This is a genomic window from Aquabacterium olei (assembly GCF_003100395.1).
Taxonomy (GTDB): domain Bacteria; phylum Pseudomonadota; class Gammaproteobacteria; order Burkholderiales; family Burkholderiaceae_C; genus Aquabacterium; species Aquabacterium olei.
Genome location: NZ_CP029210.1, coordinates 1,638,397 through 1,752,117, shown reverse-complemented (window position 1 = coordinate 1,752,117; position 113,721 = coordinate 1,638,397). Strand labels below are relative to the sequence as shown.

103 protein-coding genes, 2 tRNA genes and 2 riboswitches (2 of these 107 cut by a window edge) are annotated in these 113,721 nt (G+C 66.6%); of the genes, 33 read left to right on the top strand and 72 right to left on the bottom strand.

Features of this window, described 5'->3' with window-relative positions; genetic code table 11:
* From DEH84_RS08015 to guaB, 4 genes are all read right to left on the bottom strand, one after another.
* Positions 1-995, bottom strand: partial view of a tyrosine-type recombinase/integrase gene (locus DEH84_RS08015; protein WP_058086133.1) — the 5' portion only. 340 nt of this gene lie to the left of the window's left edge; the window shows 995 of its 1,335 coding nt (coding positions 1-995); its start codon is at positions 993-995; the stop codon falls past the left edge of the window.
* A gap of 220 nt (positions 996-1,215) precedes the next feature.
* Positions 1,216-2,820, bottom strand: coding sequence for a glutamine-hydrolyzing GMP synthase (guaA, locus tag DEH84_RS08010; RefSeq protein ID WP_109036359.1), 1,605 nt, complete (start codon positions 2,818-2,820; stop codon positions 1,216-1,218).
* Positions 2,821-2,870: 50 nt separating this feature from the next.
* Entirely contained in the window at positions 2,871-4,121 is a 1,251-nt protein-coding gene (locus DEH84_RS08005; protein WP_109036357.1) for an MFS transporter, read from the bottom strand.
* Positions 4,122-4,231: 110 nt separating this feature from the next.
* Positions 4,232-5,704: an IMP dehydrogenase gene (gene guaB / locus DEH84_RS08000; protein ID WP_109036355.1), complete on the bottom strand. Its 1,473-nt coding sequence runs from the start codon at positions 5,702-5,704 to the stop codon at positions 4,232-4,234.
* Between the two features lie 129 nt (positions 5,705-5,833).
* On the opposite strand from guaB, the gene DEH84_RS07995 reads away from it, so the two are divergent.
* Complete coding sequence (locus tag DEH84_RS07995) at positions 5,834-6,364, top strand: DUF4124 domain-containing protein (RefSeq protein ID WP_109036353.1); 531 nt, start codon at positions 5,834-5,836, stop codon at positions 6,362-6,364.
* Between the two features lie 43 nt (positions 6,365-6,407).
* On the opposite strand, the gene DEH84_RS07990 is transcribed toward DEH84_RS07995, so the two are convergent.
* Both DEH84_RS07990 and DEH84_RS07985 read right to left on the bottom strand, forming a co-directional pair.
* Positions 6,408-6,788: an RnfH family protein gene (locus tag DEH84_RS07990; RefSeq protein WP_109036351.1), complete on the bottom strand. Its 381-nt coding sequence runs from the start codon at positions 6,786-6,788 to the stop codon at positions 6,408-6,410.
* Entirely contained in the window at positions 6,775-7,251 is a 477-nt protein-coding gene (locus DEH84_RS07985; protein ID WP_109036349.1) for a type II toxin-antitoxin system RatA family toxin, read from the bottom strand. The genes DEH84_RS07990 and DEH84_RS07985 overlap by 14 nt, the downstream gene beginning before the upstream one ends.
* A gap of 37 nt (positions 7,252-7,288) precedes the next feature.
* Here DEH84_RS07985 and smpB point away from each other — a divergent pair, with 37 nt between their 5' ends.
* Positions 7,289-7,753, top strand: coding sequence for an SsrA-binding protein SmpB (smpB, locus tag DEH84_RS07980; protein ID WP_109036347.1), 465 nt, complete (start codon positions 7,289-7,291; stop codon positions 7,751-7,753).
* 29 nt (positions 7,754-7,782) lie between these two features.
* Here smpB and DEH84_RS07975 read toward each other — a convergent pair whose 3' ends face one another.
* Both DEH84_RS07975 and DEH84_RS07970 read right to left on the bottom strand, forming a co-directional pair.
* A complete protein-coding gene (locus DEH84_RS07975) occupies positions 7,783-9,039 on the bottom strand; it encodes a PLP-dependent transferase (RefSeq protein ID WP_109036345.1) in 1,257 nt (418 codons plus the stop codon).
* A gap of 40 nt (positions 9,040-9,079) precedes the next feature.
* A complete protein-coding gene (locus DEH84_RS07970; RefSeq protein ID WP_109036343.1) occupies positions 9,080-10,033 on the bottom strand; it encodes a carbohydrate kinase family protein in 954 nt (317 codons plus the stop codon).
* Between the two features lie 183 nt (positions 10,034-10,216).
* Here DEH84_RS07970 and DEH84_RS07965 point away from each other — a divergent pair, with 183 nt between their 5' ends.
* The 5 genes from DEH84_RS07965 to DEH84_RS07945 are packed head-to-tail and all read left to right on the top strand — an operon-like array spanning position 10,217 to position 14,814.
* Positions 10,217-11,227: a sugar ABC transporter substrate-binding protein gene (locus tag DEH84_RS07965; RefSeq protein ID WP_170119673.1), complete on the top strand. Its 1,011-nt coding sequence runs from the start codon at positions 10,217-10,219 to the stop codon at positions 11,225-11,227.
* Positions 11,228-11,278: 51 nt separating this feature from the next.
* Positions 11,279-12,235, top strand: coding sequence for an ABC transporter permease (locus DEH84_RS07960; protein WP_218929771.1), 957 nt, complete (start codon positions 11,279-11,281; stop codon positions 12,233-12,235).
* Between the two features lie 41 nt (positions 12,236-12,276).
* Positions 12,277-13,077, top strand: coding sequence for an ATP-binding cassette domain-containing protein (locus tag DEH84_RS07955; RefSeq protein ID WP_109036338.1), 801 nt, complete (start codon positions 12,277-12,279; stop codon positions 13,075-13,077).
* Entirely contained in the window at positions 13,071-13,541 is a 471-nt protein-coding gene (locus DEH84_RS07950; RefSeq protein WP_109036336.1) for an RbsD/FucU family protein, read from the top strand. The genes DEH84_RS07955 and DEH84_RS07950 overlap by 7 nt, the downstream gene beginning before the upstream one ends.
* Before the next feature lie 28 nt (positions 13,542-13,569).
* A complete protein-coding gene (locus tag DEH84_RS07945) occupies positions 13,570-14,814 on the top strand; it encodes an ROK family transcriptional regulator (protein ID WP_109036334.1) in 1,245 nt (414 codons plus the stop codon).
* A gap of 6 nt (positions 14,815-14,820) precedes the next feature.
* Here the strand turns inward: DEH84_RS07945 and rimO are convergent, their stop codons facing one another.
* From rimO to DEH84_RS07910, 7 genes are all read right to left on the bottom strand, one after another.
* Entirely contained in the window at positions 14,821-16,227 is a 1,407-nt protein-coding gene (gene rimO / locus DEH84_RS07940) for a 30S ribosomal protein S12 methylthiotransferase RimO (RefSeq protein ID WP_109036333.1), read from the bottom strand.
* Positions 16,228-16,279: 52 nt separating this feature from the next.
* Positions 16,280-16,729 carry a hypothetical protein gene (locus DEH84_RS07935; protein ID WP_109036331.1) on the bottom strand — a complete coding sequence of 150 codons (450 nt, stop codon included), beginning with the start codon at positions 16,727-16,729 and terminating at the stop codon, positions 16,280-16,282.
* Positions 16,730-16,747: 18 nt separating this feature from the next.
* Positions 16,748-17,407, bottom strand: coding sequence for a hypothetical protein (locus DEH84_RS07930; protein ID WP_159098906.1), 660 nt, complete (start codon positions 17,405-17,407; stop codon positions 16,748-16,750).
* Entirely contained in the window at positions 17,407-18,918 is a 1,512-nt protein-coding gene (locus tag DEH84_RS07925; protein ID WP_109036327.1) for a M48 family metalloprotease, read from the bottom strand. The genes DEH84_RS07930 and DEH84_RS07925 overlap by 1 nt, the downstream gene beginning before the upstream one ends.
* A gap of 2 nt (positions 18,919-18,920) precedes the next feature.
* Positions 18,921-19,667 carry a hypothetical protein gene (locus DEH84_RS07920; protein WP_109036325.1) on the bottom strand — a complete coding sequence of 249 codons (747 nt, stop codon included), beginning with the start codon at positions 19,665-19,667 and terminating at the stop codon, positions 18,921-18,923.
* Between the two features lie 126 nt (positions 19,668-19,793).
* On the bottom strand, positions 19,794-20,426 hold the full coding sequence (locus DEH84_RS07915) for a response regulator transcription factor (protein WP_245932719.1): 633 nt from the start codon (positions 20,424-20,426) through the stop codon (positions 19,794-19,796).
* 5 nt (positions 20,427-20,431) lie between these two features.
* The gene (locus tag DEH84_RS07910; protein ID WP_159098905.1) at positions 20,432-22,453 is read right to left on the bottom strand and encodes a sensor histidine kinase; all 2,022 of its coding nucleotides are present in this window, start codon (positions 22,451-22,453) and stop codon (positions 20,432-20,434) included.
* A gap of 170 nt (positions 22,454-22,623) precedes the next feature.
* Here DEH84_RS07910 and DEH84_RS07905 point away from each other — a divergent pair, with 170 nt between their 5' ends.
* The 7 genes from DEH84_RS07905 (at position 22,624) to DEH84_RS07875 (ending at position 33,640) form a co-directional block, all read left to right on the top strand.
* Entirely contained in the window at positions 22,624-23,652 is a 1,029-nt protein-coding gene (locus DEH84_RS07905; protein WP_109036321.1) for a TRAP transporter substrate-binding protein, read from the top strand.
* An 86-nt stretch (positions 23,653-23,738) separates the two neighbouring features.
* Positions 23,739-24,347 carry a TRAP transporter small permease gene (locus DEH84_RS07900; protein ID WP_109036319.1) on the top strand — a complete coding sequence of 203 codons (609 nt, stop codon included), beginning with the start codon at positions 23,739-23,741 and terminating at the stop codon, positions 24,345-24,347.
* Positions 24,348-24,358: 11 nt separating this feature from the next.
* Positions 24,359-25,639 (top strand): TRAP transporter large permease, encoded by a 1,281-nt coding sequence (locus tag DEH84_RS07895; RefSeq protein WP_109036317.1) that lies wholly within the window; start codon positions 24,359-24,361, stop codon positions 25,637-25,639.
* Positions 25,640-25,731: 92 nt separating this feature from the next.
* Positions 25,732-25,828: riboswitch (glycine riboswitch) on the top strand.
* 20 nt (positions 25,829-25,848) lie between these two features.
* Positions 25,849-25,988, top strand: a riboswitch (glycine riboswitch).
* A gap of 91 nt (positions 25,989-26,079) precedes the next feature.
* On the top strand, positions 26,080-27,210 hold the full coding sequence (gene gcvT / locus DEH84_RS07890; RefSeq protein ID WP_109036315.1) for a glycine cleavage system aminomethyltransferase GcvT: 1,131 nt from the start codon (positions 26,080-26,082) through the stop codon (positions 27,208-27,210).
* A gap of 110 nt (positions 27,211-27,320) precedes the next feature.
* Positions 27,321-27,695, top strand: coding sequence for a glycine cleavage system protein GcvH (gcvH, locus tag DEH84_RS07885; RefSeq protein WP_109036313.1), 375 nt, complete (start codon positions 27,321-27,323; stop codon positions 27,693-27,695).
* Between the two features lie 121 nt (positions 27,696-27,816).
* Positions 27,817-30,720 carry an aminomethyl-transferring glycine dehydrogenase gene (gene gcvP / locus DEH84_RS07880; RefSeq protein WP_109036311.1) on the top strand — a complete coding sequence of 968 codons (2,904 nt, stop codon included), beginning with the start codon at positions 27,817-27,819 and terminating at the stop codon, positions 30,718-30,720.
* A gap of 211 nt (positions 30,721-30,931) precedes the next feature.
* A complete protein-coding gene (locus DEH84_RS07875; protein WP_159098904.1) occupies positions 30,932-33,640 on the top strand; it encodes a hybrid sensor histidine kinase/response regulator in 2,709 nt (902 codons plus the stop codon).
* Here DEH84_RS07875 and ppsR read toward each other — a convergent pair.
* Complete coding sequence (ppsR, locus tag DEH84_RS07870) at positions 33,634-34,452, bottom strand: posphoenolpyruvate synthetase regulatory kinase/phosphorylase PpsR (protein ID WP_109038278.1); 819 nt, start codon at positions 34,450-34,452, stop codon at positions 33,634-33,636. The two genes, DEH84_RS07875 and ppsR, sit on opposite strands and share 7 nt — an antisense overlap.
* A 218-nt stretch (positions 34,453-34,670) precedes the next feature.
* Between ppsR and ppsA the strand changes: the two genes are divergently transcribed.
* The 7 genes from ppsA to dnaB all read left to right on the top strand — a co-directional run bounded on the left by ppsA (position 34,671) and on the right by dnaB (position 41,615).
* Positions 34,671-37,079, top strand: coding sequence for a phosphoenolpyruvate synthase (ppsA, locus tag DEH84_RS07865; protein WP_109036307.1), 2,409 nt, complete (start codon positions 34,671-34,673; stop codon positions 37,077-37,079).
* Between the two features lie 55 nt (positions 37,080-37,134).
* Positions 37,135-38,337: an HPP family protein gene (locus tag DEH84_RS07860; protein WP_109036305.1), complete on the top strand. Its 1,203-nt coding sequence runs from the start codon at positions 37,135-37,137 to the stop codon at positions 38,335-38,337.
* Between the two features lie 136 nt (positions 38,338-38,473).
* Positions 38,474-38,839, top strand: a complete 366-nt coding sequence (gene rpsF / locus DEH84_RS07855) for a 30S ribosomal protein S6 (protein WP_109036303.1) — start codon at positions 38,474-38,476, stop codon at positions 38,837-38,839.
* 65 nt (positions 38,840-38,904) lie between these two features.
* Positions 38,905-39,195, top strand: a complete 291-nt coding sequence (gene priB, locus DEH84_RS07850) for a primosomal replication protein N (RefSeq protein ID WP_109036301.1) — start codon at positions 38,905-38,907, stop codon at positions 39,193-39,195.
* 28 nt (positions 39,196-39,223) lie between these two features.
* On the top strand, positions 39,224-39,517 hold the full coding sequence (rpsR, locus tag DEH84_RS07845; RefSeq protein ID WP_058086160.1) for a 30S ribosomal protein S18: 294 nt from the start codon (positions 39,224-39,226) through the stop codon (positions 39,515-39,517).
* A 12-nt stretch (positions 39,518-39,529) separates the two neighbouring features.
* Entirely contained in the window at positions 39,530-39,982 is a 453-nt protein-coding gene (gene rplI / locus DEH84_RS07840) for a 50S ribosomal protein L9 (protein WP_109036299.1), read from the top strand.
* Positions 39,983-40,187: 205 nt separating this feature from the next.
* A complete protein-coding gene (dnaB, locus tag DEH84_RS07835) occupies positions 40,188-41,615 on the top strand; it encodes a replicative DNA helicase (protein ID WP_109036297.1) in 1,428 nt (475 codons plus the stop codon).
* Positions 41,616-41,735: 120 nt separating this feature from the next.
* Here the strand turns inward: dnaB and DEH84_RS07830 are convergent, their stop codons facing one another.
* From DEH84_RS07830 to rnr, 19 genes are all read right to left on the bottom strand, one after another.
* Positions 41,736-42,431, bottom strand: coding sequence for a Bax inhibitor-1 family protein (locus tag DEH84_RS07830; RefSeq protein ID WP_109038277.1), 696 nt, complete (start codon positions 42,429-42,431; stop codon positions 41,736-41,738).
* A 94-nt stretch (positions 42,432-42,525) separates the two neighbouring features.
* Positions 42,526-42,744: a hemin uptake protein HemP gene (gene hemP / locus DEH84_RS07825; protein ID WP_109036295.1), complete on the bottom strand. Its 219-nt coding sequence runs from the start codon at positions 42,742-42,744 to the stop codon at positions 42,526-42,528.
* A 47-nt stretch (positions 42,745-42,791) separates the two neighbouring features.
* Positions 42,792-43,628, bottom strand: coding sequence for a TrmH family RNA methyltransferase (locus DEH84_RS07820; protein ID WP_109036293.1), 837 nt, complete (start codon positions 43,626-43,628; stop codon positions 42,792-42,794).
* Positions 43,629-43,647: 19 nt separating this feature from the next.
* Entirely contained in the window at positions 43,648-44,379 is a 732-nt protein-coding gene (rnhB, locus tag DEH84_RS07815) for a ribonuclease HII (protein WP_109036291.1), read from the bottom strand.
* Positions 44,348-45,487: a lipid-A-disaccharide synthase gene (lpxB, locus tag DEH84_RS07810; RefSeq protein ID WP_245932718.1), complete on the bottom strand. Its 1,140-nt coding sequence runs from the start codon at positions 45,485-45,487 to the stop codon at positions 44,348-44,350. The genes rnhB and lpxB overlap by 32 nt, the downstream gene beginning before the upstream one ends.
* Positions 45,488-45,512: 25 nt before the next feature.
* Entirely contained in the window at positions 45,513-46,301 is a 789-nt protein-coding gene (gene lpxA / locus DEH84_RS07805; RefSeq protein WP_109036289.1) for an acyl-ACP--UDP-N-acetylglucosamine O-acyltransferase, read from the bottom strand.
* Positions 46,302-46,306: 5 nt separating this feature from the next.
* The gene (gene fabZ / locus DEH84_RS07800; protein ID WP_109036287.1) at positions 46,307-46,747 is read right to left on the bottom strand and encodes a 3-hydroxyacyl-ACP dehydratase FabZ; all 441 of its coding nucleotides are present in this window, start codon (positions 46,745-46,747) and stop codon (positions 46,307-46,309) included.
* Entirely contained in the window at positions 46,744-47,772 is a 1,029-nt protein-coding gene (lpxD, locus tag DEH84_RS07795) for a UDP-3-O-(3-hydroxymyristoyl)glucosamine N-acyltransferase (RefSeq protein WP_109036285.1), read from the bottom strand. Before lpxD ends, fabZ begins: the two co-directional genes overlap by 4 nt.
* 53 nt (positions 47,773-47,825) lie before the next feature.
* Positions 47,826-48,335: an OmpH/Skp family outer membrane protein gene (locus tag DEH84_RS07790; protein ID WP_109036283.1), complete on the bottom strand. Its 510-nt coding sequence runs from the start codon at positions 48,333-48,335 to the stop codon at positions 47,826-47,828.
* A 2-nt stretch (positions 48,336-48,337) separates the two neighbouring features.
* Positions 48,338-50,626 (bottom strand): outer membrane protein assembly factor BamA, encoded by a 2,289-nt coding sequence (gene bamA / locus DEH84_RS07785; protein ID WP_245932717.1) that lies wholly within the window; start codon positions 50,624-50,626, stop codon positions 48,338-48,340.
* Positions 50,627-50,651: 25 nt separating this feature from the next.
* A complete protein-coding gene (gene rseP, locus DEH84_RS07780) occupies positions 50,652-52,046 on the bottom strand; it encodes an RIP metalloprotease RseP (protein ID WP_109036279.1) in 1,395 nt (464 codons plus the stop codon).
* 42 nt (positions 52,047-52,088) lie between these two features.
* Positions 52,089-53,294 (bottom strand): 1-deoxy-D-xylulose-5-phosphate reductoisomerase, encoded by a 1,206-nt coding sequence (gene ispC, locus DEH84_RS07775; protein WP_109036277.1) that lies wholly within the window; start codon positions 53,292-53,294, stop codon positions 52,089-52,091.
* The gene (locus DEH84_RS07770; RefSeq protein WP_109036275.1) at positions 53,287-54,210 is read right to left on the bottom strand and encodes a phosphatidate cytidylyltransferase; all 924 of its coding nucleotides are present in this window, start codon (positions 54,208-54,210) and stop codon (positions 53,287-53,289) included. Before DEH84_RS07770 ends, ispC begins: the two co-directional genes overlap by 8 nt.
* A gap of 2 nt (positions 54,211-54,212) precedes the next feature.
* Positions 54,213-54,995, bottom strand: a complete 783-nt coding sequence (uppS, locus tag DEH84_RS07765) for a polyprenyl diphosphate synthase (RefSeq protein ID WP_109036273.1) — start codon at positions 54,993-54,995, stop codon at positions 54,213-54,215.
* A 110-nt stretch (positions 54,996-55,105) separates the two neighbouring features.
* Positions 55,106-55,666, bottom strand: a complete 561-nt coding sequence (gene frr / locus DEH84_RS07760; protein WP_109036271.1) for a ribosome recycling factor — start codon at positions 55,664-55,666, stop codon at positions 55,106-55,108.
* Positions 55,667-55,748: 82 nt separating this feature from the next.
* Entirely contained in the window at positions 55,749-56,459 is a 711-nt protein-coding gene (gene pyrH / locus DEH84_RS07755) for a UMP kinase (RefSeq protein WP_109036269.1), read from the bottom strand.
* 195 nt (positions 56,460-56,654) lie between these two features.
* Positions 56,655-57,551, bottom strand: coding sequence for a translation elongation factor Ts (gene tsf / locus DEH84_RS07750; RefSeq protein WP_109036267.1), 897 nt, complete (start codon positions 57,549-57,551; stop codon positions 56,655-56,657).
* Between the two features lie 105 nt (positions 57,552-57,656).
* A complete protein-coding gene (rpsB, locus tag DEH84_RS07745) occupies positions 57,657-58,400 on the bottom strand; it encodes a 30S ribosomal protein S2 (RefSeq protein WP_109036265.1) in 744 nt (247 codons plus the stop codon).
* Between the two features lie 177 nt (positions 58,401-58,577).
* Positions 58,578-60,890, bottom strand: a complete 2,313-nt coding sequence (gene rnr / locus DEH84_RS07740; RefSeq protein ID WP_109036263.1) for a ribonuclease R — start codon at positions 60,888-60,890, stop codon at positions 58,578-58,580.
* A 122-nt stretch (positions 60,891-61,012) separates the two neighbouring features.
* Here rnr and DEH84_RS07735 point away from each other — a divergent pair.
* Together DEH84_RS07735 and DEH84_RS07730 are read left to right on the top strand one after the other, a co-directional pair.
* Positions 61,013-61,097: transfer RNA gene (locus DEH84_RS07735), tRNA-Leu, on the top strand.
* A gap of 360 nt (positions 61,098-61,457) precedes the next feature.
* Positions 61,458-61,542: transfer RNA gene (locus DEH84_RS07730), tRNA-Leu, on the top strand.
* Positions 61,543-61,723: 181 nt separating this feature from the next.
* On the opposite strand, the gene DEH84_RS07725 is transcribed toward DEH84_RS07730, so the two are convergent.
* From DEH84_RS07725 to DEH84_RS07630, 20 genes are all read right to left on the bottom strand, one after another.
* Entirely contained in the window at positions 61,724-62,245 is a 522-nt protein-coding gene (locus tag DEH84_RS07725) for a phosphoribosyltransferase (RefSeq protein WP_109036261.1), read from the bottom strand.
* Positions 62,246-62,284: 39 nt separating this feature from the next.
* A complete protein-coding gene (locus tag DEH84_RS07720; RefSeq protein WP_109036259.1) occupies positions 62,285-63,640 on the bottom strand; it encodes an adenylosuccinate synthase in 1,356 nt (451 codons plus the stop codon).
* 38 nt (positions 63,641-63,678) lie between these two features.
* Entirely contained in the window at positions 63,679-64,872 is a 1,194-nt protein-coding gene (locus tag DEH84_RS07715) for an ATP phosphoribosyltransferase regulatory subunit (RefSeq protein ID WP_109036258.1), read from the bottom strand.
* 88 nt (positions 64,873-64,960) lie between these two features.
* Entirely contained in the window at positions 64,961-65,155 is a 195-nt protein-coding gene (locus DEH84_RS07710; protein ID WP_109036256.1) for a DUF2065 domain-containing protein, read from the bottom strand.
* A 54-nt stretch (positions 65,156-65,209) separates the two neighbouring features.
* Positions 65,210-66,106 carry a protease modulator HflC gene (hflC, locus tag DEH84_RS07705; protein WP_109036254.1) on the bottom strand — a complete coding sequence of 299 codons (897 nt, stop codon included), beginning with the start codon at positions 66,104-66,106 and terminating at the stop codon, positions 65,210-65,212.
* Between the two features lie 45 nt (positions 66,107-66,151).
* A complete protein-coding gene (gene hflK / locus DEH84_RS07700) occupies positions 66,152-67,498 on the bottom strand; it encodes an FtsH protease activity modulator HflK (RefSeq protein WP_109036252.1) in 1,347 nt (448 codons plus the stop codon).
* 2 nt (positions 67,499-67,500) lie between these two features.
* Entirely contained in the window at positions 67,501-68,754 is a 1,254-nt protein-coding gene (hflX, locus tag DEH84_RS07695) for a GTPase HflX (RefSeq protein WP_245932715.1), read from the bottom strand.
* Positions 68,755-68,796: 42 nt separating this feature from the next.
* A complete protein-coding gene (gene hfq / locus DEH84_RS07690) occupies positions 68,797-69,045 on the bottom strand; it encodes an RNA chaperone Hfq (protein ID WP_109036250.1) in 249 nt (82 codons plus the stop codon).
* 127 nt (positions 69,046-69,172) lie between these two features.
* Complete coding sequence (der, locus tag DEH84_RS07685; RefSeq protein WP_109036248.1) at positions 69,173-70,510, bottom strand: ribosome biogenesis GTPase Der; 1,338 nt, start codon at positions 70,508-70,510, stop codon at positions 69,173-69,175.
* A gap of 19 nt (positions 70,511-70,529) precedes the next feature.
* Positions 70,530-71,693: an outer membrane protein assembly factor BamB gene (gene bamB, locus DEH84_RS07680; protein ID WP_109036246.1), complete on the bottom strand. Its 1,164-nt coding sequence runs from the start codon at positions 71,691-71,693 to the stop codon at positions 70,530-70,532.
* A 61-nt stretch (positions 71,694-71,754) separates the two neighbouring features.
* On the bottom strand, positions 71,755-72,423 hold the full coding sequence (locus tag DEH84_RS07675; RefSeq protein WP_109036244.1) for a YfgM family protein: 669 nt from the start codon (positions 72,421-72,423) through the stop codon (positions 71,755-71,757).
* A gap of 27 nt (positions 72,424-72,450) precedes the next feature.
* Entirely contained in the window at positions 72,451-73,752 is a 1,302-nt protein-coding gene (gene hisS / locus DEH84_RS07670) for a histidine--tRNA ligase (RefSeq protein WP_109036242.1), read from the bottom strand.
* 29 nt (positions 73,753-73,781) lie between these two features.
* Entirely contained in the window at positions 73,782-75,056 is a 1,275-nt protein-coding gene (gene ispG, locus DEH84_RS07665; RefSeq protein ID WP_109036240.1) for a flavodoxin-dependent (E)-4-hydroxy-3-methylbut-2-enyl-diphosphate synthase, read from the bottom strand.
* Positions 75,053-75,964, bottom strand: coding sequence for a helix-turn-helix domain-containing protein (locus DEH84_RS07660; protein ID WP_159098903.1), 912 nt, complete (start codon positions 75,962-75,964; stop codon positions 75,053-75,055). Before DEH84_RS07660 ends, ispG begins: the two co-directional genes overlap by 4 nt.
* A 46-nt stretch (positions 75,965-76,010) precedes the next feature.
* A complete protein-coding gene (gene pilW / locus DEH84_RS07655) occupies positions 76,011-76,835 on the bottom strand; it encodes a type IV pilus biogenesis/stability protein PilW (RefSeq protein ID WP_245932714.1) in 825 nt (274 codons plus the stop codon).
* Between the two features lie 69 nt (positions 76,836-76,904).
* Complete coding sequence (gene rlmN / locus DEH84_RS07650) at positions 76,905-78,047, bottom strand: dual-specificity RNA methyltransferase RlmN (protein WP_109036234.1); 1,143 nt, start codon at positions 78,045-78,047, stop codon at positions 76,905-76,907.
* 30 nt (positions 78,048-78,077) lie between these two features.
* Positions 78,078-78,503 carry a nucleoside-diphosphate kinase gene (ndk, locus tag DEH84_RS07645; protein ID WP_109036232.1) on the bottom strand — a complete coding sequence of 142 codons (426 nt, stop codon included), beginning with the start codon at positions 78,501-78,503 and terminating at the stop codon, positions 78,078-78,080.
* Positions 78,504-78,645: 142 nt separating this feature from the next.
* A complete protein-coding gene (gene rluB / locus DEH84_RS07640) occupies positions 78,646-80,625 on the bottom strand; it encodes a 23S rRNA pseudouridine(2605) synthase RluB (RefSeq protein ID WP_109038274.1) in 1,980 nt (659 codons plus the stop codon).
* A gap of 17 nt (positions 80,626-80,642) precedes the next feature.
* A complete protein-coding gene (scpB, locus tag DEH84_RS07635; protein ID WP_245932713.1) occupies positions 80,643-81,548 on the bottom strand; it encodes an SMC-Scp complex subunit ScpB in 906 nt (301 codons plus the stop codon).
* A gap of 372 nt (positions 81,549-81,920) precedes the next feature.
* A complete protein-coding gene (locus DEH84_RS07630; RefSeq protein ID WP_109036228.1) occupies positions 81,921-83,015 on the bottom strand; it encodes an RluA family pseudouridine synthase in 1,095 nt (364 codons plus the stop codon).
* A gap of 186 nt (positions 83,016-83,201) precedes the next feature.
* Here DEH84_RS07630 and DEH84_RS07625 point away from each other — a divergent pair, with 186 nt between their 5' ends.
* The gene (locus tag DEH84_RS07625; RefSeq protein WP_245932759.1) at positions 83,202-83,966 is read left to right on the top strand and encodes an outer membrane protein assembly factor BamD; all 765 of its coding nucleotides are present in this window, start codon (positions 83,202-83,204) and stop codon (positions 83,964-83,966) included.
* Positions 83,967-84,049: 83 nt separating this feature from the next.
* Here DEH84_RS07625 and aceK read toward each other — a convergent pair whose 3' ends face one another.
* Positions 84,050-85,933: a bifunctional isocitrate dehydrogenase kinase/phosphatase gene (gene aceK / locus DEH84_RS07620; RefSeq protein ID WP_109036224.1), complete on the bottom strand. Its 1,884-nt coding sequence runs from the start codon at positions 85,931-85,933 to the stop codon at positions 84,050-84,052.
* Positions 85,934-86,098: 165 nt separating this feature from the next.
* Between aceK and DEH84_RS07615 the strand changes: the two genes are divergently transcribed.
* Positions 86,099-87,154, top strand: coding sequence for an MBL fold metallo-hydrolase (locus DEH84_RS07615; protein WP_109036222.1), 1,056 nt, complete (start codon positions 86,099-86,101; stop codon positions 87,152-87,154).
* A 15-nt stretch (positions 87,155-87,169) separates the two neighbouring features.
* Here DEH84_RS07615 and DEH84_RS07610 read toward each other — a convergent pair whose 3' ends face one another.
* The 6 genes from DEH84_RS07610 to DEH84_RS07585 all read right to left on the bottom strand — a co-directional run bounded on the left by DEH84_RS07610 (position 87,170) and on the right by DEH84_RS07585 (position 94,487).
* Positions 87,170-87,988, bottom strand: coding sequence for a M48 family metallopeptidase (locus DEH84_RS07610; RefSeq protein WP_109036220.1), 819 nt, complete (start codon positions 87,986-87,988; stop codon positions 87,170-87,172).
* A 137-nt stretch (positions 87,989-88,125) separates the two neighbouring features.
* Positions 88,126-88,734 carry a D-glycero-beta-D-manno-heptose 1,7-bisphosphate 7-phosphatase gene (gene gmhB / locus DEH84_RS07605; RefSeq protein WP_109036219.1) on the bottom strand — a complete coding sequence of 203 codons (609 nt, stop codon included), beginning with the start codon at positions 88,732-88,734 and terminating at the stop codon, positions 88,126-88,128.
* A gap of 34 nt (positions 88,735-88,768) precedes the next feature.
* Positions 88,769-90,952 carry a glycine--tRNA ligase subunit beta gene (glyS, locus tag DEH84_RS07600; RefSeq protein ID WP_109036217.1) on the bottom strand — a complete coding sequence of 728 codons (2,184 nt, stop codon included), beginning with the start codon at positions 90,950-90,952 and terminating at the stop codon, positions 88,769-88,771.
* Positions 90,953-90,954: 2 nt separating this feature from the next.
* On the bottom strand, positions 90,955-91,875 hold the full coding sequence (glyQ, locus tag DEH84_RS07595) for a glycine--tRNA ligase subunit alpha (RefSeq protein ID WP_109036215.1): 921 nt from the start codon (positions 91,873-91,875) through the stop codon (positions 90,955-90,957).
* 108 nt (positions 91,876-91,983) lie between these two features.
* Complete coding sequence (gene lnt / locus DEH84_RS07590) at positions 91,984-93,546, bottom strand: apolipoprotein N-acyltransferase (protein WP_245932712.1); 1,563 nt, start codon at positions 93,544-93,546, stop codon at positions 91,984-91,986.
* Positions 93,547-93,587: 41 nt separating this feature from the next.
* On the bottom strand, positions 93,588-94,487 hold the full coding sequence (locus DEH84_RS07585) for a CorC family transporter (RefSeq protein WP_179950621.1): 900 nt from the start codon (positions 94,485-94,487) through the stop codon (positions 93,588-93,590).
* A gap of 103 nt (positions 94,488-94,590) precedes the next feature.
* Between DEH84_RS07585 and DEH84_RS07580 the strand changes: the two genes are divergently transcribed.
* The 5 genes from DEH84_RS07580 (at position 94,591) to hslU (ending at position 100,277) form a co-directional block, all read left to right on the top strand.
* Complete coding sequence (locus DEH84_RS07580; protein ID WP_109036211.1) at positions 94,591-95,634, top strand: CobW family GTP-binding protein; 1,044 nt, start codon at positions 94,591-94,593, stop codon at positions 95,632-95,634.
* A 392-nt stretch (positions 95,635-96,026) separates the two neighbouring features.
* Complete coding sequence (gene dksA / locus DEH84_RS07575) at positions 96,027-96,500, top strand: RNA polymerase-binding protein DksA (RefSeq protein WP_109036209.1); 474 nt, start codon at positions 96,027-96,029, stop codon at positions 96,498-96,500.
* 48 nt (positions 96,501-96,548) lie between these two features.
* The gene (locus DEH84_RS07570) at positions 96,549-98,309 is read left to right on the top strand and encodes an STAS domain-containing protein (RefSeq protein WP_109036207.1); all 1,761 of its coding nucleotides are present in this window, start codon (positions 96,549-96,551) and stop codon (positions 98,307-98,309) included.
* Between the two features lie 79 nt (positions 98,310-98,388).
* Entirely contained in the window at positions 98,389-98,937 is a 549-nt protein-coding gene (gene hslV, locus DEH84_RS07565) for an ATP-dependent protease subunit HslV (RefSeq protein WP_109036205.1), read from the top strand.
* 5 nt (positions 98,938-98,942) lie between these two features.
* On the top strand, positions 98,943-100,277 hold the full coding sequence (gene hslU, locus DEH84_RS07560) for an ATP-dependent protease ATPase subunit HslU (protein ID WP_245932710.1): 1,335 nt from the start codon (positions 98,943-98,945) through the stop codon (positions 100,275-100,277).
* Here the strand turns inward: hslU and DEH84_RS07555 are convergent.
* Entirely contained in the window at positions 100,260-101,045 is a 786-nt protein-coding gene (locus tag DEH84_RS07555) for a type III pantothenate kinase (protein WP_109036203.1), read from the bottom strand. The genes hslU and DEH84_RS07555 overlap by 18 nt on opposite strands.
* A gap of 216 nt (positions 101,046-101,261) precedes the next feature.
* Here DEH84_RS07555 and DEH84_RS07550 point away from each other — a divergent pair, with 216 nt between their 5' ends.
* Both DEH84_RS07550 and DEH84_RS07545 read left to right on the top strand, forming a co-directional pair.
* A complete protein-coding gene (locus DEH84_RS07550; protein ID WP_159098902.1) occupies positions 101,262-101,840 on the top strand; it encodes a chalcone isomerase family protein in 579 nt (192 codons plus the stop codon).
* 117 nt (positions 101,841-101,957) lie between these two features.
* Entirely contained in the window at positions 101,958-102,800 is an 843-nt protein-coding gene (locus DEH84_RS07545; protein WP_109038271.1) for an HDOD domain-containing protein, read from the top strand.
* Here the strand turns inward: DEH84_RS07545 and DEH84_RS07540 are convergent, their stop codons facing one another.
* Genes DEH84_RS07540 through DEH84_RS07525 form a run of 4 tightly spaced genes read right to left on the bottom strand, consistent with a single transcriptional unit; the run spans position 102,801 to position 105,851 of the window.
* Positions 102,801-103,757 carry a S49 family peptidase gene (locus DEH84_RS07540; protein ID WP_109036199.1) on the bottom strand — a complete coding sequence of 319 codons (957 nt, stop codon included), beginning with the start codon at positions 103,755-103,757 and terminating at the stop codon, positions 102,801-102,803.
* Positions 103,754-104,137: a Rieske (2Fe-2S) protein gene (locus DEH84_RS07535; RefSeq protein ID WP_109036197.1), complete on the bottom strand. Its 384-nt coding sequence runs from the start codon at positions 104,135-104,137 to the stop codon at positions 103,754-103,756. The genes DEH84_RS07540 and DEH84_RS07535 overlap by 4 nt, the downstream gene beginning before the upstream one ends.
* A complete protein-coding gene (locus tag DEH84_RS07530; protein ID WP_245932709.1) occupies positions 104,130-104,813 on the bottom strand; it encodes an HAD family hydrolase in 684 nt (227 codons plus the stop codon). Before DEH84_RS07530 ends, DEH84_RS07535 begins: the two co-directional genes overlap by 8 nt.
* An 18-nt stretch (positions 104,814-104,831) precedes the next feature.
* Entirely contained in the window at positions 104,832-105,851 is a 1,020-nt protein-coding gene (locus DEH84_RS07525; RefSeq protein WP_109036195.1) for an RluA family pseudouridine synthase, read from the bottom strand.
* An 853-nt stretch (positions 105,852-106,704) separates the two neighbouring features.
* On the opposite strand from DEH84_RS07525, the gene DEH84_RS07520 reads away from it, so the two are divergent.
* Positions 106,705-109,569 carry an Rne/Rng family ribonuclease gene (locus DEH84_RS07520; protein WP_109036193.1) on the top strand — a complete coding sequence of 955 codons (2,865 nt, stop codon included), beginning with the start codon at positions 106,705-106,707 and terminating at the stop codon, positions 109,567-109,569.
* A gap of 90 nt (positions 109,570-109,659) precedes the next feature.
* Here the strand turns inward: DEH84_RS07520 and DEH84_RS07515 are convergent, their stop codons facing one another.
* From DEH84_RS07515 to recO, 5 genes are all read right to left on the bottom strand, one after another.
* Positions 109,660-110,448: a PEP-CTERM sorting domain-containing protein gene (locus DEH84_RS07515; protein ID WP_109036191.1), complete on the bottom strand. Its 789-nt coding sequence runs from the start codon at positions 110,446-110,448 to the stop codon at positions 109,660-109,662.
* Positions 110,449-110,585: 137 nt separating this feature from the next.
* The gene (gene nagZ, locus DEH84_RS07510; RefSeq protein WP_425428996.1) at positions 110,586-111,692 is read right to left on the bottom strand and encodes a beta-N-acetylhexosaminidase; all 1,107 of its coding nucleotides are present in this window, start codon (positions 111,690-111,692) and stop codon (positions 110,586-110,588) included.
* A gap of 2 nt (positions 111,693-111,694) precedes the next feature.
* The gene (gene acpS / locus DEH84_RS07505; protein ID WP_109036190.1) at positions 111,695-112,093 is read right to left on the bottom strand and encodes a holo-ACP synthase; all 399 of its coding nucleotides are present in this window, start codon (positions 112,091-112,093) and stop codon (positions 111,695-111,697) included.
* Positions 112,090-112,902, bottom strand: a complete 813-nt coding sequence (locus DEH84_RS07500) for a pyridoxine 5'-phosphate synthase (RefSeq protein WP_109036188.1) — start codon at positions 112,900-112,902, stop codon at positions 112,090-112,092. The genes acpS and DEH84_RS07500 overlap by 4 nt, the downstream gene beginning before the upstream one ends.
* On the bottom strand, positions 112,899-113,721 hold the 3' portion of the coding sequence (recO, locus tag DEH84_RS07495; RefSeq protein WP_109036186.1) for a DNA repair protein RecO. Its footprint extends 8 nt past the window's final position; 823 of the gene's 831 nt are visible here — the last part of the coding sequence; its start codon lies off the right edge, out of view; its stop codon occupies positions 112,899-112,901. Before recO ends, DEH84_RS07500 begins: the two co-directional genes overlap by 4 nt.

Here is a 113,721-nt window from a genome sequence, read left to right as displayed (position 1 = left end):
ATCACACGGTTGAGCGTAGCTTCGCTCATCGGCTTGTCGGTCTCATACCGACCGGGGAGCAAATATGGGCTGCTTCCAGCACAGGTTTTGAGGCCAACCAACAGATCGAGTGCCTGACTGCTGAGATAGACCACATGCGCCCGCCTGGCCTTCATCCGCTCGGGCGGAATCGTCCAGGTGGCCGCATCAAAGTCCACCTCTTTCCAGGTCGCCAGCAACAACTCGCCTTTGCGGCACATGGTCAGCAAGATGAACTTCACCGCCAGCTTCAGCGTGGGCAAGGTACCGATGGTGTCCAGCACCGAAAAGAACTGGTGAATCTCCCCAGGCGTCAATGCGCGCTCCCTGGGCTTGAAGGTGGCAATGGCTGAAGCCTTCACCGCTTCAGCGGGATTCTCGATCTTGAGCCCCCTGGACATGGCGTGCCGGTACACCTGCTGGATGACCTCGCGTACATGAACTGCCGTGGCCGGAGCGCCGCGCTCCTTGATCTTTTCGCACAGCGCGAGCACTTGGCTGGACGTGATCTCTTCCAGCTTGCGTTTGCCGAACTTGGGCAGCACATCACGATCCAGAATGCTCTTGCGCATCGCCGCCGTGCTGTCCGCCAGGCCGCCGTTTCGCAACCAGATGTCTGCAAAGAACTCGAAGGTGCCTGACTCTTGGCATTCCTTCTTAGCTTCAGATTTCACACGCGCTGGCGACTCCCCTCGGCTGACCATGTTCTTCGCTCTGGCCAGCAGGTCGCGCGCGTCAGCCAGCGAAAGCGGATCTCCGTACTTGATGTCCTCGGGGGCCCGCTTAGGCTGCGAGGCCTGGAACTCATCGTACTGCCCCAGTGTGAGCGTCTCCCGCCGCCCCGCGAGCCGGTAGTCATAGCGGAAAGTCAGTGTTCCTTTGAGTGAGACGACGACGTACATCCCATCGCGGTCCACCACCTTGTAGACCTTGTCCGTGGGCTTGAGGTTCTTGAGTTTGGTGTCTGTCAGTGCCATTGGGTAACCCCTCTCTTACCTTGCATCGCTTACCGTCAGAGCATCAAGACGGTAAGCAATCAAAGATCAATTGACTCAAAAAATCAACCGTCTTCCGTGCCGACAAAAACCTCGGGATGTCATGAAACCTCATGGGACGTCAAAAACAAAAAAGCCCTTGAAGATCAAGGGCTTAAATGCATTCATGAGACGTTCTGGGACGGTGTGAACCGCCTTCAAATCATTCCCACTCGATGGTGGCAGGCGGCTTGCTCGACACGTCGTAGGTGACGCGGTTGATGCCGCGCACCTCGTTGATGATGCGGCCCGACACCTTCTTGAGCAGGCTGTACGGCAGCTCGGCCCAGTCGGCGGTCATGAAATCGCTGGTCTGCACCGCGCGCAGCGCCACCACGTAGTCGTACGTGCGGCCGTCGCCCATCACGCCCACGCTCTTGACCGGCAGGAACACCGTGAAGGCCTGCGAGGTCAGGTCGTACCAGCTCTTGCCGCTGAGCGGCTCGATGGTGGAGCGCAGCTCTTCGATGAAGATGGCGTCGGCGCGGCGCAGCAGGTCGGCGTATTCCTTCTTCACTTCGCCCAGGATGCGCACACCCAGGCCCGGGCCCGGGAACGGGTGACGGTAGACCATCTCGTGGGGCAGGCCCAGCGCCACACCCAGTTCGCGCACTTCGTCCTTGAACAGCTCGCGCAGCGGCTCCAGCAGCTTCAGGCCCAGCTGCTCCGGCAGGCCGCCCACGTTGTGGTGGCTCTTGATGGTCGTGGCCTTCTTGGTCTTGGTGCCGCCACTCTCCACCACGTCCGGGTAGATCGTGCCTTGCGCCAGGAAGGTCGCGCCCTTCACGCCGTTGCCAGCCGCCTTGAGCTTGCCGGCTTCGGCCTTGAAGACGTCGACAAACAGGCCGCCGATGATCTTGCGCTTCTTCTCCGGATCGCTCACGCCGGCCAGCTGTCCCAGGAACAGGTCGCTCGCGTCGACACGGATGACCTTCGCGTGCAGCTTGCCCGCAAACATGTCCATCACCATGTCGCCCTCGTTCAGGCGCAGCAGGCCGTGGTCGACGAAGACGCACGTCAGCTGGTCGCCGATCGCGCGGTGGATCAGCGCCGCCGCCACCGACGAATCGACGCCGCCCGACAGGCCGAGGATGACCTCTTCGTCACCCACCTGCTCGCGGATCTTCGCGACCGCTTCTTCGATGTAGTTGCCCATGACCCAGTCGCCCGCGCAGCCGCTGATCTCGCGCACGAAGCGCGTCAGCATGGCGTGGCCCTGGATGGTGTGCGTGACCTCGGGGTGGAACTGCACCGCGTAGTAGCGCTTGGCCTCGTTGGCCATGCCGGCGATCGGGCAGCTTGGCGTCGAGGCCATCAGGGTGAAGCCCTCGGGCAGGCGCGTGACCTTGTCGCCGTGGCTCATCCACACCTTCAGCATGCCGTGGCCTTCGGGGGTGGTGAAGTCCTGGATGCCGTCCAGCAGCTTCGTGTGGCCATGGGCGCGCACCTCGGCGTAGCCGAACTCGCGGGTGTCGGACCAGCTCACTTCGCCGCCCAGCTGCACCGCCATGGTCTGCATGCCGTAGCAGATGCCCAGCACGGGCACGCCCAGATCCCACACGGCCTGCGGCGCGCGCAGCTGGTGGTCTTCGTAGGTGGAAGCATGGCTGCCAGACAGGATGATGCCCTTGGGGTTGAACGACTTGATGAAGTCGTCCGACACGTCGTTCGGGTGGATCTCGCAGTACACGTGGGCCTCGCGCACGCGGCGGGCGATCAGCTGGGTGACCTGGGAGCCGAAATCGAGGATCAGGATCTTGTCATGCATGGTGAGCTCTCTTGGGCAGGCTTCGGGCGTGAGGCAAAAGGCGGGCGGGATCAGACCCCGGTGCGCACGGTGCGCGCAGGGGCATCATGGAAGGCGCGGCTGAAGTAACGCAAGCCGATGACGGCGGCGATGGCCTGGATGGCGGCACACAGGTAGAACGGCGCGCCAATGCGCCAGTCCCCCTGCGGGTAATGAGACACAGCCGCCAGCAGCGGCGAGCCCAGCACCGGGCCCAGCATGGCGGCCACGCTGTTGATGGACGAGACGGCGCCCATGCTTTCGCCCTGGCGCGACGGGTCGACCGCATTCGAGACCACGCTCTGCAGGCCGGGCTGCACCATGTAGCCGAACACGTTGACGACGATGACGACGTACATCATCCAGCCCTCGGGCACGGCCCCAAAGGCGGCAAAGGCCAGCGTGGCCGACACCAGGCCGATGCGGACGATGTTGTGCAGGGGCATGCGCTTCTGGATCTGCCGCAGCAGCCCGCCCTGTACCAGCACGGCCATCATGCCGACGGCGAACAGCGACAGGCCGTTGTCCTTGGGCGTCCAGCCGAACTTGAACTCGGTGTAGAGGAACCAGCTGGTGTGCAGGCAGAACTGCGCCAGGATGGACAGCCCCATGATCCAGAGCAGCGTCTCGACACCCTTGAGCTCACGCAGGCGGGCCAGCGCGCTGAACGGGTTGGTGCGGGCAAATTCGAAGGCGCGGCGGCGCTCGGCCGGCAGCGACTCGGGCAGTACGAAGTAGCCGTAGACGGCGTTCAGCAGGCACAGCGAACCCGCCAGCATGAACGGCCAGTGGATGTTGTGGTCGCCCAGCACACCGCCCATCACGGGGCCCAGGATGAAGCCGAGGCCGAACATGGCGCCCAGCAGGCCATAGTTCTTGGCACGGTCCTTCGGCTGGGTGATGTCGGCCACGTAAGCGTTGGCCACCGCAATGTTGGCGCACACCGCACCGCCCATGATGCGCACGGCAATCAGCATCCAGAACTCGGTGGCCAGCGCCGTGACGAAGAAGTTGACCGCCATGCCCACCAGCCCGAGCAGCAGAACCGGTCTGCGACCGTAGCGGTCGGACAGCGCGCCGAGCACGGGCGCACTGAAGAACTGGGCGATGGCAAAGGCGGCCTGGGCTGCACCGTACCCGACGGAGGTGCCCGCCCCGCTGTCCATGAACGACCCGATGAGCTTGGGCAGGACAGGCGCGATGATGCCGATCGACATCATGTCGAGCAGCACCGTGATCATGATGAACGGCATGGCCGCCTGGCGGCCGGAGTTCGAAGCCATGGCTGTCTCGGTCGGTGGTCAAAAAAAGGAACCGGCCGAAGCCGGTGTCCTCATGCGGTCAGGAAAGACGGGCCGGCGCGACCACCGTCGGGCACCGGCCGCCGTGCCCCTTACTCCATGCGGTAGTTCGGGGCTTCCTTGGTGATCTGCACGTCGTGCACGTGGCTTTCGCGGATGCCCGCAGCCGTGATCTCGACGAACTCGGCCTTGTTGTGCATCTCGGCGATGGTGCCGCAACCGCAGTAGCCCATCGAGGCGCGTAGGCCGCCAGCCATCTGGTACAGGATCGTGATGACCGAGCCCTTGTAAGGCACGCGACCTTCGATGCCTTCGGGCACCAGCTTGTCGGCGTTGGGGTTCGTGGTCTCGTCGTTTTCCTGGAAGTAGCGGTCGGCCGAGCCGTCCTTCATGGCGCCGATCGAGCCCATGCCGCGGTAGCTCTTGTAGCTGCGGCCCTGGAACAGGATGACTTCGCCCGGTGCTTCCTCGGTGCCGGCGAACATGCCGCCCATCATCACGGTGCTGGCGCCGGCAGCAATTGCCTTGGCGATGTCACCGGAGTAGCGGATGCCGCCGTCGGCAATCAGGGGGACGCCCGTGCCTTGCAGCGCGGTGGCCACGTTGTCGATGGCCATGATCTGGGGCACGCCCACACCGGCGACGATGCGCGTGGTGCAGATGGAGCCGGGGCCGATGCCCACCTTGACGCCGTCGGCGCCGGCTTCGACCAGGGCCAGGGCCGCCGCGCCGGTGGCGATGTTGCCGCCGATGACGTCGACCTGCGGGAAGTTCTTCTTGACCCAGCGCACGCGCTCGATCACGCCGTGGCTGTGGCCGTGGGCCGTGTCCACCACGAGGGCATCGACACCGGCCTTGACCAGCAGCTCGACGCGCTCTTCGGTGCCGTCACCCACACCCACCGCTGCCCCCACGCGCAGCTTGCCATGGGCATCACGGGCGGCGTTGGGGAAGGTGTTCTGCTTGGTGATGTCCTTGACCGTGAACACGCCGCGCAACTCGTTGGCGTCGTTGATCATCAGGACGCGCTCCAGCTTGTGCTGGTGCATCAGGGCCTTGGCTTCGGCCTGGGTGGCACCGTCCTTGACGGTGACCAGGCGCTCGCGCGGCGTCATGATCTCGCGCACCGGGGCGTCGAGGCGGGTTTCGAAACGCAGATCCCGGCCGGTGACGATGCCCACGACCTTGCCGTTGTCCACCACCGGGAACCCGGAGATGCCATGCTGGTTGGACAGCTCGATCACATCGCGGACCTTGACGTCCGACGTGATGGTGATCGGGTCGCGCAGCACGCCGGATTCGTAGCGCTTGACGCGCGCGACTTCGGCTGCCTGTTGCTTGGGCGACAGGTTCTTGTGGATGATCCCGATGCCGCCTTCCTGGGCGATGGCGATCGCCAGGCGAGCTTCCGTCACGGTGTCCATTGCGGCGGACACCAGAGGCAGATTCAGCTGAATATTGCGGGACAGACGGGTGGCCAGCGACGTGTCGCGGGGCAACACTTGAGAGTACGCGGGCACCAACAACACGTCATCAAACGTGAGGGCTTTACCAAGCAGGCGCATGAACAGGGCTCCAGACGCAAAAGCGGATTATACGCGGTGAAGCGGACACCGGGAAAACGTACGTGTTCGCGGGCCGAATCCACACAATCCCCCGGAGCCGGGGAAGACAGCAGGGCTAAACTTGTGCAGATGAGCACCCTGCACCCGATTTCGTCACGCGTGGCCCTGTCTGTGCTGGCCGCGTTGTGTCTATACAGCCTGCCCGCCTCGGCCGCACCGCAGTGGAAATGGCGGGATGCGAACGGCAGCATCCAGTACAGCGACCGTCCGCCGCCGGCGGGCACGCCGGAACAGGCGATCCTGGCGCGTCCGGTGGCCCCCACCAGCCGCCCCGTGGTGAAGGCGGCCGAAGCGGCACCGGCTGCAGCGCCCGTCACGCCCGCGGCGTCGGCCGCTGCGGCCAAGGCCGACAGCGAACTGGAAGCCCGCCGCCGCAAGGCCGAAGAAGAAAAGAAGGCCCAGATGAAGGCCGAGGAAGACAAGCAGGCCAAGGTTCGCGCTGAAAACTGCCAGCGCGCCACGGCCTACATGAAATCGCTGCAGGACGGCATCCGCATCGCGCGCACCAATGCTGCCGGCGAACGCGAGATCCTCGACGATGCCGGCCGCGCGGAAGAGATGCGCCGCACCCAGGAAGTGATGGCAGGCAACTGCCGCTGACCGCGCGCGCGTCGGGTGCGGTGCCCGACGTTCGGCCACCTTGTCAGTCGCCCTGCCCGGTCGCCGTCCAGTTCCGTGGACGGTGCCACCCCTTCGGGATCTTTTCGCCCTGGCTGCGGTAGCGCTGCCGGCGCGCCTCCTTCGGGTCGACCTTGAGCTGGCGAACCAGTTCGACGCGGTCACCATCGCGCAACGCCTGCGTCGCACGGGCCCGATGCCCCCAGACGCCAGCCGACCACACGCCCTGGGCCAGCCCTTCGGCATCCAGCCCCTCGATGCGACCGATCAGGCCGGACGCCTCCACCGCATCGCGGAGTGTCACTCCACTGGGCAATTCGAGCGCCACGCGCTCGACCACGCGCGGCGAGACACTCACCGCCACCTCGACGGCGATCCGGGCCAACAGCGGCTCAGCGGGGGCCATGGACCTGCTCCGCACGCTTCACGAAGGCATCGATGAAGGTGTTGGCAATGCGGTCGAACACCGGGCTGATGACGAGTTCGAGCGGCCGGCTGGAGAACGCGTACTTCAGCGAGAACTCGACCTTGCACGCGGGCGCATCGAGCGGATCGCCCGGGGCAGCCGCCGCACCCGGCGTGTTCAGCGGCGAGAACGTCCACGTGCCTTCCAGCTGCGAGAACGGGCCATCGACCAGGGTCATGCACACCGACCGCCCTGTCTCATTGACGTTGCGGGTGGTGAAGGCCTGGCGTACGCCTGCAAAATGGATGTGCAGGCGCGCGGTCATGCCGTCGTCGTGACGTTGCAGGACCTCGGCCTTGTCGCACCAGGGCAGGAATTTGGGGTAGTCTTCGACCGCGGTGACCAGCGCATACATTTCGCGCGGCGAGTACCACAGCAGGACCGACTTGTGGACGTGCTTCATAGAATCCCGCCATTTTACGAAAACGACGCCCCTTCTCATGTCGATTGCTGAAAACCGCAAAGCCCACTTCAATTACCACATCGAAGAAAAGTACGAAGCCGGCGTCGTGCTCGAGGGCTGGGAAGTGAAGGCCATTCGCGAAGGCCAGGTGCAGATGACCGACGGCTATGTCGTGGTGAAGAACGGCGAGCTCTACCTCATCGGGCTGCGCATCAACGCGCTGCGCTCGGCCTCGACGCACGTGAACCCCGACGCCGACCGCACGAAGAAGCTGCTGATGCACCGCGCCGAGATCAGGCGCCTGATCGGCAAGACCGAGCAGCGCGGCTACACGATCGTGCCGCTGAACCTGCACTGGAAGGGTGGCCGCGTGAAGGCGGACATTGCGCTCGCGAAGGGCAAGGCCGAGCACGACAAGCGCAACACCATCAAGGACCGCGACTGGGAACGCGAAAAGGGCCGGCTGATGAGACAGAAGGTCTCATCCAATCCGAAGGATTGAGGCGCGAAGCGACCAGGCCTTTTGGTCGCTCAGCCCATCACCTTCAGAGCCTGCTCCAGATCGGCCAGCAGGTCGTCGACCTCTTCCAGGCCGATCGCGAACCGCACCAGGGTGTCATTGCCCCGGCCGGCCAGCGGACCGAACTGGCGCATGCCGCGCAGGCTGTAGGGCATCACGAGGCTCACCGGCCCACCCCACGAATAGCCGATGCGGAACAGGCGCAGCGCATCCACAAAGGCATCGACACGGTCTGCCGCGAACCGCCGGTGATCGAACACCACCGACACCAGCCCGCCCGCCTGCGTGGCAACCTGGGCCCAGGCGGCGTGTCCGGGCGATTCGGGCAAGGCGGGGTGCAACACCTGGGCGAACTCGCTGCGCGCTGAGAGCCACTGCGCCACGGCGCGCGTAGCCCGGTCGTGCGCGGCGTAACGCAGCGCCAGGCTGGGCAGCCCGCGCAGCAGCGCCTCGGCATCGTTGGCGCCTACCCCCAGGCCCAGCCGCATGTGCGTGAGCTTGAGTTGCAGATGCAGCGCCGCGTCGCGCGTGACGACGGAGCCCATCAGCACGTCGCCCCCGCCCGACGGGTACTTGGTGAGCGCGTGCACGCTGATGTCGACACCCGCTGCCCCATTCGGGCCCGACACGCCCAGCTCGAAGGGGTTGAAGGCCAGCCCAGCCCCCCAGGTGTTGTCGAGCGCCACCACCAGCCGCGGGTGCTGCCGGGCCACCGCGAGCAAGGCCTGCAGATCCGGGAACTCGAGTGTGACCGAGCCGGGTGCTTCCAGCCACAGCAGGCGGGTGCGCTCGTTGATAAGGCCGGCGAGCGACGCCGGGTCCATCGGGTCGTACACCCGGTGTGTGATGCCCCAGTGCGCCAGTTCCACCCGGGTGAAGTCGCGGTTCGGCGCGTACACGTTGTCGGGCAGCAGCACCTCGTCGCCCGCCTTCAGCAGCGACTGCGCCACCAGCGTGAGCGCCGACAGCCCCGAAGGCGCGAGCAGGCACTGGCGGCCCCCCTCGAGGGTGGCGAGCCGCTCTTCAAGCGTGAAGGTGGTCGGCGTGCCGTGCAGGCCGTAGGTGTAGCCGCTCTTGTCCTTCCACTCGCGCGCCTTGAGCGCAGCCGTGTCGTGAAAAAACACGGTGGAGGCCTTGAAGACGCCGGGCTGCACCGAGCCGAAGCCGCCCGGGGGCTCGTAAGCGTGGTGAATCAGGCCGGTGGCGCGGCCCACAGGCTGCGCGGCAGGCGCGGTGGCGTCAGAGGAAGGCAGTTCGGGTGCGGTCATGTGGGGATGCTAGCGCAGGGCCGTCCGCCCCTGCCGCGACTCAGGCTCGCAGCCAGGCCCGCGTCTCATCCCAGCCGGGCGGCTCACACCCCTTGCGCTGCACATTGATGGCGGCCGTGGCCATGGCGTGCCGCAAGGCTGCCTCCAGGTCGGACACGGTGAGCTGGCCCAGCGCATCGGCCGTCAGGTGGTGCTCGTGGGCCAGCCAGGCCAGCAGCCCGGCCTGGAAGCAGTCGCCCGCCCCCACGGTGTCGACGACCGCCACCGCGGCCGGCACCGGCAGTTGCACGCAAGCCTGTCGGGTCATCAACATCGCGCCGTCGGCCCCGAGCGTGAAGGCCACCAGCTGCGTCATGGGGTTGGACAGCAGCTGGGTGCCCACCGCGTTCAGGTCGGCGCTGTTCCAGCCCAGGGCGCGCACGTCTTCGTCGCTGAGCTTGACGATCTGCGCCATGCCGAGGGCCTGGCGCACCGCGTTCACGTAGGCCGCCTGGTCGGCGGCGCCGGGCCCGACCACCACCGGCCGGAGGTTCGCGTCCACCGACACGACCGCACCCCGCAGCCGGGCAGCCCGCAGCACGGTGTGGACCTTGGCCCAGTCCCCCGGGGCCAGCGCCAGCCCACCGGTGTGAATCAGGCGCAAGGCCGCCGGCAGGCGTGCAATCAGTTCGTCTGCCGTGCCATCGCGGTCGGCCACGTGCTGGCGGTGAAAGGTGTAAGACGGCACACCGCCCGGCCCCAGTGACACCACGGCCAGCGAGGTGGGACAGGCGCTGCGCGGCATCTGGCCCAGGTCCACGCCGTCGGCCTGCAAGCGAGCCACGAAGCGCTGCCCGAAGGTGTCCGACGAGAGCGGGTTGAGGTAGCGGATGCGTTGCCCTTGGCGGGCCATGGCACGGGCGAAGTTGCACACGGAGCCGCCCAGACAGGGCTCATACCGGCCGTCAGGGTGCTCGATGAGGTCGACAAGGGCTTCGCCGAGGGCTGCAAACATGGGGTCTCCTTGGGGAGATGGGACAGAACGCCGCCGAGTGTGCCGCTGCCCCCTCGCGTTCGACACTAGGGTTTGTCATAAATAAAACGGGTTGATTTATTAATGAAGCGTTCAGATACTTGCTCCCGTTGTCCGGCGACGGGCGACGAGGCTTGACGACACCACCCTACCGAGGAACACACCATGCCGATCTCGCGCACCCTTGCTGTCACCCTGAGCGCTGTGGCGCTGGCCGCCCTGAGCCAGTTCGCTGCAGCGGCCGATCAGCCTGTCATCGGGTTGATCACGAAGACCGAGACCAACCCGTTCTTCGTCAAGATGAAGGAAGGCGCGACGGCGGCCGCCAAGGCGCAGAATGTCAAACTGCTGACCGCTGCAGGCAAGCAGGACGGCGACAACGCCGGGCAGGTCACTGCCATCGAGAACATGATGGCCGCCGGCGCGAAGACGATCCTGATCACGCCCAGTGACGCCAAGGCCATCGTCCCGGCGATCAAGAAGGCGCGCGACAAAGGCGTGATGGTGATTGCCCTCGACAGCCCCACCGACCCGCTGGAGGCTGTGGACGCGCTGTTTGCCACCGACAACTACAAGGCCGGCGCGCTGATCGGCCAGTACGCCAAAGCGTCGCTGGGCGGCAAGCCGGCCCGCATTGCGACGCTGGACCTGTTCCCCGGCCACCCGGTGGGGGCCCAGCGCCACAACGGCTTCCTGAAGGGCTTCGGCCTGGCGGCCAACCCGGCCACATCGAACGAACTGTCCAAGCCCGCCGAGGTGGTGTGCATGGCCGACTCCTTCGGCGACCAAGCCAAGGGCCAGACCGCGATGGAGAACTGCCTTCAAAAGAACCCGGACATCAACCTCGTCTACACGATCAATGAGCCGGCCGCTGCAGGCGCTTACAAGGCGCTGAAGGCCGCGGGCAAGGAGAAGGACGTGCTGATCGTGTCGGTCGATGGCGGCTGCCAGGGTGTGAAGGACGTGGCCGCCGGCAAGATCGCTGCCACCTCGCAGCAATACCCGCTGAAGATGGCCTCGATGGGCGTGGACGCGGGCGTGCAGTACGCGAAAACGGGCAAGAAGGTGGCCGGCTACACCGACACCGGGGTGACGCTGATTGCCGGCAAGGTCGTGCCGGGCGTGGACAGCAAGGACGCCCAGACGGGCCTGAACCTCTGCTGGGGCAAGAAGTAAACGGGGTACACCATGCTGGCGACCCCCACCTCTCCGAACCGGGCTGAGCGCATGAAAGACTGGACCCGTCACCTGCCGCCCATGGCCATCCTCGGGCCCTTGCTTGCGTTGCTCGCGGCAAGCGCCTTCTTTGCCACCCAGGCCGATAACTTCCTGTCGGGCCAGAACTTCTCGCTCATTCTGCAGCAGGTGATGGTGGTGGGGCTGCTCGCCATCGGCCAGACGCTGATCATCCTGACGGCGGGCATCGACCTGTCGTGCGGCATGGTGATGGCGCTCGGCTCCATCGTGATGACGAAGCTGGCGACCGAGATGGGCCTGCACCCGCTGCTGGCGATGTTGCTCGGCATCGGGGCGACCACCGCGTTCGGGCTGCTCAACGGCCTGCTGGTGACCCGCATCAAGCTGCCGCCCTTCATCGTGACGCTGGGCACGATGAACATCGCCTTCGCGATCACGCAGATCTACTCGGGCGCCCAGACCATCACCGACCTGCCGGAGGCGATGACCTTTCTGGGTGACCCGATCATGATCCTCGGCACGCCGGTGGCGGGCGGGGTGCTGGTGATGCTGGCGCTCTACGCGATGGTGTGGTTCGCCTTGAGCCACACCGCCCCCGGGCGCCACCTGTACGCCGTGGGCAACAACCGCGAGGCCGCGCGCCTGACCGGCATCTCGACCGAGCGCGTGCTGCTGACGGTGTATGCACTGGCCGGCACGTTCTACGGTATCGCGGCGCTGTTGTCCGTGGCCCGCACCGGCGTGGGCGACCCGCAGGCAGGTCAGACGGAGAACCTCGACTCGATCACAGCCGTGGTGCTGGGGGGCACCAGCCTGTTCGGCGGCCGCGGCATCATCGTCGGCACCCTGATCGGCGCGCTGATCGTGGGCGTGTTCCGCAACGGCCTGACGCTGATGGGCGTGTCGTCCGTCTACCAGATCCTCATCACCGGCATCCTCGTGATCCTGGCGGTGGCCACCGACCAACTCTCTCACAAGCGAGCCTGACCGTGTCTGCCATCCTCCAAGCCGACTTTGAAGGAGCCGCCATGCAGGCCTCCCCCTCCACCCAACCCATCGTGCTGCAGGCCCGGGGTCTGGTGAAGCGCTACGGCCAGGTCACCGCGCTCGATGGCGTGGATTTCGAACTGCGCGCCGGTGAGATCCTCGCCGTGATCGGCGACAACGGCGCGGGCAAGTCCTCGTTGATCAAGGCTTTGTCGGGCGCGCTGGTGCCGGATGAAGGCGAGATCCTGATGAATGGCCAGCCCATTCACATGAAGAGCCCGATCGACGCGCGCCGCCACGGCATCGAGACCGTCTACCAGGATCTGGCGGTTGCCCCCGCAATGACGATTGCCGAGAACCTGTTTCTGGGCCGCGAGGTCTTCAAGCCCGGCGCGCTGAACAAGCTGTTCAAGGTGATCGACAAGCGGCGCATGCTGGCCGAGGCCATCGAGCGCATGAACGACCTGAAGGTGGGCATTCGCTCGATGACGCAGGCCGTCGAGACGCTCTCGGGTGGGCAGCGCCAGTGTGTGGCCGTGGCCCGCGCTGCCGCCTTTGCGCGCCATGTTGTGATCATGGACGAGCCGACCGCCGCCCTGGGCGTCAAGGAAGGCAACATGGTGCTGGAGCTGATACGCCGCGTGCGGGACAAGGGCCTGCCTGTGATCCTCATCAGCCACAACATGCCGCACGTGTTCGAGATTGCCGACCGCATCCACGTGCAACGCCTGGGCCGACGCGCCGCAATCCTGAACCCCAAGGTGGTCAGCATGTCCGACACCGTGGCGGTGATGACCGGCGCCATGACGGCGGATCAGTTGCCCAGGGAGGCCCTGTGCTGAAAGGCATCGACCCGCTGCTGACGCCCGACCTGCTGAAGGTGCTGGCCGAGATGGGCCACGGCGACGCCATTGTGGTGGCCGATGCCAACTTCACGGCCGCCACGCTGGCCCGGATACCGGGCGGGGGCCACAAGGCCTTGATCCACCTGCCCGGGGCTTCGGTGCAGCGGGCGTGCGAGGCCATTCTGTCGCTGCTGCCCCTCGGCACCCCCGAAGAGAAACCGGTGGCCTTCATGAAGGTATGCCAGACGCCGGACGGCTACCTCAGCGGCCTGCAACGCGAGGTGATCGGGATGCTGAGCGCCCGCGGGTTGGTCGGCCCCGATGAGTGCGAAACCATCGAGCGCTTCGCCTTTTATGATGCGGTGCGTCGCGCCCACGCCATCGTGCTGACCAGCGATCTTCAGCCCTACGGCAACGTGCTGCTGAAGAAAGGGGTCATCGGCGAGCCCTTGCGCCCGTGAGCGCACGCCGTCTCACTTTCAAAAGCCCATGACGTCCCCAGCTGCTTCTGTCGACCCCCACCCTCGCCTGCGCCCGCGCGGCTCCAACCAGGAAGGGGTGCGGCAGTACAACGAGCGCGTGGTGCTGCAGGCGATCCGGCTGCACGGCGCCTTGCCCAAGGCCGATCTGGCGCGGCTGACGCACCTCAGCCCGCAGACGGTGTCCATCATCATCGAGCGCCTGCAGGAAGACGACCTCGTCATCAAGCAGGCCCGGGTGCGTGGCAAGGTGGGCCAGCCGTCGGTGCCCATTTCACTGAACCCCGACGGGGCCTTCTCGGTGGGCATCAAGGTGGGCCGGCGCAACATGGATGCCCTGCTCGTCGACTTCACCGGGCGCGTACGCCAGCGGCACACCCTGCCCTACCCCTGGCCGGATCCCGACACGCTGTTCGATGACATCGCCCGGCACGTGGCCCTGCTGCAGACCCACCTGCGCGACACGCTGGGCGCCGCCAAGGCCGATCGCCTGCTGGGTGTCGGCGTGGCAGCGCCGTTCTCGCTCGGCGGCTGGCAGACCTTGCTCGGCATGCCGGAGCACAAGGCCCGCACGTGGCAGGCGGTCGACATTCCATCGCGCATGCAGGACACGACCCGGCTGCCGGTGCACTTCGTGAAGGACACGTCGGCCGCCTGTGTGGCCGAACTGGTGGCGGGCCGCGGCCGCAGCGTGCCCACCTTCCTCTATGTGTTCGTCGACACCTTCATCGGCGGCGGCCTGGTCATCGACAGCCACCTGCGCGGCGGCATCCATGGCAATGCAGGCGCGGTGGGCTCGTTGCCTCTGTCGCCCGCGCAGCCCGGGCAGGCCTCGATGCCGGCTCAGCTGCTGAGCGTGGCCTCGCTGGTCAACCTCGAGCAGGCGTTCGAAGCGGCCGGCCTCGACCCCATGGCCGCCTACGATGACCGGGCCATGCAGTCGCCCTGGATGCCCCACACCGCCGACTGGGTCGCGCACACCGCGCGCGGCATCGCCATGGCGGTGAACACGACGGCGTGCGTGCTCGACCTGGAAGGCGTCATCGTCGATGGCTCGTTCAGCCGCGGCCTGCTCGCATCGCTGCTGGCCGCCGTGCAAAGTGCGCTGGCCGAGTACAACTGGGAAGGGATCTTCGAGCCCCAGGTGATGGGCGGCATGATCGGGTCGGATGCCCGCGCGCTGGGTGGCGCGCTGATGCCGCTTTACGCGAACTTTGCGCCGGACCGCGAACTGTTCCTGAAGCTCGAAGCCTGAGCGCGATCAGATCGGCAGCGCGATCAGATCGTGGCCTTCCACCGCCACGATGCGCGCGCGGGTGAACTCACCCACCTTCAGCGTCTTGCTGGCCTTCTCGGGCGGCAGCAGGCGCACGGTGCCGTCGATCTCGGGCGCGTCGGCATAGCTGCGGCCCACGCCGCCCTTGCGGCCCAGTGCGGGCGCACTGTCGACCAGCACCTGCATGGTGGCGCCCACGCGGCGCTGCAGCTGGGCGATCGACACCTCTTCCGCCACCGCCATGAAGCGGGCACGGCGTTCCTCGCGCACCTCATCGGGCAAGGCGCCGGGCAGTTCGTTGGCCGGCGCGCCGTCGATCGGCGAGTAGGCAAAGCAGCCCGCGCGGTCGATTTCGGCTTCCTTCAGGAAGTCGAGCAGGTATTCGAACTCTTCTTCGGTCTCGCCCGGGAAGCCGGCGATGAAGGTCGAGCGCACGACGATCTCCGGGCAGATCTCGCGCCAGCGGCGCAGGCGGTCGAGGTTCTTCTCGCCGTTGGCCGGGCGCTTCATGCGCTTCAGCACATCCGGGTGCGCGTGCTGGAACGGCACGTCCAGGTAAGGCAGGATCAGGCCTTCGGCCATCAGCGGCACCACCTCATCCACGTGCGGATAGGGGTAGACGTAATGCATGCGGACCCAGGCACCGTGTTCGCGGGCCATCTCGCCCAGGCGGGCGGCCAGGTCGTACATGCGGGTCTTGACCGGCTTGCCGTCCCAGAAGCCGGTGCGGTACTTCACGTCCACGCCATAGGCACTGGTGTCCTGGCTGATGACCAGCAGTTCCTTCACGCCGGATTCGAACAGCGCCTTGGCCTCGCTCAGCACATCGCCGATCGGGCGCGACACGAGGTCGCCGCGCATGCTGGGGATGATGCAGAAGCTGCAGCGGTGGTTGCAGCCCTCGCTGATCTTCAGGTAGGCATAGTGCTTGGGCGTGAGCTTGATGCCGGCCACGCCGCGCGCCTCGGGCACGAGGTCGATGAACGGGTCATGCGGCTTGGGCACGTGCTGGTGCACGGCGTCCATCACCTCTTGCGTGGCATGCGGGCCCGTGACGGCCAGCACACTGGGGTGCACGTCCTTGACGAGGTTGGTGCCCTCACCTGCCCCGGCCTTCGCGCCCAGGCAGCCGGTCACGATGACCTTACCGTTCTCGGCCAGCGCCTCGCCGATGGTGTCCAGGCTTTCTTTCACCGCATCGTCGATGAAACCGCAGGTGTTGACGATCACCAGGTCGGCGCCGGCAAAGGTCTTGCTGGTTTCATAGCCCTCTGCGCGCAGCTGCGTGAGGATCAACTCGGAATCGGTCAACGCCTTGGGGCAGCCAAGTGAAACAAAGCCGATCTTGGGCGCGCTGGCAGGGGTGACGGTGGGGGTCTGTTCGGAACTCATGGGGCGTGATTGTCCCGGAATTTCCCACCCTTCGGGGGACGCCCCACCGGCATCACCTCTTTCTGCCGAACACCATCCGGGCGTTTTTCCGCTCTTCATCGAGCGCCGCGAGCGCCCGGTCCAGCCCGGTCCAGTCGTTGGCAGCCTGGTTGATGGCCGTGTGAACCAGCGCGTCGGCCTTGTCCTGGCTCGCATAGCTGTTGACCTGGGTGTTCATCGAGGCGTAGTCGGCCGTGAACACGTTGCTGTCCATGTCCACCACGGTCAACGAGGCCCAGCCCACCGACTGGTTCACCAGCACCGATGCCATGCCCACGATCTGGATCCGTGCTCGGGCGCGGTTCAGCTTGGCGCAGACCTCATCGTAGTTCTCGAAGGTCCAGCCGCCGTGCTTCTTGAAGATGGTGGCGATCTGGCCGTCACGAACCGAGGTGATCCGGCATTCGGCCGCCACGGTCAGCGAAGCGACCGACAGGATGAGGGCAAGGGCTGTCTTTTTCATGGTGTTTTCAAGGCGCGTTCAATCGGAACAGAAAAGCCGGCATTTCTCTTTGAGCTTCAGGTTCGCGAGAAAAGCCTCGAAGGTGGCCTGATCGCGGCTGGCGTAGTGCAGGCGTGGGGCCAGGTAGCGCACCACCCAGAAGTCGCCCTGGTGGACGAAGCCGACGCTCTGGCTGAGGTACTCCAGCCCCCAGCCGTTCTGGCTGCGGGTGTCCATCCGGAAGGCCGGCACGCCGTCCTGCGCGAAGGGCTTGATCGCCACGCGCTCTGTCGTGCCCGCCAGCGGCTTGGCATGTCCCACGGGGAACAGGCCCATCAAGCCTTTGAGCTCGTCGCGGTCGGTGCGGACGAGATCGGGCTCGTCGTCGCGCATGCGTTGGTACTGCCACAGCGCCAGATCCTGCGCCGGGGTACTGGCGGTGACCTTGCGGCCTGCAAACGCCTCGTCCACCGGGCGCCGGGTGATGCTGATCTGCTGCAGGAAGAGCCCGTCACGGGTGATCAGCAGCACGTCGCTGTCGGTGGGCGCGCGCTTCCAGCCCTCTGGGATGACGGCGATGTAGGCACGCGTCGGGCCTTTCACGGTTTCCTGCTTCTGCACCTGCTGCCAGGTGGGCGCACAGCCCGCCAGCCACACCGCCACGGCAAACAGGGCGCCGCGGGTCATTCGTTGGAACATCACGATGTACTTCCCGGCTTCTTGTTGGCCAGGCCGAGGTATTGGTCGATGAAGCCGCGCTCCTCGTCGGTGCGGGCCAGTTCGCGGGCGCGGGTAAGGTGCGCGCGCGCAGCCTCGAGGTCACCCTGCCTCAGCGCCATCACGCCCAGCAACTTGAGCGCACGGGCGTCATCCGGGTGCGCCTGAACATGCGCCTCCAGTTCGGCAGACACTCGGGGCGCGTGCGTGGCATCGGGGTGAGCCGCCCAGGCCTCCGCCAGCAACACGCGTGCGCCGGACGGCAGGACGACGTGCGCGCGCGGGCGCTCGATGTTGCGCATGACGCGGTTCAGGCGCCCCGCCTCCAGCTCGGTCTCGAAGACGGGCAGCGCCCAGGGCGCGAGCAAGTCGCCATATGGCTGCACCTCCGCTTCGGCGACCGACGTGGTGATCGCCGCGGCGCGGATGGCGGTGGGCGAGACAGCAGCCTCGTCACCCGCGGGCTCATCACCCACCACGACCGTGGCGACGGCCACCTGCGAAGGCAACTCCAGCGCGCCGGCCGGCAGGGCGACCGCAGCCTGGGCATCGGATGCCACAGGCCCACCGGTCGCCGCGGCCGGAGCGACCGACGCCTCGGTGGCCGCGGCGGCGCGGCGCGCCACCTCCACCCGCTGGGCGAGCCGCTCTTCATTGGCGTAGAACGCCGAGAACTTCTTCTCGTCGACCCTGGCCTCATCCAGCAAGCGCTGCATGACGCGCGAGAACGCGTCGGTGTGGCCAAAACGCCGGCTCAGCACCGACAGGCTGTACTCGTCGGCCTCGGTCTCGAGCGCCTCCGAATAGCCGAACAGCGAGGTCTTCACCATGGCGTCGAAGCCCGTGGCCGACATGCGGCGCACGAAGTTGTCCGCCATGGTTTCCTTGAGCCGACCCAGCTGCGCCTGGATGAACGCCTTGCCGCCATCGACCAACAGCATTTCCGGCGTGACCTGGAACGCAGTGATGAGGCCGGCCGTGGAGATCAGCGAATTGGCTTTCACCACGGTCTGGAACACCACGTTGGCCCCCGCACCGAGCCGGGCCGCGTACACGGTGCGCACTGCGTGGCGCTGCAGCACGTGGGCCACTTCCCGGGCCAGCACCGCCACCAGCTCTTCCTCGTTGTCGAGCCGCATCAGCATGCCGGTGCTCACGACGATGTCGCCATTGGCACTGGACACCGCCACCACGTCGGCGTTGTCGATCACGACCAGATCCAGCTTCGGGGCCAGATCGGGCCAGTGCCGCTGCAGGACCGCGCGCACACTGCGCTGCAGCGGCCGCAGGCGCTCCGGCGTCTGGCCACGAACGAACTGGGCCCGGAAGATTTCGGCTTCGTGCCAGATGCGTTCCTCGAGCTCGTCGCTGGGCCTGACTGCCGCTGCATCGGGGAACGGGTCGTAGAACAGCGCGTGGGCCGGGCTGCCAGCCACCAGGCCAGCCAGCACAGCCAGCAACGAAATGCGCTTGCACAAGGTGCGGAGCCGCATGCTCACCCCTTGCGTGCCTTGAGCGCCCAACGGAAGTCGCTGAGCACCGTTTCGCCCATCGCCCGCACGTCGGCGTCGTTCGTGAGCGACTTGCGCGTGGCGGTGTCGGCGTCGAACATCAGGACATCGCCACTGCGCAGGTCGACCACGCCCGTCACCACGGCCGCAGGCTGCGAGCTGAGCGACTCGCCCAGGGGCAGCACGGCGTTGAGCGTGTCGAGCACCTTGCGCGACATGCTGCGCACCTTGTCTCGCCCCACCACAAAGATCGCTGTGTCGATCTGGCGCTCGCGGGCGATGTCGGCCATGCCCGCACCAAGGGTGTAGTCGAAGTAGCGCGCCTTGTCGGACCACACATCGACCGCCCCTTCCTTGACCTGCAGCATCTGGCTCACCATGGTGGCGAACAGCGCGCGGTGCTGGAGCAGGGTCTCGCGCTCGTCGGCTTCCAGCGATTCCAGTGTGACCACCTCGAAGGACTTGTCCTTCTCGCTCAATTCGCGAACCTGCTCCACCAGCGTTCTGGCGGCACGTCGCTCGGCCGCCACCACGCGCTCTTCGGTCTTCCCGAAAGTGATCTCGGTGATCACGAAGTCGGCGGGCACCACGAGCACCCGCCTCGGGCCGGTCTGGCCGGAGCCCGCCAGATCATGACGGATGATGCCCCGCGCCCCGCATCCTGACAGCCACATCGCCACGATGGCGCTGCATCCCAGCACCAGGCGGCGCCGATCCCGCGACACTTCCACTCAGACCTCCTCGAACTGCTTGTTCTGCGCGCTTGCACACCTGCCCTGCGCCCGAAGAGGTTTTCGGCCGAAAGGCAAAAAAGTGTAACGCGACGCCGTGAGCAGGCGCCTCGGCCGTTCGGTGGGTCAGCTCGCGGTGGGGCCCTGCACGGCCAGCCAGCCGGCCAGCTCTGCGGCCGACCGGACGCCCAGCTTCGAGAACACCCGCGCCCGGTGCACCTCCACGGTTCGCACCGCAATGTGCAGTTCGTCGGCAATCACCTTGTTGAGCTTGCCGGCCGCCACCCGGTGCATGACCTCCCGCTCGCGGTCACTCAGGCTGGCCAGGCGGGCCTGGCGCTCCACGGCCAGTGCATCCTGGGCATACGAGGCCGCTTCGACGGCCAGCGCCTGCTCCACGCGATCGACCAGCGTGTTGTCGCTGTACGGCTTCTCCAGGAAGTCGAAGGCGCCCTTCTTCAAGGCCTCGACCACCATGGGGATGTCGCCATGGCCGCTGAGGAACAGCAGCGGACTGCGGTGCCCCCGGGCCACGAGTTCTTCATGCAGGCGCAGGCCGGACATCGGCTCCATGCGCACGTCGAGCAGGAACACGCCACGCACCGGTGTTGTCGCCTGCTCGAGAAACTCCAGCAACGCGGGCCCACTGTCAAACGCGTGCACCAGCAACCCCCGCGAACCCAGCAGAAACACCAGGGCGTCGCGCACCACGGCCTCGTCATCCACCAGGTAAACCACACCGGGTTCGTTCGCCATCATGCTCGTCATGCCTCCTGTGCCCTTTGCCCCTCGATCTCACCTTCGACCTCGGCGGCCCCATCGGCCACGGGCAGCGTGAAGCACAGGCTTGCACCGCCCTCGGGCCGCTCCGCCGCCTCCATCGTGCCGTAGTGCAGTTCGATGATCGAGCGGCAGATGGCCAGCCCCATCCCCATGCCTTCCGCCTTGGTCGAGAAGAACGGGGCGCAGATCTGCTCCGTGGTCCGCCCGCCCAGACCGGGGCCATTGTCCTCGACACACACGCGAACCCGGGCGCGTTCGCCGTCATCAGCCGGCAGGCACGCCACCCGCACGCTCACCCGTCGTGGGCCGTCCTGCGTGCCCACCGCGTCGCAGGCATTGCGCACAAGATTCACCACCACCTGCTCCAGCAACACCGGGTCGGCCACCACCTCGGGCAGGTTGGCCGGGCAATCCATGGCAAGCTCGACGTTGAGCCGGGCAATGTCCTTGCGTAACAGCGCCATCCCCGACTCGATCACCGCGGGCAGCCCGCAGGGCTCCAGCTGCGGCTCTCGCCGGGTCAGGAACTCCCGGATGCGCTTGACAATGCGGCCCGCGTGCGCCGCCTGCTCGCCCATGCGCTGAAGGGCCTTGAGCAGTTGGGGGTCGGCCTCCGGCTGGCGTGACAGCGCGTTGATCACCCCGGCGTTGTAGCTGGCGATCACCGTCAGTGGCTGGTTCAATTCGTGAGCCAGCGTCGACGCCACCTCGCCCAGCATCGTCAGGCGTGCCTGGTGCGCCATTGCCTCCATCTGCCGGCGTTCGCGCTCTTCCATCTGCTTGCGCTCGGTGATGTTCAGCACCGAGGCCATCCAGCCGATCTGCTGCCCCTTGGCGTCCACCAGCGGGGCCTCGAAGATCATCACATCCACCACACGCCCATCGCGGTGCTGCCAGCGCGACTCGTAGCCCATGCGAGGCGCCTTGCCTGCCATGTTGCGCAGGTGCCGCGTCATGCTCTGACCGATTTCGTCGGGCAGCCAGTACGGCATGGGCGGCAACAGGCCGACCAGCTCCTCAGGCTGGTAGCCCACCATGTCTGCCATTGTCTTGTTGACGTACACCAGTCGCCCGTCCAGGTCACGCGCCCGGAGCCCCACTGCCAGCGAATCCTCCATGGCCGTTCGCCAGGCGGCCTCGGTGCGCCACGCCTCTTCGGCGCGCGACACGCTGCGCATCTGCCGCCGCAACATGGCGCTGGTTGCGAACAGCAGCAGCACGAAGCCGCCCATCAAGGCCACCGGCAAGGTTCGCCACCAGGGGGGGATGCGGTCGCGCGCACTCAGCTCCAGCCAGGCTTGAGGCAGGGTCGGGCCCATCGAGACGCGGTACCACGCCTGCTCGGGCGTCCGCGGGCCGGGCTGCGTCGACGCGTACACGCCACCCAGGTCGTCCACCAGCCGCACGTCATACTTGCTGGCCAGCCACCAGGGCACCTTCTGGCGCAGCAGTTCGCTGGTGGAGTAGCGCACCACCAGCGCCCCGGCCACCCGGCCCTTGCCATCCGTCAGCGGCAGGTGCAGGTGCCCGGTCAGGCCAACGTCGTCCAGCGTCGCCTGGGCCGCCGAGCGCTGCGCCGGCGTCTCCTCGGGCACGGTGGCCATGACGCGTCCCTCATTGCCTATCCACGTCACGCTGACCCAGAAGCGGCGCAGGCCGTCCAGCACCATCGGGTGTCGCGCAAAGGCGTCCGGCCCGAGCCGCCGGCCGCTGATGCCGTCGGCCAGCACCTTCATGCGCGTCAGCTCGCTGTCGAGCCTGCCGTTGATCTGCGCCTCCAGCGAGAGCGCATCGGAAATCATGGCCGCCATCTGTGCCTCGCGATCGGCATGCTCGACCGCCCGCAGCCAGGCCATCACCCCCACCACGAACACCAGCGTGAGTACCAGCGGCCATGCCCAGAGCCCCGGCACCAGACGCACCGCAACCCCGAACAGACGCAAACGCGGCACGGGGGGCAAGGCGACAGCGGGCCGCGGGGGCACGCTGACAGACGGACTCATCGACAAAGCCTCATGGAGCGCAAGCATGGCCCCGCAGTCTAGGCGCAGAACCCTATCGTTTACCCTCACATCGGGCCACGATGCGGTCCAAATGTGGATGTCCACAATTCTCTGGGCAGGGGTGCAGAAGGAACAATTCGTTTCACCACACCGATACGGAGACCATCCACATGATCCCCCGCTCTGCAACCAGCCTGCTGCGCCGCAGCCTCGTTACCCTGGCAGCCACGGCGGCCCTCGTGCCCGCCGCGTTCGCCCAGGCGCCTATCGTCATCAAGTTCAGCCACGTGGTGGCTCAAGACACGCCCAAGGGCAAGGGTGCCGAGTTCTTCGCCAAGCGCGCCGCCGAGCTGACCAAGGGCCGTGTGAAGGTGGAGGTCTACCCGAACAGCCAGCTTTACAAGGACAAGGAAGAGATGGAAGCGCTGCAACTGGGCTCCGTCCAGATGCTGGCCCCGTCGCTGTCGAAGTTCGCACCGCTCGGCGTGAAGGAATTTGAAGCCTTCGACCTGCCCTTCATCTTCGACGACTACGCCGACCTGCATGCCGTCACCAACGGCCCGGTCGGCCAGAAGCTCCTGAAGAAGCTCGAGTCGCGCGGCATCACCGGCCTGGCCTACTGGGACAACGGCTTCAAGGTCATGTCGGCCAACAAGCCGCTCAAGAGCGTCGAGGACTACAAGGGTGTGAAGATGCGCATCCAGTCGTCCAAGGTGCTGGACGCTCAGATGCGCGCTGTCGGCGCAGTGCCCCAGGTGCTGGCCTTCTCGGAAACCTACCAGGCCCTGCAGACCGGCGTGGTGGACGGCACCGAGAACCCGCCTTCGAACCTGTACACCCAGAAGATGCATGAGGTGCAAAAGCACCTGAGCGTCACGAACCACGGCTACCTGGGTTACGCCGTCGTCGTGAACAAGAAGTTCTGGGATGGGCTGCCTGCCGACATCCGCGCCGCCCTGACCAAAGCCATGGCCGACGCCACCAAGGTGGCCAACGACACCGCCTTCCAGGACAACCAGGACGCGCTGGCAAAGGTCAAGGCATCGGGCAAGACGACGATCCACCAGCCGACGATGGCCGAACGCTTCCTGCTGAAGAAGGCGATGTTCCCGGTGCATCAGCAGATGTCTTCGCGCATCGGCCAGGAAACGATCAGCGAGATCTACAAGACCACCAACTTCGACCCGTCGAAGATGTGATCCAGCCGGGCTGATCGCTGCTGGCCCACGTTGCCAACGTGGGCCATTTTTTTGAACTGTCACTGACTCATCCAAGGAGAGCCCGCATGAAATGGCTCGATCACCTGGAGGAGTGGCTGATTGCGACCCTGATGGGTCTTGCCACCCTCATCATCTTTGTCTCCGTCGTTCACCGATATGCGGCGGGCTTCCACACCCCCCTGCAGGACTGGCTGCTGAGCCTGAACTTCGCGTGGGCGCAGGAAGCGACCATCTATCTCTTCGTCTGGATGGCCAAGTTCGGCGCCGCTTACGGCGTGCGCACCGGGATCCACGTGGGGGTCGACGTGCTGATCAACCAGCTTGCGCCGAACAACCGCAAGAAGTTCGTGCTGTTCGGTCTGCTGGCCGGTGCGCTCTTCACGGGTCTGGTCGCCACGATGGGCGCCGGCTTCGTGTGGCACAACGGCGCCAATTGGGCGTTCCACAACGCGTTCGGCCTCGACATGACCGACCTGATCGAAGGCCCGACCACGCCCGACCTGGAGTGGCCCACCTGGATCATCTATTCCGCCATCCCCCTGGGTTCTTCGCTGATGTGCTTCCGCTTCCTTCAGGTTGCCTGGAACTTCACCAAGACCGGTGAATTGCCGCATCACGACCATGGCCACGTCGATGGCCTGGACGATGAAGACCCCGCCAACGCAAGCGCCTGAGGAGTATCAACGTGAGCGGCATCATCATCTTCGGGCTCCTGCTGGTTCTCATGCTGACCGGCATGCCCATCTCCATCTCCCTGGGCCTCACGGTCCTGACCTTCATCTTCGGGTTCACGGAAGTGCCCGTGGCGTCCGTGGCGCTGAAGTTGTTCACCGGCATCGAGAAGTTCGAGATCATGGCGATCCCGTTCTTCATCCTGGCGGGCAACTTCCTGACGCACGGCGGCGTGGCCAAGCGCATGATCAACTTTGCCACCAGCATGGTGGGTCACTGGTATGGCGGCCTGGGCCTGGCTGGCGTGCTGGCCTGTGCGCTGTTCGCCGCGGTGTCGGGCTCGTCGCCCGCCACGGTGGTGGCCATCGGCTCCATCCTGCTGCCCGCCATGGTCAAGGCAGGCTTCCCCAACAAGTTCGGGGCGGGTGTGATCACCACCTCGGGCGCCCTGGGCATCCTGATCCCGCCGTCGATCGTGATGGTGATGTACTCGGTGTCGACCAACACGTCGGTGGGCGCCCTGTTCATGGCAGGCGTCATCCCGGGCCTGATGCTGGCCGGCCTCCTGGGCTTCACCACCTGGTGGCGCGCGAGGAAGTTCAACTACCCCCGCATGGCCAAGGCCACGTTTGCTCAGCGCATGAAGGCCCTGCGTGAATCCTTCTGGGGTCTGATGCTGATCGTCATCGTGATGGGCGGCATCTACACCGGCATGTTCACGCCGACCGAAGCCGCCGCCATGAGCGCCGTGTACGCCTTCATCATCGCCGTGTTCGTCTACAAGGACCTGAGCCTGAAGGACATCCCGCGCGTGCTGTTGAACTCGGCCAACATGAGCGCGATGCTGCTGTACATCATCACCAACGCGGTGCTGTTCAGCTTCGTGCTCGCCAACGAGAACATCCCGCAGCAACTGGCCGACTGGCTGGTCGGCATGGGCCTGGGCCCGATCGCCTTCCTGCTCGTGGTCAACATCCTGCTGCTGGTCGCTGGCAACTTCATGGAACCCTCGTCGATCGTGCTGATCATGGCGCCCATCCTGTTCCCGGTCGCCGTCAAGCTGGGCATCGACCCGGTGCACTTCGGCATCCTGATCGTGGTGAACATGGAAGTGGGGATGTGCCACCCGCCGGTGGGCCTGAACCTCTACGTGGCCTCCGGCATCACCAAGATGGGCATCACCGAGCTGACCGTGGCCGTCTGGCCGTGGCTGCTGACCATGCTGGGCTTCCTGGTCCTGGTCACCTACTACCCGCCACTGTCGCTGTGGCTGCCGAATCTGCTGATGAAGTAAGCGACTGACGGTTCCCGGATCGTCCTCAGCCCCCTCGCCTCACAGGCCGGGGGGCTTTTTTTCGTCTCTTCGAGCGGGTTTCACCTTACAATCCGCAACAGCCAGGAGAGAACCTCCTCGAGGGGTCGCCGAAGGCGCAGGGCAATTCAAACCGCCCGAACGCTCAGGCAAAAGGACTGGCAAACACGGTTGTGGCATGGCGCCCGGCCGTGATCCTCACTGGAGAGAGTCGGGCCGTCGTCACCCCCATGACGCGCGCAGCCCGGCCACCGAAGGGGCAAGCCCGCACCGCACAGGCTCACTGGCGCGACGGGTCAATCTCTCAGGTAAAGCGGACAGCGAGGGCAGCACCCGGCACACGCCAGCCGGCCATCAGGCCGAACGGCGCAGGTCGGGACGTTTGGATTGCCCTCTCCCGGCCTCGCAAGCCGGCTTCTGCCATGTCCGCAGACACCTCCGCCGCCCCGCTGCTCAAGACCCCGCTGCATGCTCTGCATGTCGAACTCGGCGCCAAGATGGTCCCGTTCGGCGGCTATGACATGCCTGTGCAGTACGCCACCGGCATCCTCGCCGAACACCGCCACGTGCGCACCGCCGCCGGCCTGTTCGATGTCTCGCACATGGGCCAGGTCACGCTGTCTGGCGCCGAAGCCGATGTGGCTTTGGAAACGCTGGTGCCCGTCGACATCGTCGGCCTGGCCGCGTTCAAGCAGCGCTACGCCCTGTTCACGAATGACCAGGGCGGCATCCTCGACGACCTGATGGTCACGCGCCGCGAAAACGACCTGTTCCTGGTTGTGAACGCCGCGTGCAAGGCCCAGGACATCGCCCACCTGCAGGCCCGCATTGGCCAGCGCTGCACCGTCACCCCCCTGCCCGACCAGGCCCTGTTGGCGCTGCAAGGTCCGCAGGCCGTCACGGCCCTGGCCCGTCTGAACCCCGCCGTGCAGCAACTGGTCTTCATGACCGGCGCCCACGTCGTGCTGGACGGCATCGACTGCTTTGTCACGCGTTCGGGCTACACCGGCGAAGACGGCTTCGAGATCTCCGTGCCCGCCGACAAGGCCGAGCAACTGGCCCGTGCCCTGCTCGCCCAGCCTGAAGTCAAGCCCATCGGCCTGGGCGCGCGCGACACGCTGCGCCTGGAAGCCGGCCTGTGCCTGTACGGTCACGACATCGACACCACCACCACGCCGGTTGAAGCGTCGCTGACCTGGGCCATCCAGAAGGTGCGCCGTGCCGGTGGCGACCGTGCTGGCGGCTACCCCGGCGCTGCCGTGATCGACACCCACTTCGCCCAGGGCACCCAGCGCAAGCGCGTGGGCCTGATCAGCACCGAGCGCATGCCCGTGCGTGAAGGCGCTCGCGTGGTCACCGAAGACGGCACCGACATCGGCGTGGTCACCAGCGGCTCCATCGGGCCGACCGTGAACCAGCCCGTGGCACTGGCCTACCTGGCCACCCCGCACGCCGCCGTCGGTACCGCCGTTTACGCCGTGGTGCGCGACAAGCGCGTCGCCATGACCGTCAGCCCGCTGCCCTTCGCGCCGCACCGCTACCACCGCGGTTGAGCCAGCCGGTCGGTGCGCCCGCGCGGCCCGTCAGGCCTGAGATACTGACGGCCGTTCGGCACACCGGGCTCTGCCCATTCCTCTTTTCTCTGCATCCAAAGGACCACACCATGTCCCTCAAGTACACCCCCGACCACGAGTGGCTGAAGATCGAAGCCGACGGCACCGCCATCGTGGGCATCACGCACCACGCCCAGGACGCCCTGGGTGATGTGGTCTTCGTCGACCTGCCCGCCGTGGGCACCACCTTCAACGCCAAGGACGTGGCTGGTGTGGTCGAGTCCGTCAAGGCCGCTGCCGACGTCTACATGCCGCTCACCGGGGAGATCGTCGAAGTCAACGAAGGCCTGCGCGACGACCCCGCCCTGGCCAACACCGACCCGCTGGGCGCCGGCTGGTTCTTCAAGGTCAAGCTGGCCAACCCGGCCGAAGCCGACGCCCTGATGGACGAAACCGCCTACGACGCTCTGCTGAAGAACGCCTGAGGCACGTCGCGGGGCCGAACACCCCGCGCTGTCGCTTGAAACGGTCTGCCCGCTGTGCCTCGCGCGGCAGACCGACCCGATCCCCGCCCGGCTGGCTGCCGGGCCACCGCCGCCGAACGCCATGCCGAACACCGCCCTGCCCTCGCTCGCCGAGCTCGAAAACGCCTCCGAATTCCAGGCCCGCCACCTCGGTCCCTGGGATGCCGAACAAGCCCACATGCTGAGCGTGGTCGGCGTGGCCTCTCGCCAGGCCCTGATCGACGCCATCGTGCCCGAGTCCATCCGCCGCAGCCGTCCGATGGACCTGCCTGCGCCGCTGACCGAAGCTCAGGCGCTGGCCGAACTCAAGGCGATCGCCGGGCAGAACAAGCTGATGCGCAACTTCATCGGCCAGGGCTACCACGGCACGCTGACGCCCGGCGTCATCCTGCGCAACATACTCGAGAACCCCGCCTGGTACACCGCCTACACGCCTTACCAGGCCGAGATTTCGCAAGGCCGCATGGAGGCCCTGGTCAACTTCCAGACCATGGTCACCGACCTGACCGGCATGGCCATCGCCAACGCGTCGATGCTGGACGAGGCCACCGCGGCCGCTGAAGCCATGACGCTGGCCGCCCGCGGTGGCAAGAGCAAGAGCACCCGCTTCGTGGTCTGCCATGACGTGCTGCCGCAGACGCTGGAAGTGATCCAGACCCGCGCCAGGCCGCTGGGCATCACCGTCGACGTGGTGCACGCCGCGCAACTCGCCGAGCACCTGCAAAGCCACGACTGCTTTGCCGCGCTGCTGCAATACCCCGGCGTCAACGGCCAGGTCCGCGACCTGCGCCCGCTGATCAACGCCCTGCACGCCAAGGGCGCGCTGGCCATCGTGGCCGCCGATCTGCTGGCCCTGACGCTGCTCGCCTCGCCCGGCGAACTCGGTGCCGACATCGCCTGCGGCACCACCCAGCGCTTCGGCATGCCCATGGGCAACGGCGGCCCGCACGCCGCCTACCTGGCCACCAAGGACGAGTTCAAGCGCTCCCTGCCCGGTCGCCTGGTCGGCGTCAGCGTGGACAGCCACGGCAACACCGCCTACCGCCTGGCCCTGCAGACCCGCGAACAGCACATCCGCCGCGAAAAAGCCACCTCGAACATCTGCACCGCGCAGGTGCTGCCGGCCGTCGTGGCCAGCATGTACGCGGTCTACCACGGCCCCGAAGGCCTCAAGCGCATCGCGCTGCGTGTGGCCAGCTACACCGCCATCCTGGCCAAGGGCCTGCAGCAACTGGGTCGCCAGCTGATCCATGACACCGGCTTCGACACTGTGCAAGTGCTGGCCGCCGACCGCGACGCCATCCTGGCCGCGGCCGAAGGCCAGGGCATCAACCTGCGTGCGGCCAGCGCCGACACCGTGGGCATCACGCTGGACGAAACCACCACCCGCCAGGACCTGAGCGCCCTGCTGGCGCTGTTCGCCAACGGTCAGCCCGTGCCGGCCATCGACACGCTGGCCCAGGGCCTGACGCTGCGCCTGCCCGAAGCCCTGCGCCGCACCAGCGACTTCATGGCGCACCCGGTGTTCAACACGCACCACAGCGAAACCGAAATGCTGCGCTACATCCGCGCCCTGTCCGACAAGGACCTGGCGCTGGACCGCACCATGATCCCGCTGGGTTCGTGCACCATGAAGCTCAACGCCACCAGCGAGATGATTCCCATCACCTGGCCGGAGTTCGCGCACATCCACCCATTCGCCCCGCGCCACCAGCTCAAGGGCTACGAACTGCTCGACCAGCAACTGTGCGCCTGGCTGTCGCAGGCCACCGGCTACGCCGGCATCAGCCTGCAGCCCAACGCCGGCTCGCAGGGCGAATACGCCGGCCTGCTCGTCATCAAGGCCTACCACGACGCCCGCGGTGAGGGCCACCGCGACATCTGCCTGATCCCCGAAAGCGCCCACGGCACCAACCCGGCCAGCGCCCAGATGGTCGGCATGAAGGTCGTGGTCGTGAAGTGCGACGCCGACGGCAACGTCAACCTCGACGACCTGAAGGCCAAGTGCGAACAGCACAGCGCCAACCTGGCCGCCGTGATGATCACCTACCCCTCCACCTACGGCGTGTTCGAAACGCGTGTGACCGAGCTGTGCAAGCTCGTGCACCAGCACGGCGGCCGCGTGTACGTGGACGGCGCCAACATGAACGCGCTGGTCGGCCTGGCCGGCCCGGGCGAGTTCGGCGGCGACGTCAGCCACCTGAACCTGCACAAGACCTTCTGCATCCCGCACGGCGGTGGCGGCCCCGGCGTCGGCCCCGTCTGCGTGGTCGAAGACCTCGTGCCCTACCTGCCGGCGCACCGCTCGGCCGGCCTGGGCACCGACGTGCAGGTGGGCGCCGTCTCGGCCGCGCCGCTGGGCAACGCCGCCGTGCTGCCGATCAGCTGGATGTACATCCGCATGATGGGCGCAGACGGCCTGAAGGCGGCCACCGAAGTGGCCATCCTGAACGCCAACTACGTGGCCGCCCGCCTGGCCGACCACTACGACATCCACTTCAGCAGCGGCAAGGCCGAGGTGAAGGGCGGCGGCGTGGCGCACGAGTGCATCCTCGACCTGCGCCCGCTGAAAGACACCAGCGGCATCAGCGCCGAAGACGTGGCCAAGCGCCTGATCGACTACGGCTTCCACGCCCCCACGCTGAGCTTCCCGGTGGCCGGCACGCTGATGGTCGAACCGACCGAAAGCGAATCGCAGGCCGAACTGGATCGCTTCTGCGACGCCATGATTGCCATCCGCGAAGAGATCCGCCAGGTCGAGCAAGGCCAGTGGCCGCAGGACGACAACCCGCTGAAGAACGCCCCGCACACGGCCGCCAGCCTGCTGCAAGGCGAGTGGGCCCGCCCCTACAGCCGCGAAACCGCTGCGTACCCGGTCAGCAGCCTGCGTCTGCAGAAGTACTGGTCGCCGGTGGGCCGTGTGGACAACGTCTACGGCGACCGCAACCTGTTCTGCTCCTGCGTGCCGGTCGGCGATTACGCCTGACCGAAAGCCCGAGGTGTTGACCCGGAATTGAATTGCCACTACGCCGGTGTGCGGCGACAGTGGCGTTCAACAGGCGTCGGCCCCGGGCTTACTGGCGCCCCTGGCATGCGAGCCCGATCAGCAGCGCGCCGCCCCTCGAAGGGCGTGCCGGGAGGGCCTGATGTCGGGAGCCGTACCGCCTGCCGTTGGTCTTCATGGCCTCCGGCCCACCGTGCCAGTGGCCCGCGCCGAGCCGGCCTTCGATCAGGACGCCCTGCTTTATGCGCTGAACCAGGCCGTCACCGGCATCTGGCAGTGGGACACCGAAAGCAACGTCAACATCTGGTCAGACGCCGTCTGGCGACTGTACGGCCTCGACATCGACACCTACCCGCCGTGCTTTGACAGCTGGCTCATCAGCCTCCATCCCGACGACCGGGATGATGCGTGCGAGCTCTTGCGGCAAGCGACGGCCCAGCGACGGGCGTTCGAGCTGACCTGGCGCACCAATCCCGCACACGGCCCGGTTCGCTGGCTTCTCTCCCGGGGCCAGCCGGCGGATCGCCCGGGTGCGCTGCTCTACACCGGCGTGGTGCTCGACATCACCGAGCGACGCGAGGCGGAAATGGCCCTGCAGGCGCTCAACGCGACGCTGGAAGAACGCGTGGCCGAGCGCACCGCTGCCTTGTCGGAACACCAGCATCGCCTCCAGCACATCCTCGACGGCATCCCCGGCATGGTGGGCTACTGGGGGCGCGACTTCCGTAACCGGTTCGCCAACCACGCCTACCTGGAGTGGTTCGGCAAGACGCCGCAGGAGCTCGTCGGCCTGCACATCCGAGAACTGCTCGGTGACGAACTCTTCGAGCGCAACCGTCCCTACATGGAAGCGGCGCTGCGCGGAGAGGCACAGTGTTTCGAGCGCGACCTCCGTACGCGCCGCGGCGAGCTCCGCCACTGCCAGGCGCACTACCTGCCCGATTGGCGCGATGGCGAGGTGCGCGGCTTTCTCGTCATGGTGTTCGACATCAGCGAGGCCAAGGCGGCCCGTCAGTCCGCCGAGGCCGCCAATCAGGCCAAGAGCGTGTTCCTGGCGAACATCAGCCACGAACTGCGGACACCGCTGAACGCCATCTTCGGGCTGGCCCAGATGGGCGCCCGTCAGCCAGGCTCCGACGCCGCCCGGAGCACCTTCGAACAGATCCTGGCCACGGGCAAACACCTCCTGGCGCTCATCAACGACGTGCTGGATTTCTCCCGGATCGAAGCCGGCAAGATGCCCATTCAAGACGGCGACATCGACCTGGCCCAGCTGCTGGACCACGTGCTGTCGATGTGCGCCACCCAGGCCGAAGCCAAGGGCCTGTCGATGCTGCTCAGCGATGCACCCGACGTGCCGGGCCACTTCCGGGGCGACTTCACCCGCTGCGCCCAGATCCTGTTGAACCTCGTCAGCAACGCCATCAAGTTCACCGACCAGGGCATGGTCCACGTGGACGTCGATGCCAGCGACGCCACCCTGCGCCTCACGGTGCGTGACACTGGCATCGGGATCCCGCCGGAAGCACAGGACCGGCTCTTCCAGCCCTTCGAACAGATCCACATCGACGAAAGCCGCCGCGAAAGCAGCACCGGCCTGGGCCTGGCGATCAGCCAGCGGCTGGCGCAGCTGATGGGGGGCAACATCACGCTATCCTCCGGCGCCGGCCAGGGCAGCACATTCACCTTCTCGCTGCCCTTGCGCAACCCGCAGCCTGTCGACTGGCGCCCCTTGCGCAATCTGGTGGCGTGGCGGCACGACCGGATTGCGCTGCAGCGTCTGCACCACCTGCTTCAGGCACGCGAGCCGCAGATGCTGCTGGTCAGCGACCTGCCGCCCGCAACGCAAGCGCCCCACGCCCTGCTGCTGGACGTCGATCAACTCCTGCGCGCGCCGCCTGCCGCGCTGGAGTCCCTGGCCCGGCAAGGCTGCAGGCTGCTGGTGGTCGGCACCTCCAGCACGCCCCCCTCCCTTCCGCCGCACACCGCGGGTGCCACCCGTGTGATCGCCCCCCCGCTGAGCCCGCTTCGGGTGCTGCGCGCGCTGCAGCAGGCAGACGTGGCTCCGCCGCCGCAGGCCGGGCGTCCCCGGCTCGAGGGCCTGCAGATCCTGGCTGCCGAAGACAACGCCGTGAACCGGCTCGTGCTGGAGCAGATGCTGATTCAGGAAGGTGCGGCGGTTCACTTCGCCGGCGACGGCCTGCAGGCGCTGGAGCTGGTGCGCGCCCATGGCGCCGAACACTTCGACCTCGTCCTGTGCGACATCCAGATGCCCTTGATGGACGGCTACGAGACCACGCAGGCGCTGGCGCGCCTCGCCCCCGGCCTGCCAGTGGTCGGTCTGACGGCGCACGCCTTCCAGGCCGCACGCGAACGTGCGCTGCAGGCCGGCATGGTCGACTACGTCACCAAACCCTACCTGATCACCCCGCTGGTCGAGGCGGTGCTGCGGCATGCGCGACGCAAGCCACCGGCCCCCGCCGCCTTCGGCGCTGCTGGAACATCGACCGCCACCGGCAAGGTCTCGTCAGCCGGCCGACCGGTCAACATGGACGCCAACGCCGCCGCCTTCTGGAGCCACTACGCGCCCCAGCCCGCGCTGCGCACCCGGCTGGTGGAAGCGCTCAGCCACACCATCCCCGAACTGATCAACCAGCTCGAAGCCGCCCTCGCCTCGCAGGATTCCGAGGCCCTTGGCAAGGTCCTGCACAACGTCAAGGGCACCGGCCTGAATCTCCACGCCCCGATGCTCACCGCACAGGCCATCACCGGGCTCACGCAGGCGCGCTCGCAGGTGCCCGACATGTGGGACACGGCGCGCGAACTGATCGGCTCACTGAAGAACCTGATGGCGGCGCTGCAACACCTGCACGCCGCCGAAACACCCAGGGCGGATCAGTAGATCAACCGATCCGGCCGCAGATCGCGCAGGATGGTCGTGGCAATCTCTTCGATTGACTTGTGCGTGGACGACAGCCAGGAAATGCCCTCGCGCCGCATCATCGACTCGGCGGCCTGCACCTCGATCCGGCAGTTCTGCAGCGCAGCGTAGCGGCTGCCGGGGCGACGCTCGTTGCGGATCTGGCTCAGGCGCTCGGGGTCGATGGTCAGCCCGAAGCACTTCTTCTTGTACGGCTTGAGCATGCTCGGCAGAAAGCCCCGGTCGAAGTCTTCCGGAATCAGGGGCACGTTGGCCGCCTTGATGCCGTGCTGCATGGCCAGGTACAGTGAAGTCGGCGTCTTGCCACAGCGGCTCACGCCCACCAGCACCACATCGGCCGTCTCCAGGTTCCGCGACGACTGCCCATCGTCGTGCTCCAGCGCGAAGTTGATCGCGTCGATGCGGTCGTTGTACTCGCGGTCCTGGCTGGCATCGCTGAAACGCCCCACCCGATGGTTCGACTTCATGTTGAACTCGTGCTCCAGCGGCTCCACAAAGGTCTTGATGACATCGAAGACCTTGCCCTGGCAGCCCTTGAGGATGTCGAGCACCTCGTCGTTGGCCAGGGTGGTGAACACGATGGCCCGCTTGCCTTCGCGAATGCAGGCGGTGTTGATCTCGCGGACCACCTGGTGGGCCTTGTCCACCGTGTCGATGAACGGCCGCCGCACATGGCGCGGCTTGATCGCGAACTGCGCCAGGATGGAGTTGCCCATGGTTTCGGCCGTGATGCCGGTGCCATCGGACACGAAGAAAACGCTGCGATCACTCATGACAGAACGCGCCGTGGGGGGCGGCCCCACGGACAAAGGGCCCAAAAGTCCACATTCTGCCTCCGCGAAATCGCCGTGGCCCCTACAATCTCGCCCATCTGGTGCACAACACCGGTGAAGGCCCACAAGAATCAAAGGCTTACGCACAACGTGAGCCCCATTAAAGGCCTCGCTCCGGCGGTGTACCGACCCATTTTTTTACCATCCGGAGCTTTGTCATGACCCAACGATTCGAGCCGACCGCCCTGGTCGTGCCTTTCGAACAACTTCGCATGTCCGACGTCGAAGTCGTCGGCGGCAAGAACGCCAGCCTCGGCGAGATGATCTCGCAGCTGCCTGACGGCGTGCGCGTGCCCACGGGCTTCGCCACCACCGCCCACGCATTCCGCGAATTCCTGAAGCACGACGGACTGGCCGACCGCATCAGCCAGCGCCTGGCCACCCTCGACACCGAAGACGTGCGCGCCCTGGCCGCCGCCGGCGCCGAAATCCGTGGCTGGGTCGAAGCCCAGCCCTTCCCCGCCGATCTCGAAAAGGCCATCCGCGACGCCTTCGTGGTGCTCGCCGGTGACAACCTGCAGGCCTCGTTCGCCGTGCGCTCGTCGGCCACTGCCGAAGACCTGCCCGACGCCTCGTTCGCCGGCCAGCAGGAAACCTTCCTGAACGTCGTCGGCATCGAAGACATCCTGCACAAGATGAAGGAAGTCTTCGCCTCGCTGTACAACGACCGCGCCATTTCCTACCGCGTGCACAAGGGCTTCGCCCACGACGTGGTCGCCCTGTCGGCCGGCGTGCAGCGCATGGTGCGCTCCGACCTCGGCGCCGCCGGTGTGATGTTCACCATCGACACCGAATCCGGTTTCTCCGACGTCGTCTTCATCACCTCCAGCTACGGTCTGGGTGAAACCGTGGTGCAGGGCGCCGTCAACCCCGACGAGTTCTACGTCCACAAGCCCGCCCTGAAGTCCGGCAAGCAGGCTGTCATCCGCCGCAACCTGGGCTCCAAGCTGATCAAGATGGAGTTCAGCACGGCCGAAGAAAAGGCCGCCACCGGCAAGCTGGTCAAGACGGTCGACACCACCGTCGAGGCCCGCAACCGCTACTCCCTGAGCAACGAAGACGTCACCGAACTGGCCAAGTACGCCATCATCATCGAGCAGCACTATGGCCGCCCGATGGACATCGAATGGGGCAAGGACGGCACCGACGGCAAGCTCTACATCCTGCAGGCCCGTCCGGAAACCGTGAAGAGCCAGCAGCAGGGCAAGGCCGAGCAGCGCTACAAGCTCAAGGGCACCGGCACCATCCTGGCTGAAGGCCGCGCCATCGGTCAGAAGATCGGCACCGGCCCCGTGCGCCTGGTGCACTCCATCACCGAGATGGACCGCGTGCAGCCCGGCGACGTGCTGGTCACCGACATGACCGACCCCAACTGGGAGCCGGTGATGAAGCGCGCCAGCGCCATCGTCACCAACCGCGGCGGCCGCACCTGCCACGCTGCCATCATCGCGCGTGAACTCGGCATCCCCGCTGTGGTGGGCTGCGGCAACGCCACCGAGCGTCTGAAGGACGGCACCCTGGTCACCGTGGCCTGCTCGGAAGGCGACACCGGCTACATCTACGAAGGCCTGCTGGAAACCGAAGTCACTGAAGTGACCCGCGGTGAAATGCCCCACATCGGTCTGAAGGTCATGATGAACGTCGGCAACCCGCAGCTGGCCTTCGACTTCTGCCAGATGCCGAACAACGGCGTGGGCTTGGCCCGCCTCGAGTTCATCATCAACAACAACATCGGCGTCCACCCCAAGGCCATCCTCGACTACCCGAACGTCGACAACGACCTGAAGAAGGCCGTCGAGTCGGTGGCCCGCGGCCACGCCTCGCCCCGCGCCTTCTACGTCGACAAGCTGGCCGAAGGCGTGGCCACCATCGCCGCCGCCTTCTGGCCCAAGCCCGTCATCGTGCGCCTGTCGGACTTCAAGTCCAACGAGTACAAGAAGCTGATCGGCGGTTCGCGCTACGAGCCCGAAGAAGAAAACCCGATGCTCGGCTTCCGTGGCGCCTCGCGCTACATCAGCGCCGAGTTCGGTGAAGCCTTTGCCATGGAATGCGAGGCGCTCAAGCGTGTGCGCAACGACATGGGCCTGACCAACGTCGAGATCATGGTGCCCTTCGTGCGCACCCTGAAGCAGGCCGAGCGCGTGACCGGCATGCTGGCCGATCACGGCTTGGTGCGTGCCGCCAAGGGTGGCACCGACGGCCTGCGCGTCATCATGATGTGCGAAGTGCCCTCGAACGCCATCCTGGCCGAGCAGTTCCTCGAGTACTTCGACGGCATGTCCATCGGCTCGAACGACCTGACCCAACTCACCCTGGGCCTCGACCGCGACTCCGGACTCGAGCTGCTGGCCGCCGACTTCGACGAGCGCGATCCCGCCGTCAAGGCCATGATCTCGCGCGCCATTGCGGCATGCCGCGCCCATGGCAAGTACGTTGGCATCTGCGGACAAGGCCCCAGCGATCATCCGGACTTTGCCGAATGGCTGGCCGCAGAAGGCATTGTGTCGATCTCCCTCAACCCCGACACCGTGGTCGAGACCTGGCAGCGCCTGGCCGCCAAGTCCTGATCGCACTCGGGACGCGACACAGAAAAGGGGCTTCGGCCCCTTTTTTCATGGCCCGATGACCACCCCTCTCAGCCCACTGCAACGCACAGCCAGCCCCGCATGGCTGCACCGCGCCAGAACCCTGCTCTGGCCTTCGCCGACACTGCCCAGCCGCAAGGAGCGCATCCGGGCCGCAATCGGAGCCGGCATCGGTCTGTTGATCACGGCCCTCGTGTGCCACGGCCTGGGGCCATCCGGACCGGCCAACCTGTGGCTGATGGCACCGCTCGGCGCCTCGGCGGTGCTGGTATTCGCCGTCCCGGCCGGCCCCATGGCGCAACCGTGGGCGGCCCTCGGTGGCAACACCCTGTCCTCGCTCATCGGACTCGGTTTCGCCTTCAGCGGGCTGGATGCCGAGTGGGCCGGCCCCATCGCTGTGGGTGCGGCCATGCTCTGCATGCTCGCCCTGCGCTGCCTCCACCCACCGGGTGGTGCCGTGGCCCTCACGGCCGTGCTCACCCACACCACCCAGTGGACCTATCCCCTGTTTCCCGTTTTCGTGAACACGCTCCTGCTGGTGTGCGTGGGTGCCGTCTACAACAGTCTGACCGGACGCCCTTATCCGCACCCGCAAGGCGCCCCGTCGCCTGGCCCCTCCGACGGGCGCTCGGGCGCCGCCGAACCCGACGCCTTGAGCGAGGTCCTGCAACGCTACAACCAGGTCCTCGACATCAGCCGCGACGACCTCGAAGCGCTGCTCCACGAAACCGAGCGCCTGGCCTACCGCGACCGGCTGAGCGCCCTGCGCTGCAGCAACATCATGTCCGCGCCCCCCATCACGGTGCAGTTCGGCACCCCGCTGCAGGAAGCGTGGAACCTCCTCGCCCGGCATGACATCAAGGCACTGCCCGTGGTCGACCGCTACCAGCACCTCGTGGGCATCGTCACACGCGCCGACTTCATGCGCCACGCCGACCGCGTCGCCGGGCAATCAGCCGGCGAGGTGCGCGCCCTGGCAGAGCGCCTCCGCACCCTGCTGCGCCCCACCCCGGGCACCGACTCGGACAAGGCCGAGGTCGTGGGCCAGATCATGACGCGTCAGGTGCGCGTGGCCAGCGCCGACCGCCCCCTCATCGACCTGCTGCCCCTGTTCACCGAGGGCGGGCACCACCACATCCCGATCGTGAGCGACGACAGGCGGCTCGTGGGCATCCTGACGCAGTCCGATTTCCTGCGCGCCTGGTCCCGCGCCGTGCACGACGGTTGGCGGCAGGGCTGAATCGGTGCTAGACTCGCAGGCTTTCCCGAATGTTGGGTGTCGTGCGCTTTCACTGTGCGCGGCACGCAGCCCTTGCCGTCAGCGGGTTTGACGCTTCGCGACGGCTTCCATCAACTGGAATCCACAAGGAGTTTCCATGCGTCACTACGAAATCATCGTGCTGATCCACCCGGATCAAAGCGAACAGGTTCCGGCCATGCTGGAGCGCTACAAGACCCTGATCACCACGAACGGTGGCCAGGTGCACCGCGTTGAAGACTGGGGCCGCCGTCAGCTGGCTTACCAGATCAACAAGCTGGCCAAGGCGCACTACCTGTGCCTGAACGTCGAAATCAGCAAGGAAACCCTGGCTGAAATCGAAACCGGCTTCAAGTTCAACGACGCCGTGCTGCGTCACCTGACCGTGCAGAAGGACAAGGCCGAGACCGCTCCTTCCGTGATGATGAAGCAAGTTGAGCGTGAAGAGGCCCGCAAGGCCGCTCAGGAGCAAGCCGCTGCCTGATTGATGCCGCAAGGCATCCAGGCACCGCGTCCCCGCGATCGGGGTCTGCGCGGGCACCGCACGACATGAATCACGTCCTGCTGTCCGCCAAGATCATCGAGCGCAAGGCGCTGCGATACACCCCCGCCGGCCTCCCCGCCCTCGACCTCGTGCTTGAACACGAATCCGAGGTGACGGAAGCCCAGCAGACCCGCAAGGTGAAGCTGGAACTCAGGGCCCTGGCGCTTGGCGACATCGCCAACCGCCTGAACCGGCAGGACACCGGTGTGCCCATCGGCATCACCGGCTTCCTCGGGGCGCCGCGCAACGGACGAGGTGTGCTGCTTCACATCACCGAACTCAACGACATCGTTTAAACATCCATTCGGATACTGAGAGGTCATCATGGCTGCTCCCCGCTCCAAGAACGGCAAGTTCTCCAAAGACCGCAAGGGCAAGCGCAACACGCAATCCCTGCTGTTCCGCCGCAAGCGCTTCTGCCGCTTCACCGTCGCTGGCGTCGAACAGATCGACTACAAGGACGTCGACACCCTGCGCGACTTCATCGCTGAAAACGGCAAGATCATCCCCGCACGCCTGACCGGCACCCGCGCGATCTACCAGCGTCAGCTGACCACCGCCATCAAGCGCGCTCGCTTCCTGGCCCTGCTGCCCTACAGCGATCAGCACCGCGTCTAAGGAGTCCTCGTCATGCAAATCATCCTCCTCGAAAAAGTCGCCAACCTGGGCAACCTGGGTGATGTGGTCAAGGTGAAGGACGGCTACGCCCGTAACTTCCTGATCCCGACCAAGCAGGCCCGTCGCGCCACCGAAAAGGCCGTGGCCGAGTTCGAAGCCCGTCGCGCCGAGCTGGAAAAGGCTCAGGCCGAGAAGCTGGCCGCCGCTCAGGCCGTCGGCGAAAAGCTGACCGGCAAGACCGTCACCGTCAGCCAGAAGGCTGGCGTGGACGGCCGCCTGTTCGGTTCGGTCACCAACCACGACATCGCCGATGGCCTGAAGGCCGCTGGCTTCGACGTGGCCAAGCAGCAGATCCGTCTGCCGAACGGCCCGCTGAAGACCGTGGGCGAGCACCCGGTTTCCGTGGCGCTGCACACCGATGTGGTGGTCGACGTGACCGTGGCTGTGGTCGGCGAAACCGTCTGATCGCGTCACGCGCACACTGAGCCAGGCCTGCCCTGGCTCCCCCCGCAGGGCCGGCTTTTGCCGGCCTTGTTCATTTTGGGCGCCGACTTGTCCACCGCATTGCACAGGTCACCCCCAGGCTGTCCCACGCCCGTTCACAGGCTTGCCCACAGCCTTGTCCACAGGCACGCCACCACGCGGTGTGCGCGCCACTTATCATTGCGTCATGGCCGCTGTGTTCCCCTCCTCCAACGCGTCGAACGACACCCGCATCCCGAGCGACGAGATCGCCAAGTTGCGCGTGCCGCCCCACTCCATTGAGGCTGAACAGAGCGTTCTGGGTGGCCTGCTGCTCGACAACAGCGCCTGGGACCGCGCCTCGGATCTGCTCAGTGAAAGCGATTTCTATCGCCACGAACACCAGCTCATCTTTACCGCCATCCAGCAGTTGATCAACGCCTCCAAGCCGGCGGACGTGATCACGGTCTACGAGCAGCTCCAGATGGCGGGCAAAGGCACGGAAATCGGCGGGCTGGGCTACCTGAACGCCCTCGCGCAGTCCGTGCCCAGTGCGGCCAACATGCGCCGCTACGCAGAAATCGTCCGTGAGCGTGCGGTGCTGCGCAAGCTGGTCACCGTCAGCGATGAGATCGCGACCAACGCCTTCAACCCGGGTGGCCGCTCGGTTTCCGACATCCTCGACGAGGCCGAAGCCAAGGTCATGAAGATCGGCGAGGAAGGCAACAAGAGCAAACAGGGCTTCCACTCGATGGACGGCCTGGTGGTCGACCTGCTCGACCGCGTGACTGAACTGGCCGACAACGGCTCCGAAGACGTGACCGGCGTGCGCACCGGCTTTGTCGAGATGGACAAGATGACGGCCGGCCTGCAGAAGGGCGACCTCATCATCCTGGCGGCGCGCCCCTCCATGGGCAAGACGGCCTTTGCGCTGAACATCGGCGAGAACGTCGCGGTCAATGAAGGCCTGCCGGTGGCCGTGTTCTCGATGGAAATGGGCGCCTCCCAGCTCGCCCTGCGTATGGTGGGCTCGATCGGCCGCATCAACCAGCAGAACCTGCGTACCGGTCGTCTCACGGACGACGAATGGAGCCGCCTGAGCGAAACCGTCGAGAAGCTCCGCACGGCCAACGTCTTCATCGACGAGACGCCGGGCCTGTCGCCCAACGAACTGCGGGCACGCGCCCGCCGGCTGGCGCGTCAGTTCGGTGGCACGCTGGGCCTGATCATCATCGACTACCTGCAGCTGATGAGCGGCTCGGGTGGCAACGAGGAAAACCGCGCCACCGTGATCGGCGAAATTTCGCGGGGCCTGAAGGCGCTGGCCAAGGAGCTACAGTGCCCGGTGATCGCGCTGTCCCAGCTGAACCGCTCGGTCGAAACGCGCCCCGACAAGCGCCCCATGATGTCCGACCTGCGGGAATCCGGCGCCATCGAGCAGGACGCCGACGTCATCATGTTCATCTACCGCGACGAGTACTACAACCGCGAATCGAAGCTGCAGGGCATGGCCGAAATCATCATCGGCAAGCAGCGTAACGGGCCGGTGGGCGCCGTTCACCTGGCCTTCCTGAAGGCCAACACGCGCTTCGAGAACCTGGCCCCCGGCACCTACGTCGGCGGCGACGAATACTGAAGCAAAGGCCGCCCATGGCCGTTGCCAGCGGCGGCTCCGTTCTCACGAACCAGAAAAGAGGCCGCAACGCGCCAGGCGTGCGGCCCTTGTTCCAGGTGCGCATGCGCACCGGGATGGGAATCAGTCGTCGCTGCCGCCGAGGATGCCCAGCAGTTGCAGCAATGCGGTGAACACGTTGTAGATGTCGAGGTAGATGGCCAGGGTCGCCGTGACGTAGTTCGTCTCGCCACCGTCCATCACGCGCTTCAGGTCATACAGGATGTAGGCCGAGAAGATGCCCACCATCAGCGTCGACACGGCGAGCATCAGCGCCGGCATCTGCAGCCAGATGTTGGCCACAGCGGCCACCAGCACGACCAGCACCCCCACGAACAGCCACTTGCCCATGCCGGACAGGTCGCGTTTGATGGTCGACGCCAGCGTGGCCATGGCACCGAAGACCACCGCTGTGCCGCCGAAGGCGAAGCCGATCAACTGGGCCCCATTGGACAGGCCCAGCACCGCCCCGATGAGCCGCGAGAGCATCAGGCCCATGAAGAAGGTGAAGCCCAGCAGCAGCAGCACCCCGACGCCCGAGTGCTTGAACTTCTCGATGGCGAAGAAGAAGCCGAACGCGACGGCCATGAAAATGCCGAAGCCGATCAACGGGCTGCCGCTGAAGAAACTGAAGCCCATCGAGACACCCAGCCAGGCGCCGAGGACGGTGGGCACCATCGACAGGGCCAGCAGGGCGTAGGTGTTGCGCAGCACGCGACGCTGTGCACCGACGGCCTGGCCGCCATACACGGCGTCAAGGGGTTTGAGCGAGCGATCCATGTTCATCCTCCATCAAGACAGGCGCAGACCGCGCGGCGCGCGGTTCTGCCATGGGCGCATTGTACGGGCGGCCTCACCACCCCTGCCCCCAACGTCACTTTGTGAGGATGAGCTTGCCCAGCTTGGTCAGGCGAAGCTGGTAGAGGGCCCCCTCGTGCTGGATGTGCAGCACGCGGCCCCCACGAAACAGCGCTTCGCTGTCGACGGTGTGCAGAGTCGCGTCGGCACTGCCACCCAGGTCAGCCGGAGAGATGGCGGCACCGGCCGACGGGCAGTCAGCCACCGGGTGGGACTCGCGTGAGAGTTCTTGCATGCCGGCATTCTAAATGCGAATAATTCGCACTACAAGGGGCGATGCGATCAAAGGCGGCGTCGGAGCGATTCGTACAGGCAGATCGCTGCAGCCGAGGCGACATTGAGCGACTCTTCGCCGCCCGGCTGCGGAATGGACACCGTCATCGCACACCGCGTCATCAGCGCATCGCCCACGCCCTGCCCCTCGTGCCCCAGCACCCAGGCACAAGGATCCGGCAGCGGCGCCACAGGCAGCAAGTGTTCGGCATGCGAGCTGGTGGCCACCAGAGGCACCGCCAGGTCGTCCAGTTCGGCCACCTCCACCTGCTCCACCAGATGGAGGCCGAAGTGCGCCCCCATGGCCGCCCGCAACACCTTGGGCGACCACAGCGCTGCGGTGCCCTTGATGGCAACCACCTGTTGCACGCCCAGCGCCGAGGCGCTGCGCAGGATCGAGCCGACATTGCCCGCGTCCTGCAGTCGGTCGAGCACCACGGTCGCCAGACCCGGGCGAAGCGCCCCGCTGCCATCCGGGCGCGCCAGCAGGAAGCCGATGCGGGCAGGCGACTCCAGGCCCGTGAAATGCCGCCACAGCGCTTCGGGCACCACCACCACACGGGCCGCATGGCGGGCCAGCTGGCTCAAGGCGGCCGCCTGCGCATCCTGGCCGCTTGCGCAGCCATGCTCGCCCAACCAGGCCGTGTCGGCCACCACGGCGGTGTCCGCCGGCACACCGCGCTGAACGGCTGCGGCACACAGGTGGTCGCCCTCGAGCCAGACCTCGCCCAGCTTGCGGTAGGCCGTCGGGTCCTGCCCGAGCTTGCGCAAGCGCTGAACGAGGGCGTTGTCGCGCGAAGTGACGAACTGCGGCGGGCGCGGGGTGGCGCGGTCGGTGGGGCTCATGGCAGATGGATCAGACGAATCAGGCCAGCGAAAGACCGTCGGCGGCGGCAGTGGACAGCACGTTCATCGAAACGGCAGAGTCGACCGGCACCGCGACGCGGCCTTCGGCCAATGCGAGCCTTACCGGGGCGAAGCTGCGCCGATGCGCTGGCGTCACGCCATGCTCGCCCAGCGCTGCCAGGTGTTCCGGCGTCGGGTACCCCTTGTGGGACTCGAAGCCATGGTGAGGATAGCGGGCGTGCAGCGCATCGCACAGGCGGTCGCGATGCACCTTGGCCAGAATGGATGCAGCAGAAATCGCCTGAACCTTGGCGTCGCCCTTGACAATGGCCTGGGCGGCCACACCCAGATGCGGTGGCACGCGGTTGCCATCCACCTGCACCAGGGCTGGTTTCAGCCGCAGCCCATCGACCGCCCGCTTCATCGCCAGCATGGTCGCATGCAGGATGTTCAGCTGGTCGATCTCCTCGACACTCGCTTCGGCAATGCAGCAGCACAGCGCCTTCGCCCGGATCTCGTCGAACAGACGCTCGCGGGCGCGGGCTGTCAGCTTCTTCGAATCGTTCAGGCCCGCAATGGGCTGCAGGTCATCGAGGATCACCGCGGCGGCCACCACGGGACCGGCGAGCGGCCCGCGCCCCGCCTCGTCGACCCCGGCCAGCAGGCCGATCACGGGCGGCGTCCAGAGCAGATCCAGCTGCTCGGGGGCAGCAGAGGCGTCAGCGCGCGCCGATGACCTGGGCGATCGCATCGGTGGCGGCCCGGGCCGTGTCGCGGCGCAGGCTGTGGTGAAGTTCGGTGAAACGCTGCTGAACGGCCTCGCCCCGGGCCGGGTTGTCCAGCCAGTCCAGCACATCGCGCGCGAGCTGTGCAGGCTCGGCGGCATCCTGAAGCCGTTCGGGCACCACGAAATCGTTCGCGAGGATGTTGGGCAGCCCCACCCAGGGCAGGTAGCCCATGTGCCGCATGATGTGCCAGCTCAGCGTGCTGATGCGGTAGCCGATCACCATCGGACGCTTGAACAGCGCCGCTTCGAGCGTGGCCGTACCGGACGCAATCAGCGTCACGTCGCAGGCGGCCAACGCATCGTGCGACTGGCCGTCGAGCAGCGTCAGGGGCACGTCCGGGCAATGGACCTGCACCAGCGGCTCGATCATCCCGCGCAGCCCGGGCGCCATCGGCAGCACGAAGCGCAGATCGGGCCGCTGGCGGGCCAGCAGCGCCACCGTGTCAAGGAAGGTCGGCGCGATGTAACGGATCTCGCCACGCCGGCTGCCCGGCAGCACGGCCACCAGCGGCGTGCCCTCGGCCACGCCCAGGCGGCCGCGCGCCGCTTCGCGCGGCGGCGCGATCGGGATCGTGTCGGCCAGCGGGTGCCCCACGAAGGTGGCGCCGATGCCCTTGGCGTGATAGAGCTCGGGCTCGAACGGGAACAGGCACAGCATGTGATCCACCGAACGGTGGATCTTGTTGATGCGCCCGCCACGCCAGGCCCAGATCGACGGGCTCACGAAGTGCACCGTCTTGACCCCCGCTGTCTTCAAGCGGGCCTCCAGGCCCAGGTTGAAGTCCGGCGCGTCCACGCCCACGAACACGTCCGGGCGGTCGGCCAGCAGCCGGTCGCTCAAGCGCTCGCGGATGGTCCAGATTTCCCGGAAGCGGCGCACCAGTTCGAGGTTGAAACCGTGCACGGCCAGCTTGTCACTCGGCCACCAGGCATCGAACCCTTCGGCTGCCATGCGTGGGCCGCCAATGCCGGCAGCCCTCAGGTCGGGCCAGCGCCCCTTCAGGCCACCCAGCATCAGCGCCGCCAGCAGGTCGCCGGACGCCTCGCCGGCCACCATTGCAATGCGGGTCATGCGCCCGCTCCTGCCCGCGCGTTCATCAACGCACGATGCCCCGGCTGGCCAGCGCCAGGAAGGACAGCATGTTGTCGATGTCCGCGTCGGCATCGGGCTGCTGCCCGCGCAGCGCAGCGATCTCGGCCTTGGCGGCCTCGAGCGTCAGGCCACGGCGGAACAGCAACTTGTGCACCTGTTTGAGCATGCTCAGGCGCTCGGCCGAGTAGCCCTTGCGGCGCGGCCCTTCCTGGTGCACGTTCTGCACTTCGGCCGGGTTGCCGGCGGCCACCGTGAACGGCGGCAGGTCCTGCGACAGACGGGTCTGGAAGCCCAACATGGCGAAGTCACCGATGCGCACGAACTGGTGGATGCCGCTCATGCCGCCGATCAGCGTGTGGTTGCCCACCAGCACATGGCCTGCGAACTGCACCGCATTGGCGATCACATTGTGGTCACCAATGACGCAGTCGTGCGCCACGTGCACATAGGCCATGATCCAGTTGTCGTGGCCGATCTGGGTCAGCCCCTTGTCCTGCACCGTGCCCGTGTTGAACGTGGTGAACTCGCGGATGGTGTTGCGGTCCCCGATGATGAGCTGGGTGGGCTCACCCCGGTATTTCTTGTCCTGCGGGTCGGCGCCGAGCGACGCGAACTGGTAAATGCGGTTGTCGCGGCCGATCGTGGTGTGGCCCTCGATCACGCAGTGGGGGCCCACGGTCGTGCCCTCGCCGATCCGCACGTCGGGGCCGATCAGCGTGTGCGCCCCCACGGTGACCGAATCGGCCAGCTCGGCCTTCGGGTCGACGATGGCGGTCGGATGGATGCTCGCCATGGCGCTCAGGACACCTTGCGCACAGTGCACATCAGGTCGGCTTCGACCGCCAGCTCTTCGCCCACCAGCGCGCGCGCCTTGAACTTGTAGATGCCGCCCTTGTTGCGGTCCATGGCCACATCGAGGAACAGCTGGTCACCCGGCTCGACCGGGCGCTTGAAGCGTGCGCCATCGATGCCGACGAAGTAGTACACCGAGTTGTCGTCCACGCCAATGCCCTGCGTCTCGAACGCCAGCAGCGCAGCCGCCTGGGCCAATGCTTCCAGCATCATCACGCCGGGCATCACCGGGCGGTTCGGGAAGTGACCCTGGAAAAACGGCTCGTTGATCGTGACGTTCTTCAGCGCGCGGATGCGCACGTTCTTCTCGACTTCGAGCACACGGTCCACCATCAGGAAGGGGTAACGATGGGGGAGCTTTTGAAGGATCTTGTGGATGTCCATCAGCTTTTCACTTGCTTTTCTAGGGTACGGATGCGGTCGCGCAAGGCGTGGAGTTGACGCAGGGTCGCCGCGTTCTTCTCCCAGTTCGCGTTCTCGTCGAACGGGAAGGCGCCGCTGTAAAGGCCCGGTTTGAGCACCGAGCGGGAAATGAGGGTGCCCGACGACACGTGGACGTGGTCGGCGAGCGTCAGGTGGCCCAGGATCATGCCGGCGCCACCCACCGTGCAGTGCTTGCCGATGCGGGCGCTGCCGGCCACGCCGACGCAGCCGGCCATCGCGGAGTGGTCGCCGATGTGGACGTTGTGGGCGATCTGCACGAGGTTGTCGAGCTTGACGCCGTTGCCGATCGTGGTGTCTTCCAGCGCGCCGCGGTCGACGCAGGTGTTGGCGCCCAACTCCACGTCGTCACCGATTCGGACGGCGCCCAGCTGCTCGATCTTCTCCCACGCGCCCTGGTGGGGCGCGAAGCCGAAGCCATCGGCACCGATGACCACGCCGCTGTGAAACAGGCAGCGTGCACCCACCACGCAGTCGAACCCGATGGTGACGCGGGGCGCCAGGCGCGTGTCGGCGCCAATGCGCGCGCGTGCACCCACGGTGCAGTGCGGCCCGACGATGACGCCGTCTTCGAGGATGGCCCCCGCCTCGACCACTGCCAGGGGCCCGATGTGCACGTTCTGGCCGATGACCGCCGTGGCATCGACCACGGCGCTCGGATGGATGCCGGCCGCGGGGCGCGGGCGAACGCGCTCGGCCCACCACTGGGTCAGGCGCGCAAAGTAGAGGTAAGGATCGGCCGTGACGATGGCCGCGCCGCGGGCCACGGCCTCCTCCAGCACTGCCGGGCTCACGATCACGCACCCTGCCTGGGTGGTGAGCAGCTGGGCGCGGTACTTGGGGTTCGAGAGGAACGCAATGCTGCCCGCATCACCCGACTCCAGCGGCGCAATGCGGTGAACCAGCTGGTGGACGGGGCCGTGGAGTTCGCCGCCCAGGGCTGCCACCAGCTCACCGAGGCGAACAGCCATCCCGGTGGGCTGGCTGTCGGCTACAGGTGCGCGGTCATCGGAAGCTGGCCCGTTCACTTGCTCGATCCGCCGTTCAAGGCCCGGATGACCTTGTCGGTGATGTCCACGCGGGGGCTGGCAAACACGGCTTCCTGAACGATGAGGTCGTACTTTTCCTGATCGAAGATCTGACGCACCACGCGGTTGGCGCGGTCCAGCACCGCCGAAAGCTCTTCGTTCTTGCGCTGGTTCAGGTCTTCCTGGAACTCGCGGCGCTTACGCTGCAGTTCGCGGTCCTGCTCGATCAGTTCCCGCTGACGGCGCGCACGCTCGTTCTCGGCCAGCGTCGGGGCGTCCTTCTCGAAACGGTCCGAGGCGGCCTTGAGCCGATTCTCGTTGTCGAGCAGCTCCTTTTCGCGGCGCCCGAACTCCGATTCCAGCTTGACCTGGGCAGACTTGGCCGGTGCCGCATCACGCAGCACGCGGTCGAGGTTCACGAAACCGATCTTGAGTTCCTGCGCCTGCACAGCCAGGGCACCCATCAGGAGGCCAGCGGCCACCAGGGTCTTGAGGTACGAGGTCATGGTCAGAATGCGGTGCCGATCTGGAACTGGAGACGCTGGATTTTATCTTGATCGAAATAGCGCAAGGGCTTGGCGTAGCTCAACTTGAGCGGCCCCACTGGCGACACCCAGCTGATGCCCACACCCACCGAGGCGCGGAGGTCCTGCGCGCGAATGGACTGCTCTTCGCCCCAGACGTTGCCGGCATCCGCGTAGCCGAACAGTCGCAGCGTGCGGTCGTTGCCGGCGCCGGGGAATGGGACGTAGAACTCGGCGTTCAGGTTCAGGCGCTTGTTGCCGCCCAGGTAAGAGCCTTCGATGTCGACCGGGCCCAGCGAGCTCACTTCGAAGCCCCGCACGGTGCCCAGGCCGCCGCCGTAGTAGTTCTTGAAGACAGGGTACGGCTTGCCGCCCAGCCCCTTGCCGTACGAGATTTCACCGTTCAGGCCCAGCGTGTAGGCCTTGCTGAACGGGATGTACTGCTGCGCCTGGTAGTTGCCGCGTGCGTACTGGGTCGAGCCGGCCAGGCTGACGTCCACGTTGAGGCGCTGGTAGCGACCTTGCGTCGGGGCGATCACGCTGTCGCGGGAATCGCGGGCCCAGCCCACGCTCAGCGGATAGGACGTGGCCGGCGAGCCGAACTGCTCGCGCGCCAGCGTGAACCGGACCGGCAGGCCCGTGCTGCCTTCAATCTTGTTCTGCTCGATGCCAGCCCCGAAGAACACACGGTCGAACTCGGTGAAGGGCACGCCGAACCGGATCGTGCCCGACTGCGTGACGATCTTGTAGTCACCCGAGGTCGTGTTGTACGGGCGGGAGGTGCGGTGCGCGACCTCGTAGGTGCGCGAAATGCCGTTGTCGGTGAAGTACGGGTCCGTGGCGCTGACCACGATGGTCCGGTTGTAGCGGCTGGTGTTGACGTCCAGGCCCAGGTAGTTGCCGGAGCCGAACACGTTGTCCTGACGGATCGACGCCGTCACCGTGAACTTCTCGGCGCTCGAGAAGCCCGCGCCCAGCATCAGGTTGCCGGTCGGCTTTTCTTCCACCGTGATGGTCAGGTCGACCTGATCGGCCGTGCCCGGCACCTCGACGGTGTCGATGCTGACCTGCTTGAAGTAGCCCAGGCGGTCCACACGGTCGCGCGACAGCTTGATCTTCTGGCCGTCATACCAGGCCGACTCGAACTGGCGGAATTCACGGCGGATGACTTCGTCGCGCGTGCGGGAGTTGCCCGCCACGTTGACGCGTCGCACGTACACGCGCCGCTGCGGCTGCGCCACCATCACCACCTCGACCTGCCCCTTCTCACGATCGAGCTGCGGGCGGAAGTCGACCTTGGCAAACGCATACCCGAAGGCGGCGAACCGGTCGGTGAAGGCACGCGTGGTCGACGCCACGTCCTCGGCGCGGTAAGGCTCGCCCGGCTTGACGGTCACCAGGTTGCGGAAAGCCTCGTCCTGCCCCAGGAAATCACCTTCGAGGCGAACGCCCGTGACGACATAGCGCGGACCTTCGGTCACGTTGATCGCGATCGAGATGTCCTGCTTGTCCGGCGAGATCGCCACCTGGGTGGAATCGATCCGGAACTCGAGGTAGCCACGGTTCAGGTAGTACGAGCGGATGGTCTCCAGGTCGGCGTTCAGCTTGGCGCGCGCGTACTGGTCGGACTTGGTGTACCAGCTGAGCCACCCGCCGGTGGTCAGGTCCATCTGGCCCAGCAGCGTGCTTTCCGAAAAGGCCTTGTTGCCGGTGATGCGGATGGACTTGATCTTGGTGACCTCGCCTTCCGTGACGGTGAAGGTCACGTTGACGCGGTTGCGCTCGGCCGGCGTGATGGTCGTGACGACCTCGACGCCGTACAGGCTGCGCGACAGGTACTGCCGCTTGAGCTCCTGCTCGGCGCGGTCGGCCAGTGCGCGGTCGAAAGGCTGACCTTCGCCGATCCCGATGTCCTTGAGCGCCTTCACAAGGTTGTTCTTGTCGAACTCCTTGGTCCCGACGAACTCGACGCGCGAGATCACCGGGCGCTCTTCTACCACCACCACAGCGACGTTGCCGTCGATCTGGATGCGCACGTCCTTGAACAGCCCGGTGGCGAACAGGGCGCGCAGGCCTGTGGCGCCCTTGTCGTCGGTGTAGGTGTCACCCACACGGAACGGCAGTGCGGCAAACACGGTGCCGGCATCGGCGCGCTGCAAGCCCTCGACGCGGATGTCCTTGAGCACGAAGGGCTCGACGGCCCATGCAGACTGGAACAGCGAGGAAGCCAACAAGGCAGCCAGCAGGGTCGGCTTCAGCCGAGCGGACGTCATGGAGGGGATGTGCATGCAGTGAAACTCAGTGCGCGCCGATCAGGCGGGCCAGGTCGTTGTAAAGCGCCAGCGACATCATCGCCAGCATGATGGCCACGCCACCACGTTGGAGGCGCTCCAGCCACAGGTCCGAGACCGGACGCCCCGTGACGCCTTCAAAAAGATAATACATGAGGTGCCCGCCATCGAGGACGGGCAGCGGCAGCAGGTTCAGCACCCCCAGGCTCACGCTCACCAGCGCCAGGAACCCGAGGTAGTGCACCCAGCCGAGCGACGCCGATTTGCCGGCGTAGTCGGCGATGGTCAGGGGGCCGCTGAGGTTCTTGATCGACGCCTCGCCGATCAGCATCTTGCCCAGCATGTTGAGGCTGAGAATGGCCGTGTCCCAGGTCTTCTCGAGCGCCATGCCGAGGCCCTCGCCGAAGCCGTAACGCACCTCGACAATGGACGGCATGGCACCCAGGGCGGCCTCGATGCGCGCAACCTTCTGTCCCTGCACGTCCTTGATGACGGGCTGAACGACCACATTGACCGTGCGCCCTGCCCGCTCCACGTCGAGCGCCAGCGGCTGCACCTCCCCGCCACGGAGGCTGCTGCGGATCAGCCGACGCAACTCGGCCGCATCGCGGGGCACCTGTCCATTGATGCGCAGGACGCGGTCGCCCTTCATCAGGCCTGCACGTGCGGCCGGGCCTGCCGCCACCACATCGTCGACCAGGGGCTCGGCATAAGGGCCGGTCAGCCCGACGCGATCAAGCAGTTTCCCATCCACCTCGGAGGCCGGGATGCGCGACAGGGGCAACGCCAGCTGGCGCACACCGCGGCCGGCGTCGTCCTCACGCGACCGCGCGTGAACCTGCAGTTGCAGATCCTCGCCACGCAGAGCCGCCCGGGTGAAGCGCCACTGCAGGTCGGTCAGGGAGCGCACGGCCTGCCACTCACCGTCATCCGGGGCGGCTGCGGCGATGCGCACCGCCAGCACTTCATCGCCGGACTGCAGACCCGCGTGCTCCGCGAGGCTGCCGGGCAGGGGTGCAGACAGCCACGGGCGCAGTTCCTGCACGCCCGACCAGTTCACCGCCGCGTACAGCGCAATCGCCAGCAGGAGGTTGGCGGCCGGCCCCGCCGCGACGATGAAGGCGCGCTGCCCGAGCGGCTTTCGGTTGAAGGCGCGGCCTCGCTCCTGCGCCGGCACCGGGCTCTCCCGCTCGTCCAGCATCCGCACGTAGCCACCAAACGGCAAGGCCGACACGACAAACTCGGTCTCGCCCCGCTGCCGGCGCCACAGCACGCGACCGAATCCCACTGAAAAGCGCAAGACCTTGACGTCGCAGGCGACCGCCGCGCGGTAGTGACCGTACTCATGGATCACCACGAGCACGCCGATGGTCAGCAGGAACGACAGCACAGTCATCAGCATCGCGACACCTCTTCGATCATCAGACGGCCGACACGGTGGCCTTCACCGGGCCAGGGCCGCGACCTGCTCGCCGGCATGGCGTCGCACCCGCGCGTCCAGAGCCAGCAAGCCATCGACCGATTCGCTCATGCCAGCCTCGATCAGGCCGGCGGCAAGCGCCCCGGTGTTCACCTGGTGGATCTGGTCGAACCGGATCCGCCGCTGCAGGAAGGCCTCGACCGCCACTTCGTTGGCTGCGTTGAGCACGCAGGTGCTGCCAGCGGGGCCACGCAGGGTTTCCCAGGCCAGTTGCAGACCAGGGTAACGCGCAGCGTCGGCCTCTTCGAAAGTGAGGGCCTTGAGGGTGAGGAAATCGAGCATCTCGGCGCCCGACTCGATGCGCTCGGGCCACGACAGGCCATAGGCAATCGGCACGCGCATGTCCGGCGTACCGAGCTGGGCCAGCACCGAGCGGTCGCGACACACGACCATCGAGTGGATGATGCTCTGCGGATGCAGCACCACGCGGATCTGCTCGGGCGCCAGGCCAAACAGCCAGCGCGCCTCGATCACTTCCAGCGCCTTGTTCATCATGGTCGCCGAATCCACCGAAATCTTGCGGCCCATGACCCAGTTCGGATGGGCGCAGGCCTGTTCGGGCGTGATGTCGGCAAACGTCGATGGGTCGCGCTGGCGGAACGGCCCACCCGAGGCGGTCAGCACGATGTGGTCGATGCGGGACGGCCAGCTGGACGGATCTTCCGGCAGGCATTGAAAGATGGCCGAGTGCTCGCTGTCGATGGGCAGCAGCGTGGCGCCCCCTTCGTGCACGGCCGACATGAAAAGGCCGCCGCCCACCACCAGGGCTTCCTTGTTGGCAAGCAACAGGCGCTTGCCAGCCTTGGCCGCGGCCAGACAGGGCGCGAGCCCCGCTGCGCCAACGATGGCGCCCATCACGATGTCGACCGCCGGGTGGGCCGCGACGTCGGACAGTGCCTGAGCACCGGAGAGCACCTCGGTGCGCCAGCCCTGCTCCCGACCCAGCGTGCGCAACCGCGCCGCGGCTGACTCGTCCGGCATCACGGCAAAGCGCGGCTGCCACCTGGCACACAAGGCAGCAAGCTCCTGGACGCGCTGGGCACCGGTGAGCGCGAACACCTCGAAACGCCCCGGGTGGCGCGCAACCACATCCAGCGTGTTGGTGCCAATGGAGCCCGTGGCCCCGAGCACGGTGACGCGTTGAGGGGCAGCGTGACGACGATCAGGCATGACAAAGGGCCATCAAGGCAAGCGACAGGGGCAGGACGGGCAGCAAGGCGTCGACGCGGTCGAGCACGCCGCCATGCCCCGGCAGCAGCTGGCTGCTGTCCTTGGCGCCTGCCTGCCGCTTGATCATCGACTCGAACAGATCGCCCACCACACTCATGGCAGCGAGAAAGGCCAGCGCGAGCACCATGCCGACAGGCCCCACACCGAGCAAGAGGCGGCTGTACAGGCTGGGTGAATCGACCCCCACATGGCGGTCGATCGCGATCCACAGCACGGCCAGCAGCAGCACCGCCAGCATGCCGGACCACACCCCTTCCCAGCTCTTGCCCGGGCTGATGGCCGGGGCGAGCTTGCGGCGCCCGAAGGTCCGCCCGCCAAAGTAGGCGCCAATGTCAGCCGCCCACACAAGACAGAACACGGAGAGCATGAAGTTGCCGCCCTGGGCCTTGATGTCGGCCAGGGCCAGCCAGGCGGCAACCAGAATCAACAGGCCGAGCAGGCGCCGGGGCCAATCCGGCCATTGCCCCCAGTAGAGCGGGCCATAGCGCAGCGCGAGCGCGCCGCCCACCACCCAGATGGGCAACGCGGTGAGCCACACCCAGGTCGGCGTGAAGAAACCGACCAGCGGGTGCGCGACGCCGTGGACGTGCGTCAGCGCGGCCGCCGGCAGACTTTCGGCCGCTTGCCATACAGGCAAACCGAACACCTGGGCCGCGTACACGCAGCCACCGGCCACGGCCGCAGCCATCAGCCAGGCACGCGCGCCCGGAGCGCCGTTCAGGCGGGACCACTCCCATCCGGCGGCGGAGATGAAGACCAGCGATAACAGCGAGAAAGGCCAGACCGCGTCGACCACCAGCGTGGGCAGCAGGATGGCGACCAGGATGAGCGCCGTGATGACCCGTTGACGCAACATGATCAGCGCTCCTCGGAGAAAGATGGCGGATGCGGCTCGGCCGCCCCGCCCAGCGCGCCTTCGCCCTGCCCGGACGCCCCAACATCGCCAAAACGCCGCTCACGCCGCGCGAAGGCCGCGATTGCCTTGTCGAGCTCGTCCGCATCGAAGTCAGGCCAGAGGCAGTCGGTGAACACCAGTTCCGCATAGGCGCTCTGCCAGAGCAGGAAGTTCGACAGCCGCACCTCGCCACCCGTGCGGATGAACAGATCGGGATCCGGCGCGTACGATATCGCCATGTGACGGGAGAGCACCGCCTCGGTCAACTCCTCCGGGCGAACACCTTCGGCCATGGCAGCACGGCAGGCCTGCACCACGTCCCAGCGGCCACCGTAGTTGAAGGCCACGGTCAGAACCAGCCGGCTGTTCTCGACCGTGTCGGCCTCGGCGCCGCGCAGCGCATCGCGGATCCGGGGCGAGACGCTCTCCAGGTCGCCGGCGATGCGGATGCGCACGCCGTCCGCCTTCAGCTTCACCAGATGCTTGGAGAGCGCGACGAGCAACAGGCTCATCAGGCCCGACACCTCTTCTTCCGGCCGTTTCCAGTTCTCGGACGAGAACGCAAACACCGTGAGGTAGCCGATGTCCCGGGCCGCGGCGGCCTGGACCACCTTCACCAGCGCATCGACGCCCGCCTTGTGCCCGACGCCGCGCGGCATCAGGCGTTTGCGGGCCCAGCGGCCGTTGCCGTCCATGACGATGGCGACGTGGCGGGGAACCAAGGCGGCAGTGGAGGATGAGGCCATGAAACGTGGATGGAGGGGAAGCGTGCGCCGCCACATGCGGCACGGTCAGAAACGCAACGAGGCGGACGGGCCGCCTCGCGATGCGCTGGATTATGACAAAGCCCGTGGCCTCAAACGGCCATGATTTCGGCTTCCTTGCCCTGGACCAGCTTGTCGACCTCGATGATCACCTTGTCGGTCAGCTTCTGGATGTCATCCTGCGAGCGACGATCCTCGTCCTCGGTGATGGCCTTGTCCTTCAGCAGACGCTTGGCCTGTTCGTTGGCGTCGCGACGCAGGTTGCGAATGGCGACCTTCGCATCTTCACCAGCGCCCTTGACGACCTTGGTGAGCTCCTTGCGGCGCTCTTCGGTCAGCGGGGGCATCGGCACACGGATCAGGTCACCCTGCGCCGACGGGTTCAAGCCCAGGTCGGATTCGCGGATGGCCTTCTCGATCTTCGCGCCCATGCCCTTTTCCCAGGGTTGCACGCTGATGGTGCGTGCGTCAAGCAGCGCCACGTTGGCGACCTGGCTGATCGGCACAAGCGAGCCGTAGTAGTCCACCTGAACCTGGTCGAGGATACCCGGGTGGGCGCGGCCCGTGCGGATCTTGGCCAGTTCGTTCTTGAAGGCCTCGATGGAGCGGGCCATCTTCTGTTCGGCGTTTTTCTTGATGTCTGCAATGCTCATGGAGAGACTCCGTGCGGATGTGCGGCTGACGGCCTGAAGAGTGACAAACGCGTGAGGATGGAAATGGGACGACAGCGAATGATCAGACGTGCACCAGCGTGCCCTCGTCCTCGCCCAGCACCACGCGCTTGAGCGCACCGGGTTTGAAGATCGAGAACACCTTGAGCGGCAGATTCTGGTCGCGGCACAGCGCAAACGCCGTCGCGTCCAGCACCTGCAGATTCTTGATCAGCGCCTCGTCGAACGTGATCGTGCTGTAGCGGGTGGCAGACGGATCCTTTTTCGGATCGGCCGTGTAGACGCCATCGACCTTCGTGGCCTTCAGCATCACCTCGGCACCGATCTCGGCGCCACGCAGGGCAGCGGCCGTGTCGGTCGTGAAGAAGGGGTTGCCGGTTCCGGCAGCGAACACCACAACCTTGCCCTCTTCGAGGTATTGCAGTGCCTTGGGACGCACATACGGCTCGACGACCTGGTCGATGCTGATGGCCGACATCACGCGGGCTGTCATGCCTTCCTGACGCATCGTGTCGGCCAGGGCCAGCGAGTTCATCACCGTGGCCAGCATGCCCATGTAGTCGGCGGTGGCGCGGTCCATGCCCACCGATCCGCCAGCCACGCCGCGAAAGATGTTGCCACCACCGATGACGACCGCCACCTGCGTGCCCAGCGCGGTCACGTCCTGGATTTCCTTGACCATGCGCACGATGGTCGCGCGGTTGATGCCATACGCATCGTCCCCCATCAGGGCTTCACCGGAAAGTTTCAGGAGGATACGCTTGTAGGCGGCCATGCAGTCGTCCTTGTTTTCTGTGCCAGGGCGTGCAGCCTGCCTGTTGCAGCAAGCAACCCGCCCGGACGTGCCCGAAGGCTTGGAGAGGGGGTGTGCGAATCCGGTTCCTGCGGAACCCGGCCGGCACCCGGAAATCTTGTTCTGTCGATCTGAGATAGCACAAGGGGGCCGAAGCCCCCTGTGTGTCGAGCCAGCTTACTGGCCCTTGGCTGCGGCCATCGTGGCAGCGACTTCGGCAGCGAAGTCGTCCTGCTTCTTTTCGATGCCCTCGCCCACGACGAACATCGTGAAGCCCTTGACGGTGGTGTTGGCACCCTTCAGGTAGGCTTCCACGGTCTGCTTGCCGTCGGCGGCCTTCACGAAGACCTGGTTGAACAGCGAGACTTCCTTCAGGTATTTCTGCACCGCGCCTTCGATCATCTTGGCAGCGATGTCAGCCGGCTTGCCCGACTCGGCGGCCTTGGCGGTGGCAACGTTGCGCTCGGTCTCGATCAGGTTGGCGGGCACGTCGGCAGCCGACAGGGACACCGGCTTCATGGCGGCGATGTGCATCGCAACGTCCTTGGCCGCCACGTCCTCACCGTCGAACTCGACGACCACACCGATGCGGGCACCGTGCAGGTACGAGGCCAGCTTGCCGCCGTCAGCGTAGCGCTTGAAGCGACGGATGCTCATGTTCTCGCCGATCTTGCCGATCAGGCCCTTGCGCACTTCTTCCACGGTCGGGCCGAAGCCGTCTTGCGACAGCGGCAGCTCGCCCAGGGCAGCCACATCGGCCGGGTTGTGCTGGGCAATCAGTTCTGCGACCGACTTGGCAAAGGCCAGGAACGAGTCGTTCTTCGACACGAAGTCGGTTTCGCAGTTGATTTCGACCAGGGCGCCGGTGGTGCCGTTCACGGCGGCGGCGACAACGCCTTCGGCGGTCACGCGCGAAGCGGCCTTCGAAGCCTTGCTGCCGAGCTTGACGCGCAGGATTTCTTCAGCCTTGGCCATGTCGCCGTCGGCTTCGGTCAGCGCCTTCTTGCACTCCATCATCGGGGCATCGGTCTTGGCGCGCAGTTCGGCGACCATGCTGGCGGTGATTGCGGGCATATTGTTCTCCGTTGAATGGGGGCGCGGCGTCACGGCCGCGTCACATCAGAATCTGTTGAAAAAAAGGGGCTGAACAACAGCCCCTTCTTGCCGAGCCACGGGGACTCAGGCGGCTTCGTTGACTTCCACGAATTCGTCGTCGCCAGCAGCAGCGGCCACGACTTCGTTCACGGCGTTGGCCTTGCCTTCGAGGATGGCGTCGGCCACGGCGCGGGCGTACAGGGCCACAGCCTTGGACGAGTCGTCGTTACCCGGGATGACGTAGTCGATGCCTTCGGGCGAGTGGTTGGTGTCCACCACGCCGATCACGGGAATGCCCAGCTTCTTGGCTTCGGCGATGGCGATCTTGTGGTAGCCGACGTCGATCACGAACAGGGCGTCCGGCAGCGCGGTCATGTCCTGAATGCCGCCGATGTCCTTCTCGAGCTTGGCCAGGTCACGCTGGAACAGCAGGCCTTCCTTCTTCTTCAGGTTGTCCAGACCGGCTTCGACCTGAACCTGCATGTCCTTCAGCTTCTTCAGCGAGCCCTTGACCGTCTTGAAGTTGGTCAGCATGCCGCCCAGCCAGCGCTGGTTCACGAAGGGCACGCCAGCGCGGCTTGCTTCTTCGGCGACGGTGTCACGGGCCTGGCGCTTGGTGCCGATCATCATCACGGTGCCGCGGCGAGCCGACAGCTGCTTGATGAACTTCAGGGCTTCCTCGAGAGCCGGTTGGGTCTTCTCGAGGTTGATGATGTGAATCTTGTTGCGATGGCCGAAGATGTAGGGCGCCATCTTGGGGTTCCAGAAGCGGGTCTGGTGACCGAAGTGGACACCTGCTTCCAGCATTTCGCGCATGGATACGGACATGATTTTTGCTCCAGAGGTTGGATCTAGAAGCCGACAGCGATCGGCCGCCCTTCTGAAGGACGGGGCCGACACCTTGGATTGGCGGCTTCGCGGTTTCAACAGTGTTCACCCGGACCATTCCGGGCAAACCCTGCGATTCTAGCACGCTTCCGGCGCCTGTTCAGCGCCCGGCTCACGTCACCGCTTGTTGCGGGCGCTCTTGCGTGACGGCGCCTTCTTGCCAGCAGCGGGCTTGCCACCCCGACCACTCGCCTCCGCTGCAGGATGGCGCTCAGCCTTGCCGCCCGCGCGCGCATCACGCGCACCGCGGCGCACCTGACGGTCCAGCTCCTGGATCTCTGACAGCTCATCCTGAGCCGAGTACTCGTTGGCCGAGCGCCCCTTGCGCCCAGCCCGGCCACTGCCTGCCTGCCCCTGCTGCGTCCGCGGTGTGGTCGCGCCATCCTCTCGCACCAGGCGGAAATCGATCTTGCGGGCGTCCAGGTCCACGCGGCTGACCTGCACCCGAACGCGAGCGCCGACGCCGTACCGCACACCTGAACGCTCGCCACGCAATTCCTGACGGGCCTCGTCAAACCGGAAGTACTCGCCGCCCAGCTCGGTGATGTGCACCAGGCCCTCGACATACAGCCCGTCCAGCTGCACGAACAGGCCGAAGCTCGTGGCCGCACTGACGGTGCCCCCGTACTCCTCGCCCAGGCGCTCGCGCATGAACATGCACTTCAGCCACGCCTCGACATCCCGCGAGGCCTCGTCGGCGCGCCGCTCGTTGGCACTGCAGTGGATACCGGCGGTTTCCCAGGCGATGGCCTCCTCCGGCGGCAGCTTGATCTTCGCCCCCTTGACCGGAGCCACAGGCAAGCCACGAGTGAGCCCCCCCTGCCCGCCCTTGCGCTTGAAGTTGCCCACGGACGATTGCACCGGCGGCAACTTCAACCCATAGCGGTTGCGCCCCAGCAGGGCCTTGATCACGCGGTGCACCAGCAGATCGGGATAGCGCCGGATCGGGCTGGTGAAGTGGGTGTAGGCCTCGTAGGCCAGCCCGAAGTGACCACTGTTGGCCGGGGTGTAGATGGCCTGCTGCATCGAACGCAGCAGCATGGTGTGAATCTGCGTGGCGTCGGGCCGGTCCTTGGTGGCCTGTGCAATGGCCTGGAAGTCGCCAGGCTGCAGCTCTTCACCCAGGGTGAGCCCCAGCCCCAGCGCCTTCAAATAGTTCTTCAGCAGCGTGCGCTTCTCGGGCGTCGGCCCCTCGTGCACACGGTACAGAGACGGGTGCTTGGCGCGCAGGATGAAGTCAGCGGAGCACACGTTGGCCGCCAGCATCGCCTCCTCGATCAGCCGGTGGGCCTCGGTGCGCGTACGCGGCACGATCTTGGCAATGCGGCCGTTTTCGTCGCAGACGATCTGCGTCTCGGTCGTCTCGAAATCCACCGCGCCACGCGCACTGCGAGCCTTGAGCAGCACGCGGTACACCTCATGCAGGTGCAACAGATGCGGCACCAGTTCGGCACGACGCAGGGCCTCCGGCCCACGGGTGTTGCCCAGCACGGCCGCCACTTCGGTGTAAGTCAGCCGCGCATGCGAGCGGATCACGGCAGGGAAGAACTGGTAGGCGTGGATTTCGCCCTCCCCCGTCACCAGCATGTCGCACACCATCGACAGTCGCTCGACCTCGGGGTTGAGGGAGCACAGTCCGTTGGACAGCTTCTCCGGCAGCATCGGAATGACGCGCCGCGGGAAGTACACCGAGGTGGCCCGCTCATACGCCTCGCGGTCCAACGGCTCGTCGGGCTTCACATAATGGCTCACGTCGGCAATGGCGACGATCAGACGCCAGCCGTTCGGCACCTTGCCTCGGCCGATGCGGGCCGGCTCACAGTACACGGCGTCGTCGAAGTCCCGCGCATCCTCGCCGTCGATCGTCACCAGCGGCACATCGGAAATGTCGATGCGGCCACGCTTGTCCACGGGGCGGACCTTCTCGGGCAGCTTCGCCGCCTGGGCCAGCACGTCGTCGCCAAAGCGGTGCGGCACCTCGTACTTGCGCACCGCGATCTCGATCTCCATGCCGGGATCGTCGATGCCGCCAAGCACCTCGATGACGCGCCCCACGGGTTGCGCATTCAGCGACGGCGCCTCCGTCAACTCCACCGCCACCACCTGGCCGGGCTCGGCCTTGCCGATCGCCTTGGCGGGCACCAGGATGTCACGACCAAAACGGCGATCCTCTGGCGCCACCAGCCAGGCGCCCCCTTCGTGCAGCAGCCTGCCGATGATGGGGGTCTTGCGACGCTCGAGGATGTCCAGCACCTGCCCCTCGGGGCGGCCCTTGCGGTCGAAGCGCATCACCCTCACCCGCACACGGTCGCGGTGCATCACGGCACGCATCTCCTGTGGCGAAAGCCAGATGGTCGCATCGCCTTCATCGGCGTGGACGAAGCCATGGCCATCCCGGTGGCCCTGCACGGTGCCAACGATTTCGCTCATGAGATTCACAAAAAGTGTGGGGGGTGTTGTCATGTCTCGCATTTTGATGATAGAATTCAACTCTTCGCTGATCACTGCAACGTTTTTCAAACAAGCAGTCGGCCAGTCGATAAAGAGTACCTGCCCAGGTGGCGGAATTGGTAGACGCACTAGTTTCAGGTACTAGCGGGTAACTCCGTGGAGGTTCGAGTCCTCTCCTGGGCACCATTGAGAGAGCCGGTTGATCGATGATCAACCGGCTTTTTTCATGTCCGCTGAACGCAACCGCCGATCCGACAGCCAGCGTCCGTGCGCCCTGCAGCGGATGGGGGTGGTGGTGTTGCAAAAACATGTCGGGCTCCGGAAACCCAGCGTACACCACATCCCACCGACCTCCCGCCCGGCCCCGACCTTGAAGCACCACGCCGATGCGGCAGGAACGCAACACTTCACTGGCTTCCGGCCTTTCGTGCCGTTTTTTCACCACGCCACAGCAGAAACTGGACGGGAACCCAGAAATGATGCTACATTAATGGTCTTGATGCAGCGCAACGCTGAAACGCAAAAGCACAGCATCAAAAAGTACCTGCCCAGGTGGCGGAATTGGTAGACGCACTAGTTTCAGGTACTAGCGGGTAACTCCGTGGAGGTTCGAGTCCTCTCCTGGGCACCAAATGAGCAAGCCGGTTGATCGCAAGGTCAACCGGCTTTCCTCATTTCGCGATCAGACGCAAGCGCCGGCATGGCCCACTCCCCTCGCCTACATGAGGCGTGCGCTCAGCACGCCCCGTTCAAGAAAAAAGGCAGCCAATCTGGCTGCCCTGGGCTGTCGCGGGTTCCGCTTCTTGCGGAACTCAGACCTCGTAACGCTTGAGCAGCGCCGCAGGACGCAGGCCGTCGTACTCCTCGAAGGGCTGATGGATCCAGGGGCTCGTCGGCAGCGCTTCGACATAGTAGTCGGGGGTGTAGCAGGACACGCCCTTCACCCAGATCACGGACGAGCGCAGCTCGGTGATGGCCGGCATGCTGCGCAGCCGCTCAACCACCGCCTGCAGCGTCACGCCGGAATCAGCCAGGTCATCGACCAACAGCACACGCCCTGCCAGCTCACCCTTCGGCATGGTGATGTACTTCGCCATGTCGAGGCGGCCCTGAAGCGTGCCGCCTTCGTCACGGTAAGAGCTCGTCGACATGATACCGAGCGGCTTGTCGAACACGCGCGACAGCACATCGCCTGGACGCAAGCCGCCGCGGGCCAGACACAGGATCTGATCGAACTCCCAGCCGGAAGCGTGCACCTTGAGCGCCAGGCGCTCGATCAGCTGGTGGTACTCCTCCCAGGAGACATAGAGGTGTTTACCGTCGTCGGTGAGCATGGTGTGCCTATGGGTTGTCGGTCGGAAAAACGGATGCAGTCAGCCCTTGTAGGGATGACGCAGCAGGATGGTGTGGTCGCGGTCAGGGCCGGTGGAGACCATGTCGATCGGTGCGCCGATGAAGCCCTCGACGCGCTCCAGGTAGGCGCGCGCATTGGCCGGCAGCTTGTCCCATTCGGTGATACCGAAGGTGGAGCCTTCCCAACCCGGGAAGCTCTCATAGATCGGCTCGCAGGCCACGATGTCGTCGGCGTCCAGCGGCAGGATGTCGATCCGTTCGCCACGCAGCATGTACCCGGTGCACACCTTGATCTCGCTGAGGCCATCGAGCACGTCGAGCTTGGTCAGGCAGATGCCCGAGATGCCGTTGATCAGCACCGAGCGCTTCAGGGCCGCGGCATCGAGCCAGCCGCAGCGACGGGCACGCCCCGTCACGGTGCCACGCTCCTGGCCGACGGTGGACAGGTGATGGCCGACCGTGCCGGGCGTGTCCCAGTCGAGTTCGGTCGGGAACGGACCACTGCCCACGCGCGTGGTGTAGGCCTTGGTGATGCCGAGGATGTAGTGCAGCTTGTCCGGGCCGACACCCGAACCGGCTGCGGCATTGCCGGCCACGCAGTTCGACGACGTCACGTACGGGTACGTGCCATGGTCGATGTCCAGCAGGGTGCCCTGAGCGCCCTCGAACAGCACGCTGCCGCCGTCCACGTTGTGAGCGTGGATGCGCACGCCGACGTCGGCCAGCATAGGCAGGATTTCCTTCGCGGCGGCCATGGCCTGGTCGAAGATGGGCTGGAATTCCAGCTTCTCGGCCTTCAGATACCCCTCCAGCGCGAAGTTGTGCAGGTCCAGCAACTCGCGCAGCTTCTTGGCGAAGCGGTCCGGGTGCTTCAGATCCTGCACGCGCAGGGCACGGCGGGCGACCTTGTCTTCATAGGCCGGGCCGATGCCCTTGCCGGTGGTGCCGATCTTGCCGCTGCCGCTGGTTTCGCGCAGGGCCTCGCGGGCCTTGTCGACTTCCACGTGGAAGGGCAGGATCAGCGGGCACGACTCGCTGATGTACAGGCGCGAGCGCACATCCAGACCCGCGTCTTCCAGACGCTTGATTTCAGACAGCAGGTGGGTCGGGTCCACCACCACACCGTTGCCGATGTAGCAGGCCACGCCGTCGCGCATGATGCCCGACGGGATGAGCTGCAAGGCGGTCTTCTTGCCGTTGATCACCAGGGTGTGGCCGGCATTGTGGCCGCCCTGGAAGCGGACGACGGCGGCGGCATGGTCGGTCAGCCAGTCGACGACCTTGCCCTTGCCTTCGTCACCCCATTGGGTGCCAACCACCACAACGTTGCGGGCGGTGGTGTTGCCGGCGCGAGCCGACGCAGAAGTGCTTTGCATGGCAGATTCCTGTTTCGCGTAAGGGAAAGGCGGTGCGCTCAGAGGGCGCGCACCGTCCAGCGTCCGTCGACGAGTGCGAGCTCGCGGTCGCAGTCGAATTCCTGGACGTCGTGTTCATGTCCGGGCAGCACGCACACCACGGTGTGGCCCTGCCCTCGGAGGGTGCGCACAGCCTGGCGCAAGGCGGGGTCTTCACCCCAGGGAGCCCGCACGGCGGGGCGCACGGCAAGACCGCTGCGCGAGGCGAGCAGCTCCGCCAGCACCTTGAGGTCGAGGCTGAAGCCGACGGCGGGGCGGCGGCGTCCGAACACGGCCCCCACCTCGTCGTAACGGCCGCCACGCACCAGCGCATCGGCCAGACCAGCACCGTAGACGGCAAAGCGGGTGCCGCTGTAATAAGCGTAGCCCGACAGATCGGACAGGTCGAAGCCCACACGGACGTCGGCCTGCGTCTGACGCAGATGGCCAGCCAGCCAGCCGAGGTCACGCAGGGCGGCGCCGACCATCGGATGGTCGGGCAGCAGTGCGCGCGCCTGGTCCAGCACCTCGTCGCCTCCGTAGAGCGTCGTCAGGCCGACCAGCACGCGGGCCGCATCCGGCGCAGCCGCCAGCGGCCCCTGGTCCGCCAACTCGCGCAGTGCAGCGACGTCCTTGGCGGTCAGCGCGGCGACCAGCGCGGTGCGGGTCGTGTCGTCGAGGGCCGTGATGCCGAGACCGGCCAGCACGCCCTCGATGAGGCGCACGTCAGCCAGGTCGATGACCAGGTCGGTAAGCCCCGAGCCCAACAGCCCTTCGAGCGCCAGCTCCGTAGATTCCAGTTCGGCCTCCAGCCCGGCGTGGCCGTAGATCTCGCAACCGAGTTGCAGCGGCTCACGGCTGGCCTGGGGGCTCGCAGGTCGGGTGTGCAGCACGGGGCCGCAGTAGCACAGACGGGTGACGCTGTCGCGGTTCAGCAGGTGCGCGTCGATTCGGGCCACCTGAGGCGTGGCATCGGCACGGACTCCGAGCGTGCGACCGGAGAGCTGGTCCACCAGTTTGAAAGTGCGGAGATCGAGCGCGCGGCCGGTGCCGGACAACAGCGAGTCAAGGTGCTCGAGCAACGGCGGCATCACGAGCTCGTAGCCGTAGCTGCGGGCGACATCCAGCCAGATGCGACGCAACTCTTCCACGCGACGGGCCTGCGCGGGCAAGACGTCAGCAATGTGCTCTGGCAACAGCCAAGCAGACGACATAAGAAAACGTGTGGGGGTTAAAAACGAGATTCTACCGGGGGTTCGGGACACTTTGACAGCGAAGTGCCCTGCCGGCCGACTGGGACGTTCAGGAGAGCGCCTGAATCAACCAGAGAAGCAGCAGGCCAACGACCATGCTGCCGAGCCCGAAACGACGGATCTGCTCGTCGTCGAAGCGCATCAGTTGCTCGAACATGCGACGCCAGCCACCCGGATTGATGGCCGGCATCAGCCCCTCGAACACGAGCACGAGGGCCAGCGCAGTCCAAAGAACGTCAGACATGGGCAAACTCCCCGCGCCTCCCGGCGCACGGGGTTCTCTTCACCTGCGGCACGGTCACTTGCGCGGCGCAGCGGTGGAGCCAGAAGCGCTGCCGCCCCGCATGGTCTTGAAGAAATCGCCGCTCTGGTCGATCACCATCACGTCGCTCTTGCTGCGGAAGGTGGCACGGTAGGCCTCCAGGCTGCGATAGAACTGCGCAAACTGCGGGTCCCGACCGAACGCTTCGGCATACAGCGCCGACGCCTTGGCATCGCCCTCGCCCTTGATCTTCTGGGCGTCGCGGTAGGCTTCGGCCACGATGATTTCGCGCTGGCGGTCCGCATCGGCGCGGATCTTCTCGCCTTCGGCGCCACCGGTGGAGCGCAGCTCGTTGGCCACGCGCTTGCGTTCCGATTCCATGCGGCGGTAGACCGACTCGGTGATGTTGGCCGAGAAGTCCACGCGCTTGATCCGCACATCGACGATCTCGATGCCGAAGGACTTGGCATCGTCAGCCAGGCGACGGATGACGCCCTGCATCACCTTCTCGCGTTCGGTGGAGAGCACAGCGCCGACGGTGCGCTTGGTGACCTCCTCGTTGAGCGCGGCCTGCACGATGGGCGAAAGGCGGTTTTCCGCGTTTCGGATGTCGACGCCGTTGTTACGGATGAACTGGCGAGGCTCGGTCACGCGCCATTTCACCAGCCAGTCGATGACGAGGCTCTTCTTCTCGGCCGTGAAGATGGGGCGCGACTCGGGGCTGTCGAGCGTCTGCACGCGACGGTCGAGGAAGATCACGTTCTGCAGCGGCGCGGGCAGCTTGAACTTCAAGCCCGGCTCGCTGATGACTTCCTTGATTTCGCCGAGTGCGTAGACCACGGCAAACTGGCGCTGGTCGACAACGAACAGGGTCGATGCCGCGATGACGATGGCCAGCAGGATGCCGACCAGGTAGGTACCGATGCGGTTCATGTCAGGGTTCCTTGATGCTTGGACGCTGCGTGAGGCGTGCGCGCTTCAGCGCGCATCGCGGTCGCGGCTGCGCAGACCATCACGCGAGCGGGAGTCGGTCACACCCGGTGCCGCGGGCGCAGTGGCCACGCCGTTGTCCGGTGCAGAAGTGGCCGCGGCAGGTGCCGCCGGCGCACCACTACCGTTCACGCCCATCAGCTTGTCAAGCGGGAGATACAGCAGATTGGAGCCCTGGCGGCTCTCAACCATCACCTTGGTCACGTTGCTGTAGACCTGCTGCATCGTGTCGATGTAGAGGCGGTCGCGCATGACCCCGGGCGCCTTCTGGTACTCAGCGTACACCGACTTGAAGCGCTGTGCATCGCCCTCGGCCTGTGCCACCACGCGGGCGGAATAACCGGCGGCTTCCTCACGCAGACGCGCGGCCGTGCCCTGTGCCTTCGGGATCACGTCGTTGGCGTAGGCCTGGCCCTCGTTCTTCAGCCGCTCACGGTCTGCGCCAGCCTTGAACGCGTCGTCGAAGGCGGCCTGCACCTGCTCGGGAGCCTGCACGCTCTGGACGTTGACGTTGGCAACCAGCACGCCGGCCTTCAGCTTGTTGAGCTGGGCCTGGATGGACTTCACCAACTCGGCCGCGATGGCGTCGCGCTGCTCGTACAGCACCGAGTCCATGTTGCTGTTGCCCACGATCTCGCGCACGGCGGATTCGGCCGCCTGGAGCACGGCTTCGTCGGAGCTGCGGTTCTCGAACAGGTACTGGCGGGCATCCTGCAGGCGGTACTGGACCGTGAAACGGATGTCGACGATGTTCTCGTCTCGCGTGAGCATGGACGAGTCACGCAGGCCAGTGGCCTGCATCACGGAGTTGCTGCCGACGTCGATCGAACGCAACTGGGTGACGTTGACGACTTCGTGGCTCTGGAAGGGATACGGGGCGCGCCACTGGAAGCCGGCGTCCACGGTATGACTGAAACGACCGAACGACATCACGACGGCCTGCTGGCCTTCCTGCACGATGAAGAAACCGCTGCCAAGCCAGATGAGGGCCACGACGCCCAGGATCAGCCCGGCACCGATGCCGGCGCCGCTGGGGTCGGGCGACATGTTGCCACCGGGCCCGTTGTTGTCGCCGCCGCCCTTGCTGGCGAACATGCCGCTGAGCTTGCGGTTGAAGTCACGCCAGAGTTCGTCCAGGTCAGGCGGACCGTCGTTGCGCTGGTTGAGCAACACCGCCGGGCGGGCCGCGCCGGGCAAGGCCTGACGCAGCGCCTGAGCACCGAGCCAGGCCGTGCGATGGACGGCACCCATGGCAAGCCGGGCCGCCAAGGGCAGCACCGCCCACGTCAACCGGATCGATCGTGCAGGCACGGAGCCTGCATCCAGCGTATGCATGTTCATGTTGTGTCGGTCGGAAAACCAGGGTACGCCGACGGGGGTACCTCTGAGTCAAGGGGATTGTGCCTGTCGAATCGGGGGTCGACTTCCGTGGGGGTGATGGCCTCTTCACCCAGCCCGGAAACCGCGGCTTCAGCCAGCACGGCACGCAGCGTATCAAGCCCCTGCCCTTTCAGCGCGCTCACGAAGACACGATGACAACGGCGGCCCGAGGGCAATTCGTAGACATCACGCTGGTGGTGCGGCTGCTGATGGGCTTCGAGGCTGTCGCACTTGTTGAACACCAGCACCTGCGGCAGCGCACCGGCGCCGATGCTGTCGAGCACGCGCAGCACTTCGTCGATCTGTTCGTGCAACACGGGGCTCGCGGCATCGACGACGTGCAGCAGCAAATCGGCCTCGGCCGCCTCCTGCAGCGTTGCCTCGAACGACTCGACCAGCGTGTGCGGCAGATCGCGAATGAACCCCACCGTGTCGGACAACGTCACGCTGCGCTGCGCCTCGGACAGGAACAGCTGCCGGGTGGTCGTGTCCAGCGTGGCGAACAACTGGTCGGCCGCATAGGTGCCGGCCTTGGTCAGCGCGTTGAACAGGGTCGACTTGCCAGCGTTGGTGTACCCGACGAGCGACACACGGAAGGTGCCGGTGCGCTCACGCGAACGTCGCTGGGTGTTGCGCTGCTTCTTGACCTTGACCAGCCGCTCTTTCAACGACTTGATGCGCTGGTCGATCATCCGGCGGTCGAGCTCGATCTGGGTTTCACCCGGACCGCCGCGATGCCCCACCCCGCCGCGCTGGCGCTCCAGGTGGGACCAGCGCCGCACAAGGCGGGTGGAGAGGTATTCAAGGCGCGCGAGTTCGACCTGCAGCTTGCCTTCGTGGCTTCGGGCACGGGCACCGAAGATCTCGAGGATCAGGCCGGTGCGGTCGAGCACCTCGACACCCAGATGGCGCTCGAGGTTGCGCTGCTGTGCAGGCGACAGGGCCTGGTCGAAGATGACCCCGTGCGCCTGGTAGAGGGTCACAAGGGATTTGATTTCGTCGGCCTTGCCCGAGCCCACGAACAGGGCCGCATCGGGCGCACGGCGCTTGGCCGTGACTTTGGCAACGGGCTGGTCGCCGGCCGATTCGGCCAGCAGGGCGAGTTCGTCGAGGGTGGGGTCGAACGAGGAGCCGGGGCCGAAGTCGACCCCGACCAGCACGACCCGGGGGTCCTCATTGGCGAGGCGCACAGACGGGGAGTCGGTGGTCAAGGCGTCAGGAGGAGGATCGACTGGTCTGGAGGGCGCAGCGGATCAAACGGATCCGCCTTCGGTCGACTCGTTGGCGTGGAAGTTCACGGCACGGCCGGGCACCACGGTCGAAATGGCGTGCTTGTAGACCATCTGGGTCACGGTGTTGCGAAGCAGCACGACGTACTGATCGAACGATTCAATGTGACCTTGCAGCTTGATGCCGTTGACCAGATAGATGGACACCGGCACGTGCTCGCGGCGCAGCAGGTTCAGGAAGGGGTCTTGTAGGAGTTGCCCTTTGTTGCTCACGATATGCTCCGTGTTAAAAGAAAGTTTCGGAAGGGGCACCTTAACACAGTCCCCAACCGATCCATGTTCAGGGTCATGTGAAGGCTTGCAAAGCGGGGCGCCCTGTAACCAAGGCGCCCGCAGAAGCTCACGCCTTGTCGTCGAACGGGTTCTGCGACGACTTCATTTCGATGCGCAGCGGCGTGCCGGTGAGCTTGAAGTGCTCTCTGAACCGGCTCTCGAGGAAGCGCTTGTAGGACTCGCTGACATGCTCGAGCGAGTTGCCGTGGATGACGATGACAGGCGGGTTCTGGCCGCCCTGGTGCGCGTAACGCAGCTTGGGACGGAACGCCCCGGCACGCTTCGGTTGCTGGAACTGCACGGCCTCGGCCAGCAGGCGGGTGAGGACCGGCGTGGGCATCTTGCGCGAGGCCGAGGCCCACGCGTCGGTGATGGCCTTCCAGACCGGGCCCAGCCCCTGGCGCTTGATGGCCGAAATGTGCAGCACCGGCGCGAACTTCAGGAAAGCCAGGCGTGTCTCGATCGACCGCTGCAGCATCTCGCGCTGGTAACTGTCGACGGCGTCCCACTTGTTGACGGCAATCACCACAGCGCGCCCGGACTCGAGGATGAAGCCGGCGATGTGGGCGTCCTGCTCCGTCACGCCCTGGGTGGCGTCCACCAGCAGCAGGACGACGTTGGCGTCCGAGATGGCCTGCAGGGTCTTGACCACCGAGAACTTCTCGATCGCCTCGAAGACGCGGCCCTTGCGGCGCAGGCCCGCGGTGTCGATCAGCTCGAACTTCTGCCCGTTGCGCTCGAACGGCACGCTGATGGCGTCCCGCGTGGTGCCGGGCATGTCGAATGCGACCAGGCGCTCTTCGCCCAGCCACGTGTTGATCAGGGTCGACTTGCCGACGTTCGGGCGCCCCGCGACGGCCAGGCGGATGGGCTTGTCGCCCTCCTCTTCTGGTTCCTCATCGTCCTCGTCGGCGAAGAAGTCGTCGAGCGCCATGTCGAGCAGGCTGCGGATGCCCTGTCCGTGCGCCGAGGAAATGGGGATCGGCTCGCCAATGCCCAGCTCGTAGAACTCGGCCAACTGGGGGCCCGATTGCATGCCTTCGGCCTTGTTGGCCGCCAGCAGCACTTTCTTGTTGGCGGTACGCAGGTAGCGGGCGATGTCGTGGTCTTGCGCCGACAGCCCATTGCGGGCGTCGACGACGAAGATCACGGCGTCGGCTTCGGCGACAGCCTGGCGCGTCTGGTTGGCCATCTCCTTGAAGATGCCCGACGTGCAGTCCGGCTCGAAGCCGCCCGTGTCGATGGCGATGAAGGCGCGCGAGCCGGAGCGGCCCTCACCGTAGTGGCGGTCACGGGTGAGGCCCGCGTAGTCGGCCACGATGGCATCGCGGCTCTTGGTCAGTCGATTGAACAACGTCGATTTGCCGACGTTGGGTCGTCCGACCAGCGCAATGACAGGTTTCATGGGAAATCAGGGAAAAGAATCAGTTGGCGCGCAGGGCCGAGACGGTCCCCTTGCGGGACAGCACGATCAGCTGGTCAGCGACGACGACCGGCGCAGCGGCCAGCGGGGCATCGAGCTCGATGCGGGCCAGGTTGCGACCGTCGGCGAGCGACAGCAGGTGCAGATAGCCTTCACGGTCGGCCACCGCAAGCTTGTCGCCCCAGATGGCAGGCGCGCTCAGGCCACGGTGGGTGAAGCGGTCGACGCGCCACAGCAGGTCGCCGTTCTCGGTCTTCCAGGCGGACAGGCGATCGGTGCTGTCGGCACCGACGACCACGTTGTCGTTGGCGGCCACCGCTTGCGTGCCGGCTTGTGGGCGACTCCAGCGCAGGCTGCCACGGTTCAGCTCGAAACAGGCCACGGAGAACTGGAACGCGCGCACGCAGAGCTCGTCGTCGGCGCGGGCGGCCGGGCCGACCAGGTCAGCCAGCCGCTCGACCTCGTTGGTGCCGCGGGGCGTGCCAACGGTGACATCGAACCGCACCGTGCCGCGTACCGGATCCAGCCCCACCAGGCGCGGGCCCTGCCCGACCAACAGGGTGTCACGGAACGGGGTGAGCATCCCTTGAGACGAGAGGGCGAGCGGCTCGCTGCCCGGGCGTTGGTACTGCCAGAGCCAACGGCCATCGCGGAGATCGTAGGCGCGCACGGCCCGGTCGACGCCTTGCACGAAGACGCGCTCACCGGCCACCAGCGGAGCCGTGATCACGCGGCCCGACTGACGTTCACGCCAGACCGGTGCGCCGCGGTCGAGCACCACCAGTTCGTTCTGGGCCGTGACCACGGCAGCAAACCGGCCGTCGGAACCAATGCCGGCCGACAGCGGCTCGCGCAGGTCTGCGCGCCAGATCGCCTTGCCTGTGTCGAGGGCGAGCTGGGCCACTTCGCCGCCGGTTCCCGCCACGGTGACGGTGTTCGCGACCACCGCGATGCTGACCGGGGTTTCCGCTTCGCCGACCACGCGTTGCGACCACGCCATGCCGAGCTTGGCGACGGGCTGGAAGCGCTCGAGCGGGGCGGGCTGAGGCTTGCTGCTGCCGCAACCACCGAGGGCCACCGCTAGGGCGAGTGCGGACACGCTGAGTGCCGTCAGTCGAAGGGCGTGACCCGAGGACGGGGCCTGAAGGGCGCGAAGGAGGCTCATGGGTGTGATGCGTGTGCGGACCAGGGGGCGCGCCGAAGCGTGCGCTGAGATGAGGGGGACGTCAGGGGGCAGAGGCAGCCGTGGCTGCCGCGGCGGGCGCCTGCCCCAGCGCCGTCAGTTTGCCTTCGATGAACCGACGGTAGTCGACCGTCGGATCCATGGCCTTCCACGCGGCCGTGAAGGCCTTGGCAGCCTCGTCCTTCTTGCCCTGGGCCAGCAGCACATCGCCACGACGGTCGTCAGCCAGGGGGGCAAATTCGGCCGGGAGCTTGGCATCCAGCGTCTTCAGCGCCTCATCGTAGGCCTTGGCGTCCAGTTGCACGCCGGCCAGGCGCAGCCGCGCGATGGCCACGAGGTTGGCGTTCTTGCCGTTTTCGGCAACCCATTGCAGGGCCGCCTTGGCGTCGTCGAGCTTCTGGTTGTCGGCCGCCACCTTGGCAGCCAGCAAGGCGCCCTGCTCGGCGAACGTGGTGCCGCCGTAGTTGGCCTTCAGGTCCTTGAAGGCCTGTGCGACCTTGTCGGCCTGGCGCGCTTCCGCGGCGCGATCGAGCTCTTCGTACAGGCCGCTCGCGGCGGCGCTGCGCTTCTGCTGCCAGTACAGGTATCCCGTCCACGCCGCATAGGCGCCCAGGACCAGCACGAGCGTCCAGGTGATCAGGTTGCCGTACTTCTTCCAGAAATGCTTGAACTGGTCGAGCTGTTCCTGTTGTTCGAGGTCGAAAGTCGCCATGGGTCTGTGATGTGTTGAATGCGCGGATTATGAGGGGCGACCGACGCGCAGCGACGGCGCCCAGGCCGAGACGTCGTTCAGCGGCTGACGAAGTTGCTCGCCGCCGTCACGCAGCGGCTTGACGGACACGGTGCCCTGCGCGACTTCGTCGGGGCCGAACACCAGGGCGAAACGGGCGCCGCTCGCATCGGCCTTCTTGAATTGCGACTTCGGGCTGGCCGGGCCCTCCTTGCCAGCCGGGTTGAGCACCACGGCGATGCCTTCGGCGCGCAGGGCCTCGAGCGTGGCCAGCACGGTGGGCAGCGGCGTGCCGGCGAACACGACGGCGAACGCGTCGGGCGCCGTTTCCGGCGCGGGCACGCCCACCTCTTCCAGCAACAGCAGCAGACGCTCCATGCCGAGGCCCCACCCGACGGCCGGCGCCGGCTTGCCACCCAGCTGCTCGATCAGGCCGTCGTAGCGGCCGCCGCCGCACACCGTGCCCTGGGCGCCCAGACGGTCGGTCACCCACTCGAACACGGTGAGGTTGTAGTAGTCCATGCCGCGCACCAGGCGCGTGTTGACCTCGTAAGGCACCCCGGCGGCATCCAGCACGGCCTTGACGGCGTTGAAGTGTGCCAGCGAGGCCTCACCCAGGAAGTCGAGCAGGCGCGGGGCCGCTTCGACCACCGGCTGCATGACCGGGTTCTTGGTGTCGAGGATGCGCAGCGGGTTGCTGTGCAGGCGGCGCTTGCCGTCTTCGTCCAGCAGCTCGGCGTGCGCCTCGAGATGACGGATCAGGGCCTCGCGGTGGGCCTTGCGCTCTTCGGGCTGGCCCAGGCTGTTGAGCTGCAGCTTGACGTCCCGGCCCACGACCAGACCAAGGTCGCGCCACAGCGCGGCCGTCATGAGGATCAGCTCCGCGTCGACATCGGGGCCGGCAAAGCCCAGCACCTCGGCGCCCACCTGGTGGAACTGGCGATAGCGGCCCTTCTGCGGGCGCTCGTGCCGGAACATCGGGCCGATGTAGTACAGGCGCTTGCCGCCTTCGTACAGAAAGCTGTGCTCGTTGATGGCGCGCACGGCACCGGCGGTGCCTTCGGGGCGCAGCGTCAGACGGTCGCCGTTGAGGCTGTCTTCAAAGGAGTACATCTCCTTCTCGACGATGTCCGTCACCTCGCCCAGGCCACGCACGAACAGGGCCGTGGGCTCGACGATGGGGGTGCGCATGTTCTGGAAGCCGTAGCGGCGCATCAGTTGCCGCACGATGTCTTCCAGCCATTCCCAGCGCGCCGATTCCGGCGGCAGGATGTCGTTCATGCCTTTGATGGCTTTCAGGATCTCGGCCATGGTCTTGTTCTTCTGGGGTTCTGTGGGAATCAGGCCTCGGCCTTGGCCTGGCCGAAACGTCGGTCGATGTAGTTCTGCACCAGGGCCATGAACTCTTCTGCAATGCGCTCGCCCCGCAGGGTCAAGGCCTTCTCGCCATCGATGAAAACCGGCGCGGCGGGGGCCTCGCCCGTGCCCGGCAGGCTGATACCGATGTCGGCGTGCTTGCTTTCGCCCGGGCCATTGACGATGCAGCCCATCACGGCCACCTTGAGGTTCTCCACGCCCGGATATTGCGTACGCCACACCGGCATCTGTGCGCGCAGGAAATCGTCGATGTCCTTGGCAAGTTCCTGGAAGACGGTGCTGGTCGTGCGGCCACAGCCAGGGCACGCGGTGACGCTGGGCACGAAGGTCCGCAGGCCAAGTGCCTGCAGGATCTCGAGCGCGACGACCACTTCCTGGGTGCGGGCCTCGCCCGGCTGCGGCGTGAGCGACACGCGGATGGTGTCGCCGATGCCTTCCTGCAGCAGGATCGACAGTGCCGCCGCCGAGGCGACCGTGCCTTTGGCGCCCATGCCGGCCTCGGTGAGGCCGAGGTGCAGCGGGAAATCACAGCGCGCGGCCAGGCCCCGGTAGACGCTGATCAGATCCTGCACGCCGCTGACCTTGCACGACAGGATGACCTGCTCCGGACGCATGCCGAGTTCGACCGCCAGGTTGGCAGACTGGAGCGCCGAGCTGATCAGTGCCTGGTACATCACCTGCTGCGCGGACCACGGGTCGGCGCTGCGGGCGTTCTCGTCCATCATCGAGGCCAGCAACTCCTGGTCCAGACTGCCCCAGTTGACACCGATGCGCACGGTCTTGTCATAGCGCATGGCGGCTTCGATCATCTGGGCGAACTGGCGGTCCTTCTTGTCGCCCTTGCCCACATTGCCCGGGTTGATGCGGTACTTGGACAGGGCTTCAGCGCACGCGGGGTACTCGGTGAGCAGGCGGTGGCCGTTGTAGTGGAAGTCGCCGACCAGGGGGACGTCGATGCCCATGCGGTCGAGCTGCTCGCGCACGTGCGGCACAGCCTGGGCGGCCTCTGGCGTGTTGACCGTGATGCGCACCATCTCGGAGCCGGCGAGGGCCAGCTCCTTGACCTGGATGGCGGTGCCGATGACGTCCACGGTGTCGGTGTTCGTCATGGACTGAACGCGCACAGGCGCATCACCGCCAATGGTGACGACGCGCGATCCCCAGACCACGCGGGCCTGGCGTGAACGCCGCGGGGCGGGGTTGGCCACATCGATCAGGGAACAGTTGGCAAGGCTCATGGCAATTCGAGGCGCGCAATGTTGTTGCGCGTGTGGGCCGCCAGCGCGACCGGCTGGCCCTTGTGAGTGAGCTGGACATGGGTGGCGTTGCCGATGCGCAGCCGCATCGGCGCGGCGCCGTCCACCGAGGCCGTCTGACCCGCCTTCAACAGGCCGGAAAACACCTTTTTGCCTCGCGCGTCCCGCACTTCGATCCACGCGTCCTCCACAGCACGTAGCCCAACCAGTGCGGCGCCTTCCGGCGGCAAGGCGGTCGCGGGCTCGGGAGCTGGCGCGGACGGAGCGGGTACCTCCACGGACGAGGCGGCCACCTGTGGCGGCGCAATCGACTCCGGCGTGAGCGGAGCAGGCACGGGGTCGCTGCCGGTGGCGGCCGGTTCAGCCCCCGCGTCGGCGGGCGCAAACAGTGGTTCCGAGACAGACGCATCTGCCGGCGCGGCGGCAGATGCCGACGTCGCGCCGGGGGCGACCGTCGCTGCGGGCCACCAGGCTGGCCGCTCGATCTGCTCGGGCAGCAGGTAGACGACGAGCGCGGCCAGCAGCAACACGAGCGGCGCCAGCCAGCGTGCAGACAGCAGAGCCCCGAAATCCGCCCCCTTGCCAGCACGGTCGAAGAGCGGGCCAGTGCTGCGCCGCTCCTTGAAGGGCTGGTTGAGGGGCTCGCGATCCGGGCCGAGCGGGATCATCCGGCTGGCAGGCAACTCGGCCAGCACCGGTGCAGGATCGATCTGCAACTGGCGGCACACGGTCTTGGCCAGCGCCCGCGCAAAGTTCGCGTCGGGCAACTGGTCGAGGTCGCCCCGCTCCAGCGCGGCCAGCTTGGCTTCCGTGACCTTCAAGGAGGCCGCGAGATGGTCCAGGCTCAGCCCTTGCGCCTCACGCGCGGCCTGCAGCCGTGCGCCGGCCACGCGAGGGTCACCCGTCGGAGGCGGAGTAGAGGGGGAAAGCGATGGCTCAGTCATCAAATCGTCCGAGTTCCAGTGCGGTGGTCTCGCGTGCGGAAGGGAAACGGCTGCGCAACTGCGACGCCAGCTCGTCACGCGTGGACGCGTTACCGAGGCGGTGCTCGATGCGGATCGCCAGCCACAGCGACTCGGACGTCACCTGATCTGGAATGGCGTTCACGCGGCGGATGTGGAAGCGGGCGCGCTCGAGCTCGCCACGCCGGTACAGCACGGATGCGAGATTGAAGGACGTCGCCGGGTTGGACGAGTCGAGCTCGAGCGACCGGGTCAGCGTCTTCTCGGCTTCCGGGTACAGCCCCGCCGCCACCTGGCACACGCCGCGGGCCAGCAGCGTCTTGCTCGTGGCGATGGACTGCGGCAGGTTCGCCGCACGCTCGAACAACGCATCGGCCGCCGCGTACTGCCGCTGCTGGCAAAGGTACCAGCCATAGTTGTGCAGGACGCTGCCGTTGCGTTCGTCCAGGGCCAGGGCTTCGCGAAAGCCCTGCTGTGCGCGGGTGTTGTCGCCCATCGCGGCATAGATGAGCGCACGCATCTCGTAACCTGCCGTGAGGGTCGGGTCGATCGACAGTCCCTGCTTCACCTCGTCGAGCGCGGTGGTGTATTGCCCCTGATTGAAGTAGGTGGCAGCGAGCTCGAGACGGATGCGGGCGCGCTTGCGGGACTCCGTTTCGTCGGAGGCGGTCATGATGTCGCCGCGCGTGGCGGCAGACGGTGCGGCCGGTCGGCTCGACGGCGCGCCACCCGTGGCACAGGCCGTCAGCAGCAAGGCGGCCACCAGGCCGAGCCAGCGACACCACTGGGTCCCGGACACAGAAACATTCCTCATTCAGCGTTCTCCTGGACAGGGCTGACAGTGTAGGCGCAAGGCCGCCCTGCCCTGTCAGCGATCCGAGCGCTGCCGCTCGCCCCGCGTGGGCATGGCCACCGGCACGGCGACCGGCTGGCGCAACATGCGGGTGTGGGCGCGGGTGCGATCCTGCACCTCGCCGGCGAGCTGCCCGCAAGCAGCATCGATGTCGTCACCGCGGGTCTTGCGGACGGTCGTGACAATGCCCGCATCGGCCAGCAGGCGCGCGAAGGCCTGCACGCGCGCGTTGTCGGAGCGCTTGAGGCCCGACGCCGGGAAGGGGTTGAAGGGAATCAGGTTGAACTTGCAGTTGATGCGCCCCTTGACCAGGGCGATCAGCTGGCGCGCGTGCTCGTCGCTGTCATTGACGCCATCGAGCATGCAATATTCAAAGGTGATGAAGTCGCGCGGGGCTGCCTCAAGGTAGTCCTTACAGGCAGCCAGCAACTCGTCGATCGGATACTTGCGGTTGAGCGGCACCAGCTCGTCACGCAACGGGTCGTTGGGCGCGTGCAACGAGACGGCGAGCGCAACAGGGCAGTCCTCGCGCAGGCGCTCGATCATTGGCACGACACCCGACGTGGAGACCGTGACGCGGCGGCGCGACAGGCCATAGCCGTGGTCGTCCAGCATGGTGCGCAGTGCGGGAACCAACGCGTTGTAGTTCTGCAGCGGCTCGCCCATGCCCATCATCACGACGTTGCTGATGATGCGCTCCGACGTCCCCAGGCGCTGACGCAAGGCGTGCTCGGCATGCCACAGCTGGGCAATGATCTCGCCGGTGCTGAGGTTGCGGCTGAAGCCCTGATGGCCAGTGGAGCAGAAACGGCAGCCGACAGCACAACCCGCCTGCGATGAGATGCAGAGGGTGGCGCGATCGTCTTCCGGGATGTACACACTTTCGACGGCATTGCCGCCGCCGACATCGAACAGCCACTTGATGGTGCCGTCCGACGAGACATGCTCGCTGATGACAGGCAAGGTCTTCAGGGTCGCAATGCCCTGCAGCTTGCTGCGCAGCGATTTGGCGAGATCCGACATCTGGTCGAAGTCGGTCGCGCCCTTCTGATGGATCCAGCGAAAGAGCTGGGTGGCGCGAAAGCGCTTCTCACCCAGTTTCTCGCAGAACGCAGTCAACCCTTCAAGGTCGAAATCGAGCAGGTTGACCGCGTCCATGAACAGACCTCTTGCGACGTCAGCAGCCGATCAGCGGCTGTAGACGTTCATGCCGGGGAAGAAGAAAGCGATTTCAACGGCAGCCGTTTCGGCAGCGTCGGAACCGTGGACGGCGTTGGCATCGATGCTGTCGGCGAAGTCAGCGCGGATCGTGCCCTTCTCAGCCTTCTTCGGGTCGGTGGCGCCCATCAGGTCGCGGTTCTTCAGGATGGCGCCTTCGCCTTCCAGCACTTGCACGAACACGGGGCCGGAGACCATGAAGTCCACCAGATCCTTGAAGAAGGGACGGGCGGCGTGCACGGCGTAGAACTGCTCGGCTTCAGCGCGCGACAGTTGAACCAGCTTGCCGGCCACGACCTTCAGGCCAGCGCCTTCAAAGCGGGCGATGATTTGGCCGATGACGTTCTTGGCAACGGCGTCGGGCTTGATGATCGAGAGGGTGCGTTCGATGGCCATTTGATTCTCCAGTATGGGCAATGGTCTTGACAAAACCTGGCATTGTACTGCGCGCATGCGTCAGCACCATGCCAGGCACAGGTGATTGAGGGGATGTCAACGCGGGTTTGCGCGGGGCACGAAACCCCGCACGCGGCACGACTCAGCGACGGCCACGGCCGCCGCCACCGCCACCGCTGTTGCCGCCGCCACGTCGGCCGCCACCGCCCGACTTGTTGCCGAAGAAGGCGTCGGCTCCGATGTAGCCCACCGAGGTCTGCATCGGATCCGGTTGACGCGGGCCCTTCTGCTTGCCGGCTTGCTGACGGTCATGGTCGAGGTCCGGACGCCCGAAACCCGAGGTGATGCGCTTGGAGCCGCTCTTCACGAAACGACGGTCGAAGGTCTGCTCCAGCGGATTGGGGATGGGGCCGATGTGATCGAAATCGTCGTCCACATCGCGGCGCGGTGCGGGCTCGCGTTCCTGACGCGGCGGGCGCTGTTGCGGCGCAGCGTTCTGACCGCCTTGCGGGCGCGGGCCCTGCTCGGGACGACCTTGTTGCGGACGGCCGCCCTGCTTCGTCTTGAAGCCCTGCTGGCTCTTTTGCTGCTGACCGCCCTGGCCCTGGCTCTTGCCGCCGCGAGGCTGTTGCGACTCGATGCGGTCCATGCCGGCCAGTGACTTCACTGCCCGCACATCGGACTCGCCCAGCTCGACCCACACCCCGCGCTTGAGGCCGCGCGGCAGCACGATCGCGCCATAACGGACGCGGATCAGGCGGTTGACCGTCAGGCCGACAGCGTCGAAGAGCTTGCGCACTTCGCGGTTGCGGCCTTCGGTGATGACCACGCGATACCACTGGTTCACGCCCTCGCCCAGACCATTGCTGATGGCCACGAACGAGGCGGTCTGGCCTTCGATCTCCACGCCATCGAGCAGGCGCTGGCGCGAGGCATCGTCCAGCGAGCCCAGCACGCGCACGGCGTACTCGCGCTCCACGCCGAAGCGCGGGTGCATCAGCTGGTTGGCCAGTTCGCCGGAGTTGGTGAACAGCAGCAGGCCTTCCGTGTTGAGGTCGAGGCGCCCCACCGACATCCACTTGCCATTCTGCAGACGCGGCAGGCGACGGAAGACGGTCGGACGGCCTTGGGGATCGTCATGGGTGACGACTTCGCCAACCGGCTTGTGGTAAGCCAGGATACGGGCGGGCTGCGGCGCAATGCGGACCTTGATCGGGCGGCCGGCCACCTTGATGCGGTCGCCATACGAGACGCGTTGGCCGATATGCGCGACCTGATCGTTCACCTCGATGCGGCCATCCTCGATCATCTGTTCGATGTCACGGCGCGAGCCGACGCCGGCCTGGGCCAGCACCTTCTGCAGCTTGGGGGCGTCGGGCTCGGGACGCAGCACGCGCTTGTAGGCGCCGCCTTCCTCGCCGGCGGCGTCCTCGCCCTCTTCCTCGCGCACCTTGTCGAAATCACCCGACAGCAGTTCGGCGAACACTTCGGAGGCCTGCTCGGCGGCAATGGCGGCGCGGCGCGACGGACGGTTGTCAGCATCCTCTTCACCCTCGGCGGTCACCTGTGCGGGGCGGTCGGTGCGCTCGGCACGGTCACCACGCTCGCCTTCGCGGCGGCGCTCACGATCACGACGACCACGGCCGTCGCGGCCACGGCCTTCACCGCGCGGCGCCTCGTCGCTGGCGCCCTCGGCCGGTGCCGCGTCAGAGGCCTGCTGCGGCTGTGCCGCGATCTCGGGCCCGAGTTCGATCACGCCATGCGCCGTCACTTCGCGGACAGGCTCAGCAACATCTGGTGCGGATTCGACCGCGCCGGCGGGCTCACTCGCTGCGGCAGTGGGCTTGCGACGGGGGGCGCGGCGGGGCTTGGCCTCCGCAGCGTCAGCCGGAGTTGGCTCGGCCGCTTCGACCACGGCCGCTTCTGCTGCAGGCGCTTCGCTCACCGCGGGCTCGGCTGCATCGGCCTCGACCTTGCGGCGACGCGGTGCACGCTTCGCCGCAGCGGGCGCCTCGGCCGCGACCGGCTCGGCGGCGGGTGCCGCCTCGGCCTTGGGGCGGCGGGTGCGCTTGGGCTTGACCACCTCTTCGGCGGCCTGAGGCTGGTCTTGGGGTTCTGACATGGGCACGGACTCGGTGGTCATGAATGCGATGGGGAAGAAGGTGGTGACACGCCGTCGTCGGGCTGAGCCATCTCGGTCAGCGGGGCGGTCGAAGCGGCCTCGTCGGGGGCCGGGGTCGAAGAAGATGCGCCAGCCATCACGGCGACGTCATCGGCCAGCGCATCCGCGCCAGCAGGAGCAGGGTCGGACACGGCCAGAGGCAGTGTCCCGACCGGTTCGGCTTCCGTCGCCGAAGCGGACAGAGGCGCGGAAGCCGTCTCATCAGAAAGATCTTGCAGCAAGAGGGTCGACTGGGCGGCAGGCCCATCCTGCGCCCCCTCGTCGGCCAGCGGCAAAGGCAGCATGGCGTCTTCCATGCCAGGCAGCAGCCCTTGCGCCACCGGCATGCCCTCGAGCGTGGGCAACTGGGCCAGCGAGGCCAGGCCCAGGTCGTCGAGGAACTGACGGGTGGTGGCATACAGGCCGGGCCGTCCTGGGGCATCGCGGTGGCCGATCACTTCCACCCAGCCGCGGTCCTCCAGCTGTCGCACGATCTGCGAGCTGACGGTCACGCCCCGGATGTCCTCGATGTCCCCGCGCGTCACGGGCTGCTTGTAGGCGATGATGGCCAGCGTCTCGAGCGTGGCGCGCGAGTACTTGGGCGGCTTCTCGGGGTTGAGGCGATCCAGGTGCGCCTGCACGTCGGCACGCGTCTGGAAGCGCCAACCCGAACCCACTTCCCGCAACTCCACGCCGCGCCCCTCCCACTGCACGGCGAGCTCGGCCAGCAAGGCGCGCACCGTGTCCACGGACACGGTGTCGTCCAACAGCTGCCGCATCTCACGGAGCGTCATGGGCTGATCGGCGCACAACAGCGCCGCTTCAAGGATGCGCAGGGTTTCCTGCGGATTGAGGACTTCCATCGCTTCAATCAATCGGTTCACGGGGCGCAAGCCTCCGCGATACACATGCGGACCTCTAAAGGTAGCCGGCCAGTCAGGCTCGGCGAAGGCCGGATCTCGCACCGGCTTGCGGGTAAGGCCTGCTTGGTTGGCAGGCGGTTCGGGCGGATTGTCGCGGAACGGCACCTTGGAGACTGACAGACGCCGGGCACTGCGAGGTGCTGGCTCAGGTCTTTTCAGGCGGGGGGCGGGAGCGTCACGCGGCTTTGAAGACCGGCGTCGGGCGACGCGACACAGCGCCAGCCCGGCCCACGCGGCGACGGTTCATGACCGCGCCTTCCGGGCCATTATGCACCACCTCACAGGCTCGTGCATGCATGATCCACGACAGCGTGTCAAGACGCGGCAGCACGCTCACACGCTGTCAGCTTGCTGTAGCACGGACCACGCCTCGGCCATGTCGGCGGGCAGCTCGGCCTCGAACACCAGCGGCTCGGCCGTCATGGGGTGGGTGAAGGCGAGCCGGGTGGCGTGCAGCGCCTGGCGAGTCATGCCCAGCGCGGGCGCGCCGCCGTACAAGGCGTCGGCCACCAGCGGATGACGGCGGCTGCTGAGGTGGACGCGGATCTGGTGGGTGCGGCCGCTGTGCAGCGTACAGCGCACGCCGCTGAAACTTCGCGCCGTGCCCTGGGGCCCCGCCCAGCTACCCGCCATCACGCGCTGCACGTCGGTACGGGCGGGCTTGCCCGAGGGCACGACGGCCATCCGCACGCGGGTGACGGGATCGCGCCCGATGGACGAGTTCACCGAGAAGTGCTCTTCCGTCTTGCCATGGACCAGGGCCAGGTACTGCCGACTGACTTCCCGTGCAGCGATCGCACGGCTCAACGCCGTCACCGCCACCAGCGTCTTGCCCACCACCATGAGCCCGCTGGTGTCCTTGTCGAGTCGGTGCACGATGCCCGCCCGCGGCAGGGCCGCCGCGCTCGCGTGGTGCGCAAGCAGGCCGTTCATCAGCGTGCCGGACCAGTTGCCGGCCGCAGGGTGCACCACCAGACCGGCGGGCTTGTTCACCACCAGCAGGTGCGCGTCCTCGAACACGACGTTCAGCGCCATGGCCTCCGGCTGGAAGGACAGGCTCTGGGCGGTGGGTCGCAGGCGAGCCTGCACCGGCTGCCCCGCCAGCACCTTGCGTGAAGGCGTCGTGATGACCTGCCCGGCCACCGTGACGCAGCCGTCCTCGATCAGCGACTTCAGATGGCTGCGCGAGTAAGCCGTCACCTCGGCGGCCAGGAAGGCGTCCAGCCGCTGGCCATGGGCGCTGGCAGGGACCTGCCAGACGCGCACATCGGTCTCGTCCGGGGCCGCGGCGGGGGCGCCGTCGGATGGCTCAGCGTCCTCCCATTCCTCATCGAGCGCAGCCAGATCGCCTTCGGGGAAACCGGCGGAAGAAGCATCAGAAAGCGGAGCGGAGGCGGGCGTGCGGACGGGTGAGCGAGAGCGGGACATGAAGCAAAGTTGCGATGAGGGATGGGCACGGAGCGGAAATGCGGGCGAGGGCTTCTATACTGCGGCCTCTGGCGCTGCAAGGCGAGATTGACCGCGGCCAGGCCGCACACCGAGAACGTGACATTGCTGACCTCCCCCACCTGGCGACACCTGATCGCCCGCCGCGCGGGCCTTGCGGTTCTGGCCATGGCGGCCGCTCTGGCGGCCTGTGAGTCGACTCCGAAGGACGAGTTCGCCAACATCAGTCCGGACAAATTGTACGCAGACGCCAAGGACGACGGTTCCGAAGGCAACTACGAGACGGCGATCAAGAAGCTGGAGAAGGTCGAAGCCCGGGCTTCGGGGACCCTTCTCGCTCAGCAGGCTCAGATCGACCTGGCCTACGCGTATTACAAGACCGGCGAGCGAGCGCAGGCCCTGGCAAAGCTGGAACGCTTCATCCGGCTACACCCCACCAGCCCGGCGCTGGACTACGCCTACTACCTGCAAGGCCTGGTGAACTTCAACGACAACCTGGGGTTGTTCGGGCGCCTGGCCAGCCAGGACATCTCCGAGCGTGACCAGCAGGCGTCGCGCGATGCCTACGAGTCGTTCCGCACGCTGATCGACCGCTTCCCGACGTCGAAGTACGCGCCGGATGCCCGTCTGCGGATGAACCACATCGTCAACTCGATGGCCGCAGGCGAAGTGCACATTGCGCGGTACTACTTCCGCCGCGGCGCCTACCTGGCCGCTGCAAACCGTGCTCAGACCGCCGTGCGCGAGTACCGCACTTCCCCGGCGGTGGAAGAAGCGCTGTCCATCATGGCGCGCAGCTACGATGCACTCGGCCTGGTGCAGTTGCGCGACGACACCGTGCGCGTGCTGCGTCAGAACTTCCCGGAGAGCGCCTACCTCCAGACGGAAGAGGCCACCCGGGCGCCGACCCGCCCCTGGTGGAAGCTCTGGTGAAGTGAGCCGTCCCGGCAGTCCGGAGGTGACAAAAAGAACGGGCCCTTGAGGCCCGTTTTTCATGCAGCGAGGGCAGGCACCGCTCAACCGCCCGCGTCGACCCCGCCCGTGGCAAAACCGCTCAGCACGCCCTGATCGTGCACTTCGGGCCCCTCAGGCCGCACATCGACCGGCTCCTCCACCGGCGCCATCTCGGCGTTGATCTGGGCCGAATCCTTGCCCTGGATCTTGTGAATGAAGCGACGCGACCGGTCGTACGGGAACACGTCGTGCACATAGCCCGCCTGGATGCGTTCCTTGCGCTCCTGCCAGTAAGCCGGGTCCAGCAGATCGGCGTGATGCTTCATGAAGATCTGGCGCACGCGCGGATCACCCAGCAGGAAGGGCCCGAAGGTTTCCGGGAACACGTCATGCGGGCCGACCGAATACCAGATCTCGCCGGACATCTCGTCTTCCTCGTTGCGCGGCTCGGGCACCTTGCGGAAGTTGCAGTCGGTGATGTATTCGATCTCGTCGTAGTCGTAGAACACCACCTTGCCGTTGCGAGTGACCCCGAAGTTCTTCCACAGCATGTCGCCGGGGAAGATGTTGGCGGCCACGAGGTCCTTGATGGCGTTGCCGTACTCGATGACGGCATGCTCGAGCGAGGACGCCGAGGCCTCCTGGATGTAGATGTTCAACGGCACCATGCGGCGCTCGATGTAGAGGTGCTTGATGACGAGCGAGTCGCCCTCTTCCTCGATCACGCTGGGCGCGAACTTGCGCAGTTCCTCGATCAGTTCGTCGTCGAATCGGTTGCGCGGGAAGGCCACCTTCGTGAACTCGAGCGAGTCGGCCATGCGGCCCACGCGGTCGTGCTGCTTCACGAGCTGGTACTTGCCCATGATCTGCTCGCGCGTGGTTTCCTTCTGCGGCGGGAAGTAGTCCTTGATCACCTTGAACACGAAGGGATAGGACGGCAGGTCGAACACCAGCATCACCATGCCCTTGATGCCGGGGGCGATGCGGAACTTGTCTGTCGAGTGGCGCAGGTGGAACAGGAAGTCACGGTAGAACAGGTTCTTGCCGTGCTTCTGCAGGCCGATGGCGCTGTAGATCTCGCCGCGCGGCTTGCGCGGCATCAGCGAGCGCAGGAACTGCACGTAGGCCGACGGCACCTTCATGTCGACCATGAAGTAGGCGCGCGCAAAGCTGAACAGGGCCAGCAGGTCGTCCTCCCCGAAGAGCGCCGCGTCGATGTAGAGCCGGCTCTTCGAGTTGTGGAGAATGGGGATGGCAAATGGCAGGCTGCGGAAGCCATTGACGACCTTGCCGACGATGTAGGCGCCCTTGTTGCGGAAGAACAGCGAGGACAGGACCTGGATCTGGAAGTTGGTGCGCAGGCGCACATTGCCCACCTGCTCCATCAGCACGCCGTAAATGAGGTCGACATCGCGGTCCAGATCGTCGAACGGCACCGTCAGCTCATAGCTCTCCACCACCGCCTTGAGCGTGTCGCGCAGGTTGTCCTTGGTCGGATAAAAGGCGCGAAAGGTGGGCTTGCCTTCCTCGTCGTCGATGTACTCGGTCGACACCGCGGGCCGCACGAAGATGAAGTCGTTGCGGTAGTACTTGCGATGCAGGATCTGGATGGTGACCGAGTTGAAGAAGGTCTCGGCCAGCTCGGGCTGGTAATGCCCCGTCAGCAGCCCGATGTAGAACAGCTTGATCTGGTGCCAGACCTCCATCGGCAGCTTGCTGGCGTTGAAGTCGCGCTCGAGCCGCTCGACGGCCTCGTCGACCCGCATGTCATAGAACTCGATCCGCGCCCGTTGGGCCAGTTGCTGGCCATGCCAGTCAGCCTGCTCGAACCGGCGCTTGGACTGCGCGCTGGTCTCGCTGAAGATCTTGTAGTGGCGATCAAAACCGTCAAGCAGGGCTTTGGCGATCTCGAAGACCCGGGAGTCGGTGAGCTGTTGCGGAAACATCGTGGGCCTGGACTGTCTGTGGGGTGGTGGGGCCGGCACCTGGCGACACCGACGGTCGGCAGGGCATCGTGACATTATGCAAGCGCCGCCCTGCTCCGCTCGCTGTCGCGGCGCAAGCTCGGCGCTGCGGGCACAATGCTTTTTCGATCCCGCCCCCTCCCCCACATGAACGCCCTCGCCAGCCCCCTCACCTACCCCTGGGACCGCCTGACACCGGACGTCGGCACGCTGATGACCCTGCGCCCGGGCCTGCACTGGGTGCGCATGCCGATGCCATTCGCGCTGAACCACATCAACCTGTGGGTGCTGGACGATGCAGGGGCCTGGACGGTCGTGGACGCGGGCGTGGCCACCGAGGCCATCCGCGATGCATGGCAGACGCTGTGGGCGGGCCCGCTGGCCAGCAGGCCGCTGGGGCGCATGCTGGTGACGCACATGCACCCCGACCACGTCGGCAATGCGCAGTGGCTGATCGAACGCTACAGCGCGCCGGGCGAAGCCGCACGGCTGTGGATGAGCCAGGCCGATCACCTCGCAGCCCGGCTGGCCTGCCAGTCGACCACCGGCTTTGGCGGGGAACGGGCCGCCGCGCACTTCCAGGCGCATGGTTTGAACACGCCCGAAGACCTCGCCAAGGTGCGAGCCCGGGGCGACTACTACGCGACCCTGGTTCCCGCCGTGCCACACGCCTACCGTCGGATGATGGACGGGCAGACAGTGCGCATCGGCGAGCGCGAATGGCGGTGCATCGCCGGCTTCGGGCACAGCCCTGAGCACATTGCCCTGCATTGCGAGGCCGACGGGCTGCTGATCTCCGGTGACATGCTGCTGCCGACCATCTCCACCAACGTGAGCGTGACCGACATGGAACCGGAAGGCGATGCGCTGGGGCTTTTCCTTGACAGCGTCGAGCGCATGCGCGCCCTGCCGGCCGACACGCTGGCCCTGCCCTCGCATGGACTGCCCTTCACCGGCATCCACACCCGCATCGACCAGCTGCACGCGCACCATGCGGAGCGCCTCGCGGAGGTGGAGGCCGCGTGCCGGGCGAGGCCCTCCACGGCGGCCGAGATGCTGCCGGTGCTGTTCCGCCGGCAGCTGGACCTGCACCAGACGACCTTCGCCATGGGTGAAGCCATCGCCCACCTCAACTACCTGTGGCATCGGGGGGTGCTGCGCCGCGAGCAGGACAAGCACGGTGCGTGGCGCTACGGCGCCTGACCACCGCTGGGCCAGTCAGCCCGGAATGGCGACGTGGCGCAGTTGATCGCGGGGCCCGTCGTACTCGGGCATGATGGAGCGCACCACGGCCCAGAAACGCGGACTGTGGTTCATCTCCCGGAGGTGGGCCAGTTCGTGGGCCACGACGTAATCGATGATGCTGAGGCTGAAATGGATCAGCCGCCAGTGCAGGCGGATGGAGCCGTCGGCGCTGGCGCTGCCCCAGCGCGTGCGCGCCGAGGAAAGGCTCACCTTGGTCACGGAGACACCCAGCTTGCCTGCGTAGTGCCGGACACGTTCGGCAAACACGGTCCGGGCCTCTCGCTGAAGCCAGGCCTCTGCGGCGTCGCGGATCTGCTCCGGGGTCGCGTCTTGCGGCAGGCCGAGGTACAGCGTGCGCTGCGTGACGCCAGGCAGGCCCGGGTCCAGGGGGGCTGGCATCAGCGTGGCCCCGGTGTGAGCGGGGTCGAGCACGATGACGACCGATTCGCCCATGAAGGGCAGTTCAGCCCCTTCGCACCACGCGATGCGGGCCATCACCTGACGTCGGGCGCGCTCGCGTTGCTCGACGAGCTTGGTGCAGATCCAGCGTTCCTTGGCGCGCAGTGCCGACTCGATGTCGCCCCACGAAACCCACCGCGGCGCCCGCACACTGAGCCCGTCCACCCCCACCACCATGCCGATGCTGCGGCGCCGTACGCGCTTGACCTCGTAGGCCACCACGGCCTTGCCGAGCCGGATCTCGCGCTCGGCGCGGGGATGGCGGTACAAGGGCAGGCCGCTGGCATGCATCTGATGGGCTGGCCCTTCGTGGTCGCCGCCACGCAACGGCATGTCGGCCGCCGCCTCGGGTACCGAGCGGCGTGACGGCCCCGTGTCACTTCGGCCTGCGACACCGCCAGCGGCAGTGAACGAGGCGGCGGACTCGGCCCCCTCCCCCCACAAACCCAGTTGCTGCGGCGCCTCTGGCTTCAACGGATCTCCCCCGTGTGCGTGCTGACCGGGCCGTCTTCGCCGATGGCCTGGCGATCTCGCAGCACCAGAAAATCGGCGAAGGCCGACAGATCGGGGTGGATGGTCAGGTCGGGCACCCGGCGCCGCAGGTCCTGCAACTCGGCGTCGCCCATGGTGGCGGCCTGCCCCGTGCGCACCAGATGGGGCTCGCACCCCACCGACTGGGCCGCGAGCACGTCGCGCGGCAGGTCACCCACCATCGGCACCCCGACCAGGTCACAGCCGAATCGCTGGCCGATCATCTGGAACAGCCCTGGCATGGGCTTGCGGCAGGTGCACTGGTCTTCCGGCGTGTGCGGGCAGAAGAACACCGCGTCCACGCGCCCACCCACCTTGGTGAGCATCTGGTTCATCTTGGCATGCATGGCGTTGAGCGCCACCATGTCGAACAACCCCCGCCCGATGCCGGACTGGTTGGTGGCCACGACGACGTGCCAGCCTGCGTGGTTGAGCCGGGCGATGGCCTCCAGCGATCCGGGCAGCGGCACCCACTCCTCGGGCGACTTCACGTAGTCCTCCCGTTCGTGGTTGATGGTGCCGTCGCGATCGATGATGACCAGCTTCATGCTCGCCCCCGCGTGAACGATGCGCCCGCCCAGATCAGGCCGCCAGTCTGGAAAGGTCGGCGACGCGGTTCATGGCGGCATGCAGCGAGGCCAGCAGACCGAGCCGGTTGGCCTTCAACGCAGGATCGTCGGCATTGACCATCACCGCATCGAAGAAGGCATCCACCGGGGTCCTGAGCGCAGCCAGCGCCTGCAGAGACGCAGTGTAATCACCCTGCTCGAACGCTGCATCCGCCTGGGGCGCCACGGTCTGCAGCGCGGCATACAGCGCGGCTTCGGCGGTTTCCTTGAGGAGCGCCGCGTCCACGCGAGCCTCGACCACGCCATCGGCCTTCTTCAGGATGTTGCCCACGCGCTTGTTGGCTGCAGCCAGCGAGGCCGCTTCTGGCAGCGCGGCAAACGCACGCACCGCTGCCAGGCGGCGCGGCACCTCGGCCAGGCGGCTGGGCCGCAGCGCGAGCACCGCATCGACTTCCTGCGCGCTGTAGCCCTGCTCGCGCAGCGACACCGCCAGGCGGTCGGCCATGAAGGCCAGCAGCGCCTCGGCCGGGTCCGTGATCAGCTCGCCGAACACGGGCACGACGGCCGCGACCAGCGCCGACAGATCCAGCGGCAGGTTCTTCTCGATCAGGATGCGGATCACGCCCAGTGCATGACGGCGCAGCGCGAACGGGTCCTTGTCGCCCGTGGGCAACTGGCCGATGCCGAACAGACCAACCAGCGTCTCCAGCTTGTCGGCCAGTGCCACGACTGTGCCGGTGTGGTTGCGCGGCAGGTTGTCACCCGCAAAGCGCGGCTTGTAGTGGTCTTCGATCGCGATGGCGACGCCGTCACGCAAGCCTTCGTGGCGGGCGTAATAGCCGCCCATGATGCCCTGCAGCTCGGGGAACTCACCCACCATGTCGGTCAGCAGGTCGGTCTTGGCCAGCAGCGCGGCCTGTTGGGCCTTACTGTCCAGCACATCGAAGTGATCCTTGTCGTCGACCGTGAACGGCAGCGTGCTCATGCGGAGCTGGTTGACGATGGCATGCGCGATGGCCCGCACCCGCTCGCTGCGCTCGCCCTGGGTGCCCAGCTTGTTGTGGTACACGACCTTGGCCAGCCCCGCCGTGCGCGATGCCAGCGTTTTCTTTCGATCCTGATCGAAGAAAAACTTCGCATCGGCCAGGCGCGGGCGCACCACGCGCTCGTTGCCCTCGATGATGGCGCTCGGGTCGGCGGGGTGGATGTTGCTCACAACCAGAAACTGGTGCGTCAGCTTGCCGGCGGCATCCAGCAGCGGGAAGTACTTCTGATTGGCCTTCATCGTGAGGATCAGACACTCCTGCGGCACCGCCAGGAACGCTTCCTCGAAGCGGCCGATCAGCACGTTCGGCCGCTCCACCAGCGCCGTCACCTCGTCCAGCAAGGCATCGTCTTCGATGGGCTTCAGGTCGTGGCCCGCACGCCCGGCTGCCGCGGCCAGCTGGGATGCGATCTCGGCGCGACGCTCGGCAAAGCCAGCGATCACGGCGCCCTCTTCCGCCATCTGGACGGCGTAGCTGTCGGCTTCGCGCAGCACCACGGGCGAGACCTTGGCCTCGAAGCGGTGGCCATGGGTTTCACGGCCTGCGTGCAGACCCAGCGCCGACACCGGTACCACCTGATCCCCGTGCAGCGCCACGAGGCCGTGCGCCGGCCGCACGAAATTCACACTGGACCAGCCGGGCTGGAAGCCCTCGCCATCGCCCTGCTCGAGCTGGTAGGTCATCACCTTGGGAATGGGCAACTTGGCCAGCGACTCGGTCAGGGCCTTCTGCAAGCCCTCGGTCAGTGTGGCCCCCGCTTTGACGCTGTCCAGGAACAGCGCTTCGGCCTTGCCATCAGGCTGGCGCTTGAGCTCCGACACGACCTCGGCACCCAGCCCCAGCGAGCTCAGCTTCTTCAGCAACGCGGGTGTGGGCTGGCCGGCGGCGTCCAGTGCCACGGCCACGGGCATCAGCTTCTGCTGCATGGCCTGGTCTGCCGCCTTGGTCACCACCCCGGTCACGTGCACGGCGAGACGACGCGGCGACGCGAACGGCGTGACCACGGCATCGGCCTGGGCGAGGCCCTGGGCCTTCAGGCTGTCGGCCAACACACCGGCAAAGGCTTCACCCAGCTTCTTGAGCGCCTTGGGCGGCAGCTCTTCGACAAACAGTTCAACGAGGAGGTTTGCCTTCTGGTTCAGGGACGTCATGCTCAGGCCGCCTTCTTGTTGTTCAGTTGTTCGATCACCTCATCGGCCCAGGCCTTGGGCGCCATCGGGAAACCGAGGCGCGCGCGGCTGTCGAGGTAGCTGGCGGCCACGGCGCGCGCCAGGTTGCGGATGCGCCCGATGTAGGCGGCGCGCTCCGTCACCGAAATCGCGCCGCGGGCATCCAGGAGGTTGAAGGTGTGGGCGGCCTTGAGCACCTGTTCGTAGGCCGGCAGGGCGAGCTGCTGCTCCATCAGGTACTTGGCCTGCGTCTCATGGTTGCCGAACGCCCCCAGCAGGAACTCGACATTGCTGTGCTCGAAGTTGTAGGTCGACTGTTCCACCTCGTTCTGGTGGAACACATCGCCGTACTTGACGCCCGGCGCGTAGACCAGGTCATACACGCTTTCCACGCCTTGCAGGTACATGGCGAGCCGCTCGAGACCATAGGTGATCTCGCCAGTGGCCGGCTTGCAGTCGATGCCGCCCACCTGCTGGAAGTAGGTGAACTGCGTGACCTCCATGCCGTTGAGCCACACCTCCCAGCCCAGGCCCCAGGCGCCCAGCGTCGGGTTCTCCCAGTCGTCCTCGACGAAGCGCACGTCGTTCTTCTTCAGGTCGAAGCCCAGCGCTTCCAGCGAGCCCAGGTAGAGCTCGAGGATGTTGGCCGGCGCCGGCTTGAGCACCACCTGGAACTGGTAATAGTGCTGCAGGCGGTTCGGGTTCTCGCCGTAGCGACCGTCCTTCGGGCGGCGGCTGGGTTGCACGTAAGCGGCCTTCCAGGGCTCCGGGCCCAGTGCGCGCAGAAAAGTAGCGGTGTGACTGGTGCCCGCCCCGACTTCCATGTCGTAGGGTTGCAGCAGCGTGCAGCCCTGGGCATCCCAGTAGCTTTGCAGACGCAGGATCAGTTGCTGGAAGGTCAGCATGGTCTAGCCTTGGTGCGTGCCGTGCAGCGCGTGTGCCGCCGGCATCGGGTTCTTGATTTGATGAGGGCCCTCACCCTGCGGGCTGCCGCGGGGCGAAAAGCCTTGATTCTAGTGGCGCGCCCGCCCTCGTCCCACGGCGATCAGCAGCACGGCCAGCGCCAAAGCCGGCCACAGGCCTGCCCGCGCCGCCCACCAGGCAAACGGGGTCACGCCCTGCCTGCCCTGCACCTCCGCCACCAGGGCACCACGGGTGTTGCCTGGCAGCCGATCCGTGACGCGGCCGGCATGGTCGATCACCACCGTGGCGCCCGTGTTGGTGGCGCGCACGGTGGGCAACTGGAACTCCAGCGAACGCATGCGGGCGATCTGCAGATGCTGGTGCATGGCCACCGACTCACCGAACCAGGCCAGGTTGCTCACGTTGGCCAGGATGGTCGGCGCCTGGGCAGGATCGCGGAATCGGGCGGCGATCTCCTCGCCGAAGAGATCCTCGTAGCACACCGTCGGCGCAATGCGCTGCTGCTTGACCCTGTAGGACGGCGCCACCAACGGCCCACGGGCGAAATCCCCGAGCGGCATGTTCATCATCCGCACGAACCATCGGAACCCCCAGGGAATGAACTCGCCGAACGGCACGAGGTGGTGTTTGTCGTAACGATAGGGGCCGCCCGCCTCCTCCGGGTCGGCATGCCGGGCTGGGCCGCCCAGCCCCACGATGGAGTTGGTGTAGCCGCGCTCGAAGTCGCCCAGCGGCACACCGACCAGCGCGTGGCGGCCTTCGCCGGCCGGAAAGCCGCCCACCAGTGCATCCCAATAGCCCGGGGGCTGCTGGAACGGCAACAAGGGAATGGCGGTCTCCGGCGCGATCACCAGGTCGGTGCGAGCCGAAAGCAGCTGCTCGGCATGCCAGCGCAGCATCGCGCCCTGACGCTCTGCCATGAACTTCTCGTCCTGCGGGACGTTGCCCTGCAACAAGGTCACGGACAAGGCCGCGCCCTGCGGCTCGGTGAACGGTCGCCCGGCCAGTGCCCCGACGGCAGCCAGCACGAGGCCGACGGCCAGCCCCGCCAGCCGCGAAGCCAGCCCGCTGTCGGCCGAGCGCCACGACCACACGGACGCCACCACGGCCGTCGCCCAGGCTGCGCCCAGCCCATATACGCCCAGCCACGGTGCCAGGCCAGCCAGCGGCGTGTCGATCAGTGCATACCCACTGGCTCCCCAGGGAAACCCGGTGAAGAGAATGGCCCTCGCCCACTCGGCCAGCAGCCACACCCCACCCCAGGCAAGGGCATCACGCCACCAGCGGCCATCGCGCCACCGGGCCCACAGCCACCCGGCCAGCGCGAAGTAAAGGGAAAGCGCCGCACACAACAACACCACGGCCAGCGCCGCCAGCCAGCCAGGCAGCCCTCCGTACCGGTGCAGGCTCACGAACATCCACCCGGTGGCCCCGATGAGCCACACGGTGCCGTACAGCCAGCTCAGCGCCCCGACCGCGCGCGGCGTGCGCCGCGGCGACAGCACACCAGCCAGAACGAGCAAGGCCGCCGTCTGGAAAACCGCCGGCGCGCCGGGAAACAACGCCGCTGCCGCAGGCGACAACGCCCAAGCGTGCAGGCCACCCGCCAGCAGCACCACCAGCCCCGCGAACGACCACCATCCCGTCACCACGGCCGCGCCGCCGCAATCAGCAGATCTCCCTGGGTGCACCATCAGGACGACGCTGCCTCTTCCAGTTCCGGTGCGCGGGTCACCTTGAACCAGCGCACCGAGCCACCCCGAGCCAGCATGACGCGAAACCGCAACCCACCGAGGTCGAGGTGCTCGCCACGCCGCGGCACGCGACCCAGCTCGTGGGCCACCAGGCCTCCGATGGTGTCGAACTCGTCGGTGGGCAACTGCGCGTCGAACACCTCGTTCACCGACTCGATCGCCGTGTCGCCGGCCACCCGCTGACTGCCGTCAGCCAAGGTGAAGATGCTGGATTGACCGTCCTCTTCATCGAACTCGTCCTCGATCTCACCCACGATTTCTTCGAGCACGTCCTCGATCGTCACCAGCCCCGCCGTGCGACCGAACTCGTCGATCACGATGGCCAGATGGCTGCGGTTGGAACGGAATTCCCGCAGCAGTTCATTGAGCCCCTTGGACTCCGGCACGAAGACCGGCGCGCGCAACAGGGTTCGCAGATTGAGCTCCGGCGCCCGCTGCAGCTTGAGCAGGTCTTTTGCCATCAGCACGCCGATGATGTTGTCACGGCCTCCATCGAAGACCGGGAAACGGGAATGGCCCGTGTTGATGACCTGGGCCAGCAACTCGTCGTACGGTGCCTCGATGTCGAGGATGTCCATGCGGCGCACGGCCACCATGACGTCGCCGGCGGTCATGGACGCCATCCGGATCACGCCTTCCAGCATCACCCGGGATTCGGGCTCGATCAGCGCGCGTTGTTCAGCGTCCGCGAGGGTTTCGATCAGCTCGGCGGTGGAATCCGGCCCGGGGGACAGAAACTCGACCACGCGGACGAACAGGCTGCGGTTGTCGCGCGCACGAGAAGGGCGTGCAGCGCCTTTGTCGGACCGTGAGGCCCGACTGGGGGAGGTTTCGGACACGGCAGGGGTGTCGTGGTTGGGATGCCGCAAGAATACCCCATGGCCAGCGGGAAACCGCCAGAGCACGCTGAGCCAAAGCCGCCGTCAGGGCTACACTCCGCCCATGAGCCTGATTCCCGTCACCATCCTCACCGGTTTCCTCGGCAGCGGCAAGACCACGCTGCTCAAGCGCATTCTGACCGAAGCACACGGTCAGCGCATCGCCGTCATCGAGAACGAGTTCGGCGAGGAAAACATCGACAACGACATCCTGGTGGCCGACACCGAGGAGCAGATCATCCAGATGAGCAACGGCTGCATCTGCTGCACCATCCGGGAAGACCTCCGCGAGACACTGTCCGATCTGGCCAAGCAGAAAAAGGCCGGCACCCTCACGTTCGACCGCGTGGTGATCGAGACCACCGGCGTGGCCGATCCGGGCCCCGTGGCCCAGACTTTCTTCATGGACGACGAGATCGCCGAGCTGTATCTGCTGGACGCCATCGTCACGCTCGTCGACGCCAAGCACGGCGAGAAACAGCTGGACGACCGCCAGGAAGCGCGCCGCCAGGTCGGCTTTGCCGACCAGATCTTCATGAGCAAGACCGATCTGGTCACGGCCGAAGAGGCCGACGCGCTGTCGCATCGCATCAAGCACATGAACCCCCGCGCGCCCCAGAAACGGGTGCATTTCGGCGAGGTACCGATCTCCGAGGTGTTCGACCTCAAGGGCTTCAACCTCAACGCCAAGCTCGACATCGACCCGGACTTCCTGAAGGAAGACGGCCATGGTCACGGGCACCACCATCACCACGACCATGACCACGCGCATGGCGAACACTGCGACCATCCGCACCACCACGCGCACGACGACGACGTGAAATCGTTCGTGTACAAGAACACGAAGCCCTTCGACGCGACCAAGCTGGAAGATTTCCTCGGCTCGATGGTGCAGATCTACGGCCCCAAGATGCTGCGCTACAAGGGCGTTCTGCACGTGAAGGGCATGGAGCGCAAGGTCGTCTTCCAGGGCGTGCATCAGTTGATGGGCAGCGACATGGGACCGAAGTGGGCCGCCGGCGAGCAGAAGATCAGCAAGCTGGTGTTCATCGGAATTGACCTGCCTCAGGATCTGTTCAAAGCCGGGCTGGATCAGTGTCTGGCGTGACACTCAGCCAACGGAACGATACAAACTACGGGGTGACACGGTGAAAACGGCGCGCAGGCGTGGCTACAATCCGCGCGCTTCCGTGTGACGTTCTGAAAACGGCGACGTCGGAAGAACCGAGAACAAACAATCAGGCGATGGCGCCCTGTCGGCCCCGCGTCCCGCGTGCATGACCGGCCTGCGAAACCCGCGGTTCGGTGAGGAGGATTCCTGTGACCAAGCCCCCTGCGACGTCCAAGACTGCCACCCCCGTGGGCGCGGCTGCCAGGCCCGCTGACACCAAGCCCGTGAAAACGGCGACTCAAGCTTCGGCGCGCAAAGCCGAAGGCATTCCATCAGCTGCCTCCGTGGCATCAGGGCGCTCGTCGCCTCCCATCCGTACCCCCGAGACCATGCCAAGCACCGCCACCAAGGTTGACACCAAACTCGCCAACGCCTGGAAATCCAAAGCCGGGCGCGACCTGACGGAAGCCGAACTGATGGCCATGCCGGAAGGCGAGTACATGAACGACAAGCAGCTGGACTTCTTCCGCGCCCGCCTGGAAGCGCAGAAGGAAGACCTGCTGTCCAACGCCGGCGAGACCACGGAACACCTCCGCGAAGACACGTCGATCGTGCCCGATCCGGCCGACCGCGCCACCATCGAGGAAGAGCACGCGCTCGAACTCCGCACCCGCGACCGCGAGCGCAAGCTGCTCAAGAAAATTTCTCAGGCCCTGGCCCGTCTGGATTCTGGCGAATACGGTTTCTGCGACGAGACCGGCGAGCCCATCGGCCTGGGCCGCCTGCTGGCGCGCCCCACGGCCACCCTGTCGCTCGAGGCACAGCAGCGCCGCGAGCTCAAGCAGAAGATGTTCGGGGATTAATCCGCATCGCCCCGGAGGTCGGTTGACACACAAAAGGCGCACACCAGCATGAGCAAGGAATCCGGCGGTTTCCTGCGCAAGGTCGTGCGCTTTGTCGCCAACCCCACGACCGACTGGACGGAGCTCGACACGCCGAGCGCCGAGGCCGCAGAAAGCCAGTACGCCAAGAGCGAGATCAAGGCGATGATCGAGCGCAAGCGGCGCAACGACTTCGTGCGCAAGCGCGAGCTCGACATGCTGCGCAAGATCCGGCGTGAAGGCCTGAGCCCGGACAACGCGCTGGCGCTCAGTGGCAACTCCAACATCGACCCGGACTCCCGGCCGCACAGCGGCGCGCGCTCCGACATCGCGGTCAAGGCCAAGATCGACGAGATCGAACAGCAGATGGTTGGCGGGGCCCCTCGCACGGTCAACCTGCCCAGCCGCCCGGCGAACATTCCGACGCTGCCCATGGGCGACACGATGCCCGCGGCGCACCCGCCCAACCTCCCGGTCACGCTGCCGATGTCCTTCGACGAGGACATCCCCCAGGTGTCGGAAGCGGTGCTGCAGTCGGCCCGCGCCTCCAGCCGGGGCATGACACAGCCGCTGACCCTGCCGCCCACGATGCCGTTGACGGCACCGATGGCGCCCAGCGGCTTCCAGAACGCCATGGACGTGCACGTGACGGAGTTGGTGCACGACCCCGAACTGGACGAGGCCGTGATCGCCTTCGCGAATGCGGACTTCGATCAGTGCGAGCGCAGCCTGCTCGACCTGATTCACCCAGGCGGCAGCCGCCATGACGTGCAGGAATGCTGGCTGGTGCTGTTCGACTTCTATCGGTCCATCGACCAGGCGCAGAAGTTTGACCAGCTTGCCGTGTCGTTCGCCCAGAAATTCGGGGTTTCCGCACCGCAGTGGTTCTCGTACCCTGGCAAGGTCGCGGCCTTTCTCGCCACCACCTCGGGCGGCGCCCATGCATCGGCCGGGGCACGCACGGACGAAGGGCCCGCCACGGAAGCAGGCGAGGACCCGCTGGCGGGTGTGCTCGAAGGCTGGGTGGCGCCACCCGTGATCGACGCCGATGCGGTGGCCCAGCTGCGGGTTGAAACCCTGCAGATGCCCCGCCCCTGGACAATGGACTGGAGCCGCGTGCTGCGCGTGACGCCCGACGGCGCCCTGCACCTCGGGCAGATGGTCCGGCAGTGGGCCGATCAGCCGTTGTCGCTGGTGTGGCAAGGGGTGCCGCAGATGCTCGCGGTGCTCGGTGACGCCTCTCCCACCGGTAGCCGCGACGTGGACCCGGCCTACTGGATGCTGCGCCTTGATCTGCTGCGGCTCATCAACCGCCCGGTCGAGTTCGATGAGACGGCCATCGACTACTGCATCACCTTCGAGCGCTCGCCCCCGTCGTGGGAGCCGGCACGGTGCTCGGTCCAGGAAGGTCAGGACGTCATCCACCCGCACTCGCGCGCCATGTCGCACGTGAGCGAGGTGACGACCATGTTTGTCGAGTCACGACTCCAGCAGGACACCGGCGTGGTTCAGGTGGCCTCGCTCAATCTGTCCGGGCAGCTGTCGGGTGACATCGGCACCACCCTGGAACAGCTGGACAACCAGCTGGGCGCCAGCGTGGCGCTCGACATCGACTGCGAACACCTGCTGCGCGTGGATTTCATTGCCGCAGGTGATCTGCTCAACTGGGTACTGGCCCGGCGCGCCGAGGGGCGCGAAGTCAGCTTCCTCAACCCTCACCGACTGGTCGCCCTGTTCTTCGGCGCCATGGGCATCAACGAGCATGCCCGGGTCAAGCTCTTGACCCGTTGAGCGCATTGGCGCGCAGACGCCCTTGAACCCCGGGCGTTCGCCCCCATGTCCTGCTGTCATCCGTTTTCACACGCGCAGCATGGACTCCTACCACGGCACCACCATCGTCAGCATTCGCCGCCAGACCCCGCAGGGCTGGGAAGTGGCCATGGGCGGCGACGGCCAGGTCACCCTGGGCCACATCGTCGTGAAGGCCACGGCACGCAAGGTCCGCAAGCTCCACCGTGACCAGGTGCTGGCCGGTTTTGCGGGCGCCACGGCCGATGCCTTCACCCTGTTCGAGCGTTTCGAGGCCAAGCTCGAGAAGCACCAGGGCAACCTGGCCCGCGCCGCGGTGGAACTCACCCGCGACTGGCGTACCGACCGCGTGCTGCGCAAGCTCGAAGCCATGCTGGCCGTGGCCGACCGCGAAACGTCGCTCATCATCACGGGCAACGGCGACGTCCTGGAGCCCGAGCACGGCATCATCGCCATCGGCTCGGGCGGCGCCTATGCCCAGGCCGCGGCCCGCGCGCTGGTGGCCCACACCGCGCTGAGCGCCGCCGACATGGTCAAACAGTCGCTGAGCATTGCCGGCGACCTGTGCATCTACACCAACCAGAACCACACCATCGAGACGCTGGGCTGAACACCATGAGCATGACCCCACAGGAAATCGTCAGCGAGCTGGACCGTCACATCGTGGGCCAGCGCGACGCCAAGCGCGCGGTCGCCATCGCGCTGCGCAACCGCTGGCGCCGTCAGCAGGTCGATGACAAGCTGCGCGGCGAGATCACCCCCAAAAACATCCTGATGATCGGCCCGACAGGCGTCGGCAAGACCGAGATCGCCCGCCGCCTTGCCCGCCTCGCAGACGCCCCCTTCATCAAGGTGGAAGCCACGAAGTTCACCGAGGTGGGCTATGTTGGCAAGGATGTGGACACCATCATCCGTGATCTGGTGGAATCGGCCGTGAAGCAGGAGCGCGCCCGCCAGATGCAGTTGCAGCGCGTGAAGGCGGAAGATGCCGCGGAAGAGCGCATCCTCGACGTGCTGGTGCCGCCGCCGCGCAGCGAGTTCGGGCTGGCTCAGGCCCAGCCCGACAACACCGCGCGCCAGGTGATGCGCAAGCGCCTGCGCGAAGGCACGCTGGACGATCGTGAAATCGAGATCGAACTGAGCGATGCCCGCACGCCTTCGGTCGAGATCCTGAGCCCGGCCGGTGGCGGCATGGAGGACATGGCCGAGCAGATCAAGGGCCTGTTCTCGCAGATCAGCCAGGGCAAGCGCAGCACGCGCAAGCTCAAGATCGCCGAGGCACGCGTCCAGCTGATCGACGAGGAAGCCGCCCGGCTGCTCAACGACGACGAAGTGAAGGCCAGGGCGCTGGAGCGCGCCGAGCAGAACGGCATCGTCTTCATCGACGAGATCGACAAGGTGGCCAGCCGCGCAGAGGGCAATGGTGCCGAAGTCTCACGCCAGGGCGTGCAGCGCGACCTGCTGCCGCTGGTGGAAGGCACGACCGTCCAGACCAAGTACGGCATGGTCAAGACCGACCACATCCTCTTTATCGCGTCAGGGGCCTTTCATCTGAGCCGCCCCAGTGACCTCATCCCCGAGTTGCAGGGCCGTTTCCCCATTCGTGTGGAGCTGTCCTCGCTGTCCATCGACGACTTCGAGGCCATCCTGAGTCAGCCGAAGGCCAGCCTGATCAAGCAGTATCAGGCGCTGCTGTCGGCCGAAGGGGTCACGCTGGACTTCACGCCCGGCGCCCTGCGCCGCATCGCGCAGATTGCATTCGAGGTCAACGAGCGAACCGAGAACATCGGTGCGCGGCGCCTGGCCACGGTGATGGAGCGCCTGCTGGACGAGTTGTCGTTCGATGCCCCCAACCAGTCGGGGCAGAGTCACACCGTGGACGAGGCGGAGGTCGAGCGCCGGCTGGGTGAACTGTCGCGCAACGAAGACCTGTCACGCTTCATTCTTTGACGCGTTGCCGGCCAGCGTGAGGAGGCCCTCGAAGATGAGGTTCTCGACCACCAGGGCCGGCAGTTCCTCCACATGCGACAGGCGGGAAACGGCCCCGCCCGACATGATGAGCAGGGGATCGCGCCCGCACGCCACACGCAGGCGGCGCATGGTGCGCTCGATGGCGCCCGCAATCGCGTCCGTGCCGCCGCTCATCAGGGCGTCGCTGGTGTTGGTCGGAAAATCGCGCACCTCACCGGTCGGCACCTTGAGGCCGGCCGTGCCGCTTTCCAGCGCCCGGTACATCAGGCCGAAGCCCGGCAGGATGAGGCCACCAAGGAAGCGGCCGCTCGCGTCCACCGAATCCACAGTGACGGCAGTGCCCACCATGACGGCCAGCACCGGCGGTGGGTTCTCGGGTGACACACGCAGCGCGTGTTGACGTGCACCGATGATGGCGGCCCACCGGTCGGCGCCCAGCCGTTGAGGATGTTCATAGCCGTTGATGACCCCGCCACCGAAAGCGGTGGCCGACATCCAGTGAGGGCGCAAGCCCCAACCCTGCAGCAGTTGCTCCTCCACGCGGCGCTTGATGGCCTCACCCGCCACCACACACCCCAGCATGGCCACCGGCCGTCGGGACAGACGAGACCAGTCCGTCTCCCATAGATGATCGATGTCTTCCAGCGGCACGGCGCCGTGGGCCAGCAAGGCGGCGCCCGGCTGCCCCTGCTCATACAGCCCCCATTTCAGGCGGGTGTTGCCAATGTCGATGACGAGAAAGGCCATGCTTTTCTTTCGAGGTACCGGGACGCTGCAGCGTGGATGCCCGCCATTCTGCCTGCCAATTCCTCGGTACCGGCCGGGGTCGGCCGGCATGCCGCGCGGCTTGCGCACCACACTGGTCAGCCTGATCGCCCCGTTCGCGCGTTGAGCACACAGGCCTTGTCCCAGGGCGCCCACCCCGGACGCCGCGGTACCATTGCCTTAAAAGGAGACACCACCATGCGCAAACTGACCCAGACCCTTGCTGTGAGCCTCGCCCTGCTGTCCCCCGCTGCCTGGTCGGCGGTGGAGGTCAAGGGCGTGCGTTTTGAAGACACCCGCCAGGTCGGCGGCCAGACGCTCCAGCGCAATGGCACGGGCGTGCGGGTCAAGCTCGTGTTCGACGTCTATGCCGCCACGCTGTATCTGCCTCGCAAGGAAACCACGGCCGCTGGCGTGCTGGGCCAGTCGGGGCCGAAGAGCCTACAGATCGTGCTGCTGCGTGAACTGACCGGCGAGGAATTTGCCGATGCCATGATGACCGGCTTCCGCCAGAACCACACCGACGCCGAGCAGGCCCGCTACAAGGCTCGGCTGGACGACATCAAGGCCGCGATGCTGGCATTCGGCAAGGCCCGCAAAGGCATGGTCGTGCACTTCGAGTTCGTGCCGGGCTCGGGTACCCAGCTGCTCGTCAACGGTGAACGCAAGGGTAACGTGCTGCCGGGCGAGGATTTCTACAACGCCATGCTCGCCATCTGGCTGGGCGAGCAGCCGGTGGACAAGAGCCTGAAGGCAGGTCTGCTGGGCGCGCAGTGACGCGGGCCCTACGGACGGGGCGTGATCGATGACACGGTCTCGGGGGCTTCCCCGCCTTGTCATGGGCATGTCCCCGCCCGATAAGCGATCATGCACTTGGCATCACGCCACCCCGACATGATCGACCGCCCCCTTCCCACCCTGCAGGCCTGGAGCGACGCCTTCCACGGCGCCGAGGTGCCCGTGCTGCCCGTCACGGCCGCCGAGATCCAGCGACTTGCCCAGATCGAAGAAGAGCGGGGCACCGTCGACGCCCACACGCTGGCGGAGGCCTTCGCACCGGACCCCCTGATGACCCTGCGCGTGCTGACGCACGTGTCGCATTACTGCACCCGGCTGAACGTCGAGCCCCCGGAGAGCCTGGTGGGCGCCCTCGTCATGCAAGGCATCGGGCCGTTCTTCAGGGCATTCGCCTCACCCGCCGTCACCGATGAGGTGCTGGCCGCAGTGCCCGCTGCCCGGGCCGGTCTCGCGGACGTCGTCCTGCGCGCACGCCGCGCGGCCCATTTCGCGATGGGCTTCGCCATCCGCCGGCAGGACGAGGACGCTGCGGTGATTCAGGAAGCCGCCCTGTTGCACGACTTTGCCGAGATGCTGCTGTGGTGTCATGCGCCAGCCCTGGCGCTCACCATCGCGCAGCAACTGGAGGCCGACCACACCCGCCGATCTGCCGACGTGCAGCAGGCCGTGCTCGGCATCACACTGGGCGAGCTGTCGCACCATCTGATGCACCGGTGGCAGCTGCCCGACCTGCTGCTGCAGGCCACCGAGCCCGGCCAGCGGCCCCAGCCGCGCGCGCAGACCGTCAAGCTGGCGGTGCGCATAGCCCGCCACACCCGCTACGGCTGGGACGACCCGCACGCACAGGCTGCGCTGCACGACGACGCGGCGGACGTGGCCCGCCTGCTCACACTGTCGCAGGAGGCGGCCACCCGCCTCATCATGGCAATGGACAGCTGATCAGCGGACCACGCTCATGCTGCGCAGGGCGCGCACGGCGCCGTCGCCAATGGCCGCACCGAAGCGCTTGGCCAGCCGCTCGGCCAGGTTGGACTTCTGCGTGTAGTCGATGACCTCTTCGGCCTTGACCACATCGCGGGCCACGCCATCGAGGCTGCCCAGGTGGTCGGCCAGGCCCAGGTTCACGGCCTGCTGCCCGTTCCAGAACAGGCCCGTGAACGTCGTCGGGTCGTCTTTCAGACGCTTGCCCCGCCCGGTCTTCACCACGTCGATGAACTGCTGGTGAATCTGATCGAGCATGGCCTGCGCATACGCCTCATGCTGCGGATTGCGCGGCGAGTACGGATCCAACATGGCCTTGTTTTCACCCGCGGTCATCAGGCGGCGTTCGACGCCGAACTTGTCCATGACCCCCGTGAAACCGAAGCCGTCCATCAGCACGCCGATCGACCCGACCATGGAGGCCTTGTCCACGTAGATCTGGTCGGCCGCGACGGCGATGTAGTACGCCGCAGACGCGCACATTTCCTCGCACACCGCGTACACCTTCTTCTTGTGAAGCGCCTTCAGACGGCGGATCTCGTCGTTGACCAATCCTGCCTGCACCGGGCTGCCGCCCGGCGAGTTGACGCGAAGCACCACGGCGCGGGCGCCCTGGTCCTCGAAGGCACTGCGCAGGGCCGTCATCAGGTTGTCGGCATTGGCCTCGGCGTCAGAGGCGATCTCGCCACGCACCTCGACCAGCGCCGTGTGCGGCGTGACCGGCGCGGTGGCCGACGGCATGTTGCTCATCGCACCCCACACCATGCTCGCCGCCACGCCCAACCAGAAAAGACGCCACACCCAGCGCCACCGACGCTCGCGCCGATGCTGCGCGAGGTAGGCGCGCGCCAGGTCGTTCAGCAGGGCCTGCTGTGCGCCCGACAGGTCGGCGCGAGAAGATTCGACTTCGCTCATGGATGAATGGGATTGGAAAGAGGCTGGATACGCTCGTCAGGATACCAACAGACCTGGCCATCCTGTTCGGTGATGCGGATGGGCTGCAGTCGCCCGCCGCGGCAGGGCCCGGACACACACAGCCCGGTGGCCGGCTGATACAGCGCACCGTGGATGGAGCAGACCAGAAAACGCTTGTCGGCATCCCAGAACTGCCCGGCCTGCCAGTCCATCTCGGCGGGCACATGGGCGCAGCGGTTCAGGAAGGCATGTACAGCGCCCTGGTAGCGAACGGCAAAGGCCGGGGTCTTGCGGCCGAACTCGGCCACATCGAAGCACACAGCCAACCCGAGCTCCGCCAGGTCTTCCGACCGGCACAGCTGCACCGGGGAGTCAGGCATGCCGCACCAGCCAGTCGTGCAGTTCGGCCATAGAGTGCGCAATGTGCAGGGGCCCGTGCTGGTGGAAGGTCTCCGGCTCGTGCGCACCGTAGCTCACCGCCACGCTGGGGGTGCCGGCGTTGCTCGCCAGCTGCAGGTCGTGCGTGGTGTCACCGATCATCAAGGTGCGCTCGGGCGCGACCCCGAACTCGGCGATCAGTTCGTTGAGCATGCGTGGGTGCGGCTTGGATGCGGTTTCGTCGGCAGTGCGGGTCCCGTCGAACATGCCGCGCAGCTCGACGTGGCCCAGCGCCTCGTTCAGGCCCTGCCGGGATTTGCCGGTGGCCACAGCCAGCCAGTGGTTGCGCGCCTTCAAGGCCTCCAGCAGGGCCAGCGTGCCTTCGAACAGGCTCAGCTCATGCTGCCGCTTGAAGTAGTGATGACGATAACGCTGCCCCAGCTCGGGCACGCGCTCGGGCGGCAGGCTCGGGGCGACATGGGCCAGCGCGTCATGCAGGCCCAGTCCGATCACGTAGGCGGCCTCGGACGGCGCAGGCACCGGTAGCCCCAGATCGGCGCACGCGGCCTGGATGCAGCGCACGATCAGGCCGGTGGAGTCATACAGCGTGCCATCCCAATCGAACACGATCAGGTCGAAGCGGCGTGGGCGCAGGCCCGTGTCGGTGGCGGTGCTCAAGGGAAGTCCTCTGTGGCGTCAGGCGGCACTGTAGCCTGCGTCAGCGGGCGCCGGCTTCAGGGCTGACAGCAACGCCACACACTCCGGGGGCAAAGGGGCTTCGAGCACCAGGTCCTCCCCACTGGCCGGGTGGGCCAGCCGCAGGTAGCGGGCGTGCAGGAACATGCGCTCGAACCGTCCGTCGGGCAGCTTCTGGCGGTCGACGCCGGGCACGCCCTCGCCCGCTCCCCGGGCCAGCGCCTTGTTCAGTGCGAAATCACCGTACTTCTCGTCGCCGACGATGGGGTGCTCTTCGTGCGAAAGGTGCACGCGGATCTGGTGGGTGCGCCCCGTCTTGATCGTGACGTCGAGCAGGCAGAACGCGGCATAGCGCTCCACGACGTTCACCAGCGAGATCGAGCGGCGGCCCTCGTCCTCGCCCTTCACGGCCATGACGCGGCGTTCACCGTCCGGCGTCAGGAACTTGTGCAGCGCCACGTCGATGACCTTGCGGCTGGCGGGCCACGCGCCGATCACCAGCGCAGCGTACGTCTTGTGCGCCTGCCGATGGCGAAACACATCCTGCAAGGTGGTCAGCGCGCTGCGCTTCTTGGCGATCAGGAGGATGCCGGAGGTCTCCTTGTCGAGCCGGTGCACCAGCTCCAGGAAGCGCGCCTGCGGGCGCGCGCGGCGAAGCTGCTCGATGACGCCGAAGCTCACCCCGCTGCCGCCGTGCACCGCCACACCGGCCGGTTTGTTGATGGCGAGGACGTGCTCGTCCTCGAACAGCACCGGAAACTCGCGCGCCGGCACCGTCGACGCTGCCTCCTCGTTCTTCTCGGTGAGGCGCAGGGGCGGAATGCGGACCTCGTCGCCCAGCGCGAGGCGGGTGTCGGCACTGGCCCGCCCCTTGTTCACACGCACTTCCCCGCTGCGGACGATGCGGTAGACCAGGGTCTTGGGCGCGCCCTTGAGCACCTTGATCAGGAAGTTGTCCAACCGCTGGCCGGCCGAACCTTCATCGATGACGCGGCGCTGCACGGACTGCAGGGCCTGCATTTCAGCCGCGCTGGGCGGCCGAGGGGTATCCGCGGGTTTTCCCGAAACCCGCTGCGCAGGCGAAGAAACGGGGGGCTTTTTAGAGGTCTGCGTGGCCCGGTGGCGGGCGGTTTTCGCACCTATAATGGTCTTGGCCACGTGATGATTAAGGTGTTTGTTGATATGGCTCGGCCAGGTCAGCAGGCACCCAACAGGCAAAGCAAGACCGCATTTTACTTCGAGCCGGTTCAGCAGCGTCTTGTCACGGGTCGGGCGGGGTGTCCCGCCAAATCAGAAATGATGGTGATGCAACCGGACTGACCGGTCGGAGAAAACCACCCAAGGTGTGGTTTTGCCAATCGGTCCTACGGTCAGAGCCAACGTCGATCGAACCACGAATCAAGGTTGATGGACGCCAGCGTGCAACGCGCCCTTCGGGGCATCGGGGTCGCTGGTGTCTGTGACGAGTGACTGCCCACGTGATCTGGCCCATGCCGCCTCGCGCCCGAGACGCCCGCCTCTGCCCCGCCTTCCTGCTGGAAGCGCCGGCTGCAGACGCGTCGGCGTCCAGTCTGCGCCGGTCGGGGTCCCCTGCCCGCTTCCCGTATTTCGTCCTGACCGCACCGTTCCGTCCGCCTTCTGGTGGCGCGGAGGGTGTCGTCACGTCCGAAGCGCAGCAGGCCCGTGTCCAAGTCTCGCCACGCGCGCCCCTGCTGCACTGACGCCTCTCGCGTCACGGACAGCCAAGGCAATTCCTTTACGGTTCAACGTCGTTGCTCGTGCATGAACGCTGCCGCTGTCCGCAAGGTCGGCGGTGGGTGGGGGTTTGTCCGGCGCCATCCCGGTCAGGCCTCGCTTGAACTGTGGAGACCACATGAAGCGCATGCTGATCAACGCCACGCAGCCGGAAGAACGGCGCCTGGCCATTGTCGACGGGCAGAAACTGCTCGACTTCGAAACCGAGATTGAAGGTCGCGAACAACGCAAGGGCAACATCTACAAGGCCGTCGTCACGCGCGTCGAGCCTTCGCTGGAAGCCTGTTTCGTCGACTACGGCGAAGACCGCCACGGCTTCCTGCCGTTCAAGGAAATCTCGCGCCAGTATTTCAAGGAAGGCGTCGAGGTCCGGTCGGCCAAGATCCAGGACGTGATCAAGGAAGGCCAGGAGCTGCTGGTCCAGGTCGAAAAGGAAGAGCGCGGCAACAAGGGTGCGGCGCTCACCACCTTCGTGTCGCTGGCCGGGCGCTACCTGGTCCTGATGCCCAACAACCCGCGTGGCGGTGGCGTGAGCCGTCGCATCGAGGGCGATGAGCGCGAAGAGCTCAAGGAGGCGATGGACCAGCTCGAGTACCCCAAGGGCATGAGCCTGATCGCCCGCACCGCTGGCATCGGCCGCACCGCTGCCGAGCTGCAGTGGGACCTGAACTACATGCTCAAGCTGTGGACGGCCATTGATGAAGCCGCCCAGGCTGGCAAGGGTGCCTACCTGATCTATCAGGAGTCGTCGCTGGTCATTCGCGCCATCCGCGATTACTTCACGTCGGACATCGGTGAGATCCTGATCGACACGGACGACATCTACGAGCAGGCCAACCAGTTCATGCTGCACGTGATGCCCGACCAGGCGAATCGCGTGAAGCGTTACCGCGACGACGCGGCCCTGTTCTCGCGCTTCCAGATCGAGCACCAGATCGAGACGGCCTTCAGCCGCACGGTGAACCTGCCCTCGGGCGGCGCCATCGTGATCGACCACACCGAAGCCCTGGTGGCCGTGGACGTGAACTCGGCGCGCGCCACCCGCGGCGGCGACATCGAGGAAACCGCCTTCCGCACCAATCTGGAAGCGGCCGACGAAATCGCCCGCCAGATGCGCCTGCGCGATCTGGGTGGCCTGATCGTCATGGACTTCATCGACATGGAGGACAGCAAGAACCGCCGCGAGGTCGAGCAGCGTCTGCGTGACGCCCTGCGCACCGACCGCGCCCGCGTGCAGTTCAGCTCCATCTCGAAGTTCGGCCTGCTGGAGATGTCGCGTCAACGCCTGCGCCCGGCCCTGAGCGAAGGCAGCCACATCACCTGCCCGCGTTGCAACGGCACCGGCCACATCCGCGATACCGAGTCGTCGGCGCTGCAGATCCTGCGCATCATTCAGGAAGAGTCCATGAAGGACAACACCGCCGCCGTGCACGTGCAAGTGCCGGTGGAAGTGACCTCCTTCCTGCTGAACGAGAAGCGCACCGAGATCACGAAGATCGAGCTCAAGCAGCGCGTGACCGTGCTGCTGGTGCCCAACAAGCACATCGAGACCCCGAACTACAAGCTGGAACGCCTGCGTCACGACGACCCGCGTCTGGAGAACATCCAGGCCAGCTACACGATGATCGAGGAGCCGGAAGACGAGGTGGGCATCACCCGCCGCGAGAAGGCCAAGCCCAAGCAAGAGCCGGTGATCAAGGGCGTGCTGCCCGACCAGCCGGCCCCGGTGGCACCGCCTAAGCCGGAAGTGGTCCAGGCGCCGCCCCCCGCGGCCGTGCTGCCGCCGCCGGTCGTCACGCCGACGGCACCGCAGACGGGCGGCTTCTTTGGCTGGATCAAGCGTCTGTTTGGCGCTCCGGCCGCAGCCCCCGCACCGGCCACGGTGTCCCCGGTGGCCACCCCGGCCAGCACGGACGAAGGCAAGGAGGCGAAAGCCGGTGGGCGTGATGGTCGCAAGGACGGCCGCCGCGATGGCCAGGGCCGCCGCGGTGAACGTCAGGGCGGTGGTGAACGTGGTGAGCGCCGCGAACGCAATGGCGAGCGCGGCACGGAAGGCCGCGGCGGGCGCAATGGCCGCCGCGACGACCGCCAGCCGGGCGAAGGTGCCACTGAAGCGACGAACGAGAACGCGCAGCGCGGCGAGGGTCGCCGTGGGCGCGGCCGGGGTGGTGACCGTCCGCAGGGCGATCGCCCTGCACTGAACCGCGAAGCGATCGCCGCCGAAGCCGCGGCCATCGGTCAGGCTGTGGCCGCCGGTGACGTGCAACTCGAAGGCACGCAGCCTGCGGCAGCCGAGGGCGAACGTGAAGGCGGCCGCCGTCGTCGTCGTGGCGGCCGTGGCCGTGGCGAACGCGAGGAAGGCACGCTGACGGCAGAAGGCAACGCACCGCAAGCATCGGACAACGAAGGTGAAACCAGTTCGGCCCCTGAGGGCGAGGTGCGTGCTGACGACGCGGAAGGCGGCGATGACGCCGGCCGGCCGCGCCGCAATCGCCAGCGCCGCGATCGCCGCGAGCGCACCGATGCCGTGGTGACCGAGGACGTGACGACAACCGACGCGGTCGCCGCTGAGAACGCCGCTCAATTGCCGGTGGCCGAGCCCGCCTCGGTGGCCGCTCCGGTGGCCGTTGCGACGGAAATCGCCGCACCGATGGCAGCCCCTGCTGAAGTGGCAGCAGACGTTGCCGCTCCGGCCGCGGTGGTGGCGGAGGTCGCTGCGCCAGTTGTCGAGGCAACTGCACCGTACACGCTGCCGATCGCGGACTTGCAGGCCCTGGCGCAGGGTGTCGGCCTGGAGTGGGTCAACTCCGATGCGGACCGCGTGCGTGCGGTTCAGGAAGCGATCGCCAACGAGCCCAAGCCTGTGCGCGTGCCGCGCGAGCGCAAGCCCGCTGTGGTGCTCGACGAAGGGCCGTTGATTCTGGTCGAAACCCGCAAGGACCTCGCCCAGGTGACGCTGCCGTTCGAAACGAACGTACACTGAGGCGAAACAGAAAAGGCCCGTGAGGGCCTTTTCTTCTTGCTGCACAGAGGCCGGGGCTCCCCGGCTTTTTTTGCGCCGTCCGATGCGCTTTTACCCCTGGCGAGCGCGCTTGCGGGTCGCAGCACCACGCCCACGAAGACCAATCAGCACCCCCGCGCCGGCCAGCACCAGAGCCAGCGTCTCGGGTTCTGGCACAGCAGCGACCTGGGGCGTGATGGTGATGCGCTCGATGTTGAGGTAGGCCTCGCCCAGATCCATTTCCTCGCGATAACGCGGCACTTGTTCAATGGTGCAAGTGGACGGATCCAGCGGGTCGGTGCAGGTTTCGACCTCATCGTAGCCATCCAGCACGGTGACAAACGAGATGTCGCCGGTCGCGCTGAACGAGCCGCTCACGGACGTGCTACCGCCCGCGAAGGGGGTGAAGCCGCTGACGCTGAAGGCCTCGATGCCCGAGGTCGCGTACAGCAGGCCGGCCACATCGACGCTCCCCGGCGTCTCGATGCTGTAGTTGCCTTCGATGGTGACGGTGTAGCCCGTCAGCACGTAGCCCGTCGCAGCAGAGAGCGTGATGGGCAGGTGGAAAGCACCGGACAGCGTCTGCGGCGTGAAGTCGGTGTAGGACGTCGCGTAGACACCCAGACCGCTGAGGAAGCCCACGTCCAGGCCGCTGGCCGAAGTCGTGTAGCTCACCTGGCCCGGCGTCAGGTACTCGGTGTTGACGCCGCCGAACGACGTGGTCTCGTAGCTGTAGGAAGCTGCCTCATCGTCGTAGCTGAGGGTGAAGCCCGTGCCATCAAAGGTGTTGGCGGCAAAGGCTCCAGAAGCCAGACAGGACAGCACGGCCACGACGGTGGCGCGCGGAACGAAACAGGACATGGTCCACCCTTGAGGTTGGTTATGGTGCGGCGATGCTAGGCGTCACACCAGACGAACCCCATCCCGACGGTTAGGGGGCTCGCTCAAGGGGAAAAAAGGAAGGCGGGCACACTGATTGCCACATCCTCCTTCGCGTCTCAGCCGGGCAAGCGGGCCAGCGCCTGCAAATACGGTGCGTGGTGCATCAGGTCATCCCACGGCAGTGGCGCGGTCTGGGGCAGCAAGTCCAACCGCCGCGCCTCGCTGTCGGCACTGGCCGTCCAGCGACCGGCCTGCAGGGCCGCACTCAGACCGTCCAGCAGAGCGTCCACCGGCTTGCCGCCGCGCAGCGACTGATTGCACAGCAGCACCAGGTCACACCCGGCGTTCAGGGCGGCAATCGCGCCTTCGGTGTGGCTCCCGGCCACGCTGGCGCCCTCCATGCTCAGGTCGTCACTGAAGATGGCGCCGGTGAAGCCCAACCGGCCGCGCAGGATGTCCTGCAGCCAGCGTTTCGAGAAGCCTGCGGGCGCCGGATCGACCTTCGGGTAGATGACGTGCGCGGGCATCACGCTGGTCAGCGAGGTGCTCAGCCAGTCATACGGGCGGGCATCGTCAGCCAGGATGGCCTTGAGGCTGCGCCGGTCGACCGGCACCGCCACGTGGGAATCGGCCTTCACGAAGCCGTGGCCGGGAAAGTGCTTGCCGCAGTTGGCCATGCCGGCCAGCAGCAGGCCGTGCATGACGCTCTTGGCCAGCACGGTCGCCACACGCGGGTCACGGTGGAAGGCGCGGTCGCCGATCACGCCACTCTCGCCCCAGTCCAGGTCGAGCACCGGCGCGAAGCTGAAGTCGACGCCACAGGCTCGCAGTTCGCTGGCCAGCACGTAGCCACAGGCTGTGGCCGCATCGGTGGCCGCCATGGCGCCTGCACCCTCCGCGCCCTTGCCGTCGTCCATCCACATCTGGCCCAGGCGGGCCATGGGCGGCAGGTGCGTGAAGCCGTCGGTGCGGAAACGTTGAACGCGCCCGCCCTCGTGGTCGACACAGATCAGCACGTCGGGGCGGATCGCCTTGATCTCGGCGCACAGGGCGGTGAGTTGCGCGCGGCTTTCCCAGTTGCGTCCGAACAGGATGAGGCCGCCCACCAGGGGATGGGCCAGCCGGCGACGGTCGTCGTCGTTCAGGCTGAGGCCTTCGATGTCGAGAACGACCGGGGCGTGCTCGATGGTGGCGGGCTGCGACGTGGTTTTCTTCATGCTCATGGTCAGGTGGAATGGGTTTCGATCACGACGAAGGCCTGGGCCAGGTCGCCCTCATCGGTGACCGTGACGTGGGCACGCCATTGGCGGGCCTCGAACCAGGCTTTCAGCTCGCCGTCGAGGACGATGACGGGCTTGCCGCTGGCGTCGTTGAGAATCTGACAGGCGCGCCAGGTCATGGGCCAGTGGATGCCCAGGCCGATGGCCTTGGAGAAAGCCTCCTTGGCGGCGAAGCGCGTGGCGAGGTAGCGCAGGCCACGCAGCGGCACCTTGGCGCGACGCGCCCGGAAGACCGCCAATTCGCGGTCGCCCAGCACCTTTTCGGCAAAGCGGTCACCGCGCCGCTGCAAGGCGGCTTCGATGCGACGGATGTCGCACAGGTCGGTGCCGACGCCGGTGATCATGCCGTGCGCGCGCGGATGGCCTCGCCCTTGAAATCGGCAATGGCCTGACGCAGGCCCACGAACACCGCCCGGCCGATGAGTGCATGCCCGATGTGCAACTCGCTCACATCCGGCAGCGCGGCCACGATGGCCGTGGAACTGGGCTCGCTCGGATCGCGGCCGTCAGGCAGGTCGGACGAGAGCGCCAGACCGTGGCCCGCGTGCGTGCGCAGGCCCAGGCTGCGGCCAATGCGCACGCCCTCACGGAGGCGGGCCAGTTCATGTTGCAAGGCGACCTGGTCGCCGGCCCACCACGCGTTCGCCAGGGCACCGGTGTGGAGCTCGACGCAGGGCGCACCGGCGCGGGCCGAAGCCTCGATCTGCATCGGATCGGCGCCGATGAACAGCGAGACGCGGCTGCCGGCGGCGGCCAGGCGGGCACAGGCTGCGGCCATGCGGTCGAACTGCCCCGCCACGTCCAGCCCGCCCTCGGTGGTCACCTCCTGACGTCGCTCGGGCACCAGGCAGACGTGTTCGGGGCGCGTGCGCTCGATGATGTCGAGCATTTCGTCCGTCACGGCCGCCTCGAAATTGATCGGCACCGGCACCTGCTGCTTCAACCGCACCACATCTTCGTCGCGGATGTGCCGGCGGTCTTCGCGGAGATGGAAGGTGATGATGTCGGCACCGGCCTCGACGGCCAGCATCGCCGCGCGCACCGGATCAGGAAACACCCCGCCCCGGGCGTTGCGCACCGTGGCGACATGGTCAATGTTGACGCCCAGCAGGGGCGCGTTCAAGTCGGTCAGGAGGGTGCCGGAGAAGGTCATGGTTGCTGGAGTTCGAGCATGAGCGCGCGGGTGCGCAGCGTCTGAGAGCCCAGATGATAGTGAATGAGCGAGCGGGTCATCACCTTGAGCTCGGACAGGGCCGGGATGCAGGCGGCCATCAGGGTGGGAATGACGGAAGGCTGCATGCCCCCCGTCTCGTAAAGAGGCGAGGTCAACGCCCGCGACGGCGCCGCGACAGAAGCCAGGGCCGCCTCGATCTCCAGCAGCACGGCGCCTGCCACGGTCAGGGGGCCGGCACCGGGCTCCATGTCGGCGGGCTGGGCCTGAACGCCCAGTTCAGGGTGCAGCGCATAGGCCTGGCCAGGGGCCACCGGCAGGCCGCTCACGGTCTCGGCGGCCAGATCCGGCAGGTGGCCCAGTTGGCGCAGCAGGTGCAGCTCGAAGGCCCGCAGCGCGGCGGGCAGCAAGGCCGGATCGGCCATGGCCTGCAGTGTCTGGGCATAGGCGTCGAACAGCGCCGGATGGGGATCATGGCGCACCATCAGGCGCATCATCAGCTCGTTGACGTAGAAGCCTGGCAGCAAGGCGCTGCCGCCCGGCCACGCGGGGCCGCCGGCCCATTCCGCCTGTCGAACCAGCCACACCTCGGCATCTTCGGAGCGGCGCGCGCCAAAGGTCACGATGAGCCGCTGAAACGGCAGCAGCACCGGCCGCAGCTGGGAGTACGGTCGCTTGGCCCCTTTGGCCACGGCCACCACGCGACCATGGTCACGCGTGAACAGCTCCAGAATCAGGCTGGATTCGCTCCAATCGTGGCTGTGCAGCACATAGGCCGCCGAGCCCGCCCGCGAGGCCGCG

Bases quoted from the DNA above. Each gene is read 5' to 3' on its own strand.
- rlmN (WP_109036234.1), bottom strand. From the start codon at position 78,047: ATGGACGCGGTCAACCTGCTCGATTTCGACCTTGAAGGGTTGACTGCG.
- bamA (WP_245932717.1), bottom strand. From the start codon at position 50,626: ATGACGTCCGCTCGGCTGAAGCCGACCCTGCTGGCTGCCTTGTTGGCT.
- hslV (WP_109036205.1), top strand. From the start codon at position 98,389: ATGGACTCCTACCACGGCACCACCATCGTCAGCATTCGCCGCCAGACC.
- rnr (WP_109036263.1), bottom strand. From the start codon at position 60,890: ATGAGCGAAATCGTTGGCACCGTGCAGGGCCACCGGGATGGCCATGGC.
- nagZ (WP_425428996.1), bottom strand. From the start codon at position 111,692: ATGAGCATGAAGAAAACCACGTCGCAGCCCGCCACCATCGAGCACGCC.
- gcvP (WP_109036311.1), top strand. From the start codon at position 27,817: ATGCCGAACACCGCCCTGCCCTCGCTCGCCGAGCTCGAAAACGCCTCC.
- DEH84_RS07930 (WP_159098906.1), bottom strand. From the start codon at position 17,407: ATGTTCCAACGAATGACCCGCGGCGCCCTGTTTGCCGTGGCGGTGTGG.
- DEH84_RS07720 (WP_109036259.1), bottom strand. From the start codon at position 63,640: ATGCAAAGCACTTCTGCGTCGGCTCGCGCCGGCAACACCACCGCCCGC.
- ppsA (WP_109036307.1), top strand. From the start codon at position 34,671: ATGACCCAACGATTCGAGCCGACCGCCCTGGTCGTGCCTTTCGAACAA.
- ispG (WP_109036240.1), bottom strand. From the start codon at position 75,056: ATGAGCCTTGCCAACTGTTCCCTGATCGATGTGGCCAACCCCGCCCCG.
- DEH84_RS07715 (WP_109036258.1), bottom strand. From the start codon at position 64,872: ATGTCGTCTGCTTGGCTGTTGCCAGAGCACATTGCTGACGTCTTGCCC.
- guaA (WP_109036359.1), bottom strand. From the start codon at position 2,820: ATGCATGACAAGATCCTGATCCTCGATTTCGGCTCCCAGGTCACCCAG.
- guaB (WP_109036355.1), bottom strand. From the start codon at position 5,704: ATGCGCCTGCTTGGTAAAGCCCTCACGTTTGATGACGTGTTGTTGGTG.
- DEH84_RS07965 (WP_170119673.1), top strand. From the start codon at position 10,217: ATGCCGATCTCGCGCACCCTTGCTGTCACCCTGAGCGCTGTGGCGCTG.
- DEH84_RS07520 (WP_109036193.1), top strand. From the start codon at position 106,705: ATGAAGCGCATGCTGATCAACGCCACGCAGCCGGAAGAACGGCGCCTG.
- aceK (WP_109036224.1), bottom strand. From the start codon at position 85,933: ATGTTTCCGCAACAGCTCACCGACTCCCGGGTCTTCGAGATCGCCAAA.
- DEH84_RS07900 (WP_109036319.1), top strand. From the start codon at position 23,739: ATGAAATGGCTCGATCACCTGGAGGAGTGGCTGATTGCGACCCTGATG.
- DEH84_RS07955 (WP_109036338.1), top strand. From the start codon at position 12,277: ATGCAGGCCTCCCCCTCCACCCAACCCATCGTGCTGCAGGCCCGGGGT.
- DEH84_RS07995 (WP_109036353.1), top strand. From the start codon at position 5,834: ATGAGCACCCTGCACCCGATTTCGTCACGCGTGGCCCTGTCTGTGCTG.
- glyS (WP_109036217.1), bottom strand. From the start codon at position 90,952: ATGACGTCCCTGAACCAGAAGGCAAACCTCCTCGTTGAACTGTTTGTC.
- tsf (WP_109036267.1), bottom strand. From the start codon at position 57,551: ATGCCCGCAATCACCGCCAGCATGGTCGCCGAACTGCGCGCCAAGACC.
- DEH84_RS07710 (WP_109036256.1), bottom strand. From the start codon at position 65,155: ATGTCTGACGTTCTTTGGACTGCGCTGGCCCTCGTGCTCGTGTTCGAG.
- DEH84_RS07630 (WP_109036228.1), bottom strand. From the start codon at position 83,015: ATGTCCCGCTCTCGCTCACCCGTCCGCACGCCCGCCTCCGCTCCGCTT.
- lpxB (WP_245932718.1), bottom strand. From the start codon at position 45,487: ATGACCCGCATTGCAATGGTGGCCGGCGAGGCGTCCGGCGACCTGCTG.
- ispC (WP_109036277.1), bottom strand. From the start codon at position 53,294: ATGCCTGATCGTCGTCACGCTGCCCCTCAACGCGTCACCGTGCTCGGG.
- DEH84_RS07925 (WP_109036327.1), bottom strand. From the start codon at position 18,918: ATGCGGCTCCGCACCTTGTGCAAGCGCATTTCGTTGCTGGCTGTGCTG.
- priB (WP_109036301.1), top strand. From the start codon at position 38,905: ATGAATCACGTCCTGCTGTCCGCCAAGATCATCGAGCGCAAGGCGCTG.
- glyQ (WP_109036215.1), bottom strand. From the start codon at position 91,875: ATGCTGACCTTCCAGCAACTGATCCTGCGTCTGCAAAGCTACTGGGAT.
- acpS (WP_109036190.1), bottom strand. From the start codon at position 112,093: ATGATCACCGGCGTCGGCACCGACCTGTGCGACATCCGTCGCATCGAA.
- DEH84_RS08005 (WP_109036357.1), bottom strand. From the start codon at position 4,121: ATGGCTTCGAACTCCGGCCGCCAGGCGGCCATGCCGTTCATCATGATC.
- DEH84_RS07570 (WP_109036207.1), top strand. From the start codon at position 96,549: ATGAGCAAGGAATCCGGCGGTTTCCTGCGCAAGGTCGTGCGCTTTGTC.
- bamB (WP_109036246.1), bottom strand. From the start codon at position 71,693: ATGAGCCTCCTTCGCGCCCTTCAGGCCCCGTCCTCGGGTCACGCCCTT.
- DEH84_RS07915 (WP_245932719.1), bottom strand. From the start codon at position 20,426: ATGATGGCGAACGAACCCGGTGTGGTTTACCTGGTGGATGACGAGGCC.
- DEH84_RS07540 (WP_109036199.1), bottom strand. From the start codon at position 103,757: ATGAGCGAAGTCGAATCTTCTCGCGCCGACCTGTCGGGCGCACAGCAG.
- DEH84_RS07535 (WP_109036197.1), bottom strand. From the start codon at position 104,137: ATGCCTGACTCCCCGGTGCAGCTGTGCCGGTCGGAAGACCTGGCGGAG.
- DEH84_RS07770 (WP_109036275.1), bottom strand. From the start codon at position 54,210: ATGTTGCGTCAACGGGTCATCACGGCGCTCATCCTGGTCGCCATCCTG.
- DEH84_RS07790 (WP_109036283.1), bottom strand. From the start codon at position 48,335: ATGACCTCGTACCTCAAGACCCTGGTGGCCGCTGGCCTCCTGATGGGT.
- gmhB (WP_109036219.1), bottom strand. From the start codon at position 88,734: ATGAAGCTGGTCATCATCGATCGCGACGGCACCATCAACCACGAACGG.
- DEH84_RS07990 (WP_109036351.1), bottom strand. From the start codon at position 6,788: ATGGCCCCCGCTGAGCCGCTGTTGGCCCGGATCGCCGTCGAGGTGGCG.
- uppS (WP_109036273.1), bottom strand. From the start codon at position 54,995: ATGGCCTCATCCTCCACTGCCGCCTTGGTTCCCCGCCACGTCGCCATC.
- rseP (WP_109036279.1), bottom strand. From the start codon at position 52,046: ATGCTGATGACTGTGCTGTCGTTCCTGCTGACCATCGGCGTGCTCGTG.
- DEH84_RS07975 (WP_109036345.1), bottom strand. From the start codon at position 9,039: ATGACCGCACCCGAACTGCCTTCCTCTGACGCCACCGCGCCTGCCGCG.
- hisS (WP_109036242.1), bottom strand. From the start codon at position 73,752: ATGGCCGAGATCCTGAAAGCCATCAAAGGCATGAACGACATCCTGCCG.
- DEH84_RS07860 (WP_109036305.1), top strand. From the start codon at position 37,135: ATGACCACCCCTCTCAGCCCACTGCAACGCACAGCCAGCCCCGCATGG.
- dnaB (WP_109036297.1), top strand. From the start codon at position 40,188: ATGGCCGCTGTGTTCCCCTCCTCCAACGCGTCGAACGACACCCGCATC.
- rplI (WP_109036299.1), top strand. From the start codon at position 39,530: ATGCAAATCATCCTCCTCGAAAAAGTCGCCAACCTGGGCAACCTGGGT.
- dksA (WP_109036209.1), top strand. From the start codon at position 96,027: ATGCCAAGCACCGCCACCAAGGTTGACACCAAACTCGCCAACGCCTGG.
- DEH84_RS07555 (WP_109036203.1), bottom strand. From the start codon at position 101,045: ATGGCCTTTCTCGTCATCGACATTGGCAACACCCGCCTGAAATGGGGG.
- DEH84_RS07725 (WP_109036261.1), bottom strand. From the start codon at position 62,245: ATGCTCACCGACGACGGTAAACACCTCTATGTCTCCTGGGAGGAGTAC.
- DEH84_RS07905 (WP_109036321.1), top strand. From the start codon at position 22,624: ATGATCCCCCGCTCTGCAACCAGCCTGCTGCGCCGCAGCCTCGTTACC.
- DEH84_RS07830 (WP_109038277.1), bottom strand. From the start codon at position 42,431: ATGGATCGCTCGCTCAAACCCCTTGACGCCGTGTATGGCGGCCAGGCC.
- lpxD (WP_109036285.1), bottom strand. From the start codon at position 47,772: ATGGCTGTTCGCCTCGGTGAGCTGGTGGCAGCCCTGGGCGGCGAACTC.
- DEH84_RS07615 (WP_109036222.1), top strand. From the start codon at position 86,099: ATGAACGCCCTCGCCAGCCCCCTCACCTACCCCTGGGACCGCCTGACA.
- ppsR (WP_109038278.1), bottom strand. From the start codon at position 34,452: ATGAGTGATCGCAGCGTTTTCTTCGTGTCCGATGGCACCGGCATCACG.
- DEH84_RS07515 (WP_109036191.1), bottom strand. From the start codon at position 110,448: ATGTCCTGTTTCGTTCCGCGCGCCACCGTCGTGGCCGTGCTGTCCTGT.
- gcvH (WP_109036313.1), top strand. From the start codon at position 27,321: ATGTCCCTCAAGTACACCCCCGACCACGAGTGGCTGAAGATCGAAGCC.
- rpsB (WP_109036265.1), bottom strand. From the start codon at position 58,400: ATGTCCGTATCCATGCGCGAAATGCTGGAAGCAGGTGTCCACTTCGGT.
- pyrH (WP_109036269.1), bottom strand. From the start codon at position 56,459: ATGGCCGCCTACAAGCGTATCCTCCTGAAACTTTCCGGTGAAGCCCTG.
- DEH84_RS07675 (WP_109036244.1), bottom strand. From the start codon at position 72,423: ATGGCGACTTTCGACCTCGAACAACAGGAACAGCTCGACCAGTTCAAG.
- DEH84_RS07820 (WP_109036293.1), bottom strand. From the start codon at position 43,628: ATGAGCCCCACCGACCGCGCCACCCCGCGCCCGCCGCAGTTCGTCACT.
- DEH84_RS07985 (WP_109036349.1), bottom strand. From the start codon at position 7,251: ATGAAGCACGTCCACAAGTCGGTCCTGCTGTGGTACTCGCCGCGCGAA.
- DEH84_RS07550 (WP_159098902.1), top strand. From the start codon at position 101,262: ATGCGCAAACTGACCCAGACCCTTGCTGTGAGCCTCGCCCTGCTGTCC.
- der (WP_109036248.1), bottom strand. From the start codon at position 70,510: ATGAAACCTGTCATTGCGCTGGTCGGACGACCCAACGTCGGCAAATCG.
- hslU (WP_245932710.1), top strand. From the start codon at position 98,943: ATGAGCATGACCCCACAGGAAATCGTCAGCGAGCTGGACCGTCACATC.
- rpsF (WP_109036303.1), top strand. From the start codon at position 38,474: ATGCGTCACTACGAAATCATCGTGCTGATCCACCCGGATCAAAGCGAA.
- DEH84_RS07525 (WP_109036195.1), bottom strand. From the start codon at position 105,851: ATGCAGGCCCTGCAGTCCGTGCAGCGCCGCGTCATCGATGAAGGTTCG.
- DEH84_RS07945 (WP_109036334.1), top strand. From the start codon at position 13,570: ATGACGTCCCCAGCTGCTTCTGTCGACCCCCACCCTCGCCTGCGCCCG.
- DEH84_RS07610 (WP_109036220.1), bottom strand. From the start codon at position 87,988: ATGCCGTTGCGTGGCGGCGACCACGAAGGGCCAGCCCATCAGATGCAT.
- rnhB (WP_109036291.1), bottom strand. From the start codon at position 44,379: ATGCGATCGCCCAGGTCATCGGCGCGCGCTGACGCCTCTGCTGCCCCC.
- DEH84_RS07625 (WP_245932759.1), top strand. From the start codon at position 83,202: ATGGCGGCCGCTCTGGCGGCCTGTGAGTCGACTCCGAAGGACGAGTTC.
- rluB (WP_109038274.1), bottom strand. From the start codon at position 80,625: ATGTCAGAACCCCAAGACCAGCCTCAGGCCGCCGAAGAGGTGGTCAAG.
- hflK (WP_109036252.1), bottom strand. From the start codon at position 67,498: ATGCATACGCTGGATGCAGGCTCCGTGCCTGCACGATCGATCCGGTTG.
- gcvT (WP_109036315.1), top strand. From the start codon at position 26,080: ATGTCCGCAGACACCTCCGCCGCCCCGCTGCTCAAGACCCCGCTGCAT.
- DEH84_RS07935 (WP_109036331.1), bottom strand. From the start codon at position 16,729: ATGAAAAAGACAGCCCTTGCCCTCATCCTGTCGGTCGCTTCGCTGACC.
- frr (WP_109036271.1), bottom strand. From the start codon at position 55,666: ATGAGCATTGCAGACATCAAGAAAAACGCCGAACAGAAGATGGCCCGC.
- hflC (WP_109036254.1), bottom strand. From the start codon at position 66,106: ATGAACCGCATCGGTACCTACCTGGTCGGCATCCTGCTGGCCATCGTC.
- rpsR (WP_058086160.1), top strand. From the start codon at position 39,224: ATGGCTGCTCCCCGCTCCAAGAACGGCAAGTTCTCCAAAGACCGCAAG.
- hemP (WP_109036295.1), bottom strand. From the start codon at position 42,744: ATGCAAGAACTCTCACGCGAGTCCCACCCGGTGGCTGACTGCCCGTCG.
- ndk (WP_109036232.1), bottom strand. From the start codon at position 78,503: ATGGCCATCGAACGCACCCTCTCGATCATCAAGCCCGACGCCGTTGCC.
- DEH84_RS07910 (WP_159098905.1), bottom strand. From the start codon at position 22,453: ATGAGTCCGTCTGTCAGCGTGCCCCCGCGGCCCGCTGTCGCCTTGCCC.
- lpxA (WP_109036289.1), bottom strand. From the start codon at position 46,301: ATGGCGAGCATCCATCCGACCGCCATCGTCGACCCGAAGGCCGAGCTG.
- smpB (WP_109036347.1), top strand. From the start codon at position 7,289: ATGTCGATTGCTGAAAACCGCAAAGCCCACTTCAATTACCACATCGAA.
- rimO (WP_109036333.1), bottom strand. From the start codon at position 16,227: ATGAGTTCCGAACAGACCCCCACCGTCACCCCTGCCAGCGCGCCCAAG.
- DEH84_RS07970 (WP_109036343.1), bottom strand. From the start codon at position 10,033: ATGTTTGCAGCCCTCGGCGAAGCCCTTGTCGACCTCATCGAGCACCCT.
- DEH84_RS07580 (WP_109036211.1), top strand. From the start codon at position 94,591: ATGAGCCTGATTCCCGTCACCATCCTCACCGGTTTCCTCGGCAGCGGC.
- DEH84_RS07500 (WP_109036188.1), bottom strand. From the start codon at position 112,902: ATGACCTTCTCCGGCACCCTCCTGACCGACTTGAACGCGCCCCTGCTG.
- DEH84_RS07545 (WP_109038271.1), top strand. From the start codon at position 101,958: ATGATCGACCGCCCCCTTCCCACCCTGCAGGCCTGGAGCGACGCCTTC.
- DEH84_RS07960 (WP_218929771.1), top strand. From the start codon at position 11,279: ATGAAAGACTGGACCCGTCACCTGCCGCCCATGGCCATCCTCGGGCCC.